The sequence below is a fragment of the Marinobacter oulmenensis genome, from assembly GCF_014201735.1.
Classification (GTDB): Bacteria; Pseudomonadota; Gammaproteobacteria; order Pseudomonadales; family Oleiphilaceae; genus Marinobacter; species Marinobacter oulmenensis.
In genome coordinates this window covers 1-112,738 of record NZ_JACHFE010000006.1, presented here as the reverse complement: position 1 = coordinate 112,738, position 112,738 = coordinate 1, and the positions used below count along the sequence as shown (strand labels likewise).

115 protein-coding genes and 3 pseudogenes (1 of these 118 cut by a window edge) are annotated in these 112,738 nt (G+C 57.1%); 51 read left to right on the top strand and 67 right to left on the bottom strand.

Going from position 1 to position 112,738, the window contains the following annotated elements; genetic code table 11:
• Window positions 1–598, top strand: partial view of a lytic transglycosylase domain-containing protein gene (locus HNR38_RS12290; protein WP_183704600.1) — the 3' portion only. It extends 104 nt beyond the left edge of the window; the window shows 598 of its 702 coding nt (coding positions 105–702); the start codon falls outside the window, past its left edge; its stop codon occupies window positions 596–598.
• Entirely contained in the window at window positions 598–1,365 is a 768-nt protein-coding gene (locus tag HNR38_RS12285; protein ID WP_183704598.1) for a spermidine synthase, read from the top strand. The genes HNR38_RS12290 and HNR38_RS12285 overlap by 1 nt, the downstream gene beginning before the upstream one ends.
• A gap of 4 nt (window positions 1,366–1,369) precedes the next feature.
• Here HNR38_RS12285 and HNR38_RS12280 read toward each other — a convergent pair whose 3' ends face one another.
• From HNR38_RS12280 to HNR38_RS12270, 3 genes are all read right to left on the bottom strand, one after another.
• Complete coding sequence (locus tag HNR38_RS12280; RefSeq protein ID WP_183704596.1) at window positions 1,370–2,287, bottom strand: malate dehydrogenase; 918 nt, start codon at window positions 2,285–2,287, stop codon at window positions 1,370–1,372.
• 94 nt (window positions 2,288–2,381) lie between these two features.
• The gene (efpL, locus tag HNR38_RS12275) at window positions 2,382–2,948 is read right to left on the bottom strand and encodes an elongation factor P-like protein EfpL (protein ID WP_183704594.1); all 567 of its coding nucleotides are present in this window, start codon (window positions 2,946–2,948) and stop codon (window positions 2,382–2,384) included.
• 122 nt (window positions 2,949–3,070) lie between these two features.
• The gene (locus HNR38_RS12270; RefSeq protein WP_183704592.1) at window positions 3,071–3,769 is read right to left on the bottom strand and encodes a crotonase/enoyl-CoA hydratase family protein; all 699 of its coding nucleotides are present in this window, start codon (window positions 3,767–3,769) and stop codon (window positions 3,071–3,073) included.
• A gap of 170 nt (window positions 3,770–3,939) precedes the next feature.
• On the opposite strand from HNR38_RS12270, the gene HNR38_RS12265 reads away from it, so the two are divergent.
• Both HNR38_RS12265 and HNR38_RS12260 read left to right on the top strand, forming a co-directional pair.
• Window positions 3,940–4,812, top strand: a complete 873-nt coding sequence (locus HNR38_RS12265) for a DUF72 domain-containing protein (RefSeq protein WP_183704590.1) — start codon at window positions 3,940–3,942, stop codon at window positions 4,810–4,812.
• Window positions 4,813–4,889: 77 nt separating this feature from the next.
• Window positions 4,890–5,549 carry a DUF2238 domain-containing protein gene (locus HNR38_RS12260; protein WP_183704588.1) on the top strand — a complete coding sequence of 220 codons (660 nt, stop codon included), beginning with the start codon at window positions 4,890–4,892 and terminating at the stop codon, window positions 5,547–5,549.
• 40 nt (window positions 5,550–5,589) lie between these two features.
• Here HNR38_RS12260 and HNR38_RS12255 read toward each other — a convergent pair whose 3' ends face one another.
• Both HNR38_RS12255 and HNR38_RS12250 read right to left on the bottom strand, forming a co-directional pair.
• Window positions 5,590–6,114 (bottom strand): cytochrome b, encoded by a 525-nt coding sequence (locus tag HNR38_RS12255; protein ID WP_183704586.1) that lies wholly within the window; start codon window positions 6,112–6,114, stop codon window positions 5,590–5,592.
• A gap of 60 nt (window positions 6,115–6,174) precedes the next feature.
• Window positions 6,175–6,522: a hypothetical protein gene (locus HNR38_RS12250; protein ID WP_183704585.1), complete on the bottom strand. Its 348-nt coding sequence runs from the start codon at window positions 6,520–6,522 to the stop codon at window positions 6,175–6,177.
• A 225-nt stretch (window positions 6,523–6,747) separates the two neighbouring features.
• Between HNR38_RS12250 and HNR38_RS12245 the strand changes: the two genes are divergently transcribed.
• Together HNR38_RS12245 and HNR38_RS12240 are read left to right on the top strand one after the other, a co-directional pair.
• A complete protein-coding gene (locus HNR38_RS12245; protein WP_183704583.1) occupies window positions 6,748–7,473 on the top strand; it encodes a response regulator in 726 nt (241 codons plus the stop codon).
• 5 nt (window positions 7,474–7,478) lie between these two features.
• Complete coding sequence (locus HNR38_RS12240) at window positions 7,479–8,906, top strand: ATP-binding protein (RefSeq protein ID WP_246362675.1); 1,428 nt, start codon at window positions 7,479–7,481, stop codon at window positions 8,904–8,906.
• Here HNR38_RS12240 and HNR38_RS12235 read toward each other — a convergent pair.
• Window positions 8,894–9,217, bottom strand: a complete 324-nt coding sequence (locus tag HNR38_RS12235) for a hypothetical protein (protein ID WP_183704579.1) — start codon at window positions 9,215–9,217, stop codon at window positions 8,894–8,896. The two genes, HNR38_RS12240 and HNR38_RS12235, sit on opposite strands and share 13 nt — an antisense overlap.
• A 361-nt stretch (window positions 9,218–9,578) precedes the next feature.
• Between HNR38_RS12235 and HNR38_RS12230 the strand changes: the two genes are divergently transcribed.
• The 7 genes from HNR38_RS12230 to codA all read left to right on the top strand — a co-directional run bounded on the left by HNR38_RS12230 (window position 9,579) and on the right by codA (window position 15,928).
• Window positions 9,579–10,373, top strand: a complete 795-nt coding sequence (locus HNR38_RS12230) for an SDR family NAD(P)-dependent oxidoreductase (protein ID WP_183704577.1) — start codon at window positions 9,579–9,581, stop codon at window positions 10,371–10,373.
• Window positions 10,374–10,446: 73 nt separating this feature from the next.
• Entirely contained in the window at window positions 10,447–10,860 is a 414-nt protein-coding gene (arfB, locus tag HNR38_RS12225; RefSeq protein ID WP_183704575.1) for an alternative ribosome rescue aminoacyl-tRNA hydrolase ArfB, read from the top strand.
• An 87-nt stretch (window positions 10,861–10,947) separates the two neighbouring features.
• A complete protein-coding gene (locus HNR38_RS12220; protein ID WP_183704573.1) occupies window positions 10,948–11,409 on the top strand; it encodes a hypothetical protein in 462 nt (153 codons plus the stop codon).
• Window positions 11,409–12,515 (top strand): diguanylate cyclase domain-containing protein, encoded by a 1,107-nt coding sequence (locus HNR38_RS17570; RefSeq protein ID WP_183704571.1) that lies wholly within the window; start codon window positions 11,409–11,411, stop codon window positions 12,513–12,515. The genes HNR38_RS12220 and HNR38_RS17570 overlap by 1 nt, the downstream gene beginning before the upstream one ends.
• 218 nt (window positions 12,516–12,733) lie before the next feature.
• On the top strand, window positions 12,734–14,017 hold the full coding sequence (gene codB / locus HNR38_RS12210) for a cytosine permease (RefSeq protein ID WP_183704569.1): 1,284 nt from the start codon (window positions 12,734–12,736) through the stop codon (window positions 14,015–14,017).
• On the top strand, window positions 14,018–14,638 hold the full coding sequence (locus tag HNR38_RS12205; RefSeq protein WP_183704567.1) for a PucR family transcriptional regulator: 621 nt from the start codon (window positions 14,018–14,020) through the stop codon (window positions 14,636–14,638).
• Window positions 14,639–14,668: 30 nt separating this feature from the next.
• The gene (gene codA / locus HNR38_RS12200) at window positions 14,669–15,928 is read left to right on the top strand and encodes a cytosine deaminase (protein WP_183704565.1); all 1,260 of its coding nucleotides are present in this window, start codon (window positions 14,669–14,671) and stop codon (window positions 15,926–15,928) included.
• Window positions 15,929–15,989: 61 nt separating this feature from the next.
• Here codA and HNR38_RS12195 read toward each other — a convergent pair whose 3' ends face one another.
• A complete protein-coding gene (locus HNR38_RS12195; RefSeq protein WP_183704563.1) occupies window positions 15,990–17,306 on the bottom strand; it encodes a methyl-accepting chemotaxis protein in 1,317 nt (438 codons plus the stop codon).
• A gap of 255 nt (window positions 17,307–17,561) precedes the next feature.
• On the opposite strand from HNR38_RS12195, the gene HNR38_RS12190 reads away from it, so the two are divergent.
• The 8 genes from HNR38_RS12190 (at window position 17,562) to HNR38_RS12155 (ending at window position 29,805) form a co-directional block, all read left to right on the top strand.
• Window positions 17,562–17,765 carry a DUF3185 family protein gene (locus HNR38_RS12190; RefSeq protein WP_183704561.1) on the top strand — a complete coding sequence of 68 codons (204 nt, stop codon included), beginning with the start codon at window positions 17,562–17,564 and terminating at the stop codon, window positions 17,763–17,765.
• A 17-nt stretch (window positions 17,766–17,782) separates the two neighbouring features.
• A complete protein-coding gene (locus HNR38_RS12185) occupies window positions 17,783–17,926 on the top strand; it encodes a DUF3096 domain-containing protein (protein ID WP_183704558.1) in 144 nt (47 codons plus the stop codon).
• A gap of 108 nt (window positions 17,927–18,034) precedes the next feature.
• On the top strand, window positions 18,035–21,358 hold the full coding sequence (locus HNR38_RS12180; protein WP_183704556.1) for an alkaline phosphatase family protein: 3,324 nt from the start codon (window positions 18,035–18,037) through the stop codon (window positions 21,356–21,358).
• A gap of 8 nt (window positions 21,359–21,366) precedes the next feature.
• A complete protein-coding gene (locus HNR38_RS12175) occupies window positions 21,367–22,179 on the top strand; it encodes a gamma-glutamylcyclotransferase family protein (RefSeq protein ID WP_183704554.1) in 813 nt (270 codons plus the stop codon).
• A gap of 9 nt (window positions 22,180–22,188) precedes the next feature.
• Window positions 22,189–22,902, top strand: a complete 714-nt coding sequence (locus HNR38_RS12170) for an MBL fold metallo-hydrolase (RefSeq protein WP_183704552.1) — start codon at window positions 22,189–22,191, stop codon at window positions 22,900–22,902.
• Window positions 22,903–22,927: 25 nt separating this feature from the next.
• Window positions 22,928–27,973 (top strand): diguanylate cyclase, encoded by a 5,046-nt coding sequence (locus HNR38_RS12165; protein ID WP_183704550.1) that lies wholly within the window; start codon window positions 22,928–22,930, stop codon window positions 27,971–27,973.
• 116 nt (window positions 27,974–28,089) lie between these two features.
• Entirely contained in the window at window positions 28,090–28,566 is a 477-nt protein-coding gene (locus HNR38_RS12160; protein WP_183704542.1) for a hypothetical protein, read from the top strand.
• Between the two features lie 57 nt (window positions 28,567–28,623).
• Window positions 28,624–29,805 (top strand): AAA family ATPase, encoded by a 1,182-nt coding sequence (locus HNR38_RS12155; RefSeq protein ID WP_183704540.1) that lies wholly within the window; start codon window positions 28,624–28,626, stop codon window positions 29,803–29,805.
• A 65-nt stretch (window positions 29,806–29,870) separates the two neighbouring features.
• Here HNR38_RS12155 and HNR38_RS12150 read toward each other — a convergent pair whose 3' ends face one another.
• Window positions 29,871–30,704, bottom strand: coding sequence for a helix-turn-helix domain-containing protein (locus HNR38_RS12150; RefSeq protein WP_183704538.1), 834 nt, complete (start codon window positions 30,702–30,704; stop codon window positions 29,871–29,873).
• Window positions 30,705–30,932: 228 nt separating this feature from the next.
• Here HNR38_RS12150 and HNR38_RS12145 point away from each other — a divergent pair, with 228 nt between their 5' ends.
• From HNR38_RS12145 to HNR38_RS12130, 4 genes and pseudogenes are all read left to right on the top strand, one after another.
• Window positions 30,933–32,072 (top strand): ornithine cyclodeaminase family protein, encoded by a 1,140-nt coding sequence (locus HNR38_RS12145; protein ID WP_183704536.1) that lies wholly within the window; start codon window positions 30,933–30,935, stop codon window positions 32,070–32,072.
• A 50-nt stretch (window positions 32,073–32,122) separates the two neighbouring features.
• Window positions 32,123–33,415: an NAD(P)/FAD-dependent oxidoreductase gene (locus tag HNR38_RS12140; RefSeq protein WP_183704534.1), complete on the top strand. Its 1,293-nt coding sequence runs from the start codon at window positions 32,123–32,125 to the stop codon at window positions 33,413–33,415.
• 38 nt (window positions 33,416–33,453) lie between these two features.
• Window positions 33,454–34,851 (top strand): annotated as a pseudogene (locus HNR38_RS17410) (APC family permease).
• Window positions 34,852–34,892: 41 nt separating this feature from the next.
• Window positions 34,893–35,726: a hypothetical protein gene (locus HNR38_RS12130; protein ID WP_183704532.1), complete on the top strand. Its 834-nt coding sequence runs from the start codon at window positions 34,893–34,895 to the stop codon at window positions 35,724–35,726.
• 20 nt (window positions 35,727–35,746) lie between these two features.
• On the opposite strand, the gene HNR38_RS12125 is transcribed toward HNR38_RS12130, so the two are convergent.
• Genes HNR38_RS12125 through HNR38_RS12115 form a run of 3 tightly spaced genes read right to left on the bottom strand, consistent with a single transcriptional unit; the run spans window position 35,747 to window position 37,553 of the window.
• Window positions 35,747–36,409 (bottom strand): DsbA family oxidoreductase, encoded by a 663-nt coding sequence (locus tag HNR38_RS12125; protein WP_183704529.1) that lies wholly within the window; start codon window positions 36,407–36,409, stop codon window positions 35,747–35,749.
• Complete coding sequence (gene mtgA, locus HNR38_RS12120; protein WP_183704527.1) at window positions 36,406–37,155, bottom strand: monofunctional biosynthetic peptidoglycan transglycosylase; 750 nt, start codon at window positions 37,153–37,155, stop codon at window positions 36,406–36,408. The genes HNR38_RS12125 and mtgA overlap by 4 nt, the downstream gene beginning before the upstream one ends.
• Before the next feature lie 11 nt (window positions 37,156–37,166).
• Window positions 37,167–37,553, bottom strand: coding sequence for a DUF2750 domain-containing protein (locus HNR38_RS12115; RefSeq protein WP_183704525.1), 387 nt, complete (start codon window positions 37,551–37,553; stop codon window positions 37,167–37,169).
• A 169-nt stretch (window positions 37,554–37,722) separates the two neighbouring features.
• Between HNR38_RS12115 and HNR38_RS12110 the strand changes: the two genes are divergently transcribed.
• The gene (locus HNR38_RS12110; RefSeq protein ID WP_183704523.1) at window positions 37,723–38,280 is read left to right on the top strand and encodes a nucleoside 2-deoxyribosyltransferase; all 558 of its coding nucleotides are present in this window, start codon (window positions 37,723–37,725) and stop codon (window positions 38,278–38,280) included.
• Here the strand turns inward: HNR38_RS12110 and HNR38_RS12105 are convergent.
• Window positions 38,272–38,478: a hypothetical protein gene (locus HNR38_RS12105; protein WP_183704521.1), complete on the bottom strand. Its 207-nt coding sequence runs from the start codon at window positions 38,476–38,478 to the stop codon at window positions 38,272–38,274. The genes HNR38_RS12110 and HNR38_RS12105 overlap by 9 nt on opposite strands.
• Before the next feature lie 244 nt (window positions 38,479–38,722).
• Between HNR38_RS12105 and HNR38_RS12100 the strand changes: the two genes are divergently transcribed.
• Window positions 38,723–38,860, top strand: a complete 138-nt coding sequence (locus HNR38_RS12100; protein ID WP_183704519.1) for an entericidin A/B family lipoprotein — start codon at window positions 38,723–38,725, stop codon at window positions 38,858–38,860.
• 8 nt (window positions 38,861–38,868) lie between these two features.
• Complete coding sequence (locus tag HNR38_RS12095) at window positions 38,869–39,327, top strand: YchJ family protein (RefSeq protein ID WP_183704517.1); 459 nt, start codon at window positions 38,869–38,871, stop codon at window positions 39,325–39,327.
• Between the two features lie 5 nt (window positions 39,328–39,332).
• On the opposite strand, the gene HNR38_RS12090 is transcribed toward HNR38_RS12095, so the two are convergent.
• From HNR38_RS12090 to HNR38_RS12075, 4 genes are all read right to left on the bottom strand, one after another.
• Window positions 39,333–39,971: an SDR family oxidoreductase gene (locus HNR38_RS12090; RefSeq protein ID WP_183704515.1), complete on the bottom strand. Its 639-nt coding sequence runs from the start codon at window positions 39,969–39,971 to the stop codon at window positions 39,333–39,335.
• An 82-nt stretch (window positions 39,972–40,053) separates the two neighbouring features.
• Window positions 40,054–41,358: a TRAP transporter large permease gene (locus HNR38_RS12085; protein WP_183704513.1), complete on the bottom strand. Its 1,305-nt coding sequence runs from the start codon at window positions 41,356–41,358 to the stop codon at window positions 40,054–40,056.
• The gene (locus HNR38_RS12080) at window positions 41,348–41,842 is read right to left on the bottom strand and encodes a TRAP transporter small permease (RefSeq protein WP_183704511.1); all 495 of its coding nucleotides are present in this window, start codon (window positions 41,840–41,842) and stop codon (window positions 41,348–41,350) included. The genes HNR38_RS12085 and HNR38_RS12080 overlap by 11 nt, the downstream gene beginning before the upstream one ends.
• A 61-nt stretch (window positions 41,843–41,903) precedes the next feature.
• Entirely contained in the window at window positions 41,904–42,917 is a 1,014-nt protein-coding gene (locus tag HNR38_RS12075) for a DctP family TRAP transporter solute-binding subunit (protein WP_183704509.1), read from the bottom strand.
• A gap of 198 nt (window positions 42,918–43,115) precedes the next feature.
• Between HNR38_RS12075 and HNR38_RS12070 the strand changes: the two genes are divergently transcribed.
• Window positions 43,116–43,292 carry a hypothetical protein gene (locus tag HNR38_RS12070; RefSeq protein ID WP_183704507.1) on the top strand — a complete coding sequence of 59 codons (177 nt, stop codon included), beginning with the start codon at window positions 43,116–43,118 and terminating at the stop codon, window positions 43,290–43,292.
• Here the strand turns inward: HNR38_RS12070 and HNR38_RS12065 are convergent.
• Window positions 43,284–44,972, bottom strand: a complete 1,689-nt coding sequence (locus HNR38_RS12065; RefSeq protein ID WP_183704505.1) for a sensor domain-containing diguanylate cyclase — start codon at window positions 44,970–44,972, stop codon at window positions 43,284–43,286. The two genes, HNR38_RS12070 and HNR38_RS12065, sit on opposite strands and share 9 nt — an antisense overlap.
• Before the next feature lie 160 nt (window positions 44,973–45,132).
• On the opposite strand from HNR38_RS12065, the gene HNR38_RS12060 reads away from it, so the two are divergent.
• The 3 genes from HNR38_RS12060 (at window position 45,133) to HNR38_RS12050 (ending at window position 46,679) form a co-directional block, all read left to right on the top strand.
• A complete protein-coding gene (locus HNR38_RS12060; RefSeq protein WP_183704503.1) occupies window positions 45,133–45,315 on the top strand; it encodes a hypothetical protein in 183 nt (60 codons plus the stop codon).
• 252 nt (window positions 45,316–45,567) lie between these two features.
• Window positions 45,568–46,014, top strand: coding sequence for a hypothetical protein (locus HNR38_RS12055; RefSeq protein WP_183704501.1), 447 nt, complete (start codon window positions 45,568–45,570; stop codon window positions 46,012–46,014).
• A 23-nt stretch (window positions 46,015–46,037) separates the two neighbouring features.
• The gene (locus HNR38_RS12050) at window positions 46,038–46,679 is read left to right on the top strand and encodes an RES family NAD+ phosphorylase (protein WP_183704498.1); all 642 of its coding nucleotides are present in this window, start codon (window positions 46,038–46,040) and stop codon (window positions 46,677–46,679) included.
• On the opposite strand, the gene HNR38_RS12045 is transcribed toward HNR38_RS12050, so the two are convergent.
• Window positions 46,680–47,630 carry an adenosine deaminase gene (locus HNR38_RS12045; RefSeq protein WP_183704496.1) on the bottom strand — a complete coding sequence of 317 codons (951 nt, stop codon included), beginning with the start codon at window positions 47,628–47,630 and terminating at the stop codon, window positions 46,680–46,682.
• 207 nt (window positions 47,631–47,837) lie between these two features.
• Between HNR38_RS12045 and HNR38_RS12040 the strand changes: the two genes are divergently transcribed.
• Complete coding sequence (locus HNR38_RS12040) at window positions 47,838–48,014, top strand: DUF1328 domain-containing protein (RefSeq protein ID WP_183704494.1); 177 nt, start codon at window positions 47,838–47,840, stop codon at window positions 48,012–48,014.
• An 83-nt stretch (window positions 48,015–48,097) separates the two neighbouring features.
• On the opposite strand, the gene HNR38_RS12035 is transcribed toward HNR38_RS12040, so the two are convergent.
• The gene (locus tag HNR38_RS12035; RefSeq protein WP_183704492.1) at window positions 48,098–48,988 is read right to left on the bottom strand and encodes a LysR family transcriptional regulator; all 891 of its coding nucleotides are present in this window, start codon (window positions 48,986–48,988) and stop codon (window positions 48,098–48,100) included.
• A gap of 111 nt (window positions 48,989–49,099) precedes the next feature.
• Here HNR38_RS12035 and HNR38_RS12030 point away from each other — a divergent pair, with 111 nt between their 5' ends.
• A complete protein-coding gene (locus HNR38_RS12030) occupies window positions 49,100–49,738 on the top strand; it encodes an NAD(P)-dependent oxidoreductase (protein ID WP_183704490.1) in 639 nt (212 codons plus the stop codon).
• 8 nt (window positions 49,739–49,746) lie between these two features.
• Here HNR38_RS12030 and HNR38_RS12025 read toward each other — a convergent pair whose 3' ends face one another.
• From HNR38_RS12025 to trxC, 3 genes are all read right to left on the bottom strand, one after another.
• Entirely contained in the window at window positions 49,747–50,682 is a 936-nt protein-coding gene (locus HNR38_RS12025) for a bifunctional transcriptional activator/DNA repair enzyme AdaA (RefSeq protein WP_183704488.1), read from the bottom strand.
• Between the two features lie 114 nt (window positions 50,683–50,796).
• Window positions 50,797–51,276, bottom strand: coding sequence for a sll1863 family stress response protein (locus tag HNR38_RS12020; protein WP_183704486.1), 480 nt, complete (start codon window positions 51,274–51,276; stop codon window positions 50,797–50,799).
• Between the two features lie 103 nt (window positions 51,277–51,379).
• Window positions 51,380–51,820 carry a thioredoxin TrxC gene (gene trxC, locus HNR38_RS12015; protein WP_183704484.1) on the bottom strand — a complete coding sequence of 147 codons (441 nt, stop codon included), beginning with the start codon at window positions 51,818–51,820 and terminating at the stop codon, window positions 51,380–51,382.
• Between the two features lie 76 nt (window positions 51,821–51,896).
• On the opposite strand from trxC, the gene HNR38_RS12010 reads away from it, so the two are divergent.
• Window positions 51,897–52,100 carry a hypothetical protein gene (locus HNR38_RS12010; RefSeq protein ID WP_183704482.1) on the top strand — a complete coding sequence of 68 codons (204 nt, stop codon included), beginning with the start codon at window positions 51,897–51,899 and terminating at the stop codon, window positions 52,098–52,100.
• Window positions 52,101–52,115: 15 nt separating this feature from the next.
• Here HNR38_RS12010 and HNR38_RS12005 read toward each other — a convergent pair whose 3' ends face one another.
• Window positions 52,116–52,445 carry a rhodanese-like domain-containing protein gene (locus HNR38_RS12005; RefSeq protein WP_183704480.1) on the bottom strand — a complete coding sequence of 110 codons (330 nt, stop codon included), beginning with the start codon at window positions 52,443–52,445 and terminating at the stop codon, window positions 52,116–52,118.
• Window positions 52,446–52,510: 65 nt separating this feature from the next.
• Here HNR38_RS12005 and HNR38_RS12000 point away from each other — a divergent pair, with 65 nt between their 5' ends.
• The 3 genes from HNR38_RS12000 to HNR38_RS11990 all read left to right on the top strand — a co-directional run bounded on the left by HNR38_RS12000 (window position 52,511) and on the right by HNR38_RS11990 (window position 53,765).
• The gene (locus tag HNR38_RS12000; protein ID WP_183704478.1) at window positions 52,511–53,110 is read left to right on the top strand and encodes a DUF938 domain-containing protein; all 600 of its coding nucleotides are present in this window, start codon (window positions 52,511–52,513) and stop codon (window positions 53,108–53,110) included.
• Window positions 53,111–53,266: 156 nt separating this feature from the next.
• Window positions 53,267–53,488 carry a TA system antitoxin ParD family protein gene (locus HNR38_RS11995; protein WP_104417253.1) on the top strand — a complete coding sequence of 74 codons (222 nt, stop codon included), beginning with the start codon at window positions 53,267–53,269 and terminating at the stop codon, window positions 53,486–53,488.
• Entirely contained in the window at window positions 53,481–53,765 is a 285-nt protein-coding gene (locus tag HNR38_RS11990) for a type II toxin-antitoxin system RelE/ParE family toxin (RefSeq protein WP_183704476.1), read from the top strand. Before HNR38_RS11995 ends, HNR38_RS11990 begins: the two co-directional genes overlap by 8 nt.
• Before the next feature lie 7 nt (window positions 53,766–53,772).
• Here HNR38_RS11990 and radD read toward each other — a convergent pair whose 3' ends face one another.
• Window positions 53,773–55,542, bottom strand: coding sequence for a DNA repair helicase RadD (gene radD, locus HNR38_RS11985; protein WP_183704474.1), 1,770 nt, complete (start codon window positions 55,540–55,542; stop codon window positions 53,773–53,775).
• Window positions 55,543–55,741: 199 nt separating this feature from the next.
• Here radD and HNR38_RS11980 point away from each other — a divergent pair, with 199 nt between their 5' ends.
• Window positions 55,742–56,683: a DMT family transporter gene (locus HNR38_RS11980; RefSeq protein ID WP_183704472.1), complete on the top strand. Its 942-nt coding sequence runs from the start codon at window positions 55,742–55,744 to the stop codon at window positions 56,681–56,683.
• Window positions 56,684–56,956: 273 nt separating this feature from the next.
• Here HNR38_RS11980 and HNR38_RS11975 read toward each other — a convergent pair.
• Window positions 56,957–57,841: pseudogene (locus HNR38_RS11975) on the bottom strand (ATP-binding cassette domain-containing protein); the annotation flags it as partial.
• A 274-nt stretch (window positions 57,842–58,115) separates the two neighbouring features.
• Complete coding sequence (locus tag HNR38_RS11970) at window positions 58,116–59,300, bottom strand: GGDEF domain-containing protein (RefSeq protein WP_343068303.1); 1,185 nt, start codon at window positions 59,298–59,300, stop codon at window positions 58,116–58,118.
• Here HNR38_RS11970 and HNR38_RS17565 point away from each other — a divergent pair.
• The 4 genes and pseudogenes from HNR38_RS17565 to HNR38_RS11955 form a co-directional block, all read left to right on the top strand.
• Window positions 59,293–59,337, top strand: a pseudogene (locus HNR38_RS17565) (hypothetical protein); the annotation flags it as partial. The gene HNR38_RS11970 and the pseudogene HNR38_RS17565 sit on opposite strands and share 8 nt — an antisense overlap.
• Window positions 59,338–59,364: 27 nt before the next feature.
• Window positions 59,365–59,547, top strand: a complete 183-nt coding sequence (locus HNR38_RS17400; RefSeq protein ID WP_246362710.1) for a hypothetical protein — start codon at window positions 59,365–59,367, stop codon at window positions 59,545–59,547.
• A gap of 153 nt (window positions 59,548–59,700) precedes the next feature.
• Window positions 59,701–60,405: a glutathione S-transferase gene (locus tag HNR38_RS11960; RefSeq protein ID WP_183704464.1), complete on the top strand. Its 705-nt coding sequence runs from the start codon at window positions 59,701–59,703 to the stop codon at window positions 60,403–60,405.
• A complete protein-coding gene (locus HNR38_RS11955) occupies window positions 60,395–63,046 on the top strand; it encodes a cation-translocating P-type ATPase (RefSeq protein WP_343068302.1) in 2,652 nt (883 codons plus the stop codon). Before HNR38_RS11960 ends, HNR38_RS11955 begins: the two co-directional genes overlap by 11 nt.
• A gap of 26 nt (window positions 63,047–63,072) precedes the next feature.
• Here the strand turns inward: HNR38_RS11955 and HNR38_RS11950 are convergent, their stop codons facing one another.
• Together HNR38_RS11950 and HNR38_RS11945 are read right to left on the bottom strand one after the other, a co-directional pair.
• Entirely contained in the window at window positions 63,073–64,020 is a 948-nt protein-coding gene (locus HNR38_RS11950; protein ID WP_246362673.1) for a DUF4124 domain-containing protein, read from the bottom strand.
• A 45-nt stretch (window positions 64,021–64,065) separates the two neighbouring features.
• Window positions 64,066–64,422: a RidA family protein gene (locus tag HNR38_RS11945; RefSeq protein ID WP_183704970.1), complete on the bottom strand. Its 357-nt coding sequence runs from the start codon at window positions 64,420–64,422 to the stop codon at window positions 64,066–64,068.
• A 264-nt stretch (window positions 64,423–64,686) separates the two neighbouring features.
• On the opposite strand from HNR38_RS11945, the gene choX reads away from it, so the two are divergent.
• Window positions 64,687–65,628: a choline ABC transporter substrate-binding protein gene (choX, locus tag HNR38_RS11940; RefSeq protein WP_183704459.1), complete on the top strand. Its 942-nt coding sequence runs from the start codon at window positions 64,687–64,689 to the stop codon at window positions 65,626–65,628.
• A gap of 450 nt (window positions 65,629–66,078) precedes the next feature.
• On the opposite strand, the gene HNR38_RS11935 is transcribed toward choX, so the two are convergent.
• From HNR38_RS11935 to HNR38_RS11880, 12 genes are all read right to left on the bottom strand, one after another.
• Window positions 66,079–67,137: a lipase family protein gene (locus HNR38_RS11935; RefSeq protein WP_246362672.1), complete on the bottom strand. Its 1,059-nt coding sequence runs from the start codon at window positions 67,135–67,137 to the stop codon at window positions 66,079–66,081.
• A gap of 99 nt (window positions 67,138–67,236) precedes the next feature.
• The gene (locus HNR38_RS11930; protein ID WP_183704457.1) at window positions 67,237–67,521 is read right to left on the bottom strand and encodes a hypothetical protein; all 285 of its coding nucleotides are present in this window, start codon (window positions 67,519–67,521) and stop codon (window positions 67,237–67,239) included.
• 18 nt (window positions 67,522–67,539) lie between these two features.
• Entirely contained in the window at window positions 67,540–68,196 is a 657-nt protein-coding gene (locus HNR38_RS11925) for a hypothetical protein (protein ID WP_183704455.1), read from the bottom strand.
• A 116-nt stretch (window positions 68,197–68,312) separates the two neighbouring features.
• Complete coding sequence (locus HNR38_RS11920) at window positions 68,313–68,855, bottom strand: coiled-coil domain-containing protein (protein WP_183704453.1); 543 nt, start codon at window positions 68,853–68,855, stop codon at window positions 68,313–68,315.
• Window positions 68,852–69,316, bottom strand: a complete 465-nt coding sequence (locus tag HNR38_RS11915; protein ID WP_221275801.1) for a hypothetical protein — start codon at window positions 69,314–69,316, stop codon at window positions 68,852–68,854. The genes HNR38_RS11920 and HNR38_RS11915 overlap by 4 nt, the downstream gene beginning before the upstream one ends.
• A gap of 27 nt (window positions 69,317–69,343) precedes the next feature.
• Complete coding sequence (locus tag HNR38_RS11910; protein ID WP_183704449.1) at window positions 69,344–69,625, bottom strand: hypothetical protein; 282 nt, start codon at window positions 69,623–69,625, stop codon at window positions 69,344–69,346.
• Between the two features lie 619 nt (window positions 69,626–70,244).
• Window positions 70,245–71,447: a CynX/NimT family MFS transporter gene (locus HNR38_RS11905; RefSeq protein ID WP_183704447.1), complete on the bottom strand. Its 1,203-nt coding sequence runs from the start codon at window positions 71,445–71,447 to the stop codon at window positions 70,245–70,247.
• A gap of 511 nt (window positions 71,448–71,958) precedes the next feature.
• On the bottom strand, window positions 71,959–72,681 hold the full coding sequence (locus tag HNR38_RS11900; protein ID WP_183704444.1) for a hypothetical protein: 723 nt from the start codon (window positions 72,679–72,681) through the stop codon (window positions 71,959–71,961).
• Window positions 72,682–73,023: 342 nt separating this feature from the next.
• On the bottom strand, window positions 73,024–74,547 hold the full coding sequence (gene dgt, locus HNR38_RS11895; RefSeq protein ID WP_183704442.1) for a dGTPase: 1,524 nt from the start codon (window positions 74,545–74,547) through the stop codon (window positions 73,024–73,026).
• Window positions 74,548–74,672: 125 nt separating this feature from the next.
• Entirely contained in the window at window positions 74,673–76,097 is a 1,425-nt protein-coding gene (locus tag HNR38_RS11890; protein WP_183704440.1) for an esterase-like activity of phytase family protein, read from the bottom strand.
• 447 nt (window positions 76,098–76,544) lie between these two features.
• Window positions 76,545–77,207 (bottom strand): hypothetical protein, encoded by a 663-nt coding sequence (locus HNR38_RS11885; protein WP_183704438.1) that lies wholly within the window; start codon window positions 77,205–77,207, stop codon window positions 76,545–76,547.
• 75 nt (window positions 77,208–77,282) lie between these two features.
• On the bottom strand, window positions 77,283–77,738 hold the full coding sequence (locus HNR38_RS11880; protein ID WP_183704436.1) for a metallophosphoesterase family protein: 456 nt from the start codon (window positions 77,736–77,738) through the stop codon (window positions 77,283–77,285).
• Between the two features lie 146 nt (window positions 77,739–77,884).
• On the opposite strand from HNR38_RS11880, the gene HNR38_RS11875 reads away from it, so the two are divergent.
• The 4 genes from HNR38_RS11875 (at window position 77,885) to HNR38_RS11860 (ending at window position 81,259) form a co-directional block, all read left to right on the top strand.
• Window positions 77,885–78,316: a tautomerase family protein gene (locus HNR38_RS11875; protein ID WP_183704434.1), complete on the top strand. Its 432-nt coding sequence runs from the start codon at window positions 77,885–77,887 to the stop codon at window positions 78,314–78,316.
• Window positions 78,317–78,408: 92 nt separating this feature from the next.
• A complete protein-coding gene (locus HNR38_RS11870) occupies window positions 78,409–79,155 on the top strand; it encodes an NYN domain-containing protein (protein WP_183704432.1) in 747 nt (248 codons plus the stop codon).
• Between the two features lie 198 nt (window positions 79,156–79,353).
• Window positions 79,354–80,424, top strand: coding sequence for a tetratricopeptide repeat protein (locus HNR38_RS11865; protein ID WP_183704430.1), 1,071 nt, complete (start codon window positions 79,354–79,356; stop codon window positions 80,422–80,424).
• A complete protein-coding gene (locus tag HNR38_RS11860) occupies window positions 80,405–81,259 on the top strand; it encodes a protein phosphatase 2C domain-containing protein (RefSeq protein ID WP_183704428.1) in 855 nt (284 codons plus the stop codon). Before HNR38_RS11865 ends, HNR38_RS11860 begins: the two co-directional genes overlap by 20 nt.
• On the opposite strand, the gene HNR38_RS17620 is transcribed toward HNR38_RS11860, so the two are convergent.
• From HNR38_RS17620 to urtA, 19 genes are all read right to left on the bottom strand, one after another.
• Window positions 81,188–81,412: a hypothetical protein gene (locus HNR38_RS17620; RefSeq protein ID WP_379919199.1), complete on the bottom strand. Its 225-nt coding sequence runs from the start codon at window positions 81,410–81,412 to the stop codon at window positions 81,188–81,190. The two genes, HNR38_RS11860 and HNR38_RS17620, sit on opposite strands and share 72 nt — an antisense overlap.
• 15 nt (window positions 81,413–81,427) lie before the next feature.
• Entirely contained in the window at window positions 81,428–81,562 is a 135-nt protein-coding gene (locus HNR38_RS17515) for a hypothetical protein (RefSeq protein ID WP_281380415.1), read from the bottom strand.
• 174 nt (window positions 81,563–81,736) lie between these two features.
• Complete coding sequence (locus tag HNR38_RS11850) at window positions 81,737–83,713, bottom strand: AAA family ATPase (protein ID WP_183704426.1); 1,977 nt, start codon at window positions 83,711–83,713, stop codon at window positions 81,737–81,739.
• Window positions 83,714–83,716: 3 nt separating this feature from the next.
• Window positions 83,717–84,223: an ABC-three component system middle component 4 gene (locus HNR38_RS11845; RefSeq protein ID WP_183704424.1), complete on the bottom strand. Its 507-nt coding sequence runs from the start codon at window positions 84,221–84,223 to the stop codon at window positions 83,717–83,719.
• On the bottom strand, window positions 84,216–85,448 hold the full coding sequence (locus tag HNR38_RS11840) for an ABC-three component system protein (protein ID WP_183704422.1): 1,233 nt from the start codon (window positions 85,446–85,448) through the stop codon (window positions 84,216–84,218). Before HNR38_RS11840 ends, HNR38_RS11845 begins: the two co-directional genes overlap by 8 nt.
• Before the next feature lie 134 nt (window positions 85,449–85,582).
• Complete coding sequence (locus HNR38_RS11835) at window positions 85,583–86,692, bottom strand: nuclease-related domain-containing protein (RefSeq protein ID WP_183704420.1); 1,110 nt, start codon at window positions 86,690–86,692, stop codon at window positions 85,583–85,585.
• Window positions 86,693–86,857: 165 nt separating this feature from the next.
• Window positions 86,858–87,433, bottom strand: coding sequence for a HupE/UreJ family protein (locus HNR38_RS11830; RefSeq protein ID WP_183704418.1), 576 nt, complete (start codon window positions 87,431–87,433; stop codon window positions 86,858–86,860).
• A 42-nt stretch (window positions 87,434–87,475) separates the two neighbouring features.
• Window positions 87,476–88,114, bottom strand: a complete 639-nt coding sequence (gene ureG / locus HNR38_RS11825) for an urease accessory protein UreG (protein ID WP_183704416.1) — start codon at window positions 88,112–88,114, stop codon at window positions 87,476–87,478.
• Window positions 88,115–88,293: 179 nt separating this feature from the next.
• A complete protein-coding gene (locus HNR38_RS11820) occupies window positions 88,294–89,007 on the bottom strand; it encodes an urease accessory protein UreF (protein ID WP_183704414.1) in 714 nt (237 codons plus the stop codon).
• A complete protein-coding gene (ureE, locus tag HNR38_RS11815) occupies window positions 88,979–89,506 on the bottom strand; it encodes an urease accessory protein UreE (protein WP_183704412.1) in 528 nt (175 codons plus the stop codon). The genes HNR38_RS11820 and ureE overlap by 29 nt, the downstream gene beginning before the upstream one ends.
• A 35-nt stretch (window positions 89,507–89,541) precedes the next feature.
• Complete coding sequence (gene ureC, locus HNR38_RS11810) at window positions 89,542–91,245, bottom strand: urease subunit alpha (protein WP_183704410.1); 1,704 nt, start codon at window positions 91,243–91,245, stop codon at window positions 89,542–89,544.
• Between the two features lie 147 nt (window positions 91,246–91,392).
• Window positions 91,393–91,707, bottom strand: a complete 315-nt coding sequence (locus HNR38_RS11805; RefSeq protein ID WP_183704408.1) for an urease subunit beta — start codon at window positions 91,705–91,707, stop codon at window positions 91,393–91,395.
• A 10-nt stretch (window positions 91,708–91,717) separates the two neighbouring features.
• A complete protein-coding gene (ureA, locus tag HNR38_RS11800; RefSeq protein WP_183704397.1) occupies window positions 91,718–92,020 on the bottom strand; it encodes an urease subunit gamma in 303 nt (100 codons plus the stop codon).
• A gap of 16 nt (window positions 92,021–92,036) precedes the next feature.
• Window positions 92,037–92,933, bottom strand: a complete 897-nt coding sequence (locus HNR38_RS11795) for an urease accessory protein UreD (protein ID WP_183704395.1) — start codon at window positions 92,931–92,933, stop codon at window positions 92,037–92,039.
• The gene (gene urtE / locus HNR38_RS11790; RefSeq protein WP_183704393.1) at window positions 92,930–93,628 is read right to left on the bottom strand and encodes an urea ABC transporter ATP-binding subunit UrtE; all 699 of its coding nucleotides are present in this window, start codon (window positions 93,626–93,628) and stop codon (window positions 92,930–92,932) included. Before urtE ends, HNR38_RS11795 begins: the two co-directional genes overlap by 4 nt.
• Window positions 93,628–94,452 (bottom strand): urea ABC transporter ATP-binding protein UrtD, encoded by an 825-nt coding sequence (gene urtD / locus HNR38_RS11785; RefSeq protein WP_183704391.1) that lies wholly within the window; start codon window positions 94,450–94,452, stop codon window positions 93,628–93,630. Before urtD ends, urtE begins: the two co-directional genes overlap by 1 nt.
• The gene (urtC, locus tag HNR38_RS11780; protein ID WP_183704966.1) at window positions 94,449–95,570 is read right to left on the bottom strand and encodes an urea ABC transporter permease subunit UrtC; all 1,122 of its coding nucleotides are present in this window, start codon (window positions 95,568–95,570) and stop codon (window positions 94,449–94,451) included. Before urtC ends, urtD begins: the two co-directional genes overlap by 4 nt.
• An 18-nt stretch (window positions 95,571–95,588) precedes the next feature.
• On the bottom strand, window positions 95,589–97,193 hold the full coding sequence (gene urtB, locus HNR38_RS11775; RefSeq protein ID WP_183704389.1) for an urea ABC transporter permease subunit UrtB: 1,605 nt from the start codon (window positions 97,191–97,193) through the stop codon (window positions 95,589–95,591).
• A gap of 91 nt (window positions 97,194–97,284) precedes the next feature.
• Window positions 97,285–98,571 (bottom strand): urea ABC transporter substrate-binding protein, encoded by a 1,287-nt coding sequence (gene urtA / locus HNR38_RS11770; RefSeq protein ID WP_183704387.1) that lies wholly within the window; start codon window positions 98,569–98,571, stop codon window positions 97,285–97,287.
• Between the two features lie 338 nt (window positions 98,572–98,909).
• Here urtA and atzF point away from each other — a divergent pair, with 338 nt between their 5' ends.
• The 3 genes from atzF (at window position 98,910) to HNR38_RS11755 (ending at window position 102,183) form a co-directional block, all read left to right on the top strand.
• The gene (atzF, locus tag HNR38_RS11765) at window positions 98,910–100,748 is read left to right on the top strand and encodes an allophanate hydrolase (RefSeq protein ID WP_183704385.1); all 1,839 of its coding nucleotides are present in this window, start codon (window positions 98,910–98,912) and stop codon (window positions 100,746–100,748) included.
• Window positions 100,749–100,777: 29 nt separating this feature from the next.
• Entirely contained in the window at window positions 100,778–101,503 is a 726-nt protein-coding gene (locus HNR38_RS11760; protein WP_183704383.1) for a GntR family transcriptional regulator, read from the top strand.
• Window positions 101,504–101,910: 407 nt separating this feature from the next.
• Window positions 101,911–102,183 carry a ComEA family DNA-binding protein gene (locus HNR38_RS11755; protein WP_183704381.1) on the top strand — a complete coding sequence of 91 codons (273 nt, stop codon included), beginning with the start codon at window positions 101,911–101,913 and terminating at the stop codon, window positions 102,181–102,183.
• A gap of 68 nt (window positions 102,184–102,251) precedes the next feature.
• Here the strand turns inward: HNR38_RS11755 and HNR38_RS11750 are convergent, their stop codons facing one another.
• The 8 genes from HNR38_RS11750 to HNR38_RS11715 form a co-directional block, all read right to left on the bottom strand.
• Window positions 102,252–103,103, bottom strand: a complete 852-nt coding sequence (locus HNR38_RS11750) for a tetratricopeptide repeat protein (RefSeq protein WP_183704379.1) — start codon at window positions 103,101–103,103, stop codon at window positions 102,252–102,254.
• Entirely contained in the window at window positions 103,100–103,588 is a 489-nt protein-coding gene (locus HNR38_RS11745) for a hypothetical protein (RefSeq protein WP_183704377.1), read from the bottom strand. The genes HNR38_RS11750 and HNR38_RS11745 overlap by 4 nt, the downstream gene beginning before the upstream one ends.
• A gap of 377 nt (window positions 103,589–103,965) precedes the next feature.
• Complete coding sequence (locus HNR38_RS11740; protein ID WP_183704375.1) at window positions 103,966–104,817, bottom strand: SEL1-like repeat protein; 852 nt, start codon at window positions 104,815–104,817, stop codon at window positions 103,966–103,968.
• Window positions 104,814–106,451, bottom strand: coding sequence for a hypothetical protein (locus HNR38_RS11735; protein ID WP_221275799.1), 1,638 nt, complete (start codon window positions 106,449–106,451; stop codon window positions 104,814–104,816). The genes HNR38_RS11740 and HNR38_RS11735 overlap by 4 nt, the downstream gene beginning before the upstream one ends.
• A gap of 93 nt (window positions 106,452–106,544) precedes the next feature.
• A complete protein-coding gene (locus HNR38_RS11730) occupies window positions 106,545–107,396 on the bottom strand; it encodes a tetratricopeptide repeat protein (RefSeq protein ID WP_183704371.1) in 852 nt (283 codons plus the stop codon).
• Window positions 107,393–110,977 carry a T6SS effector BTH_I2691 family protein gene (locus HNR38_RS11725; protein WP_183704369.1) on the bottom strand — a complete coding sequence of 1,195 codons (3,585 nt, stop codon included), beginning with the start codon at window positions 110,975–110,977 and terminating at the stop codon, window positions 107,393–107,395. Before HNR38_RS11725 ends, HNR38_RS11730 begins: the two co-directional genes overlap by 4 nt.
• 1 nt (window position 110,978) lies before the next feature.
• Entirely contained in the window at window positions 110,979–111,860 is an 882-nt protein-coding gene (locus HNR38_RS11720) for a DUF4123 domain-containing protein (protein ID WP_183704367.1), read from the bottom strand.
• Between the two features lie 2 nt (window positions 111,861–111,862).
• Window positions 111,863–112,738: DUF2345 domain-containing protein (locus HNR38_RS11715; RefSeq protein WP_183704364.1), on the bottom strand; the 876-nt coding region annotated here is incomplete at its 5' end.

Below are 112,738 nucleotides of genomic sequence, written 5' to 3'. Positions count from 1 at the left end.
AGATGGCTCAGTGGAATTTACCAACGCGTCCCAGGATGCTCCGATTGCCTCCACGGGCAATGAAACCGTCTATCGTTACACAGACGAAAACGGCACCGTGTCTTACAGCAGCGACCGGCCCACGATGGCGGAGTTCGATGTTATCCGGTTTCACTGTTACGCCTGTGACCCGGACTCCACCGTGGACTGGCGCAACACCCCGCTTTTCCTCAACCCCTACCGGGAAGAAATCCGTGTCGCGTCCGACGAGTTTGATGTCGACCCGGCCCTGGTGCGAGCGGTGATTCACGCCGAATCCGCCTTCAATCCCAACGCCACCTCGCCCAAGGGCGCCCAGGGGCTGATGCAACTGATGCCGGGCACCGCACGGGAGCTGGGCGTGAGCAATGCACTGGCTGCAGAGCAGAACATCCGGGGTGGCGTCGATTACCTGGCGCGGATGCTGAAACGTTTCAACGGGGATATCCGCCTTGCGACCGCCGCCTATAATGCCGGTCCCGGTGCGGTAACCCGTTACAAGGGCGTGCCACCTTACGCGGAAACCAAGGCCTATGTGAAACGGGTGGGCATTCTGCGCGAACGGTATGCCGCCAACTGATGGGCAGCATCGTCAACCGACCGGGCATCAACGGCGATATCGTTCATCTGGAAAGGGACGGTTTCGGCAACATTCTGGTGCTGGAGGACCGCAAGCACCGGATGCTCAGCTTCGATTCCATCTTTGAGCAGAGCAAAATCGCCCTAGCCGCCCCACACCTGCCGGTCCACGAATACAGCCGGGCCATGCTCCTGCCCGCGGCTTTTGCCACGCCGGGGCATGTCACCGTTCTCGGTCTGGGCGGCGGCGCGCTGGCCCACGGCCTGTACCGGCTGTTTCCGGACTGCCAGGTTCACGTGGTGGAACTGCGGGAAAAAGTGGTGAATGTCGCAAGGCAGTGGTTCGGCTTGCCGGACGACCCACGCCTGAGTATCACCGTGGACGACGCCGCCGACACGGTGGCAAACCTGCCCCCGGGCAGCACCGACATGATCTTCACCGACCTATACAGCGCCAACCGGATGAGCCCGACTCAGGCCCAGCGGCGCTTTATCAAGCACTGCTGCCGGGCGCTGACCGACGATGGCTGGTTGATACTGAACTATCACAAGGTGCCGGATGAGAGCGGCAGCCTGTTCCGGGAACTGGTACGCCAGTTCCCCTGCCTGCTGTATTTCCGCAGTCGCAGCAACAACACGGTGATTTATGGATGTCGCCAGCCCTTCTATCCCTGGCCTCTGGACGTTCCCTACCTAAAGGAGCTGGAACAGCAGCTGCCGGTGGGCTGGCGCAAGCTGATGAAGAAACTAACGCTGGTCGAAGGCTGAAGCTTCAGCCCCCGTTTTCACCCGCAGAGGCGATGACTTCCCGCACCACGCTGGCACTGTGCAGAAACGCTTCCTGCTCCTGCTCATTCAGCTTCGGGTGCAGAACCCGTTCAATACCGTTGCCGCCGACGACCGCTGGCAGGCTCAGGCAGACATCACTTACGCCCAGGAAACCATCCACCCGCAGGCTGACCGGCAAAGTGTGCTTGGCATCCTTGATAATGCATTCGATGATCTCGGCGGCCGCCAGGGCGACGGCGTAGTTGGTCATGCCCTTGTGTTTGAACACCTCAAACCCCGCCCGGGAGGCTTTTTCCGCCAGGGCGTAGCGCGCCGGCGTCGGGTCCAGCGGCTCGCCGCCAGCCCCGGCGCAGCTCATCGCCGGAAACTGGCTGTCCCCGTGCTCACCGAGCATGTACGCGCGAATATCACCGGAGTGGATGCGCAACTCCTCGGCAAGCAGCTGGCGGAAGCGCGAGGAATCAACCAGGGTACCGGTACCCACCACCTGATTGGGCCGCAGATCGGTGTATTCCAGGGCGTAGTGCACCAGTACATCCACCGGGTTGGACACCATGACCACCTTGCAGTCCGGTGACAGGCGGGCCAACTCAGGCATCAGTTCCTTCATCAGTTGGACATTGCCACGGGCCAGCTCCAGACGACTGTTCATGTTCCGGGGCGTCGGTACCGACGCACACATGGCGATGATATCGGAGCCGGCAGTATCGGCAACGGTGCCAGCGGTGACCTGGGCCGGGGCATTAACGAACAACTGGCTATGGCGAAGGTCCAGCACGTCGCCCAGGGCTGACTCCCGGGTGCGTCCGACCAGCACCAGTTCCTTGACCAGATTCTTGAGCGTCAGCACGAATGCCAGGGTGGAGCCAACGTGGCCGGTGCCGATGACGGATACTTTCATAGTCTCTCCTGTTTATCCGCCGACCCGTTGGCCGGCGGGCGATGACTTGCCATGACACCGATCAACCTGCAGTAATCGTGCCGTTGCCGGCAGATCAGGCGCGACTGAGGAAACGGCGCTCTTCCACGTTGATCTTGATGCGATCACCGGTGGAAATATGCTCCGGCACCTGGACGACCAAGCCGGTGGTCAGCCGCGCCGGTTTGGTGCGCGCCGTCGCCGAGCCACCCTTGATTGACGGATCGGTTTCCTCAATGGTCAGCTCCACCGTGGGTGGCAGGTCCAGTCCCACCGGGCTGTCGCTGACCAGAATGACCATCAGGCCTTCGGTATCCTCGTTGATAAACAGCAACTCGTCTTCAATGGCCTCCCGGTTCAGCAGGTACTGGCTGAAATCCTCCGAGTCCATGAAAAAGTACTCGTCACCGTCGCTGTAGGAGAAGGTGGCAGGCCGACGCACGAGGTCGGCCTGGTTGAGCATGTCGGAATCCCTGAAGGTATGGTCCAGCTTCTGGTTGGTCACCACATCGTACATCCGCATGCGGTATAGGCTGCCGCCGGCCCGGCCCTGGGGCACGGAACGTTCGATGTCCTTGACGAAATAGACACGGCCCTCGTACTCGACCGCCTGGTTCTTCTTGATGTCGCTCGCTTTTGGCATGGCATCCGCTTCCTGAAAAGTTGGGGAGTGTCTGAATCACTCTGGAGATAGGAGCGCTGGTATACCATGACTCCCGCCGGGAATCGAGAGTCTCGCCCCTCTGATACCCGGCGGTTCAGGGCTCAGCCGCCCAGGCCGAGTTGTTCGGCATCCTGCTCAATGCAGCGATCCAGCAACGCCAGGTACTCGGCCTTCGCTTTCAGCTTGGTCTGTTTGTGCGCCCGCAGGTTCAACTGGCCGAACTGTGAGGCCACGGCCCGGGCACGATCAAGCAACTGCTCCGGTGCCACGGTTTCATCCAGGAAACCGGCGGAAACCGCACCTTCCGGATTGAAAATCTCCGCGTTCACCACCGAACGGTAGAAATAGGACGGCGCCAGGCGGTGCCGGGCAATCTCAATGCCGGCGTGGTGCATGGTCATGCCAATGGCCACTTCGTTCAGGCCCAGCTTGAAGCTGCCCTGCACACCGATCCGGTAATCCACGGACAACAGAATGAACGCACCCTTGGCAATGGCGTGGCCACTGCAGGCTCCAATTACCGGCAGCGGAAACGCCGACAGCCGGCGGGCCAGGGAGGAGCCGACCTTCACCAGCGCCATGGCTTCCTTCGGTCCCTTCTGCATTTCCTTGAGATCGTAGCCCCCGGAAAACATGCCTGGCTGGCCGGTCAGGATGACAATGGCCTTGTCCTGTTCGGCTTTATCCAGAGCGGCATTCAGCGATTCAAACACGTCGTGGCTCAGGGCATTGGCTTTGCCGTTGTTGATGGTAATCGTGGCAACGCCATCGATCAGTTCGTAACTTACGGGATCAGTCACCGGAATGTCCTCTCTTGCACAGATAAAGTGAGTGTTTGTTTACTTATTCTGAAGGAATTGTCTGTGACCTCGCCATCAGTTGCAATCCCGTATGCGCGATTCCGGTCCAGGCTGTACTGTTTTGACCGGAAATGCGTTAGTTTAACCTTTTCAAGACCAACGGCAGGACCATGCACGAGCGCGTTACCCCGCTGCCCTATTACCTCGGCTGCCCCCAGTGGCAGGACCCGGCCTGGAATCGCCAGCTGCCGCCGGCTTCCAGCCCTTTGGCCCGGTACAGCCGGCTGTTCAACTGCGTGGAGGGCAATACCACCTTTTACGCCACACCCACCCAGGCCCAGTGTGCCCAGTGGCGCCAGCAGGTCCCGGATGATTTCCGCTTCCTGCTGAAATTTCCCCAGCGAATCAGTCATGAGCAACTGCTTGCCGGGCCGGCCTCCGAGATAACCGATTTCCTGGAAACCGTGGCGCCCCTGGAGGATGTCCTGGGGCCCTTCCTGCTTCAGTTACCGGCAGCATTCGGCCCCGAGCACCTGGAGAATCTCTGGCGTTTCACCGACGCCCTGCCCGCCCCGTTAACCTGCACGGTGGAATTCCGGCACCCGTCATTCTTCGAGAAAGGCGAGGCGGAGCGCGCCCTGAACCGTGGCTTGCGGGAGCGGGGAATCGCCCGGGTCTGCCTGGACAGCCGGGCCCTGTTCAGCGCGGCTCCGGACAATGACATCACCCGGGACGCACAGCGCAAAAAGCCGCGGGTGCCGGTTCACATCCTGCCGGCTGAAGAGCCCGAACCGGTGGTCCGTTACATTGGTCATCCGGACCTGGAAACCAATCGCCGTTTCCTGCAGCCCTGGCTGCAACGGGTCAGTGACTGGGTCCGGGAAGGACGGCGCCCGTTCGTGTTCATGCACATGCCGGACAACAGCCACGCCCTGTCCCTGGCGGCACTATGGAGTGCCATGCTGGCCGAATACCTGCCGCATGCACCTGCCCTGAAACTGGAACCCGAGCCCCAGCTGGGGCTGTTTGGCGGCCCGGAGTAACGGTTGTGGTTTGTATACGCCACGGCGGGCAATGGCAATATGTTAGGGTCTGATCTGTCGAGCCAGGAAACCCCATCATGCGAATCCGGATTACACACCAGAGAATCACCGCACTGCTGCAACTGATCCTGATGGCAGAGGCCGCCTTCGCGCTCTGGGGTCAGCGCTGGTTTACCGCCTTTCTGACCGGCATGATCATTCTGATCACCTTCATGCCGGTTGTGTTCGAGCGCCGCTTCCGGATCCATATCCCGCCGGAACTCCAGCTGGCAGCCATTGGCTTTGTGTTTGCTTCGCTTTTCCTTGGAGAGATCCGGGATTACTACACCCGTTTCTGGTGGTGGGATATGGCCCTGCATACCACTTCCGGCTTCCTGCTGGGGATCTTCGGTTTCCTGCTGGTGCACATCATGAACGAAACCGAGAAGATCCAGCTGCACATGAAGCCCGGCTTTGTGGCCTTCTTTGCCTTTCTGTTTGCGCTCGGTGTCGGGGCGCTCTGGGAGATTTTCGAGTTCACCATGGATTCGGTGTTCGGGATGAACATGCAGAAGCCCATGCTGGGCGACCCTTCCGGCCTCACCGATACCATGTGGGACCTGATCGTCGATGGTATCGGCGCCTTCGTAGTGTCGTTTCTAGGCTGGCGTTACCTCAAACATCCGGGCAGGCAGTCGTTCCTTGAACGCTGGATTGATGCGTTTGTCTCCCGCAATCCCCGGTTTTTCCGGCACTGACGGGAAGATTGCCCGGCCCCGTGCAGGGCCGGGCGTTCGCTCAGGCCATCCGCTTCATCAGGCGGTCCCCCAACCACAGCTGGTGAACAAGGGCCGCCGCCACATGCACACCAATCATCACCCAGAGCACATTGGCCAGAACCTCGTGCAGGTCTTCGCCGACCTCTTCCAGAAGTTCGATTTCAGGCCCGGGCGCAAACACCATCAGGCCGAAGAAACTGACCGGATCGCCCTCCCCGAGGGAGGTGGCAACGCCGGATAATGGCATCAGAATCATCAGTGCATAGAGCGCGATATGTCCCAGTCTGGCCATGGTGGCCCAGTGGGCCGGCGGCGCCAGGCGGGACCGGTTCAGCCAGCGCCACAGGGCGCGGAACAGCACCAGGGCAAAGATAATAAGGCCAAGGGTCTGATGCCAGACCATCAGATCGGCCTCGCGAACCTGGTGCTCCAGTCCCTCGAACCAGACCTCGGTACTGAGCATGACCAGCAGCAGAATCGCCATGACCCAGTGCAGCCCACGGGAAACAACCCCATAGCGGTTTTCAGAGTCCAACATTGTCATCACACATCTCCTTGAGTTCCCTGGCCGGGGCCTGTCGGGCCCCGGGGATGCAGGCTACGCTCAGTCGTGCCGGCCACCACGCACAGGTGCCCCATAGCGGTTGAACTCCTGTTCCCGCATCAGGTTCTGCTCGGCATCCCGAAGCTGCACCCGATAGGTGCCGTCGGGTGTTTCATCCACGGTCACCTCAACGCCCGGACCGTACCGGCGAAGCGCCTGGCCGTAGGCCATGATGCGCAGTTCGTCGCTGCTGTACTGTTTCAGGTCGGATTTGGCCATCAGGCGGTCGCTGCGATGCTCGTAGCGTTCACCAGCTTCCCGGTAATTGTCGCTGGCAGACACCACCAGCGGAGCGCTGGCCAGCAGAGCGGCAGCAGAAAGCGCGGCAACGGTTGTCGTCTTCTTCATGATCGAACTCCTTGTTAAACACAATGGCTGACGACCGATGAGAGGGGTGTCGTTCGTCGATGATTATTGGAGCAGGCAAACGTCGCAAAATTGTCCCGATACCGGGTCGGTTTTGTCGCAAAATGTCGCAGGCACGCCCATCGGGATGCTTTTTGACAACCTCGCTCCCAAGAGCGGCCCCGGCTTCTCTATAATCAGGTCCATCAATGATCCATGGAGACATTCGTGAGCGAGTCACCGACAGTCCTGGTGGTCGACGACCACCGTGATATCCGCGACCTGGTCAGCCGTTACCTGCAGGAGCACGGCATACGCACCCTGCTGGCCGAGGGCGGCGTTACCATGAAACGCCAGCTCAGAGACCACGCTGTGGACCTGGTGGTGCTGGATATCATGATGCCGGGAGACGACGGGCTCACGTTGTGCCGTTACCTGCGCGAGCACACCGAACTGCCCGTTATCCTGCTGACCGCCATGAGCGAGGAAACCGACCGCATCATCGGCCTGGAAATGGGCGCCGATGACTACCTCACCAAACCCTTCAACCCCCGGGAGCTGCTGGCCCGGATCAAGGCGGTGCTTCGCCGCGCAAGCGCCCTGCCGCCCCAGCGTGCGCCCATGGCCGGACGCAACCTGCGTTTTGATGGCTGGACACTGGATGTGGATCGCCACCAGTTGACCGACCCAGAGGGCGTGGAAGTGTCGCTGAGTACCGCGGAATACCGCCTGTTGCTGGCCTTCCTGGAACACGCCGGGCGAGTGCTGTCCCGGGACCAGCTTATGGACCTGACCCGGGGCCGGGAGGCCGACGCCTTCGACCGCAGCATCGACAACCACGTCAGCCGCCTGCGCCGGAAGATGGATCCGGACGCCCGCCACCCACGCCTGATCAAGACGATCTGGGGCGGCGGTTACCAGTGGATCGCTGACGTGGAAGGGGCAGCGGAATGACCCTTATGCCCAGACGCACTGCCGGGCAACTCGCCTTCCTTCTGGTGGTTGTGCTGGTAATTGCCCAGGCTATCACCATCTGGATTCTGGCCGATGAGCGCCAGGGAGCGCTACGCTCCGCCAGCCTGGAGCATGTTCTGCAAAGGGTGGCCGATGCCTATACCCTGCTCGACACCACGCCCGAGGAACGCCGTCCTCAGGTGCTCCGGGCTCTGTCCAGCCCGACCCTGCGCCTGAGCGTCGACCCGGAACCGCTGCTCGACCACAGCCGGGACGTTTTCATCCGGCGTCAACTGGCCCGATCGGCCGGCCTTGAGACCGACCATGTCCGTACCCGGCTGGAACGCGAGGGGCACGACTGTTCGGCCTTCCGCGAGGAAGAACACGAAGAGGATCATGGCGAATCTCGCCGGCACGATGACGACCACGATGAGGATGATGAACACGAGAAAGACGAACACCGCCGGGAAGGCAATTGCCCACCGGTGATCAGTGCCTCGCTCGCCCTCTCATCGGGGCAGTGGTTCAACGCCAGCGCACAGTCGCCGGCACCGTCCTGGCTCTGGCTGAAGGCCACACTGACCAGTGTCGGGATTACCGCGCTGCTGCTGGTTGTCACGCTTCTGCTGGCCATCCGCCACCTGCTGCGGCCGGTGAATGAGCTGAGCCGGGCGGCTCACGCCTTTGGCCGTGGCGAGAAGGTCGCTCTCGAGGAGCGGGGACCGGAAGACATCCGTGAAGTCACCCGGGCGTTCAACCAGATGCAGCACCAGGTGAGCCGTGCCCAGGAAGACCGGGAACGCCTGCTGGCCGCACTGGCCCACGACCTGCGCACGCCCATCACCTCCATGCGCCTGCGGGTGGAAATGCTGCCCGAGGGCGAGGATCGGACCCGGCTACTGGAAACACTCCAGGACATGCAGCATCTGGCGGAAGCAACGCTGGACTTCATTCGCGGCAGCACCACCGAACAGCATCGCCGTTATGACCTGTCCACCCTACTGGACAGCCTGTGCGACGACCTCAAGGAAACCGGACTGGCGGTTTCGTTCACCGACAGCCCCCGCTGCGTTCTGCAGGGTCAGCCGGAAGCGGTGAAACGGGCCATCAGAAACCTGATCGAGAACGCCGTGAATTACGGCGATGAAGCCAGCGTCAGCCTGGCGACCACTGGCTCTGACGCGGTCATCAGCATTGTGGACCGTGGCCCCGGCATTCCCCCGAACGAACGGGAACAGGTATTCCAGCCGTTCTACAGGCTGGAGCATTCCCGTAACCGGGACACCGGCGGCGCTGGCCTGGGCCTGGCCATTGCCCGGACGCTGATCCGTGGCATGGGCGGCGATATCCGGCTGGACAGTGGTCCGGAGGGGATCGGGCTGGAGGTTGTGGTTACCCTGCCAAGGGAAAGGGAACCGGTTCAGCCAAAGTAATCCTCCATCCAGTCAAACAGCAACTGCGTGCTCATCTCGGACATGGGCTTTTGCTGGAAGTCATTACCCACTTCGTCGTCAATGGTCACGAACTGGTACAGAAACACGCCCGGCTGACCGTCATGCAGGATCAGGGTGATCCGCCGGCGGGTGCGCAGACAGTCGATGGTCATCACATCGGCGGGAATGCCCGACTTGCGCATGCCCTGACGCACCTCCACCACGGGATTGATGTGCTGGTGCGTCGCCTGAATGCGGGCGTGAGCCTCGCTGGCCATGTCAGACAGGGATTTGAGCGGTTCTTCAGCCATGTCAGCGAGTCTCCTGAGCCTTGGGGAATGTGCCGGATGGTACCGGAAAGGCCTTGGTGCGGGCCAGTTGGCGTACCGCCATCCGGTTCCCGCGGGTGGCAAAAGACTTACTCACAAAACCTGTGGATAACTTTGTTGGCAATTGCAGGATAGGTGTTCCCAGGCGTTCACATTGGCGACTTCCAGCAAACTGAAGGGTTTTTGATCAGACGAAAAAAGCACCAACTTCCGGTCACTTATACATACTGTAACGGTCGCCGTGAGGCCTCAGGGTTTAAGCACCCGATGCCTGTCCCCATCTTTGAGGTATTGGCAAGAAATCGGTTGAATGAGCAATCCGCGAAAAAGGAGCGAGCCCGCTATGAAAATCGACCTGACAGGAAAAACCGCAATTGTATCCGGCTCCACGGCCGGGATCGGCCTGGCGATCGCCAAGGGGCTTGCCAATGCCGGGGCCGCGGTCACTGTGACCGGGCGCACCCAGTCCCGTGTGGATGACGCTATAAAAACCATCGAAAACCAGGTTCCTGGTGCCAGCGTTGACGGTGTGGCCGCCGATCTGGGCACGGCCGAAGGCTGCAACGAACTGATTCGCCAGAAACCCGACTGCGATATCCTGATCAACAACGTCGGTATCTTTGAGCCCAAGCCGTTTTTCGACATCACCGACGATGACTGGCAGCACTTCTTCGACGTTAACGTGATGAGTGCCGTGCGGCTGTCCCGCCACTATGCCCAGGGCATGAAGGAGCGCGACTGGGGCAGAATCCAGTTCCTGTCCAGCGAATCCGCTCTGAACATTCCGTCGGAAATGGTGCACTACGGCATGACCAAAACAGCCGTGCAGTCCATCTCCCGCGGCCTGGCCAAGGTACTCTCGGGCACCGGTGTGACCGTCAACGCGGTACTGCCCGGCCCCACCAACTCGGAAGGCGTGGGTAACATGATTTCCAACATCGCCCGGGAACAGGGCGTCTCAGAAGAAGAGGCCGGCGCCAACTTTGTCAAGGAAAACCGGCCAAGCTCCATCATCCAGCGCATTGCAGATGTGGAGGAAGTCGCTAACATGAGTGTCTATCTGGCCTCACCCCAGGCAAGCGCCACCACCGGCGCCGCCCTGCGGGTCGAAGGCGGTATCGTTGACACCATGGCCTGAGGCAACGCCAACAGGCCGCTAAAACGCCAGAGGGGAGCCGCCACGGCTCCCCTCTGTGCCATCCGGACATCACATGCTCAAGATCTCCAACAACGTAGAGCTCGCTGACTGGGAAATCGACATGTCCCAGATCCGTGCCCAGGGGGCGGGCGGCCAGAACGTGAACAAGGTCGCAACCGCGGTGCATCTGCGCTTCGACATTCTTCATTCCACACTGCCGCCGTTCTACAAGGAACGTCTGATGGCGCTGTCCGATCAGCGGATCAGCAAAGACGGCATCATCATTATCAAGGCCCAGTCTTTCCGCACCCTCGAACAGAACCGGGAGGACGCCCTTCAGCGACTGAAGTCGCTGATTCAGGAGGCCGTCAAACAGCACAAGGCCCGGCGCCCCACCCGCCCGTCGAAAACGGCGCGCAAACGCCGTATGGACAGGAAAACCCAGCGCGGCCAGACCAAGGCGCTTCGAGGGAAAGTCAAACTCTAGCGCCCACAAGAAATCGGGCCTAATTCAATACCTCCGCCCCGACTTTGCGCTACTCTATATCCTTTGTATTTTTCAGAGGCACATTCCATGCGACTTTTCCCGGCGGTACTGATGTCAGCGCTGGCTGTTTTTGCGCCCTGGGTATCGGCATCGGTTGACTCCCTGCTGATCGTGGATGGCGACCGCAGGATAGATCTGCCCATTACCGAGCTGCGCGAGCGGGCGGACCTGGAATTTACTTTTTATGCACCCTATCGTGGCCGGGACGTTACCATCCGGGGTATCGCGCTGACGGATCTGCTGGCCCGTGAGATTGGCCGCGTGCCGGAACGCATCCGGCTCGAAGCCCACGACGGCTACATTATCGAGCTCGACGACTGGGCGTCCGGCAGTTGGGTTCTGGTGACCCACGAAGACGGTGAGCCGCTGACCCTGAGACAGCAGGGGCCGGTGCGCCTGGTGGAACGGGACTACGGCGACCGTAATCCGGAGCACCTGCGCAGCTTCAACCTTTGGGTCTGGATGTTGAAGAGTATTGAGGCTTTATAGTGAAATCTCCCCGTTGGCGCCGACACATCAGCTGGCTCTGGCTAAGCATCCTCTGCTTCGCCCTGCTGTTTGCCGTGCTGTCCTACGAAGCAGGATGGGGCCAGCCCCAGGTCAGCCGCTATTTCAATAACACCGGCAAACTGACCGACAAACAGCTGGCCACCCGCGCCCGGGAGCGGCTCCAGAACAGCCTGGAAACGCTGCTCACCGAGAACCCGCAGCATCCCCATTACCCGGCTATCAGCCAGCAGCTGAACATTGTTTACGGTCTGCTCAATGTGCCGCTTTACCTGGATGAGTATCCTTGTGCTCAGGGCACCCTGGACCGGCTCGACAGACTGGATCGCACACTGGCCACCGGGGCGCCGGTTTCCCATGAACTTGCCGCATCCCTGCTGCTGCCAGTCATCCAGTGTGTCAGTGACATTGAGGCCGGCCAGGAGGCAAAACGCACACGGGTGGCCCTCATGCTCCTGGAAGAAATCGAGAACAACCGCAGGATGCTGCTGTGGTGGGCTCTGGCCGGATGCCTGGCCGGCTTCGGTTTCTGGGCTCTGCATGAAAGCCAGCGCCGGGCCTACACCCGGGACCTGCACGACAAGCTGGAATGGATGCATCGTGCCAGTCACGACCCTCTGACCGGGATACTGAACCGTCGCGCCCTGGATCAGGATCTGCGAGCCGCCATCGCGGAATACCGGGCCCATGGACAACTGTTTTCCCTGGTGCTCTGCGACATAGATTACTTCAAGCAGTATAACGATGCCCTGGGCCATCCCCAGGGCGACCGCGCCCTGAAAGATGTGGTGAACGCCATTGCCGGCGCCCTCAGGCCTGGCGACACCCTGTACCGCTACGGTGGGGAAGAGATCGCCATTCTGCTGGCCGGTGCCGACCGGGAACAGGGCCAGCGTATCGCTGAGCGGGTGCTTGAAAGAGTCCGCGCACTGGGCATTGCACACCCCGAAGGCATCGGCGGCATCCTTACCGCCAGCGCCGGCATCGCGCTGGTCAGCGACAGCGGCCCGGACGCGGAAGCCATCATTGCCATGGCAGACCGCCAGCTCTACCAGGCCAAACAGTCCGGTCGCGACCAGCTGTTCTGAACAACAGCACCGCCGGGGCCGCACCATCACGGCGACACCCGGGGACAATCGCACCAGAACCATGCATGAGCTGCGCACCCCCTAGGCCGCCAGCACCCCAATTGTTCAAAATGCACAATTCCTTCCCGCGGCTGCCGGCATGATCCCTGGCTATAACTCAGGATGGCATAAAGGTTGCCATTCGCCTTCGTGTTAACCAACAACACGGAGCGACCACCATGAGCACTGCCCCCACCCCGAAAGAACAGGATTATCCCCTCAGTCCGGTGCCCATGGATCAGCGCAAAAGCGTCTGGTCCATGGGGCTGGTGCTGCTGGGTTTTACCTTTTTTACCGCCACCATGTGGGCTGGCGGCAGCGTTGGCGTAGCCTTTGATTTTTCCACCATGCTGATCGTGCTCGCCATCGGCAACTTGTTGTTGGGCCTCTACGCCGCCGTACTGGGCTATATAGCCGCCAGAACGGGCCTGAATACCGCTCTGATGAGTCGCTTCACCTTTGGCGAAGTGGGCAGCAAACTCTCTGATTTCATTCTCGGTTTCACCCAGATCGGTTGGTATGCTTGGGGCACCGCCACCATGGCCATACTGCTGGTTAAACTGACCGGTATGCCTGAAAGCCTGACAACGCCCCTGATGGTTCTGTTCGGATTCGGTTTCTGTATCACCGCCTTTATTGGCTACCGCGGACTGGAATGGCTCTCCCGATTCGCAGTCCCCGCCATGATTGTTCTGGTGGCCGTAAGCATGAGCATTGCCACTACCGATGCCGGCGGCATCAGCGGGCTTCTGGCGATTACACCCACCGACGACATGACCATGGCCGCAGCCATCACCCTGGTCTTCGGCACCTTTGTCAGCGGCGGAACCCAGGCCACCAATTGGACACGCTTCGCAAAATCCGGGAAAACCGCCGTGATCGCCACGCTCCTGGCGTTCTTCCTGGGCAATGGCCTGATGACCCTGATCGGGGCCTTTGGCGCCCTTGTATACCAGCAGGCGGATATTGTCGACATCATGGTCGCTCAGGGGTTGGCCACACTGGGCATCCTGATGCTGTTCCTGAACCTGTGGACCACTCAGGACAACACGGTTTACAACTTTGCGGTGGCCGGCTGCAACCTGCTCCGGACCCGTCGGCGCAAAAGCGTAACTATCGGCGGTGCAGCCATTGGCACTGTACTGGCTGTGCTGGGAATGTATGAATGGCTGATTCCCTTCCTGGTGCTTCTGGGCACCTTTATTCCACCCATTGGCGGCGTCATTATGGCAAGCTATTTCGTTGGCTATAAACGCCAATATCCGGCCCTTGAGAACACCACGTTGCCGGCGTTCAACATTCCCGGTCTGCTGGCCTATGCGGTGGGCTCTGCGGCTGCGTACACCTCACCGTGGATTGCCCCCATTGTAGGGGTTTTGGTAGCAGCACTGACCTACAGCATTGTCCTGGTGGTCGGCCAGGCTGTGCGTGAGCGCCGCGCCCAGGTGATGGGAACCGCCTGAATGCCTCTGCACTGTCATGACATGCCCGCAATCCCCGGCCTGGAGGCGATACGCCTCCGGGGCGGGGGCGCCGCTGCCGACAACACGATACGTTGGCCATACGTTGCGGAAAACCGCTCGTTTCAACGCTGGGTAAAAGGCGGCGAACTGGTTTTCGTAACCGGCATCAGCCGGCATCGCAGCCCCGAGAACCTGGCCGAGTGCCTGTACGAAGGTCGGGAATGCCGCATCTCCGGGCTGGTCGTGCTGACCGGTGAGGCCTACATCGGCCAGTTGCCCAACGCGCTCTGCCGCCTGGCCGATGAATTGTCCATGCCTCTGTTCGAGCAACCTTATTCGCTGCCCATGGTGGAAGTAACCGAGGCAATCAGCCGCGCCATAGTCCAGTCGGAGATCGTCGGGGAACTGCCGCCGGAACCCGGGTTACTGGCCACAAATGCCGACCTCTTGGAAGCCTGGGTCACCTGCCGGGGCAACCAGCGTGCCATGGCCGATGCCCTGGGTTGTCACCGCAACACCATCCGCAACCGGATGAACCATATTCACCGTTCCGTGCAGCACCCGCACGGGAACGAAGCATTTAAGACACTACTGCTGGCCCACTTGTTGTCCTCGCGTTGAAAGCAAGTGGGCCAACTGTCTGGAGACATCATGAAAGCAACCGTCAATGCCATTATCAACGCCCGTCTGCAGGGCCTGGAAGGACTCCACACACTCACCCTGTCGGAAGGGAAGTTTGCAAGCATCCGCTCTCAGCCCGGTGCGCAGCAGGCAATCGACGGCCAGCTCGATGCCGACGGCAATCTGGTGTGCCCTGCCTTTGTCGAGCCCCATATCCATCTGGACGCCGCCCTGACTGCGGGCGAACCCCGCTGGAACCAGAGCGGCACCCTGTTCGAAGGCATTGAGTGCTGGTCCGAGCGCAAGGCCAGCCTGAGCCGTGACGATGTCCTGCACAGAGCGACGCAGACCCTGAAGCTGTTTGCGGCTCATGGCATTCAGTACGTGCGGACCCACGTTGACGTGACCGACCCCCAACTGACTGCACTCAAGGCCATGCTGGAGGTTCGTGAACAGGTGGCCGGGTTCGTCGATCTGCAGATCGTGGCTTTCCCGCAGGAGGGGATCTGGTCTTTTCCCAATGGCCGGGAACTGATGGAGGAAGCCATCCGGCTCGGCGCCGACGTTGTTGGCGGGATTCCCCATTTCGAATTCACCCGAGACTATGGCGCGGAGTCCGTTCGCTGGCTGGTCGAACTGGCTCACCGCCACGATCGGCTGGTGGACGTCCACTGCGACGAAATCGACGACCCCGAATCCCGCTTTCTGGAAGTTCTGGCAGCGGAGGCATTACGACTGGACTATGGTTCACGGGTGGCGGCCAGCCATACCTGCGCCATGGGTTCCTACAACGATGCCTACTGCAGTCGCCTGTTCCGGCTGCTGAAGAAGGCCGATCTGAGGTTCCTGTCCATGCCCACCGAAAACCTGCACCTGCAGGGCCGGTTCGACAGCTACCCCAAACGCCGGGGTATTACCCGGGTTCCGGAACTCCTTGACGCCGGCCTGAAAGTGGCCTTTGGCCAGGACTCGATTCGTGATCCCTGGTATCCGATGGGCAATGGCAACCTGCTGCGCACGCTGGATGTGGGCCTGCACGCCTGCCACATGCTTGGAATGAACCGTATCGAACAATGCCTGGAGATGATTACCGATAACGGCGCAGCAGCGCTGAATCTGGATCATTACGGCATTGCACAAGGGCGGCCCGCCCGCTGCGTGGTGCTGCAGGGTCAGACGCCTTACGAGGTTCTACTGGGACAAAGCCCGGTACTGGCTTCAGTCAGGGATGGAAAGCTGCTGGTCGAAAGGGCCGCCGACAACCGGCAGGCCGATCTGATGCTGCCCTAGCAGTTAATGCGGTAATCGAGCAGCCCTTCGCCGGGGCTGCTCTGTGTATAAATTGCCTGGGTTATTCACCGTACTGGTTAGAGAACTGGGAAACCGCATCCACCACTTTGCGGGCCGCTTCCTGGATTTCATGAATAACCTCATTGGCCTCATGCACCAGGGCGCGCACATCTTCCGCCTTGGCCTTACCGGACTCGATGGTATAGACCGCATTGGATGTCAGCTCCTGGTTCTCATTCACCACGCCAACAATCTCTTCGGTCGCCGCCGTGGTGCGGGACGCCAGTTGCCTGACCTCATCCGCCACCACCGCAAAACCACGACCATGCTCACCCGCCCTCGCCGCTTCAATAGCGGCGTTCAGGGCCAGCAGGTTGGTCTGGTCGGCAATGCCACTGATGCTTTGAATGATATTGCCAATCATCTGGGACTGGTGGTCCAGCTTGCCCATTCCAGCCACGGCTTCATTCATCTGATCCGACAATTCCTGCATCACTTCGGCGGTCTTTACCATGACCTCGATTCCACGAACAGCGCTGGCATCCGTATCCTTCGACGTTTCAAAAGCCACGCCTGCGGCATTGGACACTTCCTGTTCCTGGCGCACCTGATCGGTAATCACCGTGGCAAACTTGACGACCTTGTAGTACTGGTCACGGGAGTTCATCAGCGGGTTGTACGATGCCTCCAGCCAGACCTCATCACCGTGTTTACCGATACGTTTAAAACGATCCGCCACGAAATCCCCGCGTTTCAGCCGGGCCCAGAATTCCTCGTATTCCGGCGAGTCATACACCTCGGGCGGACAGAAGATCCGGTGATGCTTGCCCTTCACTTCATTCAGCGAGTATCCCACGGCATTCAGGAAGAGCTGGTTGGCGTGCAGCACATACCCGTCCATGTCGAATTCGATCACCGCGGTGGAGCGCTGCATGGCCCGGATCAGGTTGTCATGCTCTCTGGAGGCTTCGATCGTTCGTGTCAGGTTCTTCACGACCAGGGTGAAGTGGCTGAGTTTCCCGTTGCCGGTCTTGATCGGGCAGATCAGGACCCGAAGCCAGAACTGGCTGCCACCGGGATTCTGGGCCTGCCAGGCTCCCGACCAGACCCGCCCTTCCTTCAGGGCATTCATCATGTGCTCGAAGTGCTGGGTATTGCGGTCATACTCCGGAACCAGATCACGGGCGTGCCGGCCATTGAGTTCATCCGCTGAAACACCAAATTCCTTCTGGAACATCTCGTTGCAGGCCGTAATTTTACCGGCTGCGTCCAGGTACAGGACCATGGTTTCCTGGGAAATCTCGTCCGACAGCTGTTGCAGCATGTAGAGCTCTTCTTTGAGAGCAGCGTTTTCCTGGTGCAGCTTTTTTCCAAACATTAACAGCACGCCTTTAGTAAGCCGATAGAGTCGGTATCGTAATACGAACACCCACTGAAAAACGGTTCAGGAAATCCCTGATTTATGCCTCAGTATTTTTATCGGGTTCAATCCCCCAAACTTGAGCGAACAGAGCCAAATTATGTTCGGAAAGTTTACCATTAGGAAATAAAACCTTTCTTGCTGGTCGGCGCTTCAGGTGTCAGTCTTAACAGGACTGAAAGACAATCAACTTCATTCACAAGGAATCCATTAATGGGAAGCACCAGACTTGTCGGTATCATTCTGCTTGTGGTCGGCATTGGCCTGCTCTACTTCGGCTACCAGTCCACCCAATCCCTCGGGGGCCAGGTGACCGAAACCCTGACCGGCCGTTTTTCCGACGAAACCATGTGGTACCTGATCGGTGGCGCTGCGGCTGCGGTCGCCGGAGTTTTCCTGACCTTCCTCAAGAAATAGATAGCCCGGGAGCCATTATGACACTGCATCTCCAACTCGCCCCCCTGATCAGCCTGGGCGCCGGTATCGGCATACTGGTGTTTCCCAAGCTGCTTAACTACATCGTAGCAGGCTACCTCATTGTGATCGGAGTGCTTGGCCTGCTCGGTCACCCGATGTAATCCCGACGACCCGGACTGTCAGTGGGCGAACCGCCCACTGAGGCCCGCACACAGACCCGAGGCGCTCCCTGCCCGGCAGCATCAATAACCACAAACAAGGAGACGGTTGTGCTGAACCCACAGACGAGCGCCCGGCGCACCAGCGTGGATATCCCCCTGGGCTACCACCACGAAATAGAGGCCCTTTTCCGATTCGGTGACGACAGCCCCCGGCTGGAGGACGCCATCACCTTCGTGTTCAGCCAGACACTCCAGCGGGACCTGTACTACGGGTCCTGGGCGCAGGCCTACCGCAACGGCAACGGGCAGTACCGGTTGAAAATCACCAGTCCCTGCGACGATGTCTCCGCCTACGAGACGCTGGTGCCCGGCTATATTGCCGCCGGGCGGGAAGCCCTCGGCAACTATTACGACATCCCTTACGACGCCCGCAAGGACTGGGAATTCCTGCTGCCGTTCGGCCTGGCCATGGCCAACGTCAAATCCATCCAGTTGCTCCACTTTCCGCCCCTGGAAACGTTCACCTACAAGAACTACCTGTACTCCCCTACGAACCGGCGCTGGGAATGCCTGCTGGCGCAGAACGGGTTCAACGGTACCGACAATACCACCGTCGAACGCATTGTTGATGTCGCGCCCATCGCTGCGCCGGGCGGTGCCGGCGAGGCGCTGACAGATTACAACGAAGACTTTATTCCCTACGCCAAAGCCCAGTTGCGCAACTACCTGCGCCCACTGCCGGAGACCGGAGGCAACCTGACCCAGCCCATGGTGGCCTATGGCGAACCGGTTCATAAATGGCTGGCCCAGGCCTTCAAACTGGCGCAGACCCCGGACACACTGGATATTGTTGAGCTGACGGTTCTCGAAGACAGCGCTCACGAGCCCGCCCCCAAAACCTGGGTCCTGTGCGCCAACCACCCCAGTGAATACCTGTACGACACCGACCTGCCCCTGAGTGATGCCTGCAAGCCCAACGGCGACTATCCACCGCCCATCCACGTCATCTGTCAGGACCTGATTGCCGCTGGCTGGCAGGCGCATATGTCGGCGCATCCCTCGGATGATCCCCACAAGGTGCTGGCCGACCTGGAAACCCAATGGGGCTGGGATCGCGATAGCGGCACGGTCCGCAAAGACAAGGAACAGGCCCTGCTCAACATCATGAAAGAGCAGAACGAGGAATTCAGCCTCGACAACAATTCCTTCACCCCCACCGAGGCCCAGAGCCAGGCTCACGACTTTGCCCTGATGCGACACCAGGCGTCGGACCGTTACACGGCCTATGCCTTCACCCCGGAGGCCAACCAGGCCTTCCAGGAAATACCCATGGCGGACAACGCCACCGTGCCCGCCAACCGGCGGCTAATGCAGGTCGGCGGTTACCTGATTGAATGGACGCCGCCCGGCTCTGACGACGACACCATTGACTACCGGGTGATTCGATATGACCGCAACAGCGGCAATCCCCTGGCAGAGGAAACCCTGGCCTATGGCACCTGGGACAAGGAAAAATTCTTCGGCGACTACCGCCCCAACTTCGGCGCGGGTTTTAACCAGATCGAACTGATCGGGCTGCCGGGCTATGTCCTGAGCATCATTCCCGCCGCCGGGCGTCGCAGTTACCAGCTCTGGAGCTTTGACCCCGAGGCGGAATACGACTGCCTGTCTGCCGGCGAGTTCAAGAGCGGCGGGTTCCGGGACATCGCCGCCGACCGGGAACTCTACCCCATTGGCAATTATGTGCTGGATCGCAAGGGCAGCAGCTACCGGGTCTGGAGCTTTGACCCGCAATCCGCGCCACCGCTGGCACTGCCGACCATCCAGGAAGGCCAGTGGTCGGCCATTGACGAAACCGATGCCATGGCCGTCATCGGTGATCACGTCGTCACCTGGAAGCCGGCCGACAGTGCCGGGGACTGTCACATCTGGCACTTCGACGCGACCAGCCCCAATCCCCTGGGGCACGAGCCCGTGGCCACCTGTCCATTGCCGGCAGGGTTCGAACCTCACGCCTCCCTGTTCGGCGCCATCCCCAGCCAACCGGCGAATGAGACCAGGGCCAAAACGCCCGGTACCATCGAGTTCATGCGCGGGAAAATCGAGCACGTGGTCTACTACATGCTCGAAAGCCGCTCGTTCGACAACGTTCTGGGTTGGCTTTATGAGCGGGGGCAGAAAGACAGCCTGAACTGGATCGGCCCACAGGCTGACGGTTTCCGGGGGCTGGACAGCACCATGAGCAACCGCCTGCCGGACGGCACCGAAGCCCTCGTCAGTCAGTACCAGAAAGGAGAACTGAGCAACGATTTCGTCCTGGGCGGCCCTGCCCAGGACCCCTGGCACGACAACAGCGATGTACTGATGCAGATGTTCCGGGGCTATGAGGGCTACGCCTGCAAACAGACACCGGGCATGGATGGCTTTGCCTGGAACCAGGACAGCGCGGCGGTTCTCTCCAGCTTCACCCCCCAGCAACTGTCAGTCCTCAACGGTCTGGCCAGTCATTATGGCGTCAGTGATGACTGGTTCAGTTCCCTGCCCGGGGGCACCGACGTCAACCGGGGCTTCTCGGTCAGCGGCTCCGCCTATAACCGGCTGGGCACCTGGGAGGGTGGCAAGCCCTATGAGGACTGGCCCGACAGCCCCCACCGGCAATCCATCTGGAAAGCCCTCTGGAGCCACGGCCACCGTGACTGGAAAATCTATTACAGCATTCTCTGGAAAAAGGCGGTGTTCACCCACCAGCTCTATCTCAAGGGACAGATACCCGAGGTGGATGCCGCCTGGGCCAAGGCGGTTCTCAATGCCAGTGACGGCTACGACCTGCCCAGTTCCGAATGGATTGCGCCACTGCAGCAGTTCTACCAGGACATCAAATACAATTCCCTGCCCCGCTTCAGTTATCTGGAACCGGCCTGGGAGGGCGCGGACTGCACCTCCTACCATCCGGGCTCATCGTCCCAGGGACTGGCGTCCGTTGTTCCCGGCGAACGCGCCCTCAACGACATCTACCAGGCACTGAGCAGCAAACCGGAAGTCTGGGAAAAAACACTGCTGGTGGTGACCTTCGACAAGAATGGCGGCCTGTTTGATCACCAGCCTCCCTCTTACGTGCGCAAGCCCTGGCCGAAAGACATGGCCGACGGCTTCGGCTTTGACTTGATGGGTCCCAGGGTTCCGGCGGTGTTTGCCTCGCCCTGGATCAAGCCCCGGACCGTCCTGCGCAGTGATAGCGGCCAGGCTTTCGACGCCACCTCCTTTGCCGCCACACTTCTGGATTGGTACGGCGTTTCCCGGGCGACCTGGGGACTGGGGGACCGGATAACCAGCGTACCGACATTCGAGTCGGTCTTCGCCGAGCATGAGGCCCGCAAGGATACACCGACGCTGACCGTGCCCTACGACAAGGATTTTCCTAAAACCCGCTGATTGGTGCTATGTTCTATTACTTCGGTTTCGGGTCCAACATGAGCATGGCCTCGCTGAGGGCCAAGGGGGTAGAACCCCGCTCGTCCCGGCGTGCTGTACTGAGCGGTTGGCGACTGCGCTTCAATGTGCAGCATTTTTTTCGTCACGAAGGCGGCGTCGGCAATATTGAGCACACCGGCAATCCAGCCGACCGGGTACTCGGTGTTTTGCATGAGTGCCCTGACGAAGCGCTTGCACGGCTGGATGACGCCGAGGCCTACGGCCATGGCTATGACCGGATAGAGGTTGTGGTGAAACCGCACAGGCCGGACACCGGCAGCGAATCAGGCATCCGCGCACTGACCTACATAGGCATGCCGGACTTCATCGACAATCGCTGCCGCCCCAGCCGCCGTTATCTGAACATCATTCTCGACGGCGCCTGGCACGCTGGCCTGGACAGGGACTATATTCAAGAACTGGCCAACCAGCCGATACACGAGCCCGGAGACTATCCGGCTTTTGTGCCGCCAGAGGGCGACTACCCGACCTTTGACCGGGACTCACTGGCACAACGGCCGCTGTGCACCGCCCTGTACGGGTCGGTGTTCGATATGTCAGAGGCACGACCATTGCATGAGTTTCTGAAAGGTTTTTTTGGTGGCAGGGACATGACCCTGTTTCATCTCAAGCGGCTGGACAGCAGCAATGCTGACGAGACCATGGACGACATCCGGCACGGACGCCTCAACCAGGCCCAGAAGCAGTATCTCAACGCGTACCTGAACGAGTACGCCAGGGAATACCGCTACATCGGGCGTTACAGTTATCACATGGATTGAGGAATCTGTATGTCATCTTTCCCTCCCGCCCTGGCGCACAACGCGATTGAAGAGGTTCTGCCGGACGTTTTTCTGGTCAGTGGCGCCATGGAAACCGTGCTCATGGATATGGACTGGAACTTCAGCCGGAACATGACCATCGTCCGCGACGGGGAGCGCCTGATCCTGATCAACACCGTCAGGCTGAGCGATGAGGGATTGGCAGCACTGGACAAGCTGGGCAAAGTCACCGACGTGGTCCGCCTGGGTGCCCTGCACGGCCGCGACGATGCCTTCTATCTGGACCGTTACCAGGCACGGTACTGGGTCATGCCGGGCCTTGCTCCGGAAGACGGCACACCGGCACAGCTTCTGGGCGAAGGCGGAGCCTCCCCGCTGCCCGGCGCCACGGTCTTCCAGTTCCACACCAGCAACATACCGGAAGGGGTGCTGTATCTGAACCGGGATGGCGGCATCCTGATCGCCTGCGATGCCCTGCAGAACTGGCTGAACCCCGATGAGCACTTCTGCGATGCCTCGCGACAGCGGATGGAAGAAATGGGCTTTTTCACTCCGGCCAACATCGGCCCGGTATGGTTACAGGCTGCCGAGCCCGAGGCGGAAGACTTCACCCGCCTGAGCGAGCTGGAATTCCAGCACGTGCTCTGCGGCCACGGCCAACCTCTGCTTGAAACCGCCCGGGAAGACTTCAGCGCCACCTTCAGGCGCCTGTTTCCTTCCTGACAACCGCCTCTGAGAGACGCGCCCGATGCAGAGCGACCATCCGCTGCCCGGATTCAACATCCTCTCCTGCCTGTGGCGGCACGCGGGGCGGATCGCCTATCATGCTCGTCGCATCTCAGACAGCGCCGATGTCACCATTGAGACGCTGGACTCGGAATACCCGGACCGCCGACAGGTCGCGACCCTGCACCACGAGGCTAGCATCTGTTCCCGCCTTGAGGGCGTGGAAGGTGTGCGCCAGGTCCATCTTCTGCTGCCTTATGGCAGTGGCAATCTGGCGCTGGTCACGGACTTCTACGATCACTCATTGGCCTCCCTGCTGGATGACAGTCTCGGTGGCCGACCGTCGGTATCCCAGGTACTGGATATCGCCCGGCGCCTGGTCCGGATACTCAGCGACATCCACACCCGGGACATCGTCCATAAGGCACTGACTCCACGCAATGTGCTCTGGAACCGGCATGAGGACAGGCTCGCCCTGACCGGCTTCAGCATCGCCTCCGAGCTCGGTCAGGAACGCCAGGCCAAACAACTGGCAAGCCAGCCCGAAGCCACCCTGCCCTATATTTCCCCGGAACAGACCGGGCGCATGAACCGCAATCTGGACTACCGCTCCGACTACTATTCACTGGGCGTCGTGCTGTTCGAACTGCTGACCGGGCAACGCCCCCTGAATGCGACCACGCCACTGGAATGGGTGCACAGCCACATCAGCCGGGTTCCACCGGCACCCAGCAAGTTGTCCGCCGAAGTGCCCGAGGCACTGTCAAACATCGTTCTGAAATTGCTGGCCAAGTCTCCGGAAGACCGCTATCAGAGCAGCGAAGGCCTGCTCCATGATCTATCCCGCTGTGCGGATGCCCTGGCCAACGGCCAGGACCTACCGGCGTTTGCACTGGGCGAGAAAGATCATCTGCAGAAATTCCTGATTCCCCAATCATTGTATGGACGTGACCGGGAGCTGAAGGAACTGCTGGATCTGTTCGAGGAGGCGGTGGAAGGCGAAACCCGATTCTGCCTCGTTCACGGCTATTCCGGCGTCGGCAAGTCGGCCCTGGTCAACGAAATCGACCGTTACCAGATCCGTGAGCGCGGCTTTCTGGTACAGAGCAAATTCGACCAGTTCCAGCATGGCGAGGCCTACTCGGCGCTGGCCGCCACCTTCCGGGCTCTGGTCCAGCAGGTGTTGCTGGAGCCGGAACTGACGCTGGCCCGTTGGCGGGAACGGCTCAAAAGCGCTCTGGGGCCGAACGGCGCCCTGGTGATTGACCTGGTCCCGGAACTGGCGCTGATTATCGGCGAACAGCCTCCGGTCACCGAGTTGCCGCCAGCGGAAAGCCGCAACCGGCTGCAACTTGTGCTGTCTGCCTTCCTGGGCGTGTTCGCCGACAGCGGGCACCCGGTGGTGCTGTTCCTGGATGACCTTCAGTGGAGCGACACCCCGACTCTGGACCTGCTGCGCCGTATCGTCACCTCACGGGACCAGAGCCATTTGCTGCTGATCGGAGCCTACCGGAGCAACGAAGTCGGCCCCAGTCATCCTTTAAGAATCCTACTGAACGATCTCGAGGATCATCAGCGTATCCATGAGATCCCGATCGGTCCCCTGGACCAGAGCTCCGTCGAGCACCTGGTGGCAGACGCCCTGCGCTGCGAACCTCAAGCCAGCCGGGAACTGAGTGACATGCTGTTCCACCGGGCCCGGGGCAATCCGTTTTTCACCAATGAGCTGCTGCGACAACTGCATACCCAGGGCGCCATCTGGTCCGATCCCGGCAGCGGCCAGTGGCACTGGCAGGTGGACCGGGACAACTGGAACGGGGCCAGCCACGATGTGGTCGAATTCATGGTGGACAACCTGCGCCAGTTGCCGGAAGAAACCCAGCACGCCCTGCAACTGGCCGCCTGCATCGGCAACACGTTCAACCTGCAGACTCTGGCCGCCATCTATGAGCACACCACGGCCCAGACCGCCGAGGCCCTGTTGGCGGCCCTCAAACAGTACACGCTGCTGCCCCTGCACAGCGACTACCGACTGGCCCGACATCCGGATGAAAAGCTGTCGCTGAACCCGCACTACCGGTTTCAGCACGACCGCGTGCAACAGGCTGCGTACAACCTGATCGCAGCCGAAGAACTGCCCCGCATGCACCTGTCCATCGGCCAGTTGATGCTCAAACATGCAGGCGGCACCGCCACAGACGACCAGTTGATCGACATTGTTAACCATCTCAATCATGGCCGGGCTCTGATTGTCTCCGCCGATGAGCGCCTGCAACTGGCACAGTTCAACCTGCGGGCCGGGCGCCGTGCCAGGCTCTCCAGCGCCTACGAGCGGGGCCTGTCGTACCTGCAGATTGCCCGGGAATCATTGCCCGAAAACGCCTGGGGGGAAACACCGGAGCTGATGCAGAACCTGGCAGCCGAAATCCAGCTCTGCTTCTACCTGACCGGCCGCACGGAAGACGCGGACCGCTGGCTCGAAATCATGCTCGACCATGCCGGATCCGCCCTCCACCGGGCGGACATCCTCTCCATCCGTACCCGACAGAACGCCACCCTCGGCCGCATGAGCGAATCCATTCATGCAGCCATTGAAGGCCTGGCACTGTTGGGGGTGGATTTCACTGAACACCCGACTCAGCAGGACATCGACCGGGAACGGCAACGGGTTGAGGAATACCTGGGCCGCCGGGAGATTGCCGATCTGGTGAATGCGCCAACCATCGACGACCCGGCCACGCTGACGGCCATGCGACTGCTGATGGAAATCTTCGCAGCCGCTTTCCTGTCCGGCAGTAACCTGTTCAGTTATCTGGTTCTCAAAGCTGCCAATCTGGCGCTCAAGCGGGGCAACTGTCCGGAATCCGCCTTCGCCTACGCCGCCTACGGTATGCTGTTGTGCGGCGAACTGGATGAGCCCGCCGTCGGCTTTCAGTACGCCAAGGTCGGCCTGGCCATCAATGAACGCCTGGACGACCTGACACTCCGGGCCCGGGTTATCTACGTGTACGCCATGTTCGTACACCACTGGAGCAACCACTGGGCAACACTGACACCCTGGTTCCGCAAAGGCATTCAGGCGGGCTACCAGTCCGGTGACCTGCTCTACCTGGCCTACAGTGCCCAGGACTGCGTGATCTGGGACCCGCGCATGGATCTGGAGACCGCCCGTCGCCTGCACGAGGAGAATCTGGAGATTGTCCGGGAATGCGCCTATCAGGACTCCCTGGACTCCGGCACCCTGTTCCTGCAAATGCAGCGGAACTTCATGGGGGACACCCTCTCCCCGTACACCCTCAGCAGCGAAGATTTCGACGCGGACAAATGCCTGGCGCAGATGTACGAACGCCGTTTCATGACCGGTATCGCCAATCACCACATCTACAGCGCCGAAATCAATCTGCTGCACGGCAACGACGAACAGGCACTACACTTTGTCAGGAAGCAGGACAAACTGATCAAGTCAGCCATGTCGCTGCCGCAACTGGTGCGCTTCTACATCGTCGCCAATCTCACACTGACAACGGTCTACCCGGCCATGGACAAACAGGAACAGGCGACAACCCGCCAACGGCTGGAGCAGGATCTGGCCCGGATGACCCGCTGGGCAGACAACTGCGAGGCCAATTTCCGCCACCTGCAGTGGCTGATGACCGCCGAACTGGAGCGCCTGGACGGCCATAATGAGGTCGCACTGGACTATTTCGACATGGCCATCGATGCCGCCCGTGCCGGTGGTTTCCTCCATGACGAAGCCACCGCGTGCGAACGGGCGGCCCGGCACCTGCTAGCCCTTGGCCGCAAGCGTTCGGCCGAGGGCTACCTGCGTGGCGCCCACGGTGTCTATAACCGGTGGGGCGCCCAGCGCAAAGTCGATCAGATGGAAGAGGACTTCCCGGTTCTTCGGGAGTGGCGACAGGTCCAGGTAAGCCAGTTCGGCAACCAGACAGACGACCTGGACCTGGCCTCAGTCATGAAAGCGTCCCGGGAAATCTCCGGTGAGATGGTCCTTGACCAGTTGCTGCAAAAAACCATGGACATTCTGCTGGAAAATGCCGGGGGCCAGTGGGGCTGCCTGATTGTGCGCAACGATGGACAGTTCGTGGTCGAGGCCGCGATACCGCCGGATCCCGGCCCGGCCCCGGCCGACATCCCGGACCACTCCACCCTGCAGGATCACCAGGGCAACCGCATCGCCCTGCCGATGAGCGTTATCAGCCAGGTGTTCCAGCGTGATGAAGCCGTCGTCCTGCACGATGCGTCGGCGGATGGCCCCTACGTCAACGATCCTTACACGGTGCACCTGCGACCCCGCTCCATCCTTTGCGTCCCCATCATAAGGGAGCGATTTGAAGCGGCCGTCTACATGGAGAACAACCTGGCGGACAGTGTCTTTACCGAAGAGCGCGTGGAACTGATACGGTTGCTCGCGGCCCAGGCATCGGTTGCCATCGAGAATGCCCGACTGTACACCCAGGTACATAACTACTCCCGGACACTGGAAGAGAAGGTCGCCGAGCGCACCGCTGAACTGGAAACATTAAATGCGGAACTGCAGCGCTTGGCTGACCGGGACGGGCTGACCGGGGTGGCCAACCGGCGCTCCGGGGACGCCTACCTGCAGGAGAGCTGGTTGCGCCTGCGACGGGAGCACCACCCCCTGTCCATCATCATGCTGGACGTTGACCATTTCAAACAGTTTAACGACACCTACGGGCACCAGATGGGCGACGAATGCCTGATCTCCGTCGCCTCAACCCTCCAGGACCAGATGCACCGCTCAACCGACATGGTGGTTCGTTACGGCGGCGAGGAATTCATGCTGATACTGCCCAACACCGATCATGACGGAGCCATGAAAGTGGCCGAAAATGCGCGTTTGGCCATACAGGCACTGGGCAGCAACGCAGACCAGTCGGACTCCTGCGCCCCGATCACAGTCAGCGTGGGCTGCGCCACCACCATCCCCGATGAGACAATCGGCGCCGAGACGCTGGTTTACGCAGCCGATCAGGCGCTCTATCAGGCCAAGGAAAGTGGCCGGAACCGGATCCGGGTCGCCAGTTAACGCCCGATAGGTACAATCCGTGCCTTTCCGGCCGATGAGCATTTCTTAAGTGAAACCAGGCTCAATTCCCCGTAATCTTCGCCTCCAACGCATCAAACACGGAGGCATCAAGCGATATGACCAACATGCTGACCACCCTGCCGGTACGGGCACTGTTTGCCAGACTGTTCTCGCTGGTTTTCTTTGTGCTGGCGTTTTCTCTGCTGGCAGCCGCAGGGATGGACGTGGTTGACTATCTCCAGTCCGGAGAGTCATTCATGCAGGCCATCATCAAAGGCGTCAATGGCAGCATCATTGCACTGGCCGTGTACGAACTGGCCATGGTGATCCGTTCAGAATACAGCGGGCGCTCGGAATCCCACGACATCGTCACCATGATGCGGCGTACCCTGCCCCGGTTCATCGGCACCGTCTGCGTGGCCATGTCACTGGAAGGGCTGATCATGATCATCAAGTACAGTCAGCTCGACCTGGCGGGTAACCTCTACTACCCGGTCGCCATCATCGCCAGCACCGCCCTGTTATTGGCCGCGCTGGGGGTGTTCCTGAAAATGGCGCCCAAGGAAAAAGACCAGGGCAGCGACTGCTGCTGAGACACGGATGTTGACATCACAGTCGCCAATTTTCGCCCAATGGGTTAGTTTGATCCGATGATCAATGCCTTTGCCGTCGCCAACTACCGAAGCCTAAAAGACATCGTCGTCCCCCTTGACGGCCTGAATGTTGTTACCGGACCTAACGGGTGCGGCAAGTCCAATCTGTACAAGTCGCTGAGGTTGCTGGCCGAGACCGCAAACGGCAACCTGATCTCATCCATTGCCAGGGAAGGCGGGCTCGATTACACCTTCTGGGCTGGTCCGGACGCCCTCACCCGCGGCATGAAGCAAGGCACAACGCCCGTGCAGGGGTCCGCCCAGAAACGTAACAGCCGGCTGAAGCTGGGCTTTGCCGGTGAGGAATTCGGTTACGCCATTTCCCTGGGCATGCCGGCCCCCCAGGGGTTCGCGGGTTATCAGGACCCGAGCATGTTCCAGTTTGACCCTGAAATAAAACGCGAGTGCATCTGGGTCGGGGATGTGTGCCGGCCCAGTAGTTGCCTTATTGACCGCACGGGCCCGGTGGTCAAGATCCGATCCGGTCGGCAATGGCAGGTCTACAACGCACAGCTCAACAGCTATGAGAGTATTCTGAATGAAATCAGCGACCCGGTGGCGACACCGGAGATTCATGCTGTTCGGCAGACCATTCGCAACTGGCGCTTCTACGACCAGTTCCGAACCGATCCACACTCGGCCATCCGTATCCCGCAGATAGGCACCCGGACACCGGTTCTGGACCACGCCGGCCATAGCCTGGTTGCCGCTCTCAGAACCATTCACGAGATTGGTGACCGAGAAGCCTTGCACCTGGCCATTGCAGATGCCTTCCCAGGCGCCACCATCAGCTTTGAAACCGACGCCGGCAACCGTCTGGTTCTTCAGTTCCTGCAAGAAGGCCTGCTGCGACCACTGAACCAGGCAGAACTCTCGGACGGCACGCTTCGCTACCTGCTTCTGGTGGCGGCGCTGCTGACGCCCAGGCCGCCCTCCCTGCTCGTACTGAACGAACCGGAGACCAGCCTGCATCCGGACCTGTTACCGGCGCTCGGGCGCCTGATTATCCGCGCCTCGAAGGAAACCCAGGTATGGGTGGTCTCGCACGCCCCAAGGCTCGTCAGCACACTCAAAGAGAACAACGTCTGCAATGCCGTTGCACTTGATAAAGAATGGGGCGAAACCACCATACCGGGGCAGGGGCTGCTCGATACGCCACCCTGGCATTGGGCGGACTGATATCATTTCTCCCTGCACGCAGGAGCTCCAATGGTGCATACATCACTCTGAAGCTTCATTTTGGGTCAACAATAACGGATCCGCTCAAGGTAGGTTTTCTGCCTCACCTGTTGCTGGTACTCCAGCGGCGTTGCCGAAACAAAGCGCTTGAACTCCCGCAAAAAATGGGACTGGTCACTGAATCCCAGGTCACATGCCAGGTCGGAAAAAGCAACACTGTCGCGGTGATTGATGTCATAGATTGCGGACTGACAACGAATGATTCTGCTGAACGCTTTGGGAGACATCCCCAGGTCCCGATGGAACTGGCGCTGGAGCGTGCGGGTGCAGAACCCCGTCAGTTCCCGAAGTTGATGCACCCGGATATCTCCCTTTGCCTCACAAATGGCCTGAACCACTTCCAATGACAGGCGGGAAACCCTACGCACATTTTTGTCTCTCAGGAAGTTCCTTAACACGGTTACCCTTCCGGCAAACTCCCTTTCACTAACCACCTGATCGAAAACCGTTTTACTGCCCTTCACGGCATCCAGAAAGCTCAGCTCGTGGTCCACCAGGCCCTCGGCAGACACATCCAGAAAATCCGGCACCATCCCCAGCGAGAACCGCACACCGAAATACAGATGGTCCTGCTTGAGTTCGGCACTTCGAGCTTCCAGCGTCGTCCCACAGACTTTGGCGCTGGGGCCTGCATCATCACAATCAAACACGATGTCAACGCAGCCGTCGGGTACCGCAAACGTCATCCCGTTCAGCGGGTTCGCCTTGAAGCTGTAGAAGTGCGAGATCGCCGGCGTATCCGATTCAATCAGGTCATAGTGATCGGCGGCGCTGAGAACGAACCAGGGCTGTTTCGAGTGGATCCCGGCAACCCTATTGCGGATGGACACAAGTGCCATGAGTCTGCCCTCTGAAATTCAGACTCCGATAGCTGAGCAATTTTTGAGCCACACCCGATTGATCCCGTAACCGGGAGATGCCTGTCGCAAAAATTCAATACGGCCTGACGGGCACCCCATAACATTCTCCCTAATCGCTGCCAGCAGCGTCCCTGAGCGCCGGACCGGAGCCGACATCTCCAATCGCATTCGGGGCAAAAACCACCAATTCCAAATCTGGGTGATGTTATGGCCGAAAAGACAACCATCGATTTTCTATACCTGTCGGAAGCAGACATGATCCGGGCCGGGGTTACAGACATGCCGGCCTGCGTCGAGACCATGGAGGAGATGTTTCAGCTCCTGCATCAGGGCGATTACCGCATGGCCGGTCCCGACAGTGACTCCCACGGCGCGATGATCACCTTTCCGGAGGAATCCCCCTTCCCGACCATGCCCAAGCCAACGGCGGACCGTCGTCTGATGGCGATGCCGGCCTATCTCGGCGGGGATTTCCAGACCTGTGGCGTGAAATGGTATGGCTCGAACATTGCCAATCGCGAAAAGGGTCTGCCCCGGTCAATCCTGATGATGACCCTGAGCGATGTGGACACGGGGGCGCCACTGGCCTACATGTCCGCCAACCTGCTTTCCGCCTACCGGACCGGGGCCATTCCCGGCGTGGGGGCACGACACCTTGCCCGCAAAGACGCGAAAGTCATCGGCCTGCTCGGGCCGGGCGTCATGGGAAAAACCTCCGTCGCCGCCTTCATCGCTGCCAGGCCCGACATCGACACCATCAAGATCAAGGGGCGCGGCCAGAAAAGCCTCAACGACTTCATTGGTTGGCTTGAGGAACACTACCCGCAGATCACTTCCATCAAGGTGGTGGATTCCATCGAAGAGGTGGCCACCGACTCGGACATTGTCACCTACTGCAACTCCGGCGAAGTGGGTGATCCCTCGACCTATCCGATGGTCAGGCGCGAGTGGCTCAAGCCCGGCGCCTTTCTCGCCATGCCGGCGAGCTGCAGCCTGGACGAAGGCATGAGCGGCGCCGATGTTCGCAAGGTGATGGACAGCGTCGGGCTATACGAAACCTGGTACCAGGAAGTCCCCAGGCCCAGTCACAACCACATTCCCCTTGTGGGCATGCGCTTCATGGACATGATTGCCGACGGCCAGATGAACCGACAGGAGCTGGAGGATCTGGGGGCCATCGTCTCCGGGGATACCCCCGGCCGCCGGAATGACGAGGAAATCATCGTCATGTCGGTTGGCGGAATGCCGGTTGAAGACGTGGCCTGGGCAACCCGGGTGTATCGCAATGCCGTGAGAGACGGTATCGGCGTCAAGCTCAACCTCTGGGACACCCCGGCCATGTGCTGACACCGTCCCGACGTTTGTTCAGCCACTTCACCCGGATCAGGAATACCGACATGACCAAGACACTGGAACCCGTCGCAACAACCAATGAGCTGCCATCGGCAACCAACATCGTCATCATCGGTGGCGGCATCATTGGTGTAACAGCCGCCCTGGCACTGGCGGAACGCAACATTCCTGTGGTGTTGCTGGAAAAAGGGCAGATCGCCGCAGAGCAGTCCTCCCGCAACCTTGGCTGGATTCGGAAAACCAGTCGTCACGCCCAGGACATTCCGCTGGCACAGGCAGCAGACCGGCTTTGGGCGCAAATGCCCGAGCGCATCGGGCACCCGGTCGGATACCGGCAAACGGGCATCCTGTTTGTCGCCCGGTCGCCGGAGCAGATGGCCATGCACGAAGCCTGGCACCGTTCCGTGGACAGTCTGGAACTGGACTCAAGACTGCTGTCGCCAACCGACATCGAGCGCCTGGTTCCCGGCGGTCAGGACCAATGGCAGGGCGGGGTCTACACGCCCTCCGACGGCCGGGCAGAACCCGCCCTGGCGACCAGCGCGATGGCCGGGGCAGCCATCCGCAAAGGGGCAACCATCGTTCAGGAATGCGCGGTACGCACCCTGTCAAGATCCGCCGGCAAAGTGTCCGGAGTGGTGACCGAGAAAGGCGAGATCCGGTGTGATCAGGTCTTGTTGGCCGGTGGTGCCTGGTCCCGCCGCTTCCTGAAAAACCTCGGCGTGTCGCTGCCAACCCTGCCGCTCATCTGCTCGGTTCTGCGTACCCGCCCCATGGAGGGCCCCACCGATATTGCCGTGGGTGCACCGGACTTTTCCTTCCGAAAGCACCAGGATGGTGGCTTTGTCATTACCCAGCGGGGAAAACTGGACGCGCCCATCACGCTGGACCATTTACAGGTTGGATGGCGCTACCTGAACCAGCTCAGAACCCAACACAGCTTTCTCAATGTTCGGCTGGGCCGGCACTTCATGAATGACCTGGCACTGGGCCGGCGCTGGAAACACGCCGACACATCCCCCTTCGAACGCGTCCGCGTCATGGATCCCGAGCCCAACACCGGACTTAACGAAGACGCGCTCAGAAATCTGGCCTCCGCCTGGCCCCAGTTTGCCCAAGCGACGGTGGATGAGGCCTGGGCGGGACTGATTGATGTCACGCCGGACTCGCTGCCTGTCATCGACCAGGTCAACGCCATTCCGGGCCTGACTGTGGCAACCGGGTTTTCCGGCCATGGTTTCGGCACCGGACCCGCTGCCGGCCAACTGGCCGCCGACCTGTTAGCCAACACCGATCCCATTATCAACCCGGCTCCCTATCGCTTTAACCGGTTCTGACATCGCCAATCGCATGGCTGCCAAAAGGGGTAAGACACATGAGCAACATTGCAAAATCTCACAGCACATCGTTTTCAAGCACCAGCCGTATCTCCAGGCCACTGAAGATGGGGCTGCTCACCATGATGGCCATCTCCATCGGGATGGTCATCGTTCAGGGCGCAATGATTTCTGCCACCCAGGGCATCGGCATCGGAGGCATGAGCTTTATCGCCGCCATGGTGGTCGCCCTGATCATTGCCCAGTTCAATGCCATGAGCTTCGCCGAACTGTCGCTCATGTTTCCCCAGGAAGGCACCCTGGCAACCTACACGCAAAAAGCCATTGGTCACTTTCCGGCGATCCTCGTGGTGTTTGCCGGCTACGTCATGGTCGCGCTGCTTGCCATGCCTGTTGAAATGTTCCTGGTCGACGCCATGCTGGGGGAACTGCTACCCAGCCTGCTGCCGGCGAAAGTGGGCCCCCTGCTCATTCTGGTCGTTCTTACCATCACCAATCTGGTGGGCTCCGACATCTTTGCGCGAGTCCAGAACCTGCTGGCGTTCATTCTGGTCAGCGCTCTCAGCTTATTGGGTTTGATCGCCACTACCGGCCTCAGCGAACCTCATCCGGTTATCTCCGGCACGCCGGTGGACTGGAGTTTTGGCGGCGTTCTTGACGGCAGCTTCATCGGGCTGGTGGCCCTGGCCATGTGATTGATGGTGGGAGTGGAGTTTATCTGCCCGATGATCAACGACGTAAAAAACCCGGCCACAAACATTCCGAAAGCCATGCACCTGTCGCTGTTTGCGATTTTCTTTATCTTCCTTGCGTTTGTGGTCGGCGCCACGTTCTATCTTGATACCGAAACACTCACCGGCTCGCCCATTCCGTATCTGGATTATGCCAATGCCGTCTTCGGCAAGGCCGGCCTGCTGATCGCGACAGTAATGGCACTGGCGGCAACCTGCAGCACCATCAACACGCTGCTGGCATCGATTCCCCGGATGCTCCATGGCATGGCCATGCAGGATCAGGCGTTCCCCCAGCTCAAAGCATTAAACCGTTTCAACGTCCCCTGGGTTGCAACGATCATGATCGCGGGCGCCACCACCATTCCCTACCTGCTGATCGACATTGATTCCCTGATCACACTGGTGATCGCCGCCACCACCAGTTACCTGATTGCTTACATGGTCGCGCATATCAACGTCATCGTTCTGCGTAAACGGATGCCGGGCCATGATCGCCCGTATCGCACGCCGTTCTATCCATGGCCCCAGATCCTGGGTATCGCGGCCATGGTCTACGTGGCACTGAACAACTCACCAACCCCCGAGATGACCGTCACCATCTACAGCATTACCGGGATCATTCTCCTGATTCTGGGTGTGATCTCCGCCCTTTGGGTCAAGTTCTACATGAAACGCGGGCTGTTTGAGCCCGATCAGGACTAATCCCTGTCCACCATCAGACACCTAGATTGAGGAACTAAAAGATGAACAAACGATGCAGACCCGCACTGTTCACAACCGGTATTGGCTCGTTACTCGCCCTGTGCTCAGGCTCCGTCTCAGCGCTCACGCTGATGGACAGCGACCAGGCCACACTGAACCTGGACGCCGAACTGGTCATCGGGCAATTCAGCAGCGATGAGACCTATGGCAACGATGAAAGCTCACCGGCCTGGACCGAAGGCTACGCAAAATACGGCTTTTCGGGCAGCTATAACCTGGCAGGGGGCGCCGTGTTCGGTGCGGCCAACGCTCTGACGTCAGGAACCTGGGGCGACGGAGATGCCTTGGGGGTCACCAATGGCGACGAGCGTGAAACCGATGTAGAGGACCTGTACATCGGCTACCGGAACCACCTGTTCGAACTGTCCGCCGGGCGGCAGAACATCACCATCGGCGATGGCTTCATCCTCAACGGGGATGCGCTCAATCTGGGCAAAGGCGCAGGTCCTGAGGCGCTGGATCGGGGCGGAGCTTACTGGCTGGCTCCCAGAAAGGCCTTTGACCAGACGGCCAAGTTGAGCATCGGTGAAAGCGAGGGGCTGCGTTCCGATCTGTTCTGGTTCAAGTCTGACAACTATGCCCAGGCGAAAGCGGAGATGGCAGGCCTCAATGTCGAATACGTCACCGCCCAGGGCACCGTTGGCCTGATGCATCTGGAGGGCCTTGATGTTGAGGAAAACTGGGGCTTTGATAACCGCGATGGTCAGGAGACAACCAGCATCCGGTTTCAGGGCAACGCCGACTCAGACACCAGTACCCAGGGCAACGACGACACCAACACCTATGCGCAGGTTATCGCCATCGTTCCTTTCTGAAGGTGAAACACGCCCAGCCGTCAGTGACCGGAGCCATCCTCCGGTTCGCTGGCGATTTCCCGGAACGCATTAACCAGTGTTTCCGGTTCCTGGGCACCGGAGATCAGGTACCGGTTACCGACCACAAACGCCGGTACCGCCGTCACCCCCGCCTGCTGGTAAGCGGCCTCATCCTCCCTGACGGCCTGCGCGTACTGCTCGCCGGCAAGGATCTCCCGGGCTTCAGACACATCCAGCCCCACCGCTTCCACACACCGGGCCAGCACCTCGTGATCGGAGACATCCTCGGCGTTGCCGAAATAGGCATTAAACAGGGCCTTTTTCAGTTCGGTCTGCCGCTCATGGCCGGCCGCCCACTTCACCAGGCGGTGGGCATCAAAGGTATTGCAGGTGTAACGCTCCTGCATCTTCCCGAAGTTAAGCCCCAGACCGGTGGCGATCTCTATCATGTTGTCCTGGGTGGCCCGCATCTCGTCTTCACTCCGGCCGTATTTTTTCGCCAGCGCCGGCAGGATAGCTTCGCCTTGGTCCCCGTGGTCCGGGTTCAGTTCAAAGGCATGCCAGCGCACCGTAAACGACAGCTCGGAGGCGAGTTGTTCCATGGCCTGTTCCAGCCGGGCATAACCAATGGCGCACCATGGGCAGGCGATGTCGGATACGAGATCAATCTGCAGTGTTTTCATCTGGGCTCCTGCTGAGTGGCGTACACATCGTTCAGATACTGGCCGCCAAGCTGGGCCATCTGGGTCAGGATCCAGGCGACCCGCTCCCTCACATAGGGCGTGGGCGCCCGGGCATTCAGCACCTTCGGGTTGGGCAATACGGCTGCAAGCAGCGCCGACTGGTAACCGGAAAGTGCCTGGGCCGAGTGGCCGAAATACGCCTGACTGGCCGCCTCCACACCGTAAATGCCCGGGCCGAATTCAGCAATATTCAGGTAAACCTCCAGCACCCGCTCCTTCGGCCAGAGCGTATCCAGCCCCAGTGCGAGCACGGCTTCTATGGCCTTTCTGACGAAACTCCGGCCATTCCACAAAAACAGGTTCTTGGCGGTCTGCTGCGTGATGGTGCTGGCTCCGCGCAGCCCTTCGCCCGCCCGGTACTCGGAAAGCGCCTGACCAATGGCCTTGAAATCGACACCGGCGTGGTGAGGAAAACGCTGGTCCTCACTGGCCACCACCGCCAGCGGCATGGCCGGGGAAATCTCCGACAGCGGCACCCACTGGTGGGACAGAGCCCGCTCCGAATCACTCAACTGATACCCCAGCATGAAAGCCGAGGTGGGCGGGTTCACAAAGCAGAACAGCAGAATCACCAGCAGCATCAGAGAGACTGCACCAGCCAGCCCCCAGCCCAACCAGCGCAACAGACGCCAGGCCTGGTCGAAACGGGATCGGGATTTACGGCCGTTTTGCCAACGAATGCTCATCCGGTTTCCGCTCAGAATGCGCTGGACATCAGTTCCTGGAGGTCCTGCTTCAGCTCTTCCGGGCTGGTGATCCAGAGCTCTTCGTCCATGCCCGGGAAAACGCCCACCTCGAGGCCGTCACGGGTCAGTCCCGACACCCATTTTCTGAAGAAATCCGGTAATGAAACCGCCTTCGGAGAGAGGCCTTCGGACCCCGTCGCATAATGCTCGGCAAACTCGCTGTTCGGCCAGACCGGCAGGTAAGCCACGCCGTCCTCCTCCGCCACGATTTTCAGAAACTGGTTATCGGCGTTCACCAGTATCCAGATGTCCCGTTCTTCAACGACGGCATCCAGAAAGTAGTCGTACCGCGCTTCGCCATCCAGTTCGAGAATCTGCTGTAAGGAATTGTTATACATGCATGGCTCCATAGCCGTGTTGGTGGTTTTGCCGGAGTCTACCGTATATCTAGTCCGCCGGTGTTCCGGATTTACCACAACATAACCGGTAGACAGCTTCTTCATTACCGGTACGCCTGTATACTTGAATCAGAAAAATACCAGCCATACAGACAACCTGGAAATGTTGATGACTGCCCATAGACGCGTCTACCTAGCCGGCCCAGAGGTGTTCTTTCCGGCAAAAGAACATGCGGCGCTCGTCGCCAGTAAAAAGCGGTTACTGGAAGAGGCGGGACTGGAAGGTGTGGACCCACTCGATACCGAACTGGTGTTTTCTGATCAGGAGCCGAAAACGGCTCAGGGCCACCGGATCTACCTCGCCAATCGTGAACTGATGGACAACTGCGACGCCATCATCGCCAACCTGACGCCCTTTCGGGGCATCAGTGCCGACCCCGGCACCGTTTTCGAAGTGGGTTACATGACTGGCCAGGGCAAACCGGCGGTGGGGTTCACCATGGACCACCGCGACTACCGTGAAAGGGCCGGCGGCACGGACCGGGATTCAGAAGGCCATACTATCGAGGACTTCGGGCTCAGGGACAACCTGATGATTGAATGCGGCTTGTCAGAATCAGGCGGCAGCCTGTTTGTAGCGGAGCAAAAAGGCTGTCACCGCTATTTCTCAACGGCTGTTTTCCGCCAATGTGTACAAGCCATTGCGCGGAAACTGGCGTCAGACTGAACCGGAATCACGCTCCACCACATCCGTCAGCACCGGAATCTCATCTTCCGCCGGCTCGTTACGGGGAAAGGCGCCGATCACGCCACGCCGGATGATCACCGCAAGCGAAACAACAACGGAAACAAGGGCAAACAGGAATACGGTCAGATAGCGGGCACCCGAGGCCGGGAAAGACAGCGACTGTGGTTGAGTCTGCATAGAAAAGCTTCCATTTGGTGCTTTGGGGTAATGTGATGTCCCTATTCGTAACCCGCCTAACTTTAACGACATGTCGCGCTGAACCACATTGGCCTCAGGTCCATGCTGCATAACGCACCCACATTGCACTATCTGTACAGCCCTGCCTTGAGTTACCGTCTTTTCAGCTTTCCCCCGGGGAACTTGCGCGATCCGCCGCCACCTGTTTGAATCCTCATTAATACCCAACCAATCAGGAGAACACATGACCCTTATCATGCGAGCGTTACTGATCACTTTTGCGCTGGGCGCGGGCCTGGCAGGCTGTAACACCATGGAAGGCGTGGGCCAGGATCTGGAAGATGCCGGCGAGGCCATTGAACAGGAAGCCTCAGAGGCCTGATTGACCGAATGCTCCAGCACCACGAAGACCAGCCTTGCCCCTGCGGCAGCATGAAGCCCTACGCCGAATGCTGCCAACCACTCCACCAGGGCAAGGCTGCCCCCTCCCCGGAGGCCCTGATGCGGTCGCGCTATGCGGCCTTTGTACTGACACTGCCGGACTACCTCCTGGCCACCTGGCATAGCTCAACCCGGCCGCAGTCGCTCAACCTGGACGATTCGCCGGACTGGGCATCACTGAGCATTCTGGACAGCGAACAGACAGGCACTGACGGCAGGGTTCATTTCCGTGCGATCTACAAAGCAGGCAAAGGCTGGGGTTACCTGGAAGAAGCGTCCCGCTTTGTTCAGGAAGAGGGGCGCTGGTACTACCTCAGCGGCAATACCAGCGAAGGCCCGCTCAAACCGGGCCGCAACGATCCCTGCCCCTGTGGCAGCGGCAGGAAGTACAAGGCGTGCTGCCTGTAACGGGGTTACAGGCTGGCCAGAGCCTCGGCAATCGGCGTTTCACCTGAAAGCACGTCAAACACCTGGTTCCGGGTATTGTCGGCATCCAGCACCGCCATCAGAACCCGTGCAACGTCCTGACGGGGAATCTCGCCAAACTCATCCTGCCGGGCACGGATACTGACTCTGCCCGTGCCTTCCTCATTGGTCAGCCGACCTGGGCGAACGATGGTGTAGTCCAGCCCGCTGGTTTTCAGATGTTCATCGGCATTCCGTTTGGCCCGCAAATAATGCTGCAGCTTTTCCGGTCCGGCTTCCGGCTCTTCGGCGCGCATGCTGCTGACAATGATGAACCGCTTGATGCCCATGGCCTTGGCGGTATCCATCAACCGGATGGCCCCATCCTGATCCACATCGATGGTTTTGTCCGGGCCGGTGTGCGGGCCCGAACCGGCGGTAAAGATCACCGCATCGCAACCACGCATGGCTTCGCTGCAATCCTCTTCAAGATTACCGAGCACGGTTTCCGTTGCGCCCAGTTTCTGCAACTCCGGCCCCTGGTCGGGGTGCCGGACCAGGGCTCTCACCTCGTGATCACTCTCGGCCATTTCCTGCACCAGATGCTGACCGATCTGTCCGTTGGCGCCTGCGACAAACACATGCATAACCGTTCTCCTGATTCGGTGATTGGCTTCGCTGATTCTAAATCTGCGTGCCTGACCGCCGGAATTCAAGGTAAACGGACCATTACCACGGGCCAACCACATACCCCAGTTGCTCAGGCAGCCAGAGTGCGATCCCCGGCACCAGCATCACCAGCAGCAGACTGATGGACATGGCGGCGATAAACACCAGCGCCCAACCAATGGTGTGTTCCAGTCGGATATTGGCGATGCGAGTGGTCACCATCAGGTTGACCGCCACCGGGGGTGTGAACTGCCCAATCGCGATGTTCATCGCCAGCAGTATGCCGAACCAGATGGGGTTCCAGCCAAAGTGGTTCATCAGCGGCAGCACGATCGGGATCAGGATCAAATAGATGGAAATCGCATCCAGCAGCATGCCGGCAATAAGCACCAGCAGCATGACCAGACCCAACAGAACCCAGCCATTCTCGGACAGTGACAGCAGCCCCTCGGCCAGATGCTGGAAGGTGCCCAGCGTGGTGCCCGCCCAGGCGAAAATGCCGGCCAGCGCGATGATGAACATCACCACCCCGGAGGTCACCGCGGCTTCGGTCATCAGGTTCCAGAGATCACGAAGACTCAGGTTGCGGTACAGCAGACAGCCCACCAGCACACCGTAAGTCACCGCCACCACCGCAGCCTCGGTGGGTGTGAACAGCCCTGAGCGCAGGCCGCCCAGAATGATCACCGGCGCAAACAGCGCCGGTATCGCTGCCTTGAAGCTGGGCCAGAACGACGGCCGCTCAACCGTGCCCGGGTCTTCCCAGCGATATTTCCGGGAAAAGTACAGGGCCGGAGCCAGCAGGGAGATACCCGCCAGAACGCCGGGAAACAGGCCGGCCGCGAACAGCGCCCGAAGGTCCACACCAGGCACCACAATGGAATACAAAATCAGGGCAATGGATGGCGGAATCAGGATCGCGGTGGAGGAGGATGCCGCAATCAGTGACGCGGAAAACGGTTTCGGGTAGCCGGCTTTCTGCATGCTCGGCAGCATCACCATGGCCACGGCTGCAGCATCTGCCGGGCCGGAGCCACTCATGCCGCCCATGATCAGGCACACCAGTACCGCCACGACGGTCAGCCCGCCATGCCGCGGGCCGATAATGGCCTGGGCAAAGCGAACCAGACTGGCCGCCACCCCGGCCCGCTCGAAAATCAGCCCGGTCAGGATAAACAGGGGAATCGCAATCAACGGGTACTTGGCCACACTGTTATAGGTATTGGTGCCAAACGTACCCAGCATGGCCGGGGGCAAACCGGCGACAATGCCGACAACACCGCCCACACCCAGGGCCACCGCCACCGGCACACCCATCAGCAACGCCAGCAGGAAACTGGCGATCATCAGCAGGTCAGGACTCATGAACCACCTCCGGATCGGCTTTGCCCCGCAGGCGGTCAATGAGGTTCTGCGTCATCCGGATCATGATGGCCACGGACAGAATCGGCAGCCAGATCACGTAGATCCAGTTCGGCAGTCCCAACCCCGGAGACAGGGACTCCCACTGGTATTCCTGTAACGCGAAGGTGCTGCCGTACCAGGTCATGATCCCGAGTACCGTGACGCCCGCCAGCCATTGCAGGACGAACACCACCTTCAGTGCCCAGTGCGGCAGGTAGTGTTCAATCAGCTCGATCCGGATGTGCTGGTTATGCCGCGCCGCGACTGCCGCCCCTGCAAAGGTGAGTACCACCAGACAGAACACCGAGAATTCCTCGGTAAAGGCAAACGACACATCGGTGGCGTATCGCACGATCACATTGCCCAGACTGATCCCACAGATGGCGATGAGTGCAATAGTGGCCAGCCAGGCCTCGGGGCGGAACTTGGGGGAACGGCGGCGCATGAAGACTCCGTATCAAGAAAAACGCCCGCCGGAAGTGGCGGGCGTTCGGGACAGGCCGTTGTTACTGGTTGCGGTTGGCGACCGCTTCCTGAGCCTGCTGTACCAGATCCTCACCGATGCGGGAGGTCCATTTCTCGTAAACCGACTCGGTGGCGTCCTTGAACGCCTGGCGCTGTTCAGGCGTCAACTCGGTGACCTGGACACCGCGCTCTTTGATAGCCGCCAGAATGTCATCCACCTCGCCACGGGATTTTTCGATTTCCCACTGGCCGGCATCAATGGCGGCCTGTTTCAGCAGTTTCTGGTCTTCCGGAGAGAACTGGGCCCACACCCGGTTGCTGACCGCGAATACCAGCGGGTCGGCCATGTAGTGCCAGCGGGTCAGATATTCCTGGCCAACCTGGTCAATGCGCGCCACGTCGAAAACGGACAGCGGGTTTTCCTGGCCGTCCACAGCGCCGGTGGTCAGCGCCGGCTTGGCATCCGCCCAGCTCATCTGGGTCGGGTTGGCGCCCAGCGCACTGAAGGTATCCTGAAACAGCGGAGAACCCACCACGCGGATTTTCAGACCATCCAGATCCGACGGTTCATCAATCACCAGTTTGGAGTTGGACAGCTCGCGGAAACCGTTTTCACCCCAGGCCAGCGGTGTCACACCGCGCTTCTTGATGGCTTCAAAGACCGCCTCACCGGCTTCACCCTGGGTGATGGCATCAATGGCGGCGTAATCCGGCATCAGGAACGGCAGGGAAAACAGGTTGAGTTCCGGCACCTGCGGGGACCAGTTGATGGTGGACCCCACTGCCATGTCGATCAGCCCGGAGCGCATGGCAGAGAACTCCTTGGTCTGGTCGCCGGCAACCAGTTGGGAGTTACTGTAAATCTTCATATTGATGCGCCCGTCAGAGCGCTCTTTGACCAACTCCACCCATTTGTCAGCGGCCTGGCCCCAGGGGAAGGCAGACGGCAGAACCGTCGAGACGGTGTATTCATCCTTGTACTGGGCTTGGGAAGCGGCACTGAACAGGAGTGTAGCTGCCGCAGCGGCAACCATGAGTGTGCGACGTTTCAACATAACGTTTTCCTTCTTTTTGGAGTTGGTCGGATCACTTTAGCAGCAATCCAACTGCAGACCGCCCGGGGATTATAAAAATGGAGGTATTGGGAGGCAATCCAAAATAGTGCACGCTGTTTCGGTTTTCCCCCACTACGGTTCTGCCAGCACCGCCCCCATATAGGAAGGTGAACGATAAATACACTGTCAGGAAGATGAATGACCCCCGCACTTAAACAGTTTCTTTTTATTTCGAGTATTTACCTTCTCTCGCCCAACGCGGGCGCCGCACGCACCGATCTCATGGAATGCACGGACGCCAGCGCACCCAACCAGTGCCAGGATCTGCAACTGAGCACTGATAGCGCAGAAAACGGGGACCGCCGTTCAGCCTGAAACTGACTCAGGTTCCTGGTGATGCCTACCCAGAGCTTTCTTTGATGCCTTGTGCTGATACATCTTGCGGTCGGCCTCTGCCAGACAGGCTGACACATGACCGCCATCGCTGCTGGTGGCCAGGCCAAAGCTGATTCCGGCATCCGGCCAGTTGACTTGAAGCGCCTGTTCAATGGCGGCGACATCCGCGAGAACCTTGACACGGATACCGTCCAGTTGCTCCCAGGTATCGCTTTCGAGCAACCAGATAAACTCGTCCCCTCCGGTTCGGAACACCTCTCCGGCAGCACCCAGACGGCTGCGCATCATGGCGGCCGCTTCGGAAAGGAAACGGTCGCCGGCATCGTGCCCGAGCCGGTCATTGATGGCCTTGAAACCGTCAAAATCGATGAACACCAGGGCGCAGGGGCCTGAGATCTGGTCCAGGCGCTCGTTCATCAGCATCCGGTTGCCCACCTGGGTCAGCGGATCCACCCGGGCCTCGTAGGACGCGCGCATGAAATCCTTCTGCTTGCGGCGGAACCACTCGGTCATCGACAGCATGATGCACACGCAATCAAACGCCAGGGCACTGACCACCACGAGTTCCCGGTAATCGAAACCCTGCACCAGATCCGTGTGGGCCAGCATGAAGTAGATCAGCGAAAGACTGTAGGCGAGGTTACCGGCCAGAAAATACCGGGCCCGGAAATCGGACCGGGAAAGCATCCAGACACCGATCCCGACGCTCAGCACCACCCAGATAACCGCAACCACATGCGCCAGGTAGAAGGTCGCCTGGAACGGCAGCGCCAGCTCCACAACGCCCAGGCAGGCGAATGCCCAGGTAAGCCGTTTCAGCCACCGGGCAAGCGCGGGGTGCATCTCTGCACAATTGAACAGTTCCCGGGTAAAAAGGGCGGCGCAGGCAATGGCAAAGGGGAAAAGGTGCATGCCTGCATAAACCGGGTTGACTCCTTCCATGGGCAAGAGCCGGCTGAGGGCACCGGCAAGTGCCGCCCAGCCAATACCATGCAGCCCCACGTAACCGGCGCAGTACAGCGTAAGACGCTGCCGTGTGCGGACGAACATCACCAGTGACAACAACCCGAGAACCAGCATCACCACAATGGCGGCCAGCGTGCCACCATTCACCAGAAACTGGTATTCAAAAAAAGATCCCTGCGGAAAAAAGGTCACTTTCACCGGGGCTGGAAAGTGCTTCGCCTTAATGACAATCCACAGTGTTCCGGACTGGGCGCCGCCCAGTAACAGCGGAAATGCCTGTGAATGCATCAGTTGCGGCGTATTGCCGTCATAGGACTGCGCAAACTCCGCCACCAGTTCCGTCGCCCCCTGGTCAGGCTGCCAGTAGGCCAGCCCGGTATCCACGTAGTTGGCATTGGGAACCACGAACCACAGATGGCGATCCGCCAGCGTCAGCGGGATACGCGCAACGTATGCACCGGAACGCCCCGTCAGTGAGCCAGCCACCGGCGTTCGGCCAGACAGAGCCTGTTCCAGGGAAAGAGGAGAAAGCGGGAAAACGTCAGTGTCCAGCTCAGACCAGAGCTGCTGATCGTCCAGAATCTGGACTCGGTCATCAAGAGCAAGCGGGGGGACGTCTGCCTTCGCGCCGGAAACGGAAATAAAAGCGACGATAGCCAGCATCATCGCACACAAGAAACGACGCGAAGACATAATCAGTGGAGGGACCCGAACTCATGAAACCTGTATCCCGAGGATACGCGAACAGGCCACACAACCGCCACTTAAACCGGCACCCCTGACAATAAACATTGACGAATCCCCCCACACGGTGCCTGAATAGGGAAAATGTCACCTTACGGAGGAAACCGGCATGAAATGGATCGTCGTGATCATTATTGGCGCCATTGTCGCCTTCTGGCTCTACCAGGGCCGGCGCAAGAACGCGCTTGAAGACCCGGAAGTCAAAACCTACGAGGACAAGGACTTCTACCTCACTTCAGACGATAACAATTCCGACGATTCATCATCCTCCGGCGACAACCCGCGCCACTGAACAAAGCCAGACAAATAGCAGGCGGGCAATTCAGAGGCATTACTCTGGTTGCCCGCCCGGCACGACAGATCAAAGCTATGCCCCTCCAAGCATCATCCCGAGACGGGCGCAAGGACCTTATCGGACCACCTCACCCAAATCCAGGCAATACCGCCCGATTACTTCATTTTTGAGCAGAATTGCTTATGCTCTCGCCTGCCCTTATAGTGGCACAATGAACGTCAAGACACGCATTCCCTGAGAGGCCAGCCCATGATTGGTCTGAAAGAACACCAGCCAGTCGATACAGCTCCCCCTGCGAAGACCGGCCCGGCGCTGACGGCCCGGCACAGTACAGCCGGGCTGAAATGGCTGTTTGAACGGCGCGAGCGCTGGGGGCTGACCATGGATGAATTGGGAACCCTGCTCGGGGGTGTTCGCCGGCGCACGCTGACCGACTGGCAGAAAAGGGTCAACAGCGGTTACGAGGTCGAAGTGACCCGCGACACAATGGAGCGGGTCAGCCTCCTACTGGGCATCCATAAAGCGCTGACCCTGATCACCCCGGCCGGCCAGGAAGACCTCGCCTTTGAATGGTTCCAGAAACCCATTGATCTGATGGGCCTGCGCGGGCGGTCCATCCGTGACTACCTGCTGGAACAGGGATCCATGGATGCCCTGTACTATGTCCGCCGTAACCTTGATGCTATGCGCGGCTGATCCGAAAAGGAATCGGAGATCAGGTGGAACACGTCAAACCGGAGTGGAAACATCACCGCGTTATTCACAGCAAATATCCACCACTGGATTGCTTTGAAAGCGACGACGCTCTACTACTGGGTGAGCTGGAATCCGCCACCAGTGACCGCGTGGCCCACTGGCCCCGGTATGTGGAGGACAAGGATTACCGCTATGGACCAGGCTGGGGCGCCGTCATGGCTTCGTTCTGCTACCCGTCCGAGGGGCGCTTTAACACCCTGCGCCGTGGCGCCTACTACGCCGGCGATTCACTGAAAACCGCTTTCCGGGAATGGGCTTATCACACAGCCGGGGTTTGGCAAGGGTTCGGTGTGACCAACGACTGTTCCGCCATTGTGCGCTGTTACACAGGCCACACCGCCGAGCCACTGGTAGACCTGCGCAATCAGACGCAGTACATGCACAACACCAACTATGCCCCCGGCCAACAGACAGCTGCGGCCCTGCTCAATGCCGGGGAATACGGCATTCTTTACAGCTCGGTACGCAACCCCGGCGCTGAAGCCATTGCCCTGCTACGCCCACCTGCAACCACACCGGTGATGCAGGCCGGCCACTATGTGGTGCGCTGGGACGGGCACGCCTTTACCCATTTCGCCCGCATTGAGGAATACCACCCGCTCTGATCACACCAGGCGAGCATCCATGCTGTTCTTGGCCAGTTGGTGGGCCTGCTCCTCGGTCATGCCCAGCTCATCACGCAATGCCAGGAAGTTCTCCAGAACATAACCACCGAAATAGGATGGGTCGTCGGAGTTCACACTGACGTTCAGGCCTCGGCTCAGCAACTCCAGGATATTGTGGTGGGCCATATCCGGGAAGACCTGCAGCTTGGTATTGGACAGCGGGCATACCGTTAACGGCACCTGCTCCTCCGCCAGCCGGTCGAGCAGTTTCGGGTCCTCAACGGCCCGGACCCCATGATCGATCCGGTCCACCTTGAGCAGGTCCAGCGCCTCCCAGATGTAATCGGCTGGTCCCTCCTCACCGGCATGGGCCACGGCCCGGAAGCCCTCGGCCCTGGCCTTGGCAAACACCCGCTCAAATTTGCTGGGCGGGTGGCCTTTTTCCGAACTGTCCAGGCCCACGGCGAAGAACTGATCGCGGAACGGCATCGCCTGCTCCAGGGTTTCAAACGCCTCGTCTTCCGAAAGATGCCGCAAAAACGCCAGAATCAGCCCACCGGTAATGCCCAGATCCTCGCGACCATCGCGCAGGGCTGCGCTGATGCCATTAATCGCCACCTCAAACGGAATACCTCGCCCGGTGTGGGTCTGCGGATCGAAGAAGGGCTCAACATGAACCACGCCCTGCTCGTGACACTTCTGAAGGTAGGCCCAGGTCAGATCATAGAAATCCTGTTCGGTACGCAGCACGTTCGCGCCCTGGTAATACAGGTCCAGGAATTCCTGCAGATTGTTGAAGGAATAGGCCTGGCGAAGCGCATCCACGTCATTCCAGGGCAGCTCAATGTCATTGCGCCGTGCCAGCGCAAACATCAGTTCAGGTTCCAGCGCACCTTCCAGGTGCAGGTGCAGTTCCGCCTTGGGCAGGGCCTTCAGCCAGGCTTCGTTCATATCAGTCTCCGGAATCGGTGCATGGGAATCGACAAATCATCCTAGAAAGCCCTGAGTACATGCAAACACCCTGCCTCACTGCCATCCGTTTCAGCCCGGTGCAGGGATGACCGTGCCATTAACATCCTTCCACAAAGCGGCCTGAAAATTGCGGTTCCCCGATGCGTGTGCCACGGTTAAAGCACACCTTTGAATGGAGGATGCAAAATGCTCTATTGGGCTATAGTTTGTCTGGTTATCGCGATTGTCGCCGGTATTCTCGGGTTTGGCGGCATCGCCGGAACCGCAGCCGGCTTTGCGAAGATTCTGTTCTTCATCTTCCTGGTACTGCTGGTTATTTCCCTGGTGGCCAATGCTGTGCGGGGTAAAGGCCCCAAAATCTAGCGCCTCCCGCTCGCCGCCTGGTCCCTTCCGGATCAGGCGGCAACCCTGCCCCGTCTTAACTCAGTTCCCTGCCCCAACCACACTCATTCGGCCTTTGTCAGCCATTGCCGGTAAAAGTCCACAAATACGCGGACCTTGGCGGGAATGAACGCGCCGGGAGGGAAAACCGCATAAATGCCGCCCCTGGGCAACTGCCAGTCCGGTAACACTGTCACCAACTCCGGATGCTGTCGACTGACATCACCAGCCAGTACCGACAAACCCGCGCCGTTCAGAATCAGGCTGCGCACCGCACTGGTGCTATCCACTTTCAGATGACTGTTCATGGAGACCTGAACCCGCTCCCCGTCTTTTTCAAACCACCAGGTCAGACCGCTGGGCAAGGGCGTGAACTCAATCCACCGGTGCCGGCTCAGTTCGCTCGGGTGGTCTGGCACGCCCTGCGATTTCAGATAACCGGGCGTAGCGACAACCGTCTGCCCAAACTCACCCAGCTTCTGGGCTCGCAACGTGGAGTCTTTCAGCCAGCCCATGCGGATGGCCAGATCGATCCCCTCACCGACCATATCCGTCACCCTGTCACCACTGCGCAGTTCAATGGTCAGGTTCGGGTGCTGCTCGCCAAACGCGGCAGCGGCCGGAGCCAGGCTCTGCGCCATGTGATCCGCCGGCGCGGTCATTCGCAGGGTGCCCCCAAGGGTTCGCGCGGTGGTGCCGGCGTCACTCAGGGTTTCTCCCAACTGGGCCAGCAGGGGCTGGCTGGACCGGTACAGTTGCTGGCCGGCCTCCGTAACCGTGACCTGGCGGGTCGTGCGGTTGAACAGGGCTAGCCCCAGATGGCGCTCAAGCGCCCGGATGTTCAGGCTGACTTTGGTTTTGGTACATCCCAGGCGATCGGCCGCCGCCGTGAAAGAACCCGCTTCCACCGCAGCAACAAATACCGGCAGGGCGTTGAGGTCAATATCGTCAATCATAGGACCACTGTTATTGATTTGATAACAGTGAATTATTGTTTGCGCCGTTTTTCAAATCAATATCCCGGCGCACAATTGGCCCATCACTCACCAGTCAACGAGGATCACACCATGAACATTGCCATCATCGGTGCCAGCGGTTTTATCGGATCAGGCCTGCGCGAGGAAGCACTGAACCGGGGCCATACGGTCACCGCGCTGGTCAGCCGCCCGGAACGGCTCGAATCCCAGCCGGGACTGCTGGTTAAAAAGACGGACGTACAGCAGACCCAAACGCTGGCGGAAGACCTCAAAGGTTTTGATGCGGTGCTCAGCGCCTTCTCCGGGCATGCCCAGGAGGACGTTGCCGGTTACTACGCCAAAGGCTTTGACAGCATTCTGGAAGCCGCCGGGCAGGCCGGAGTGCAGCGCCTGCTGGTGGTCGGAGGTGCCGGTTCCCTGGAAGTGGCGCCCGGAAAGCAACTGATTGATACCCCGGAGTTCCCGGAGGAATACAAAGCCACCGCCGAAGGCGCCCGTTACGCGCTGAACCAACTGCAGGCACAGACGGACGTTGCCTGGACCATGCTGTCACCAGCGGCAATGATTGCACCGGGTGAACGCACCGGCCAGTACCGCCTGGGCGGGGATCAACTCCTGACCGATGCCAACGGCGAAAGCCGCATTTCCGTGGAGGATTATGCCAAGGCCATGATCGATGAGCTGGAAACACCTCAACACCGCAATGCCCGGTTTAGCCTGGCCTACTGAAGATTGAATCACTCAGGCCCGCGTTCGACAGAACGACCGGGCCTGTTATGTCTCTTTTCGGCCTGCAACAGCGCCCGTTTGCGGGCCAGCCCCCAGCGATAGCCGCCGAGCCCGCCATCCCCTCTTAACACCCGATGGCAGGGAATCAGCACACCAATGCGGTTTTTCCCGCAGGCAGAGGCGACCGCCCGCACCGCCTTGGGTTTATCGATCCCCGCGGCCACGTCGCTGTAACTGAGCACCTCACCCTCACGGATGCTCAACAGGAACCGCCACACTTTCACCTGAAACGCAGTACCGCGCATGTCCAGCGGCAAGCTGGGACTGGGCGCGCCCTCGCTGAGGTGCTCATCCAGCGCCTGCATCCAGGCGTCCAGTTCGGGCGCATTCTCGGCCGGGGACAGGATCAGTTCGGCGTGGGGGAATTCCGTTCGCAGACAGTCGATCAGAGACACCTCGTCCTCGCCGAACTGGACAAAACAGACACCTTTGTCTGTGGCGGCCATGGCCATCACGCCGAGCGCGGTGTTTCGACAGGCGTAGGTAATCACCTCACCGGCACCGCCGGCCCGGTAGGTTCTGGGGGGCATACCCACGTTTCGCGTTGCCTCACCGTAGACCCGGCTGACGGAACCAAACCCGGACGCAAAAATTGCGTCGGTCACCCCATCCCCCTCTTTCAGGTAACGTTTGAAGCGACGCATACGAAACGCGTCCTGATAGGCTTTGGGGGAGACCCCGAACGCTTCCTTGAAGGCCCTCTGCAAACGGGAGGCGGATAAACCGGCAATGCCCGCCAGGCTGGCAAGCGTTAACGGCGCCTCTGCGTTCGCTTCAATGTAACGTGCGACCGCGACCAGCCCGGCCATCCGTGCATTACCGTCTACGGCGCTGTTACTGGCCAGGGCGGCAGTCTGCCTTTGCTGCTTCGATGATGCCGACATGGGACAATCCCTCTTCAACCGTTACGCCCAGTTGAACGGATTTCGCCGGGCATTTCCATCCGATTCTTGCTGTGGGGTGCCAGGCAGCAGGCCGGGCCGTGAACGTCGGCATTATCAGTCCGCTTCGACGGCCTCACGAATGGTCTGTTCTGCACTCTCCCAGTCCTTGGAAAGCTGATCGAAGGCATCATTGAACCCTTCCTTCATGGACTCCCAGGTAAAGTCAGCACTGTCCTGCATACGCTCATACCACTCGGTCACGCGAGCCCGCTCTCTGCGCAGGGAAGCTAGCGCCTTCCGGGCCTGGGCCCGGGTCAGCCTGTCGGCTTCGTCCCAGTCTTCGTCCAGGCGGTTTTCCAGGGTCTCAATGCGGGCATCCAGGGATTCGAGAACCTGCTCGATGTCTGTCATCAGCCGGTCCCGGCGCTCGGTAGTGAATTCCCTCAGTTCCTGATCCAGGCTCTGAATTTCCTGGCGCAGGGATTCGACGGTTGCCTCGCCATCGCCCTCTGTCTCAGCGGCATGGCCCTGGGCCAACGGCACGGTCAGGGCCAGCATAAGAACGCCGGCCTGCAGTCGCAGTGGGAATCTCACGGTCAATACTCCTCTGGATAAAATGTTTGAAAAGGCTCAGACAAGGATGCCTCTGAGCGGAGGTTTTTCATAGTTAAGTACCGATGAACAACAGGAAAGGTTGTCAGCCGATGCCTTTCGACTGCAGCCACTGACTGATCTGCGCCTGATTCATCGCGCCGCTCTGGCGGGCGATCTCACGGCCATTCTGGAACAGGATCAGGGTGGGAATACTGCGGATACCAAACTGGCCGGCCGGTCCCGGGGACTGCTCCGTATTCAGCTTGGCAAACCTCACTTTGCCCTGCCAGGCCCTGGCGGCCTGCTCGAACTGGGGCGCCATCATCTTGCAGGGGCCGCACCAACTGGCCCAGAAATCCACCAGTACCGGCAGATCACTGCGCCCGGTGTGCGCAGTAAAGCTCCGGTCGTCCAGTTCCAGAACCGAATCCGGCCACAGCAGTTGCTTGCAGGCACCGCAATTGCCACCGGATGACAGCTTGTCCGCCGGTACGCGATTCACTTTGTGACAATGGGGGCACACGAGGTGTCGAATATCCGCCATAATCCAGTTGCCTCTGGCTATCTGTTTCTATCAATAGTCAGGGCAACCAGAGAGAAATCAACCAGGACGCTATCGAATGGAAACGGCCGACATCCTGCTTTCTGTGCTCTTCGGAGGCATTGGTTTCGGATACTTCATGTACGGCCGGCGCCGGCAGAATATCGTTGCCCGTTACTGTGGCATCGGAATGATGCTGTACCCGTACCTCGCCAGCAGTCCCTGGGAAATGATCGCGGTGGGGGTCGGATTAATGGTGGTACCCCGTTTTATCGAACTTTGACTCCCGGCGGCCTGGTCACAGATCCCGGGTTTCCCGAACGTCATCGATACCACCCGCGTTTGTCACATGGGTGTAGCCCGCGTCTTCCAGAACGGATTTCGCCTGGCCTGCCCGGTTGCCGCTGCGACAGTACAGGCGGATCTCCGTGTCTTTATCCGGGAAGCGCTCACTCACCTTTGCCAGAATCTTCTGATGCGGGATGAGTGGGTCGCCGTCAATGTGGTCCTGCTGGTATTCCGCCTGAGTTCGCACATCAATCCAGACCGGCTCGGCCTGCGCCACCAGGGGTGTGAACGCCAGCGTCAGCAACAGCAGCAGGGCCTTCCCTGAAAAAGAAACTCTCATAATGATTTCGCTCCTCAGCGTTGGGGGTTAGTGTTCAGTTTATCGATTAAAGGAGAGGATACCCAATGACCAACGACCTGCCCTATTCCCAGGCCTGCGAGAACAACAAAGCCCCGATTCTGGCGCAATTGCAGGAAGTGTTCGTGACACCGGGCAAAGTCCTGGAAATCGGAACCTACACCGGGCAGCACGCCGTACACTTCGCCAGGGCCATGCCCCATCTGACATGGCAACCGAGTGACCGCCCGGAATCCGCCCACCTTTGCCGGCAGCGGCTGGCCCGGGCGGCACTGCCCAATATGCTGCCGGTGGTTGAGCTGGACGTTGGCCAGAGCCCCTGGCCGGTCGGCGCTGTTCAGTGGGCTTTTTCCTCGAACACCGCTCACATCATGGCGTGGCCGGAAGTGGAGCAGATGTTCCAGGGAATTGCTGAACGCCTGGCCAGCGACGGCGCGTTCTGCCTGTACGGCCCGTTCAACGAACAGGGTGACTACACCAGTGACAGCAACCGCCAGTTTGATCAGTACCTGAAGTCCCAGGCCGCCCATATGGGCATCCGTGACCTGACCGACCTCAGCGCCCTGGCGGAAGCCAATGGCATGCGGTTAACCGAACAACACGCCCTGCCCGCCAACAACCAGTTGCTGGTGTTCCGGCGCCGCTAACCTTGATAGCCGGAAGCTCATTTTTTGATGGAGCAGAATTCCGTGGTCCCCGGCGGCGTGAGCTAAAAGCTGATTTGTTGGGGGACAACACGAAAAAACTTTCTGCTACAATTGTGGCAAATTGCATCACCAAAATATCCTGAGGTCTACTTAATTATGGCTACCAACAGCGTGCGCCTGGATGAAGAACTGGTTCAAAAAGCCAGCATCATCGCCAAAGCCTTGAATCGCACCACTCCCAAACAAATCGAACACTGGGCAAAAATCGGCGAAATGATGGAAGACAACCCGGATCTGCCTTACGAATTCGTCCGGCAAGCCATCATTGCACAGGCCGAGCGGGAAGCAGGGAAGCTGGAGACGTACGATTTTGGCTAAAGTCACCACCGTCCTGCAGACGCCCACTTTCAAAAAAGCGGTCAAAAAGCTGAAACCAAACCAGAAGCAAGACCTGGACGCCGCTATCAAAGAGTTAATGGCATGCCCGACCCTGGGCACCCAGAAAAAAGGTGACCTGGCGTTTCTACGCGTTTACAAATTCAAGATGAACAAGCAACTCACGTTGCTCGGCTATCACTTTGACGATGGCAAGCTGGTGCTGGAATTAATGGCTCTGGGCTCACACGAAAATTTCTACCGCGACCTGAAACGATAGATGCGCCTCAGGCCTGGTAAGCCTTTCGATAGTTCCCCTGATAATCAAACACCCGCTCCTGAACCTGCCAGTAGTGTTTGTGCTTGCGGGCGATGACGAAATCCGGGGCCGACAGCAGGGCCTGCATGTCCAGCACCTCGTCCGCCTTGTTGAAGGTTTTCGGCGCCTGACTGTTGGCAAACCGGCGCCCGAACAGTCTGTTGAACACCGTGCGCTGGGCAGGCTTGCCGAAATCGAACGACTCGCTGAGCTCTTCCCCGTCTTCGCCGTGATAGGTGACTTTCAGTTTTTCGCCCTTCCCGCCCAGTGAGATTCCCGCACAGCGAATCACCATGGCGTCTTTCAGTTTCAGGGCATCTTTTAACTGGTCGTCCGGGTCAATGATCGCGCTCTGGCACTGATGGCATTTACGGGCTGCGATGTCATTCTCAGCGCCGCAGTGGCCGCACTCCTTGAACCGGAACCGGTAATCGCACTGCTGTGGCGGCCCGTCCTGAAGCGCCGGCTCCTCGCCGTCTGCGGCACCCAGAATACCCTGGCAACGGCGCCCGTAGTGCTCAACCATACGGCCGTCGCCGTCGGTCTTGCCCCAGAAAATATTGGCAAAACCACAGGCCGGGCAGAACACCTGCACCGGCTCGCTGTCCGGGTCGGGCCTGGGTTCGCCCACCTCCGGATGATGCAGGTTCACACTGTTGCCCGCGTAGTCGATCACCAGGCAGTCACGCTTGCCCTCGTCCAGCCGGAGCCCCCGGCCGACAATCTGCTGATACAGGCTGACCGACTGGGTTGGCCGCAGGATGGCGATAAAGTCCACATGAGGCGCATCAAAACCGGTGGTGAGCACCGACACATTCACCAGGTACTTCAACTGTCGCTGCTTGAACTGCCCGATCAGTCTTGTGCGCTCCTTCATATCCGTCGCGCCAGTCACCAGGGCGGTTTCGTGTTCGGGCAGGTAGCCGGTGATCTCCCGGGCGTGGTCCACCGTGGCGGCAAAGATCATCACGCCCCGGCGTTCGGCCGCCAACTCCATCACCTGCTCGATGATGGCCTGGGTCACCCGCTGGTGCTTGCCTAACAACTGGTTGACGTCTTTCTCGGCGTATTCGCCAAACCGGTCCTGGGCCAGCGCGGAGAAATCGTATTGGGCCACCGCCGCATTCACCAGTTCAGGCCTGGTGAGATAGCCCCGGTTGATCATGAAGCTTAATGGCAGTTCGTAAATGCAGTGCTGAAACGGCTTGTCGTCCTCACTGCGCACAAAGCCGCGATGGTGGTAGCGGTAAATCCAGCCCATGGCCAGGCGGTAAGGGGTGGCAGTGAGCCCGAGCACTTTCAGGGAGTCGTTCTGCTGGCGCAGCAACTCAATGATCCGCTGGTACTGACTGGTATCCTCCCCGCTCACCCGGTGGCACTCATCGATAATGACCAGCGAATAGTCATTGCAGAACTGTTCCAGGTTCGCCGACACCGACTGCACACTGGCAAAGGTCACCTGGTGCCGGTTTTCCTTGCGGTTCAGCCCGGCGGCGAAGACGCCGCCGGTTAGCCCGTAGCTCTCATACTTGGCGTGATTCTGCTCCACCAGTTCCTTCACATGGGTCAGCACCAGAATCCGGCGCCGGGCCAGACGGGCCAGCTCGGCGATCACCAGACTTTTGCCCGCCCCCGTCGGCAGCACAATCACCGCAGACTCATCGGACCGGCGGAAATGCCGGAGCGTGGCGTCAACGGCCTCCTGCTGGTAGGGGCGCAGTGTGAAGGGAGCATTCATTCGCAGGGTTTCATCGCGCTCAGGGTCGAGAGCCAACCATAGTAACAAATGCATCCCTCACGACAGGAAACCCGCCATCCTTTTTGAGCAGATTCCTTTGTTGCTTGATAAGCCTGCCTCCGCGACAAGATTCGGATGTTTCGGGCGCTAACCGCTTGCTAGGCTAGCCCTGTCCATTGATTCCAAAGAGGCACACCTCATGAATACTCCTATAAACACCTCAATGGGCGCCCGGGAATGGTCGATGCTGATCACACTCTCCGTGCTTTGGGGAGGCTCTTTCTTTTTTATCGGAGTCGCTGTCTCTGATCTTCCGCCCTTAACCATTGTTGCCCTTCGGGTCGGGATAGCAGCAATCGCACTGTGGTGTTTCGCCCTGGCCACCGGCTTACGCCCACCCAGGCAACTGAGGGTCTGGGTCGCGTTTATGGGGATGGGGTTGCTCAACAACGTTATTCCGTTTGCTCTCATCGTCTGGGGACAAACCCAGATTGCCTCCGGGCTGGCGTCCATTCTCAACGCAGCCACCCCCATATTTACAGTTGTTGTCGCTGGTATGCTGCTGCCCGATGAGCGCGCCACAACTCTGAAGCTCACGGGCGTAACCATTGGTTTCCTGGGTGTCGTGGTTATGATCGGACTACCGGCCCTCACTGGCGGGGACAACCTTCTGGCCCAGCTTGCCATCATCGCAGCAACACTTTCCTATGCGTTCGCAGGGGTTTATGGCCGCCGATTCCGGGCAATGAACATAAGCCCGATCACGACGGCCGCAGGACAAGTCACCGGCTCGGCGATTATTCTGACCCCCGTGGCACTGGCCGTGGATGGGCCGGTGGATTTTGCCCAGGTCAACCCGGGAAGCATTGGCGCTGTTGCGGCCCTCGCCCTGCTCTCAACCGCTGTCGCCTATGTTCTGTATTTCAGACTCCTGGCATCGGCAGGGGCAACCAACCTGTTGCTGGTCACGCTTCTGGTCCCGGTGTCGGCCATCATTCTCGGCGCCTGGTTCCTTAACGAAACACTGGAAACCGTCCATTTTGCGGGAATGGCGCTGATTGCCCTGGGGCTGTCCGCTATCGATGGGCGGCTTTGGCGACACATCATGCCGAAAGCCCTTCCCGGTAAACCGAAAGCCTGACTGCAGGTCCCTTTAGCACTCCTCGAGCCATCAGGTCTGCTCCAGCCGCCAACCCTGGTCGGTACCGAACAAACGGTCTGTCAGTTCGAGCCGGTCCAGGAACGAGTCGTCATGGGACACCACGCCATCAAGCTCTGCCATGTGACGTCTGGCGACCGGCGCAACCGGTATGCCATGAAGCGTTATCTGTGCTTCATCCTCGACTTGCCGAGCAGCTTCACGCACCTGGGCATTCAACTGTGCCCGTCTGGCATCGTGTTGCCTGCGCAAAGTACCCGACGATACTTCGCTGCGTTCCTTCTGTTGGTCCAGCAACACCTTGGCCTGATTAGCCTCTTTGCCCTGTCGGTTGCCCCGGGCCTGACGTCGCTCCTGGCGTTCACGTTGTTTCCGCATCGCCTGATCCTGTCGCTGGCGTTCGAGCTTGCGTTCATTCAGATTCTGCAGCGCTTGCTGGCGTTCGTGCGCCCTGGTTTGGGCATAAAACGAGTAGTTGCCCCCGTAACTTCTCAGCCCCCCGGAAGACAACTCCACGATACGTTCCATCGACTCCAGCAATTGCCTGTCATGACTGACCACGATCAGTCCACGAGGCCACCGCTGCAGTTGTTCAAGCAACGCCTGGCGATTCGGCCTGTCCAGGTGATTGCTCGGCTCATCCAGAATCAGGAACTCTGCCTTCGAAAGCATGGCGCCGATCAGAGCCACTCGCATCGCCTCACCACCGCTCAACGTGCTGGCAGGGGTATCGGCCTCAAGGTAGCTCAGGTGGCTGCGTTGCAGCTCATGCTCCAGTCGTTGACGGATGTCCCAGTCATCGCCGACAGCGTCGAAATCCGCCGCCGCGGTGCTGCCCGACTCAATCCTTCCGAGCGCATCCAGCGCGTGCTTTACCCCCGCCAGGCCAGCCACGGTCGAATCGTCAGAAAGGATCACCTGCTGGCCGAGGTAATGCACCGTGCCGGAGCAGACGCAGTGCCCGGACGACGGTTTTAACAACCCCGAAAGAATGCGGGCCAGCACCGTTTTTCCCACACCATTACGCCCAACCAAACCGGTCGGGCGACCATCAAACGCCTCATTAAGGCCAGAAAAAAGAGTTCTGCCGTCTGGCAGTACGTAGGACACGTCGTTTAAAACGAGATGAATATTTGTCATGCGCTATTTCCAGGATGCCGAAACCTCCCCCTACAACCGGGGCTGGTGGAGACTGGCCGTTATTGCAACGGCGGCATCAATTGCGCATTGGACAAATACCTCAATCTGAAGGGGACAGTGAAAACTATACAAATACTCAGCCAAATCCACAACGGATAAAACTCAGCCAACAAATACCCGTTGATTACCGACAAAACAGAAGGATAACGATCCCCCATAAGCAAAGCCGGCCTGCCCCTCTGGGCCACTATCAGCTTCGGTGGACGCGGATTATTCATTCCTGATGAACGTCTACCCGATTTCGGCCGTTTTTCTTGGCCCGGTACAGGGCACCATCGGCTGCACTCATCAGGGCATTGATATTGGCGAAGTCCGGGTAGGTGGAAATTCCGATGCTGACAGTGAAATGTACGACGGTCTGCCGGGCGTGGGCCACAGCCAGGTCAGCCGTCTGGTTAAGGATCTCTCCAGCCACTTTGGCCGCACTCTGGAGATGGGTGCCCGGGAGAATCACCGCGAATTCCTCACCGCCGAGGCGACCAATGATGTCGCTCTTGCGCAGCAACGAACGCAGCAGTTCAGCAAAGTGCTTTAAAACCTGATCACCGACCGCGTGACCGTACTGGTCATTAATAGACTTGAAGTGGTCAAGATCCATCATCATCACGCTGAAAGCCGTCTGTGTCCTGGCAGCCTTATTCAGCTCCGCCTCCAGGAATTCAAAGAATATGCTGCGATTGAGCAGGCCGGTGAGATCGTCGTGACTGGCGTTGCGTGTTAACTGCGCGCAGAAGCAAAAGTGCTCGACCAGCGCCGCCAACGCCTTGGCGACCAAGCGCAAAACCGAAGCGAAGGCCGGGTCCGGATGACCGTACCAGTATATCTGAAGGGTTCCGGATAACTTACCGACGGACGAATACAGGGGAAAGCAGTCTCCCGCCCAGGCTTCACAGCCGTATCCTGAGGTCAGCCAATGCTGCGCATGGTGTGCCGACGACCGGCAGGCAGCCGTGCTCAAAGGCTGGGCACAGAACAACTCATCCGCCAGGTAAAGCCGGCAGCAGGCAGCCGGAAGATATTTTTCCACCTCCCGTAACACCTCAGGCAATATTCCTGTAAGATGCTCGCCCTGCTGGATGGACGACAGGGCTTCCATCATCAACAACGGTAGCTTTTCCAACAATCCATTGCGGCCGCTCTCAGCATCAGGCTCACTAAAGCTGAGATCGCCAGTCTTCTCCATCTGCTTACCCTTCCCTAGCCTGGCGGACTCCGACCCACAAGGAAGCAACACGCGCAGGCCGATATCCCAAAATGGGATATCCCGATTTTGCCCATAGAGTGCCGGAATGGCAAATACTTTGTGGACATACCGGCAACAGGCTTTTCGCAAGGCCCTAAAAAACGTACGGCAGCAGGCACAACTCAGCCAGGCGGCGCTGGCCGAACGGTTGGGCAAACCACAGAGCTTCGTATCCAAATATGAAAGCGGAGAACGACGGCTTGAATACCTGGAAGTTGAGATGATCTGTCTGGCCTGCAACATCACCTTGAGCCGCTTTACCTCAGAGTTCGAAACCCTGTACCCATTGCCGAACCGTGAAAAACTGCAGATGGTGGCCGAGACACAGAGCGAAGCCTATACTGTTGGCGAGGATCTCCAGGCCACGGAAACAGCTACCAATCCCAGCAAGTCTGAAGACTGAGCACATAAAAACACGAACCGCGCAGACATATCCTTCAGCTCACCCGCAAGTCTCGCCAGCTCTTCACCTGAGCTGGTCACCGGAGCAATGGAGGAGGACTCCAGGCGTTGGAGCTGATCACTATTCACAGCACAGCTCCCGCAGGAGGCCAAATTGCCATCATCATCCACACCACGATTCCAGATGTTCTACTGGCCGAGCGCATTCCGCGGCTGTTTTATCAGCTATCTGTTTGCCTACCAGGAAGTGCCTCTGCTGGAAGAATACAACCCGGATGTCATTGCCAGACTCATGAGCCAGCCTCCCGGCAGCCAGGACATCCCGTTTATCGGCCCGCCCCTGCTGAAGGACCTGAAAACCGGCCAGACGCTCAGCCAGATGCCGGCGATAGTCCAATACGCCAGCCATGAACTCGGCCTGGCCCCCTCGGAACCCTACGCGGCAGCCGTCTGCCAGAAGATCATCATGGACTGCAACGACCTGCTGATGGAAATATGCCAATACAACGGCTCACGCATGTGGACGCGCGAGGAGTGGCAGGAATTCCGCAACCGGCGTTTCCCCCGGTGGTTGGCGGTGTTCGAGGCCTCCCTGGCCCGTGGTGATATCGGCGGGCAAACGGTGACCTTTGCCGACATTGGCGTGTATGCCCTTCTTGGAAACATGATCCGCTGCCTGCCTGAACTGGAGCCGGACGTGCAAACCCACGCACCGGGCATCCACAGGCTCTGCCAACAGATCGGCGCCAAGCCGTCCCTGGCGGCTCATGTTTCAGAGCTGGAACAGGCCTTCGGGAAATCGTATTGCGGCGGGCAGATTGAGGCGTCCATCAGGGAGATGTTGGCCAGTGACGAGTAGTGACCTAACGACGGGGGCGGAGGCTCCCCCTGACACCGGCCTGACCCGCCAGGAAGCCAGCGCATGCCTGGAGAAATACGGCTATAACCAGCTACCCACACCACCCATGCCGGGGGTCTTGGAGCTGTTTGCCCGGCAGTTCCTCAGCCCGTTCATCTACATTCTGATGATCGCCTCCGGGATTTCGTTTGCGCTGGGCCAGAACCCCAGCGGGGTGTTCATCCTGATTGTGCTGTTGATCAACGCGCTGATCGGCACCGTGCAGGAATACTCGGCCCAGAAGGCAGCCGCCGCCCTGAAGCAGATGATGAAAGGCACGGCCCATGTATTGCGGGACGGCCAGATCATCACGGTGGACGTTGAGGAAGTGGTGCCCGGCGACACCGTGCTGTTGTCCTCCGGCGACAAGGTGCCCGCGGATATCCGCCTGCTCAGCGCCAGCAGCCTGGCGGTGGACGAATCCATGCTGACCGGGGAATCCCTGGCAGTGGCCAAAAACGCCGACACCCATAGTGAAGACAGCACGCCCCTCACCGAACGCGCAGACCAGTGCTTTGCCGGCAGCATCATCACCCACGGGCGTGGGCGAGGACGGGTGATCGCCACCGCCTCCGAGACCCAGCTTGGCAAGATCGCCCAGGGCGTCACCGGCAAGACCTCGGCCGAGCCACCGCTGATGATCCGCATCCGCAAGTTCACCTATCAGGTCACCTTCGGCATCCTGGCAGCCATTGCCGCCCTCGCCTGCCTGATGCTCCTGGATGGCAGTTACTCCCTCGAAGAGATGGTGCTGATGACCATCGGCCTGGCGGTCTCCGTCATCCCGGAGGGCCTGCCCGCCGCACTGACCGTGGCTCTGGCCATTGGCATGAGCCGGATGGCCAGGCTCAACGTGATCATACGCAAACTGGTGGCGGTGGAAGCCCTGGGCTCCTGCACCCTGATCTGTTCCGACAAGACCGGCACCCTCACCGTTAACGAACTCACCATTCGCAAGGTGATGCTGCCGGATGGCCGCCAGTTTGACGTGACCGGCGAAGGCGTGGCGCCCGGCGGCGAAATCCAGGGCCTGGAAAGCACCGACCCGGACACCCTCCGGGAGCTGTGCGTGGCCGGCGTGCTCGCCAACGAAAGCCACCTGGATTACAGCGGCGGTGAATGGGTGTCCCAGGGGGACATCGTGGACATCGCCTTTCTGGTGATGGCCAAGAAACTGGGCATGTCCATCTCTGAACTGCGCACCCGCCAGGAGCAGATCGCCCTCATTCCCTATGAGTCCGAAAAGGCCTACAGCGGCGTGGTTAACCGGATCGGCGACCAGACCCTCATCTACGCCAAAGGCAGCCCGGAGAAAATGCTGGCCATGTGTGATCGCATGTCCACCACCGACGGCGCCACCGCCATTGATAAAGCCGCCCTGGAAGCGCAGTTCAACGAGCTGGCGTCCCGGGGCTACCGGATTATCGCCCTGGCCAGGAAAACCTCACAGCCTGGCGACCACGACATGACCGACATGGTCTTTCTGGGCATGGTCGCCATGATCGACCCGCTGCGCCACGAAGCCTTTGAAGCCATCGAAAAGTGCCGCGCCGGCGGCATTGAAGTGGCGATGATCACCGGCGACCACCCGGCCACCGCCAAATCCATCGCCCTGGAACTGGGCCTGTGTGACGCCGATGCCACCGTGGTCACCGGCCCGATGCTGGAGGAAGCCAGCACCCGGGGCCAGGAAGCGGTGGACCAGCTCACCCGCCAGGCCCGGGTATTCGCCCGCATAGAACCGGCCCGCAAAGCCCAGATTGTGGACAGTTTCATGCGAGACGGGCACTTTGTGGCGGTCACCGGGGACGGCGTGAACGACGCCCCGGCCATGCGCCAGGCCCACGCCGGCATTGCCATGGGCAAGCGCGGCACCGACGTCGCCAAGGAAACGGCGGATCTGATCGTCACCGACGACAACTTCTCCTCGATTGTTGCCGGCATCGAACAGGGGCGGGTGGTCTACAACAACATCCGGAAGGTCATCGGCCTGCTGGTGGCCACCGGCTTCTCCGCGATCCTGCTGTTCTTCTTCTGCGTACTGGCCGGGCTGCCCATGCCGATGATTGCAGTACAACTGCTCTGGCTTAACCTCGTGGCCAACGGCTTCCAGGACGTGGCCCTGGCCTTCGAGCCCAAAGAAGGCGGCGAACTGTCGGTGAAACCGCGCTCGCCGCATGAGCCCGTGTTCGACAAACACATCATCGAACACGTGCTGGTGGTGGGCTCGTGGATGGGCCTGGTGGCCTTCCTCAACTTCCAGTGGACCTTCGAGCAGACCCAGAACCTTGAGGAAGCCCGCAACCTGACCCTGATGCTGATGGTGCTCTTCGGCAACATCCACGCCCTGAACAGCCGCTCGGAATTCCGCTCCCTGTTCAGAATCCCGTTGCTGCGCAACCCCTTCCTGATGCTCGCCGTGCCCCTGGCCCAGCTGGCCCACATCGGCGCCATGTACACCCCGGGGCTGTCCGACGTGCTGCAGATCCAGCCGATTTCATTGCAGGAATGGCTGCAGTTGCTTGGCTTCGCCCTGAGCCTGCTGGTGGTGGAGGAACTGCATAAAGTGCTGATCAGGCGACGCAGGGCCCGTGCCACCTGATGTCTTCTGTCATCCGGCCCTGCCCCCTAGAGCCGGATGATCCCTTCGCCCTGGTCGCTCACCCAGCGAGCCCAGTCCGAATTCAACATGGCGACACCGCCCAGGTAGTGTTCATCCACCAGGTAGTACGACAGCGTGCGGTCACCCCGATCGAAGTTATGCATCAGCCGCACCACGAAGTTACGGCGGGTGGGTTTGGCGAGCAGAAAATAGACGAACTGTCCCGCCTGGGCACGCACACTACTGCTCCCGGAGAAATCCGAATGTCGCCATTTAATGCTGGGCAGTTTCAGGAACTCGCCAATCGCCGCTAAACGGCCCTGTTCACGGGCTTTGGCGACAACCCAGCGGTTTTCCGGGTGATGCTCAAAATACAGGCCCGATTCATCCCGCCCCAACATCTCCATCTGTTCGGCCAGCCCCTCATTCAACCAGGATGGCGCATAGGGAACCAGGCTATGGAGCACGGCATGGCTCACCTCATGCTTGATCGTCCTGAAGGTGCGGGGCTTGTCTTCCTGCATATAGACGGCTATCTGATGTTCCCGGGGCATATACACACCGTAGGACGCAACAGCCAGCCCTCCGCCCTTGCCAGCCAGGTAGTTCTGGTATTCCCGCGCCCCCTTGAAAATCAGGATATTGACGGGCACCGTCTGGTACATGTCAAAGGACATCACACGGTCATAAAACTCGTAGACGCTGTTCACGCCGTCGACAATCTGCTGGTGTTCCGCATCGCTGAGTTCAACATCAACGGTTTCGACCTTGATATCAAAACGCGACCATTCAGAGGGGCTTGGCCTGACGTTGACCACTTCCTGTTCAAGCCTGTGATCCTTGCGATCACTGAAATGCACCTCGCCGTTTTCATCCACCCATTTGTAGATCTCGGCATGCCCCGGGCTGACAACGGTCATAGCCAGCGCAAACACGAGAGCCGGGTGACGGGTTTTCCCTAACCATCGAAACATTGAGCTTCACCCCATCGAGAAAAAGTGACGGCAGCGTTTCCCTGCTTAAGCGTCAGGAATGGCAGCGATGACCGAAATTTCCACCAGCAACTCCGGAGACGCCATCTTTGCCTGCACACAGGCCCTGGCCGGTGCCTCGCCTTCAGGCACCCAGTTATCCCATATCTCGTTCAAGGCCTGAAAATCAGCCATATCCGCCAGGTAGATCGTCGCCGAAAGCATCCTGTCGCGGCCGGAACCGATGCTTTCCAGCAGCTCGTCCACGTTCTCCAGCATCCCGGTTACCTGGGTATGAATGTCGCCACCGGTATCCTTGGCAACCTGGCCACAAAGGTAAGCCGTGCCGTTGTGTTTTACGATCTTGCTCATGCGTTGATTGGTGCCAATACGTTCTATCGTCATTGCTCTCGCCTGATTGGAAAATGTAAAGGGAAACCGGGACTGAACGGTTCCCAGCGCCAGGCCACTGACCGCCATTGGTTCCCGGTTCGTCCGCTTGTTGACCATCATAGCACCGTAATCCATCTCCCTCCTGAATGGTCGAAGAATTGCATGAAATGCTGATAAGGAGACGTGTGCACGCCTAATCCAATTTCAATCGAACCCGGCGTTAGGTAAAATTCCGCGCCGTTTTTGTTAATTGAGCGATCAATCAAAAGGGTCAACATGCGAATTATATTTTTCCTGGCGGTTTTTGCATCGGTTCTGGCCGGACACAAGGCCTACGCAGCCGAGCAGTGCGAACAGATACGCTTCGGTACTGTGGACTGGACAGACGTGAAGGCGACCACCGCGGTGGCCTCAGAACTGCTGCAGGCCCTGGGTTACGACGTGGAGATCTCCGACCACTCCGTCGGGGACACCTACGACGCCATGGCCAGTGGCGATATCGACATCTTCCTGGGCAACTGGATGCCCAGCATGGCCCCGATCGCCGATCCGCTGGTCAACAACCAGCAGATTGAACGGCTGGGGCCCAACCTGACCGGCGCCAAATACACACTGGCCGTGCCGCAAGCCGTCTACGACGCGGGGGTGAAAAGCTTTTCAGACATCGCCAAATACGCCGACCGGTTTGATCACCGCATCTACGGGCTGGAAAAAGGCAACGATGGCAACCAGTTGATTCTCGACATGATCGACACCAACGCCTTTGATCTGGCCGAATTTGAACTGCTTGAGACTTCCGAGCGCATCATGCTGGCCCAGGTGAATGCCAAAATTCGCGACAACCAATGGATTGTCTTCCTGGCCTGGGCGCCTCACCCGATGAATGAACAGTTTGATATTGCCTACCTGGAAGGTGGCGACGACTACTTTGGGCCGAATAAAGGCGGTGCAACGGTATACACCAACACCCGCGCCGGCTTCACCGACGACTGCACCAACGTTGCCACGCTGCTGGACAACCTGGAGTTCTCGTTGTCGATGGAAGGCCAGGTGATGGACATGATCCTGAACCAGTTTGCGCCCCAAAACCGGGCAGCACGCCACTGGATGAATCAACACCCGGACACCGTGGAAGCGTGGCTGGAGGGGGTTACCCATCGGGACGGCAGCCCGGCTGATGGGCAGGCTATCGCCCAAGCGATGGAGTTATCTTACTGACGACGCCGGTTGTCCAACGGGTCAGGCCGCCTCATGCGGCCTGACCAGAAGATTCCGCCCGGCGCCCAGTGCCACGACCATCGCACCTAGCCCGATCAGCCCCAGCAGAATGCCCACCACATCCCAGCCGCCGGCCCAGTCGTGCAAAACTTACCTGACCTCCATAACAGACAACGTCCGAAACCCATCCAAGGCAAACTGCTCCGTCATGCCACTCACGAGGTCTTGAATCAGACGGCATCAGCAATAAAAGTCCCACAATGACCCAGATATCCGCGTAGGCCTCACCTCTCATCCTTCCATAAGCCTTCACGTGCTTTGCGGCCAATCGATTTAACAATCGGCTTTCCACCAGGAAATTCCCGCTTTCCTGTTAGAGACCTCAGCAACTTACCAAAACACAAACGTAACCAACTCAATACCGTCCGTTATCAAGTCATAAAGACATTTTCAATTTCTTCGCAAAGCGATAAACGCAAGCTTCGAACGATAGACTGTCATACTGTGATCCGTTCCGAATTTCTTCCATGTAAACTGTTTCCTCAGCCATCCCTTTAGCCGGTACCAGATATCAACATGGGTGAGCAACCGGGCCTTATGATATTCGCCCGCTTTTACGTCAGTGAGAAAACGCATGTCACCACCGTGGATATAATCCCCGAAATTCTCACGCAGAGCAGATTTCAATTTTTCACCTACTACCGGCAAAAACCCCAACACCCAGGACAGTGGAGTAATAACTTTATCGGGCGGTGGCACCATGGTCACCCCATCAGATGAATTAACTACTCGGTATATCGGTGTTTTCATTGTCATAAGCCAGTGATCATCCGATACTCTAGGTGCACCGAATGTATAGCAAGCAGCGTTCCCCCCGATATGATTTATTCTCTTTGCTGCTATTGTTGCCAGCGCACCACCAAGAGAATGGCCGGTTATAAATAGAGGTAAGTTATTAAAATCCTCTAGAGACTGGATAATTTCCATTTCAATCGAGTTATATGCTTGGTGAAAGCCTGAATGCACTTTTCCCTCGGTCACACATTTCGTGAGTACCGCATTAGCATCCGCCTTTATATCCTTTAGTTCTGTCGGCTCCGTTCCTCGAAATGATAAAACAACAAAATCATGAGTTTTAATAAGTATCGCTTGACTACCATTTGCATCAAAAGTGGTAACAAGCTCCGCCCCAAGAAATTCAAGCTGCTCTTCAAGTAGGCGCTTTTCCTCTTCCTGGTTATAGCAAAATTTCTCAACCGCCAGCTGAATCGCGCCTTTTAACATACGGTCATTGCTCTTGCCTTCCAACAGCATTGTCTCAACTTTCCGGCCTAGCTTTCCCGTAATGAAAGGTGGATTAAACTTAATATAAGCCAGTTCGGCAAAGCACGCCATTAACCAAGCGGTTCTATCACTATAGGCCTTCCTATACATTGGAAAGCTCTTGCACAGCAACTCATTAGCTCGATTTAACTCATCACTTGTCTCTATAATTGGCTTTGACATCATCTAATTCCCTGACACCCAGCAAATCAAAATAAAAACATCGGCCTATCCGCACCAAGCTGCAGCAGCAGCAAAATCACCATAAAAAGACCCAGCCCGTTTTTATGTGAACTTCTGCAAAAGAGTCAAAACGACCGCACCAAACTCCTCAGCATTAGAAACTAGATGGTTGATCTTTCTATTTCTGTCTTCTTCAGATTTTACGATCTTCATTAACTCGGAGAGCCTTTTTACATCTGCCGGATCCGGAAACAATTCCTGGACCTCTTCATCCGTCATCCGCGTTATTGAAGAAATTTGCGACGCCAGTCTGTCGTCTGTAGCGTCAGCGGATTCTTCAATTATCGAATCTATTTCACTATCAAATTTATCCCAATCAACAGGCATTTTATTTCTCCCTATCATCTATATTGAATCACGAATGTCCCGTACCTTTCCTATGAACTCCTCAGCTCTGGTCACTTTATTACTGACATCATCAGCCTTACCAAGGAGATCGGAAACGGCATTATCCGTCTTGTTAATGATCTCTCCCAGGCTTTCACCATTTACACCAGCCATTTCCAAGTATCGATTTCTGTTTTCAGAAACCTCAGATGCAGAAAGCAAAAAGCTAGTAATGCTGTTATTCATAGCTCTTGCTTGGTTGTACTCTTTCCTAATCTTACCTTCAATGCGTCTTTCGAGATCATCAAGTGGCTGAATAAGCTCTAGCCGCTTTTCGTTGATTTTACTTTGTAGTCTAGGCCCCACTTTCACCAGGAACAATAATCGCTGTTTTTTGTCATTCTCGCTGACGATTATGTCCCACGCATCAGCTATTGTTTGATTAGAAAAAACTTGGTTCGCAAACTCAGGGACCCACTCATTCTCTATAAACTCATCCACATCCTTTCGCTTTTGGTCAAAAAAACGATTCAGCAGCGTAATATTGGACTTTTCAAGTTCGGAAATTCTTGTTCCCAGCTCCGACGACAACTCAGGGGCCTCAGGCGGGATAGAAGCACATGCCGTCAAAGTCATAATTGCAAGCAATGACACTACCATTGTCATTTTTTTCATCGTACCGTCTCCACCGTTAGTGACTATTACCTGCCTAAACTCATCCAAGAACGGACAACCCTATTGAAGGGTTGTCAGCAAGAAACAGTTAAACTCCAAGGCTTCTTACTCTCTCCTCAATTGACACCCATTCTTTCTCGGTCCTCTTTTGGAAGTCTTGAGCAAATAACGCGGTAGTTCGCATAGAGCTCAAGGAACCTCTGAGAAAAGAATAGACCGACCAGGATCACTACTACGGAAACTATTGCGGTAACCCAGGTAACAATGTTCTTTGAAGCTTCAATTTCCTTTTCTAATTTGACGACATCTGTCCCGAATGAATTTAGTCTTTCTTCATACTTACCCTGCATCACCTGCACTTCTTTCAATTTAGCCCAAATATTATTTATCGAATTCAATCCCTCAACAATTTTCATATATTTAGCATCAATATTCTTTGATGCCTCGTTAGCGTAGGTTATTTGGCCTGTCAATTTGGATATCCTGCTTTCTATCTCCGCAATATCAAGTGATATTTGCCTCGAATTCGCATCAATCCTGTGTTGCGCCTTGTCTAGCTCCGCAGCCAATGCCTCCACTTCAGGCGTGACATTTGCGTAAGACAAACAAGGAAAGATGCATATGCCAATCAACAGCATACCCACATATAGGAATTTCATTTCTCGCCCTCTTCAATGACGGTTCTTGCATTTTCGATTAACTCGTATTTTCCATCAGAATTCTTTTCATATACACGAAACTCATACACGCCTGGATTGCTTCCGAAAACTGTTTTATGGACCCTGTAATAGTCTTCTACCACATCCAACCTTCGCTCGTATATCAACCATTTCTTATCCGTATTATAGTTAGAAAGCACCAGATCTTTACCTTCACGGTGCAGAATCCATTCAAAATAGAGCACATTCGGGGAGATATTAGCTGTGTCTGAGACCAGTTTTATATATGCATACAACTTATGGAGCCCACCGCCAGTGATCGAATCTTCATTGGCGACGGTTGAGTTTAGTTTTTTATCTTTTGTAGAGATAGCTACGGATACTGTGTCCGCAGCCTGACTTTCTATAACGCCAAAAAACGTAGCGCACAGCAATAGTAAAATTACTCTTCTAAGATTCACCATCATCTCCTATTAGTATTTTCCCTATTATTCCGCCAATATTTTGATCAGCCTTTTTCCACCTTGATCGACTAAAATATTGTCATTCGAAAAAAATTCGGAACCTCGACTTACAAATCTCGATTTGATGTTTAAAAAACTTGTATCAAGAATTGCTAAATGCTCACCGTGGTCATTTAGCTGCCTTACAATTAAAATGTCGTAGCTTCCTCCGGTCTTAACACCATCGGTCGCCGCCATAATGCGAGCGCCGCAGCAGCCCAGATACTTGAGGAAATTGAAGGGCAGTAGTACCGAGGAGGAGTCCATACATCATCCTTAACATTGTGCTTTATCCGTTACCTATGACTACACACTAGTCTATTCTGCAGCATCCTGCCTGCCTGACTGGTGATCGAAAATTTTCGTCAATCGCCACCATCGGCGAGGTCCTCTCCGCTCCCATAATGGTTCTGACATACCACAGCGGTCCTGAGAACGCCGATAGGATTGTTCGCGAAGTAGAGGAACTTAGAAAAATGGTAGTCAGCGGCAAAAGGCGCTGAGGAAGCCTTCTCCCGATATATGGAGAAAGAGTTTGGAGAACACAGAATTGCGTTGATGACCACCGCACCGGGCGACACCAGGCCTTAGGCAAACGAATAGAAAGCCAGCCATTGCGGCAGGTTTTTTATTGTCTCCGGCGCATAGAGGCTGTAAAAGCAAATTCCGCCGACGGCCATCGGGACAGAATCAACCGTCGCGCCTCGATTAGCTGCCACTGCTTCTGAAACTGCAGTGGCGAAAGCGATGTCGGTTCCGGAAATGGTATTAGAACCACGAAGGGTTCATCCCTGCCTCAGGCGCCGGGCGCGACCCATTTCGCCCCTTGAAGCAACAGACAGATGAGCAGATTTGGAATACTGCTGGAGTATAGCAATTTAGCCTGTCAGGTCGCCTCATGCGGCCTGACCAGAAGATTCCGCCCGGCGCCCAGTGCCACAATCATTGCGCCTAGCCCGATCAGCCCCAGCAGAATGCCCACCACATCCCATCCGCCGGCCCAGTCGTGCAAAAGCCCAACCAGCAGCGGGCCAAAGGCGGCCAGTACGTAACCGACCCCCTGCGCCATGCCCGACAGCTCGGCAGCGGTATCGCCATCCGGTGCGCGAAGGGCCAGAAGTGTCAGCGCCATGCTGAAGGAGCCGCCCTGGCCCAACCCCAGAATGACGATCCACAGCCACAAACTCTGTGTCGGCGCATACAGACAGCCCGCCAGACCCAACAGGGTGAGCAGCACCACACCGACCAGCACCGCGCGTTGATCCTTCATGCGCCCGCCGAGCAGCGGCGTAGTGATAGCGGTAACGACCTGAAACAGAATCGAGACCGACAGCGCCAGCCCTGCCGTAACCGGCGCGACGCCCCGGTCCTGCAGAATGGTTGGCAGCCAGCCAAAAACTGTATAGGCCAACGACGACTGCAGCCCCATGAACAAGGTGACCTGCCAGGCCAGCGCATTACGGTAAAGGGAATGACCCTCCCGCGGGCGCACGCGAGCCGTGTGCGCGACCCGAAGCTGGGGAATCCAGACCAGCGCAGCGATGACAGCCGGCACCAGCCAGAAGACCAAGGATGGCTGCCATTGATCACCAAAGGCCTGACGCAGCGGCTCGGTGGCACCCGCCGCCAGCGAAGCGCCCAGATTGAGGGCCACGGTATAAAGACCGGTAATGAGGCCGACCCGTGTCGGGAAGTCACGCTTGACGATCCCCGGCAGCAGGACATTCATAATGCCGATGCACGCCCCGGCCAGCGCCGTGAACACGAAGAGACCCACCATGCCCGTCAGGGGGCGAGCCAGCAATGTGATGGCCAGCAGAATGAGGAAAGCAAAAACGGTGCGCTCGGGGCCAATGCGGCGCGACATTTTGGGCGCCAATGGCGCGGCCAGCCCAAGGCAAACAACCGGCAGGGTGGTCAGCACCCCCTGAGCGGCAGGCGACAGCGAGAGCCCGGCAGCGATGTTTTTAAGCACAGGGGAAACACTGGTCAGCGCCGGCCTCAGGTTGATCGCCACCAGCAACAGCCCAACCAGCGCCAGCACCGCCTCCGCCTGAAGCCCCCTTTTTGTAGTGTTCACCGATGACATGCCACAACATCCCCTGCAGAACCAAAAGCGCCCTATTCTAGGGCAGAACGGGGTGTCGTGCAGCATGAGTGGTTACTTACACCATGAACTCACTCTTTCGTTTCTGGCATTTATTTGCGGTCCTGTTCTTTCACGCAGCTATACGTGAACCCTGCGGATCTCGAAAGAGTCACCTGGTGATTTTTAACGTCAGCCCACTGGAATTGCGGCCCGTATTCAGCTTCACAGGCGCGGTCAAAAAAGTCCCTCGCCTCCTGTTCCGGCTCCACCGCTACAATCGTACGAGTGTCATCACCGTTCTCTCGAAACGATATCGTGAGCAATATAGATCGCCCGCTAGAATCCTCAATGGTGACGTCCTTTTGAGCGGAACCTGACGCCATGGACAAATTTGAAAGCCCGAGAAATAGAAACAGGAGTGCTCTGGAGCAAAACACTAAGGCTGGCATAACTTCTCCTGCGGTCGATGAAGGGGCAGTTACCTGCCCTCTTCCTTTTCATTGGAAAGCGACTATTGGGCTCTTATTTCACCGACAGCCGTTGCGGAGAGCCCGGGAATAGTGGATGACAGATAGACAGGCCATGTCCCTGCGTTGTGGGAGACACATAACACGTTGATATAAAGCATGCCTCGAGCGTCGCTGCCAATCGTTCCAGACCTAGAGATCCCGCATTTATCCGCTTGCATCGAGTTGTGATAGAACCCGCCGTCTTTTGTGTAATATTCGACATACCCATTGAGTCGATAATTTATATTGACCGGCACATCTCTGTTGGGAGGAATCAAGTTCAGAGCAGGAGGCCAATAAAGGCCGCTGTTTGCAGTGATCATTTCCGTTTTTTGGTCAGCCGGTTCCCCGGCAGAAAACTGCTTTCCTGGATTAGCTGTGGTGATCCGGTCAATGGCCTTGCGATCAGTAATTTTGCAGATCGCGACATCAAGAACGCCTTGGGACACCATCGTTGTGCCTTTATCGAAAACATCGACACCACCCACTGACTGACAGATATCCTGATGGATGTTCCGCAACTTTTCAGGGCGGGCATTTCTGACAAAGGTGTAAAAGCCATCACCATGCTCATACACTTTTTGAGTGACCTGATGCTGACCACCATACCGATCTTCTACCAACACTTGACGCTCCGTTTCCTTGTCGGAGGCAACGACGCCGGCAGATGCAAGTGATGTGGCCACTATAAACGCAAGACAACTCCCTAGCTTGAAGTCTTTCATTAGGTACCTCCTTGTCTGATTCTTCCCTTTATATACTGAGTACTGAAACGCCATCACGTTACCAATACATTTTCATAGTAGCGCGCGCGCCCCCCTTTGTGAACTATCATGGACTACGACAGAAAAACGCATAAAATCACATTAACCAATGCCACCAGAAGACAATAACAAACTGTTTTATAATAATATTTTTTAAAAAACCAAAATCCTCTTGGACCTGGGATGTTCTAAATGCGAACCAAAAACAACCAAAAACCAAGAGGACGCAGCATACGAGAGACTCCATTGCTCAGGTCAGTATGTAATCTCCGTCTTTTTGAAACAGGCACCGCCTGCAGAAACCTACTTCGCCTCCATAACTGACAGTGTCCGAAACTCATCGAGAGCAAACTGGTCTGTCATACCACTCACCATGTCTTGAATCAGACGGCATCGGCAATAAAACTCCCATAATGGCTCAGAGATATCCGCAGGAGCTTCACGTCTCATCGTGCCGTAAGCCTTCACGTGTTTCGCAGGCAATCGCTTTAGCAATCGGCTTTCCACCAGAAAATCCCCGTTTTTTCCCTCAATCAGTGCGTCAAACTGACTTGTATCCAGCTCCAACAACGGCCGATAGAGCTCAAGTAACCCCGTTATAACCTGATAGCCCTGCAACTCCAGGGTTTGAACCTCGGGGTAAGAAAAAACCTCTTCAAACGCAACCGACTTAAAAGCCTTGATGACACTGTGGCAGGGTGAGCTATCTTCCAGAAGGGCGCGGTTCAGGCGACCGTGAAACACCTCCTCTATGTTATCAATGAACGCTTGCGCTGCATGATTAACAAGGGGATGAATCAGTTTTACCCGCAACCAGACAAAAAACTCATGCTCCGGATTGATGTCTTCTCGTTCAGCCTTTTCAAGTACCTCATCCACCAGTTGGTCGAACGACTTCTTCTTTCCAAAATTGAAGAAATGGCCGTTCTGATGGTCCGATGGACGAAGCTGAGTAAATGCAGACTTTAGCTTTTCTGCCAGGGCCCCATAGCCAATGATGCCCTTATCAACCGCATCCTCCAGGTCCGCGAGACAGTAGGAAATATCGTCCGCAGCCTCCATGACATAGGCTAGCGGGTGTCGACACCCTTCATCCATCCCCAGCGCATGTTGCATGCGCTCGATGAATGCAGACTCGGAAAAATAGTACCCGGGTTTCTTTTTAAGGTACGCCAGTGGCTCATCGCTTGTCGGCTTGGCCTCTGTTGCTCTGCGCGTGTATTTGAAAACAGACGCGGCCTGAACAAACGTCAAGTTGAGCTTTTGAAGCCTGCTTATCAGACGAATCGCCTGGGCGTTACCCTCAAAGGAACACAACTCCGAACCGAGTTCCTGTTTGAAGGCTTCTGCTTCATCAATCTTTTCAAACGGTGCAAGCTTGCCCAAGTTGGAACTGAACCAGCGGGAAATAGCGGCTTCGCCGAAATGACCAAAGGGCGGGTTACCAATGTCGTGCATCAAGCAAGACATCTCGACAACCGTTTCAAAAGCCCTGTCCAGGCCCTTGAGACCAAGATTCTCAGCCTTCTGCCCCAGCCTCTCGTAGATCTTTCGCGCAATGAAGCGGCCGGTTTGTTGTACTTCAAGGGAATGCGTCAGGCGGCTTCGAACCGCCGCATTACGTTCCAGCGGAAATACCTGGGTTTTCTGTTGCAGGCGCCGAACCGCAGCAGAATTGATAATCCTGCCACGATCGCTTTCCAATTGACTCTCCAGCCTGGCCAAGTCGCAAACAGGAAACTTGAACTGATCCGGGCCTGAGCCATCTGCGCCCCGGTTGTATTCGCGCTCAATTGAAAACCGATCTTTAAAATCAACACCTGCCACTTGGAACCCCCATTGAGGTAATGCAACATCGGACCTCCCCCAATTGGGCGAAGTCTTTCCTCCCAGTCTAACCCAAATGATCGCCAGGCCGGGGGGTCAGCATGTTCAGGGGTATCCGGCCGGCTTCATTCCGCCAACAGGTCTGCCTCGATAATATACAGGCGATTACCATCCACGGTATTCGAGTCCAGCATCTTCTGCTCCAGCTCACCGCCCGTGGACCAGGTGGCAAAATCGTCGTCATTAAGCACACCCAGGTGCTGGTTGTCGATCAGCCACAGGCCTTCCATCTTGTCGTGGGGATAGTTGACCTCCGCGACCATATCCACCACCTGGGACTTGCTCACCGGCACGATACCCGCCTCGGCCAATGCGCCCCAACCCTGCTCCAGAGCCACTTCTTCCAGTGTCTTGCCGGAGATAGTCAGCCCCAGGTTGTCATCCTGAGCCAGCTCAACGGTGAGCGGCACGGTTTCCAGATTGGTTCCGGAGGACAAATCGATTCGGTAAACCCGTTTCTGGGCCGCTGGCGCTGCGGCCACCTCACCATTGGGACCGCCGTAGAGGAAGCTTCCATCCCGCTCCAACACCAGAAATTCGTTGGCATTGAGGGCCAGAATCTCGGAGTTCGAATTCTGGGATTTCTCCTGACGATAGAGATACTGGCCGATGTCGCCGGATTCCAGGTTGACGGTAACGATACGGGTAAGGTCCAGATCCTTAACCCCCTTATCGGGGTTGTACATGGTGGACTGCATGATGCCCACCAGAGTGCTCTCATCTGGAGTAATCGCCAGACCTTCCATGCCGCGGTTCGCCCTGCGATTGGCGAATTCCGCCGGCAGGTTCAGGCTGACCCGGTCATCATTGCCAAAGGCATTAATACGCCCGATCTCACGGCCATTACTGTCAAAATGAACGATGTGGGGACCATACTCGTCGCTGATCCAGAAACTGCCATCCGACAGCGCCACCAGTCCTTCCCCGTCCAGCCCGAAGTCATCCAGCCGGAACGGGTTGGTGGCTTCGTCGTAAGGCAGGCTATCATCCACCAGTATCGGTTTGCCGTCAGCATGATAGGGGGTCTCGCCGGTACCACCGAGCGCTGAACTGTTGGGCAAGCCGGTGATCTCGGTACCATCCGGCCTCTTCAACAGGATGTTGCCAACCTGCGTGATCACTCCTTCTGGCTGCACTTCAAACAGACCGATCCGGGGTGTGTAGTCCGGTGTGGGAAATTTCTTTCCCTTACCGTAATCCCCGGTGAATGAGGCATTGGGGCCACGGTCGGTCAAGGCGTAGAAGCGGGTGGGCTCTGACGGGTGGGCGGTCATTGCGGAGCCAAAGCCACCGTTGCGGATCTCAACAGTCTGTTGAGTCTTGCCATCCTGCAGGTCATCCCTCAGTACGCTATAGGGCAGAAACACGCCGTCGGCTGGAAAGCTGTCCAACATCGATGCGGTGCTGTTGGCGTCATCATCGCCACTGCAACCCGCCAACAAGACAGATGATGCCAGCAGGGAAGCCAGGATTCGCGTGTGTTTATCCATATCATGTTTCCTTGTCGTCAGTGGTGATAATCGGCATTACCGACTATGCCCGACCGCAGCCGCCTCACTCTGACTCTGGCAAGGAAACATCCTGTATGTCTGAAGTCAGCTCAAGCGCCAATCGGAAGAGGTCCGAAGCTTAGCGACCTAAGATGACAGCTTGTTTTCATTCGTGTGCCCGGCAGTTTGAATAGATGGTGCAATCCCCCCCTTTTTGTAGTGTTCACCGATGACATGCCACAACATCCCCTGCAGAACCAAAAGCGCCCTATTCCAGGGCAGAACGGGGTTCCATGCAGCTCAGGCGAAACTGTTCGCGACTATTTCGATTGATACCCGCCAAGGGCAGTTGCAGGGTCGTTGAGGTCGAGGCTGGGCTCGCGGCTTTTCAGGCCGCCGTCTTTTCCGATCAGCAGCATTGCCAAAAACCGTCGGCCATTGTGCAAATCAGATCCTCCGTAACGCATCCTCAAGATCCAATTTCCGAAACGTTTGGCGCAACGTCTCTCCGGCCAGGCGCGCTTCCCATTGCCTTCGTTGTTCCAGCACCGAACCGTCTGCAGGCACGGAATCCAGAACAGACAACGCATAACTGCGGAGCAGTTCACTCCGGCACTCGATGACAAGATCGGAAGGCGACGCCGTACCGGTCCCGGAATAGGCAAAGCAGTGCTGGACATTGCGCCTGAGGCTTTCCCGTTCAACCGCTGAGATCTCAACCTCCCGTGCGCCAGTGTCGGGAACCAGTAAAACGTTCACGCCCCGCCCGGTAATAGCCTCGGCGGTCTGCTGCGCGTCACCCGGAACCTGGACGTTCTTGTGGTTTGGCCAGATATCGAACATGCCATAGTCGGCACAGGGGGCCTCTCGCTGGAACGTAAAGAAATCCGGGTAGGCATAAAACTCTGGCCCCCGCTCGCGATAACGATCATAGAACGCCGTGACGTAGGCCATGATGAGCGTCATGGCACCAATCCCATCAAACCGATGAGGGACAAGGATGCCAAGGCGATCTGTATCCCGGAACGACGAAAATATATCCCCGTGCGAAATGGCCTCGCCATCCCGGGTGATGTTGAAATCGGTGCCTCGGAGGGTGCTGCTGTGCATAGTTATGCCTGACGCTTGCGAAAAATAGGCCTATCCCGTTTTCCAGAAGTCTCAGGATAGCTTATTGCTTCAGGATCAAACCGGCAGTTCGATAATCTCACCCACCACACCGTCTTCAGTCACCTGCAACCGCCCTACTGTGATAGGCAGTGTAAAACGCCTGGGCCCGGCACCGCCCGGATTGAAATAGAGCACGTCGTCAATCCATTCATTGCGGGGTTTGTGGGAATGGCCGGCGATCACCACCCGGTAATGGCCTTGCGGATCGAAGTCGAGGGTTTTGACATCGTGGAGCATGTAGAAGGTGTGGCCGAGGAATTCCAGGTCCTGAGTTTCGGGAAGCGTCGCTGCACGGCCTGCTGTATCGATGTTGCCACGAATAGCAACCAAGGGAGCGATGGCCTCCAGTGCTTCCAGAACCTCATCCCGCCCCACGTCACCGGCATGCAGGATCACATCCGAGCCCTCAAGAGCCTCCAGGGCTTCGGGACGCATTTTGCTGTGGGTGTCTGCGATTACCCCGATTTGCATGTTTACGCCTCGTTCAGTCTCTCAGTCGACTTTCCCGGCCCAGCGTATAGCCAGGCAGATAAGGGTTGCTATAGTGAAACAAGCCCGCCTCATTCCCATAGTGGCGAGATCCAGTGCAAAGGTACAACCCATGGCGGGAGTTTCCCATGCCCACTTACACCGTCACGGTCGCGAATCTGTCTCTGTCGGCGCAGCAGAAATCACAGATTGCCGAGACCATCACAGCGGCGCACAGCGCCCAAACCGGCGCACCCCGGTTCTTCGCCCAGGCTCTGTTTTCTGCAGCCAATGAGGGCGACCACTTTGTGGGTGGCAGAATGAACACCGCGCCTCAGGTGTATGTGCACGGCCTGGTGCGGGAGGGCAGAAGCATCGAGATCAAACAGGCCCTGATGAGCCAGATGCTTGAAGAAATCGCCCACATCGTGGACATCACAGCTGAAGATGTCTGGATCTATCTGCAGGACATTCCGGCCACCCAGATGATCGAGTTTGGGCGGTTTCTGCCAGCGCCGGGAGGGGAAGCTGAGTGGGAAAAGGGGATGTCTCCGGAAAAGCGGGGCAGCTTACCCAAATAACCGCAATAATAGATCTGGCCCGGTTTTCCGCGGTTCCGGCTTTGCTGCTAGTAATCGGAACCACCATCTGAGACAAGGACAGCCCAAGCACGATGAACAGCAACTACAAAATCGCTCTACTCATCGACTGTGACAACGTCAGTCACCAATCCATCGAAGGGGTACTCCAGGAACTCGCCAAATACGGGGCTGTGAACGTGCGCCATGCCCACGGAAACTGGAACGGTCCCCGGCTGGGTGGCTGGATCGAAAAGCTCCACGCCAACGCCATCCGGCCGGTTCAGCAATTTGCTTACACGACCGGCAAGAACGCCACCGATGCCTCGATGATCATTGACGCCATGGACCTGCTCTACAGCGGGAACGTCAATGCCTTCGCCCTCATGACCAGTGATTCCGACTTTACGCCCCTGGTGATGCGAATTCTTGAAGCCGGCCTGCCCGTCTTTGGTTTCGGCGAGCGCAAAACCCCCATGCCTTTCGTCAACGCCTGCTCGCAATTCATCTACACGGAGAACCTGCGCGAGGACACCGAGGAACCCGATAGCGTCAGCAACGGTGGAACGCCAAAACCAACTGTGGAAACCAAATGGGGCCGCAATCAACTGAGGGGCGACACTGTACTGGTACGAACTCTACGAACTGCGGTGGAACAGACTGCTGACGATGATGGCTGGGCCCACCTCGGCAAGGTAGGCCAGTACATTTCGAATAACAGTTCCTTCTCACCCGTGAACTACGGGTACAAGAAGCTGAGCGATCTTATCCGAGCCAGTGAACTCTTCGAAATGAGTGTGCGGGATAAAAACGTCCTCCATATCAAAAGCCCAGAAAAATAGGTCTGTTCCGGTTTACAAATTTACCGCGATCAGCTCGAAAAGCTGCCGGAAAATTTACAGATCCTCTGTGCCAGATCCAACCCTTCCACTCGCTCATGCCCTACCCAGAATTGACAATGTATGCGACATTATTGTCTGTTGCTAAGGCGTCAAAACCATAGAATTCGATAACTCTCAGGAATATGGACACGTTTAGGAATGACAAAAAAATTATGTAGGATATTTCTAAAAAATCAGGACACCCATGAGCCCGAATTTGATTTGAAGAAAATACGTGATAGGGAAAAAGAAATTGCCGAGAAAGCTACTAAAGCCTCAAAGAACGATATTGACAACCATTATCATTTGCTGAAAAACCATGAGAACTCAATTGAGACGCGATTAGAGAGCTTCTTAATCTTGCTAACTCGACATCGACGCTACAAAGATACGGAGAAAGGCATCGCTGTGTGGGAAGATTTCAGTGGTGAATTTGTCGGAACCTCGGAAGATCAGAAGCTTTCGAGTTTTTTTTCGCAACACGTCTACTCTATATTGTTGAAAGATAGAGGAACCGAAACTGACTTGGACACCGCAATTCGATTAGCTAGGCATTGTCTAAAACTAGTTCCGGATTATCCTGGAGCTTTACATAGTCTAGCGGGTGGCCTGGTTGATAAGGCTAAGTCAAATGGACAATCAAAAGAAGAAAAAGCAAAACTTCTCAATGAAGCACTGAAAGCCGTAAATACTGCGATCGATTCCGAACCGGGATATCCTAAATATTACTCCACAAGAGCTCGAGTCCATGCTCAGCTTGGGCTTTATGAGAAGGCTGACCAAGATATTCGCCATGCAATAGACCAAGAGGACAGTGGATCGCCTGATTATCCGATCCGTCTAACAAATTATCTCGAGATAAAATCCGAAACAGCGCTATCAAGAGAAATATTAGATATAGAAAGGCAAATAAGTGATGCCACACTATCAGCAGTTAGTGAAGCTAAGAGCTCAAATATTCAAATCTTAACGATATTTATAGCAGTAATTTCTTTGCTAATAGGCGGAATAAGTGTCTCAGCTTCCTATCCATTCATCCATGCCGCTCAATTGATATTTGCTCTCGCCGCTGCACTACTAATTTTCATAAGTGGATTCGGCGTTCTTTATGAGCCCCGATCAAGAATCAAACGATTCCTTTTCGGGTTTGCCATATCTACAATACTAATAGTTATATCTGTTTTTCTTGACAAACTATATGGGATAGCAAATGAAATTAATTTGCCTTGAAAAATTATCTGTCCCTGCTGAACAGAAGAAAGTGAACGAAGACGAACTTTACTTTAGCGAAAGTGTAGCTTTTGTTTTAGATGGTGCAACTGGACTTGGAGAGCCCCTAATACAAAATGAAGAATCTGATGCCTCTTGGTTTGTCAGGAATTTGAAATCTTTTTTAAAAAGCCGTATTACCGATGACGAGCCAGTCGAGGAAAGCCTTTTTTATGCAGTTAAGAAAACCAAAAATTTGTTTAACGCAATAACATCAAAATACAATGTAAAAAAATTCCAAATACCGTCATCTGGCCTTATCCTAGTACATCTAAACAATCACACTCTTAATATTCATAGGCTGGGAGACTGTGAGATCTATTGCCTTCTCGAAGATGGTAAAATATGGAAATTTCCAAATTCTCCGCTTGAATCATTCGACAACCATTCTATTTCTCTTTTGCAAAAAGAAATAGCTTCAGGAAAGCCTTTCCCTGAGGCTCGAAAGGCAATCGCGTCTACTCTTAGGCGTACTCGATCCATGATGAACTCCCCTGGCGGTTATTCAGCTTTGTCTCCGGATCTGAAATATACCGAGTACCTTGAAACAAAAAAAATTGATGCAAAAAGCGTGTCGAAAATTCTTCTCTGCAGTGATGGTTTCTCAATATCATTCAAGCAATATGGGATATGTAAAGTAGAGGAAATTTTATCGAAAAGTGGCCCATCCCTAAAACAAATAATTAATGAAATAAGAAAAATCGAAAATGACGACAAATCTTTATTAAAACACCCGAGATTGAAGCCTCAAGATGACGCAACAGCAATGATAATTGAGGTAGCAAAACCATTTTAAAGATTTTGACTTAGGAAATAACTCTGTCCCAAGTTTCCCAAAACGTGTCTGACGACCAGCCAAGTGCTTCATCAATTGAGGAATTGCGGTCACATTTTCGTTTGCCTGAACGACCAGATGAACATGGTTCGTCATCAGGCAGTAGCTAAATATCTCCAGCTCATAAACCTACTTCCACTCTTGCAGGTTTGCCAGGTAGTACTCGAAATCACGGCGTTCGACGAACACCGGTTGGCGGTTATGGCCGCGTTGGACAATATGGTGGGGAAAACCGGGCACAATCAGCCTGGCCTGTCTTGGCATAAGCACCTCCTTGCTTTTAAACCACAGAATCCGTTCTGTAGGCCGGCAACCAATATAACCGACGCGAGAAGAAAACTAATAGTGGCTCAGACTAGCCCTGAACCTTTAAACAAGCCGTAAAAATAAATCTGTCCCGGTTTTCCCGCTGGCAGTGCCTGTCCTTAATGCTTTGGCCTAATTTTTCCAATCATCAATTAGCCCAACCGGAAGATCATTCACTCCATTAGACCTGTAATGAGCTACTTCAAACCCTACATTTTCATAAGCCACACTAGGTGGAATGTCATTATCTACAAGAATGATCTGACAAAGCTTGCCCTCGGCGTCAAACTCTTCTGCAATATCAATCAAGGCATCAAAAAGATTTTTGTACTTTTCAGGATCCGCCACACCTTCAACATCACTCGAATCCCCTTCAAAGGAACCTTCGGAATCTTCAGGAGTTTTTCCAAGAAACTTACCAACTGTATCAATCATCAGCAAGCCGGGAATATTTGTTTCCTTGCGCAACTTTTGCCTCAAAATCGTTGCAAGATAACCTATAGATGCCACGGTCCTTAGTCCACCCGAATTAATACTTCGATATTCGGTATCCCGAACCCTTGGCAAAAATGTTTTACCATCTATTCCCACGCCAACATGATTATTAATTTTAACTTTCCGGATAAACTTATCTATATCTGTGCTTAGATCCTTAAGCACTTCCTCAAGTGATGGAGCGTTATCCTTGAGTTCGCTTAGGCTCTTTTTAAGCTTTATAATAGTTGCTTCTAAACGACTCGCCTGATCCGCCACCAATTCCTGCTTATTACGAACACGAAGAAAGTGCACTAACTTTTCTCTACGCTCATCTAGCTGAGCCAATTCCTCGACAATTGCGTCCCGCTCCGCTAAGTAAGGCGATACAGATTTAGCCAGTTCCTCATCGATCATCCTCCTTGCCTTATTTCGCTCAGCATACAATTCATCAAGCGTAGAATTCGCAGCATCCAACGAGTTTATATTTTCATCAATTAAGCCTTTAAGGTCTTTCAACCTCCTTTTAATTGATGTTTTCTCGCTTTTTAGTCGTGTCTCGCTAGACATATCAAACTTTTTCGATATCTCACTAATTTCAACAACCGTTTCACAAACTGGGCAACTCGTAGTTTCTTCAATCTCTGCTCCAACAACCTGTTTTGCAGACAACCCAGCATCAATCTTATTGATATCGTTCTCGTAATCGTTGGAAAGCCTAGCGAACCTATCAATATTACGCAAAGCCTCATTTTTAGCCTGCTCATTCTCAGTAATTTTCAAATTGATGGTGTTTAAAGCATCGCTTAAACTATCATATAATTGATTATCGCTTGTGATTCTTGAATTTAAATCTAAAAGTAATTTTTCAAGCCCCTTTCTCGCCTCGTCGACGTTATTTAAATCTCGATCTAAATCATCCAAGCTTTTGAAGTCGGTATCATTCAAAAATCGACTTATTACCGAGTACTGGTTAGAAAGATCTGTCTTTTCTTTTGACTTATTTGCTATATCTGCCTCTAACTCAGAAATCCCAGAGTCAAGTACATTAAAAATATACTTAAAAACCTCCCGATTCTTCACTTCAACAACAGGATTTCCAATATTTAACATTTTCGTACTGCCGACATCATCCTGATCGAGGTACATAAACTTAAATAAGTCTAGAAAACTGAGCCTAGCAACATCAGACGAATCTTTTGAAGGTGCCTGCTTTAGCATTACCGCAGGAAAACCCAATGCTTCAATAAGAAATTCGGAGAGGCTTTTGTTTTCTTCGTCAGACTGAGAAACGCTGGATTTATATTTATCGGGGAAAGACCTCGATATATCGGAGTACGCACATGAGTACACGTCAACGTCTCGTCCGGAATTAAAAATATCCCTACTAATGCAGTATGGATTGCCATTGATACTAATTTCTAAGACTGCGCACTTCACAGACGACGTTATTTCTTTATCCAGCTTTATTTGCTTCCCACCGAGCAGGTAGTACACCAGTCTAAGGATGCTAGACTTACCTGTATCGGCATCGCCGTATATTATGTTGACACCAGGATGGAAGGGAACCCAATAATCTTTTCGATGCCCATTTAAAATCAAATTTTTTAGAAGCAACCCTGACGAGAGATCCACTTTTTAACCCCTAACTAAAACTGACTTTATATAGCCATTAATTTTATTTGGCGAATAAGACTGGAATGCAGAAATCCTTTCTATAAAACCTCGAACCTTTTCAAAATAACTTCCCTCTAGCTTACTAGCCGCAATATGACCTTCATAAGTTAAGTTAAAAAAGTAACCATCTGTTTTTGAGTAGCCTGCGTCCATATAATCTTTGGACGAAAGAATTTTTATCATTTGCAAAATGCGCTGTCGATCGAAAAGCTCATCTATATTTAGCGAAATCGTCTCTACTGTATAATAGTCAACCTCATCTATGGCGAGACTAGTCTTTCCAGCCAGAACAAGAACGCTATTCAAAAAGTCCGGCCTACTAGCCAAAAAGTAGAACGATTGCAATTTATCGATAGTCAAAACCTTTTTCCCCTTTTTCGTTTCTGCAAGGGCAGAAATTACTAAAAGAAGAATGCCTAAACAGTAAAAAACTTCCCGCTCTGGCTGGACATATGGAAGCTTATTCATCTCTTCTCGCCTTCAATAAGTCACGAAGGGACTCTATGGAACCATCCTTCACCCACCAAATATCCTCATTTTCTTCGTTAGCTAATTGATGCAGCATCCCCTGTTTATGGATGGCGTTTAAAAACAAAAGGAACGATTCAAGAAATCCCTTATCCTGTTTTATTATATTATCATGCACATCAGATAGTAGAAGTCCGGAATTCGGTATTCCGTCATGCAGATACTTAGTGTAACTGTTTTGATATATCTTTCGTATCTTCGAATAAAGTTCAGCTAAACGCTTTTGATCGGCTTCGCCCCTGAAGAACTTTCTTATATATTCAGCATTCAGGAACGCTTCTTTAGCTTCTCTTATTGAGACCTTGTGTATATCAGCCGAGATCAACTTTAAGACGAATAACTCATCGTCAAACTCAGATTCATCTTCTAGTTTTTTTATCACAGGGTCTAATACCCCAAGATCTTCGGCGTCAAAATCAAGCACCGAGTGCCTCACCGCAATAAATGTTGTGGCACTTTTATCTTCCGGCTTTGTAATACTAGTGTGATCTTCATCAAGCGATATTGCATCCGATTTTTCTTTATCTATCGGCACAGCGCTTGTTTTTTTTACAACCGTGTCGTGTACTCCATAAAAGTACTTGGTAGTCGGTCTTATGTTGGACCTTAGCCATTCATCATTAACTTTATGGATAAACTCATTTAGAGGGGAAAGCTCTTCGATTTGCAAGTTATCACTAAATAACTTTCCAAAAGTTGCAGCGTCAGCACCCTGATGAGGAACGGCTAAAGATATAAACAGCTTAATTCTAGAAGGGATCTTTTCCTCTATATCACTAATTATCGCACTCTTCGTAACCAAACCACCCATGCTATGAGCAACTACAACAATATTTTCGTATTGCTGAAGCCTAAACCTTATTTCCGTTCGCAAAAGATTACCGATTTCCTCAATACTGACATTTTTAGCCAGCTTCCCATGCGAAGAACCAAAAATACGCTTCATGAGCGTTTGCGCCATTCCTGCCTTTGCAAAAAGATTTAGCAACTTAGTGAAATACGAAAAATATGCCACGTCGAATCTTTCGGATATCTCAGTATCGTCACGAAACAGCTCAGGAAATGACGCCGAGTTGCTCTGACTCCACGTTTCTCGGCCACCACAGAATCCATGCACGAACAGAATCAGATTGGTTTTATTGCTTTGTGAGACAAACTCTATCATTAGAAACTGCTCTTATTTATATAATTAGCTTTCATTTTCACAACACACCGGCATTCTTCTCGCTCTATATCATTGATTAATTCTAATCGATTGTCGAAAAAATGACACAGTCATTGTTCTTCTCATGCCTATTCTTATAAATCGCTATAGCGGTTTCCAAAGTACTCCCCACGAAACCCGACCTTAGCCCGCATCCGATAATTAACACACTCAACCATATGCCGATCTGACCGCCAGTTATCACACCCCTCCGGCGCGACATAGCTCTCAACAAATGCCCTCTCAAACGCCTGCTCCCGTTCACGCTCCAACCGCGCTAGACGAACCCGCTCCGCAGCCTCCCGCTCGATTCTTAAAGCTTCCTGCCGAGCCTCCTGCTTCCTCTCCAGCGCCAACTGCTGCTCACGCGCCTTGGCCTGAGCAATCTGAACACTTCGGGCCGCCTCGCTGTTTTCTGGCTTATCCGTACTCGTCCAGTAAAAAGCGGACAACGCCAGTACACAGATAACGAATAACGGCTTTACCAGCCATCCATCGCGCCGCTGCCGTCTTTGCCCAAAGGGGGAGTCCTCCCAGTCAGCCGCCAAGCCAGCCTCACCCTGCTTTTGCTCAACAATCCCTTGAACATGCTTCACATGCTCCCGATGTGTCCGCCAGGTAGGCTTTAGCCGCCCAAGTGCAATCTCTTCAACCAGGGTTTGAACCTGCACGGTGGTGAGAACAACGCTGGTGTGGGATTTGATAAACCGAATGAACCCAAGCCCCTGGGTGACGTTGTCTGGCATGGGCGTCTTGAACGTGCTGTCGCCAACAAACACCACCAACGAACAGATCTGATCGTCAGTCAGCCCCAAGCGGCTCTGGACGGTTTTGAGGTGTTTGTAGTTCTGGTGCAACGGGTTCTGGAATTTCTGAGAATGCCGGAAAATCTTCTGGGTCCAATACCGCTGCTTCGCCCCACCAAAGATCCACCCCTTCATATTCTTGGTCTCCACCACAAACACCCCATACGGAGACACAATCAAATGATCAATCTGGGTGGTCCCGTCCTCAGTGGGCAGAGTGACATTGCGAATAAGGTGATAGGTCTTGCGGTCGAGGAGGAAGTGCGCCGACAGGTTTACGATGGCCTCCCCAACTTGCCCTTTGAACCAAGGCGACTTGATCACCGCTGCCAGAACGAACAGTGGAATCAGATACCAAAGGGCGCCCAACAGAGGCTGAAAAAGCGGGGAGAAGTCCATCCGTCATCCTTAACAGCGGGTGTATCCGTTACTTATAGCTACACACTAGCCTAATCTTGAGCATACTGCCTACCCGGTGGACGTAAATTTTAGTAAACCAGATACAGAAAAAGCCGCCCGGTTGCCCGGGCGGCTTTTTGGTTTTCTGCGGTCAGTTTTCGGGTATCAGGCAGCAGCCAGATACGCTCCGGCTGCCGCCAGCACTGCACCGATGCCACGGCTGAAGCGGCTGTCTGCTTTCAGCATCAGGGCGCCCAGGCCACGGCCTACGAGGGTGATGGCGAGAGTGGCGATGGAGAAGCCGGTGAGGTAAGCGGCCAGGGTGCTGCCTTCGGGCATTTCGGCGCCGTGTGCGAAGCCGTGGAACAGCATGAAGGCGCCGACCAGGGTGCCGCCGACGGCGGTGGGCAGTTTTGCCAGGGTGGCGATGAGGATGCCGGCGACCAGTACCGAGAAGGTGATGCCGGTTTCAACGCCCGGCAGGCTCAGGCCGCCCCAGGCGAGTGCGGCGCCGAGGATCATGCCGCCGATTACGAAGGCCGGTGTGGCGTTTTTCATGGTTTTGCTTTGGCGCACGCTCCAGAAGCCGATGGCGGCCATGGCCAGCAGGTGGTCCAGGCCGAACATGGGGTGCAGCAGGCCGCTGGTGAAGCCGCCGGTGCCGTGGCCGGTGTGAGCCATGGCGGCGGTGGAGGTGGCCAGCAGGGCGGCGGTGGTAAGCAGTTTGGATGTCAGTTTCATGGTCTTCTCCTGGTGGTTCTCAATGCGTTCTGGTTCGGTCGCTCAGGCGGTGGTGGCCTGTTTGCCGGGCCGGCGCTCGGGCAGCATGCCGCGTTCAAGGATGAAGGAGATGATTTCCTCCAGCCCTACTCCGTCGTACAGGTTGGTGAACACGAACGGGCGCTCGCCCCGCATTTTCTTGCTGTCCCGCTCCATCACGTCGAGTGAGGCGTGTACCTGGTCGGCGATGTCGATTTTGTTGATGATCAGCAGGTCCGATTTGGTGATGCCGGGGCCGCCCTTGCGGGGAATCTTGTCGCCGGCGGAGACGTCGATCACGTACAGGGTGAGGTCGCTCAGTTCCGGGCTGAAGGTGGCGGAGAGGTTGTCACCGCCGGATTCCACCAGGACCAGTTCGAGGTTCGGGTGGCGGCTTTGCAGATCGTCGATGGCGGCGAGGTTCATGGAGGCGTCCTCGCGGATGGCGGTATGGGGGCAGCCGCCGGTTTCCACGCCCAGGATGCGGTCGGCTTCCAGCGCTTCGTGGCGCAGGAGGAAGTCGGCGTCTTCCCGTGTGTAGATGTCGTTGGTGACCACGGCGATGTCGTAGTGCTCCCGCAGGGCTTTGCACAACTGGCGCAGCAAGGCGGTTTTGCCAGACCCCACCGGGCCGCCGACGCCTACTCTCAGGCAATGTGTCATGGTGTTTCTCCTCTTAATACTTCTCTGAACTTTTAAATCCTTTGGAGGTCGGCAAGCAGCAAGGGCGGTTTGAAAAACGCTTCAAGCACATCCCTGTGCGCTTGGGCTCCGCCATCCCTGGCTCCGCACATTTTCAAACCGCCCTTGCCGCTCGCCTCCCCCGTCATCGGTGTGGCCTCTCAACTCCTGAAAAGCCGTGAATACTGTGTTTCATGCAACGCGCTGCCCAGCGCCAGGCCGGGCAGTACCGGGCCGAGTTCGCTGTCTTCCCGTGCCAGCGCGGTGTCCACGGCGGCGACCAGTTGGGGCCGCAGTTTTTCCGTGATGCGCTGGGCGGCGGTGTGGCCCAGGGGCAGCGCCTTGCAGGCAACCGCCAGTTGGTTTTCCAGCCAGGCCCAGGCGAAGCCGAGCAGTGTCTGGCGCACCGGTACCCGCCGTTTGTGGGCAGCCCAGGCGAACATGGTGATGTAACCCGGTTCCTGCGGTATCAGCGATTGCTGCGGCAGCAGGTCCAGGTTGCCCAGCAGGGTGACGAGTGCCGCGCCAAGGCGGGTGTCTTCGTCACTCAGTTCGGCGGTTTCCCGGGTGGCGTGCAGCCAGTCGTTCCAGTGGGCCAGCGCCGGTTTGTCGCTCTCTGCCCAGGCCGTCTGCAGGCGCACCAGCAGGGGCAGTTCGCAGCGGCTCAGGCCGTCTTCCAGTACGCCTTCGATCCATTCGGCCAGTTCGGCTTCGTTGTTCACCCAGCCCAGTTCGAAGGCGCTTTCCAACCCTTGTGACCAGGCAAACGCGCCGATGGGCAGTGCCGGGCTGACCAGTTGCATCAGGCCCAGCAGAGCCAGGTCGCCGCCCTGGGCAGCGCTGGCGTCAGTGGCTGTGTGAGTGACTGTGGTCATGGCTGTGGCCGTGATCATGGTCGTGTGAATGGGAGTGGCTGTGGCTATGGGAATGGCCCGCCTGGGTATAGGCGCCGGGTTCCGGGTCGAACGGCGCGGTGTGGTGTACCACGGTGGCGCCCAGGCGTTCGGCCAGTTCTTCCAGTACGTGATCCGGCGGGAAGCGTACGTAGCTGCCGTCGTCGTCCTGGCCGATGGCAAGGGTGACGTGCCGGTTGCCCAGGTGGTAGCACAGGCGCGCCAGCGGCAGGCCGTCGTCGATGCGGGCGGTGACCACCTGTTCCACGGCGGCGCGGATACGGAAGACTTCGCCGGTGGCGGCTTCGAGCAGGTCGCCGTCGCGCAGTACGGGGCCACGGTTCAGGAACAGGCCCACGTCCAGCCCGGTTTCGGAGGTGGTACGCAGGCGGCCGCGGATGCGCAGTTCGTACGGCAGCACCAGGTTGTCGTGGATTTCGCTGGCGTCCACGTGGGTGATGCGTTTGGTGAGTTCAAACATGTCGTTCTCCGTTGTCCGGCTCAGTGCTGTATCGGTTAAAAAAGATGGTAGCGCTGGGCCAGTGGCAGTTCGGTGGCCGGCTCACAGGTGAGCAGTTCGCCATCGGCGTGCACTTCATAGGTTTGCGGGTCCACCGTCAGGTGCGGGCATTCGCCGTTCAGTTTCAGGTCACCCTTGCGCACTTCCCGCACGCCTTTGCAGGCAGACAGCGGGCTGTCCAGGCCCAGCTCTTTGCCAACACCGGCATCAATGGCGGCCTGGCTCACGAAGGTGAGGCGGGTGGCACTGGCGGCTTTGCCGAAGGCGCCGAACATGGGGCGGTAGTGCACCGGCTGGGGCGTGGGGATGGAGGCGTTGGCGTCGCCCATGGGCGCAGCCGCAATCATGCCGCCCTTGAGGATGGTGGCCGGCTTCACGCCGAAGAAGGCCGGGCTCCAGAGCACCAGGTCCGCCAGCTTGCCCACTTCCACGGAACCCACTTCGTGCGCGATGCCGTGGGTGATGGCGGGGTTGATGGTGTACTTGGCGATGTAGCGTTTGGCCCGCAGGTTGTCGGCGCCCAGGTCCTCGTCTTCCGGCAGCAGGCCGCGTTGCTGTTTCATTTTGTGGGCGGTCTGCCAGGTGCGGCACACCACTTCACCCACCCGGCCCATGGCCTGGGAGTCAGAGGCGATCATGGAGATCACGCCCATGTCGTGCAGGATGTCTTCGGCAGCGATGGTTTCACGGCGGATGCGTGAGTCCGCGAAGGCGACGTCTTCGGGGATGTTCGGGTCCAGGTGGTGGCACACCATCAGCATGTCGAGGTGTTCGTCGATGGTGTTCACGGTGTAGGGCCGCGTGGGGTTGGTGGACGACGGCAGTACGTAGTCCTTGGAGCACGCGGTGATGATGTCCGGCGCGTGGCCGCCACCGGCCCCTTCGGTGTGATAGGTGTGGATGCAGCGTTCCTTGAACGCGGCCAGGGTGTCTTCCACAAACCCGGATTCGTTCAGGGTGTCGGTGTGGATGGCCACCTGTACGTCGTATTTGTCGGCCACGGTCAGGCAGTTGTCGATGCTGGCCGGGGTGGTGCCCCAGTCTTCGTGCAGTTTCAGGCCCATGGCGCCAGCCTGGATCTGCAGTTCCAGGGATTCCGGCAGGGAGGCGTTGCCTTTGCCCAGAAAACCGATGTTCATCGGCAGGGAATCCACGGCCTGGAGCATTTTGCCGATGTGCCAGGGGCCGGGGGTGCAGGTGGTGGCGTTGGTGCCAGTGGCCGGGCCGGTGCCGCCGCCAAGCATGGTGGTAACGCCGCTCATCAGGGCTTCTTCGATCTGCTGCGGGCAGATGAAGTGGATGTGGGCATCGATGCCGCCGGCGGTGAGGATTTTGCCTTCACCGGCGATGACTTCGGTGCCGGGGCCCACGACGATGTCGACATCCGGCTGGGTGTCCGGGTTGCCGGCTTTGCCGATGGCGGCGATGCGGCCTTTCTGGAGGCCTACGTCGGCTTTGACGATGCCCCACCAGTCGAGGATCAGGGCGTTGGTGATGACGGTGTCCATCACGGCGGCGTCTGCCCGCTGGCTCTGGCCCATGCCGTCACGGATGACTTTGCCGCCGCCGAATTTCACTTCGTCGCCGTAGTGGGTGTGGTCTTTTTCCACTTCGATCCACAGGTCGGTGTCGCCCAGGCGTACCCGGTCGCCTACTGTGGGGCCGTACATGTCGGCGTAGGCTTGTCTGCTGATTTTCATGCTATCCCTCGTTTATCTGCTTGGGTGCAAGAGCAAGTGGCAGCGGCTTTCCAAAACACGCTCAAGCACATCCCTGTGGCGCTTGGGCTCCGGCATCCCTGCCTCCGCACAGTTTTGGAAAGCCACTCCCACTCGCTCCCCCGACCATCAGTTTTTGTCCAGCTTGCCCATCACTTCCTGGCGGAAACCGTAGATCTCGCGGTTGCCGGCGAACGGAATCAGGGTGACGGAGCGTGTCTGGCCCGGTTCAAAACGGATCGCGGTGCCGGCGGCGACGTCCAGGCGGTAGCCGGTGGCCCGTGCTCGATCAAACTCCAGCGCCGGGTTGGCCTCGGCGAAGTGGTAGTGGGAGCCGATCTGTACCGGCCGGTCGCCGGTGTTGGATACGTCGATTTCGATGCGTTCACGGCCAACACACAACTCGATGTCGCCGTCTTTTAACTGGAATTCGCCAGGAATCATGTCGGGCTCCTTACACGATGGGGTTGTGGACCGTGACCAGCTTGGTGCCATCCGGGAAGGTGGCTTCCACCTGTACCTCGTGAACCATGTCGGCCACGCCGTCCATCACGTCTTCACGGGTGAGCACTTCGGTGCCGGCGCTCATCAGTTCGGCCACGCTGCGGCCTTCCCGGGCGCCTTCCATGATTTCCGCGCTGATCAGGGCCACGGCTTCCGGGTAGTTGAGCTTCAGGCCTTTGGCTTTGCGGCGTTCGGCCAGCAGGGCTGCGGTGAACAGCAGCAGCTTGTCTTTGTCTCTGGGTGTCAGTTCCATGGGTGACTCCGTTGTCTCAGGTAAGCCAGATTCTGGGTGTGTGGGCCGGTACACCGGCGAGCATAGGGCGCAGCAGGTGCCAGGCCTGTTCGCACAGGGCCCAGGCTTCGTTGCGTTCGCTTCCCAGGTAGCGCAGCAGCAGTACGCCACGGCGCCGGGTGACCGCCCAGCGGTTGTTGTCCGGTAGTGCTTCGCGCAGCCGTTCGATGGCACTGGCTTCGTCTTCCAGGCCGACCGCCCAGAGGGTGGCCTGGACGGTGGCGCCGCCCTGCCCCCAGTGGCCGGTGAAGCGCCGGTGTTTCGGGTCCAGCAGTTGGCGCTCCAGCCACAGGGGGTTGCCGTCCAGGCTCAGGTGAAAGCGTTGTTCCAGTTCGCCGGTGGCAAACGGCAGTTTGCTGGCCGGGCGGCCCAGGGCGAGGACTTCCCAGCCCAGGGTGCGGGCGCCGGTTTCCAGTTCGATGGTGGTGGTCTGTTGGCCCCGGGAGCCGTCGAAGGCGATGGTTTCCTGGGGCAGGTATTCGAGGATGGCGTCTTTCGCCACGTGCAGCCGAGTGTGCTGGCCCCAGGCCACGCCGTGGCTGTCGGCTTTGTAGAGTTTGGCCGCCGCCGGGGTGGTCAGCAGGGCGTGGCTGCCTTCGCCGGCACTGGCTTCAATCCGCAGTTCGTCCCCGCTGACCAGCCCGCCGGGCGGGTGCAGCAGGTACACATGACAACAGCCGTTTCTGCCTTCGGGGTAGAACGGGCGCTGCACCCGCAACGGGCCGTGATGGCGGCGGCGAACCAGCCGGGAGATCCGGCCGGCATCGCCTTCGTTGCGGGCAACAAAACCAAGCTCCAGCGACGCCGCCCAGCGGCGGCTCTGGTCGAAGCGGTGCCCGGAGGCGTAGTCGGCAATGGGCTGATACGCGGTCATACAGTCAGGTGCTTCTTGATCAGTTCGTCGGAGAGTTCGGCTATCTCGCCTTCGGCAACGCGGCGCCCCCGATCGATGATGGCAAAGCGGTCAGCGTATTTGCGGGCGAAGGGCAGCTTCTGTTCCACCAGCAACACGGTCAGGCCGTCTTCTTCGATCAGCTTGCGGATGACTTCGCCAATCTGGGCCACGATGTTGGGCTGGATGCCCTCACCCGGCTCGTCCAGGATCAGCAGGCGTGGCTCGATCACCAGCGCCCGGCCAATGGCCAGTTGCTGCTGCTGGCCACCGGAGAGGTCGCCGCCGCGCCGGTGCTTCATTTCCTTGAGCACCGGGAAGAGTTCGTACACCCGCTCGGGGATCTTCTTGCTGCCATCCTTGCGAACGGCCAGGCCGGTGCGCAGGTTTTCTTCCACCGTCAGCAACGGGAAGATCTGCCGGCCCTGGGGCACGTAGCCGACGCCCAGGCGGGAGCGGTCTTCGATTTTCTTTCTGGTGAGTTCCACGTCGCCGGCATATTCAATGCGGCCGCTCTTCGCGGTTTCTTCGCCCATGATGCATTTCATCAGGGTGGTCTTGCCCACGCCGTTGCGGCCCATCACGCAGGTGCACTGGCCCTGGGGCACGTCTACATCCAGATCCCAGAGCGTGTGGCTTTCGCCGTAATAGTGGTTGAGCTGTTCAATCTTGAGCATCAGGCCTCCTCCCCGAGATACACCTTGATGACTTCCGGGTCATTGGAGACCTGATCCATGCTGCCTTCGGCCAGCACGCTGCCCTGGTGCAGCACGGTGACTTCGCGGGCGATGGAGCGCACAAAGCCCATGTCGTGCTCGACCACCACCACCGACTGTTTGCCGGCCAGGCTGGTGAGCAGCTCGGCAGTGCGTTCCATTTCCTGCTCGGTCATGCCGGCGACGGGTTCGTCCACCAGCAGCAGGCGGGGCTTCTGCATCAGCAGCATGCCGATCTCCAGCCACTGTTTCTGGCCGTGGGAGAGAATGCCGGCCGGGCGGTCCCGCAGGCTTTGCAGGCCGATCATTTCCAGCACTTCGTCGATCTGGTCCCGGTACTCGGGCTTCATGATCGCGGTCAGCGTGGGCAGGATGCGTTTGTCTGCGGCCATGGCCAGTTCGAGGTTTTCAAACACGGTGAGGGCTTCAAACACCGTGGGTTTCTGGAATTTGCGGCCAATGCCCAGGCTGGCGATGTCCGGTTCGTTCATGTTCAGCAGGTTGTGGCGGCTGCCGAACCAGACCGAGCCGGTATCCGGGCGGGTTTTACCGGTGATGATGTCCATCATGGTGGTTTTACCCGCACCGTTGGGGCCGATGATGCAGCGCAGTTCGCCGTCATCGATGGTCAGGTTGAGGTTGTTGATGGCCTTGAAGCCGTCAAAGCTCACGCTGACGTCTTCCATGTACAGGATCGGCCCGTGGCGCACATCCACCGGGGATGCCTCCGGAGCCAGAAAATCGAAAACCTGGTCCCGGTTGGTGAGTTGGTCCAGTACGCTCATGCGGCCACCTCCTGTGCGTTGGCGCCATCGTCATCCGTGGCTTTGCGACGTTTCTGCAACAGCCCGGCAATGCCTTTAGGCAGGAACACGGTCACCAGTACGAACAGCGCGCCCAGGGCGAACAGCCAGGCGTCTGGCATCACGCCGGTGAACACGGTTTTGGCGTAATTGACCAGCACCGCGCCAATCACGGCACCGTAAAGCGTGGCCCGGCCACCCAGGGCGACCCAGACAACGATTTCAATGGAAAACAGCGGTGAGAACTCGCTTGGGTTGATGATGCCCACCTGGGGCACATACAGCGCACCTGCCACGCCCGCCAGCATGGCGGACACCACAAATACGAACAGCTGCACCCGCTCCACCCGGTAACCCAGGAAACGTGTACGGGCTTCGGCGTCGCGGCAGGCCACGCTCACCCGGCCCAGCTTGCTGGTGACAATGCCCCGGCACACCACATAGCCAACGGCCAGGGCGATGCCGGTGGCAATGAACAGCCCGAGGCGGGTGCCATCGCTGCGCAGGTCAAAGCCGAGAATGTCTTTGAAGTCGGTCAGCCCGTTGTTACCGCCAAAGCCCATTTCATTGCGGAAGAAGGCCAGCATGAGGGCGAAGGTCAGCGCCTGGGTGATGATGGAGAGGTAGACACCGGTCACCCGGGAACGGAACGCCAGGAAGCCGAACACGAAGGCCAGCGCGCCGGGCACCAGAAGCACCATGGCAAAGGCGAACCACGCCATGTCGAAGCCATGCCAGTACCAGGGCAGTTCCTGCCAGTTCAGGAACACCATGAAATCCGGCAGGATCGGGTCGCCGTATACGCCCCGGTCGCCAATCTGGCGCATCAAGTACATGCCCATGGCGTATCCACCGAGGGCAAAGAAGGCACCGTGGCCGAGGCTGAGGATACCCAGGTAGCCCCAGACCAGATCCACCGCGACCGCCAGCAGGGCGTAGCACAAGTATTTGCCCAGCAGCGTGACCGTATAGGCGCTGACGTGCAGGGCGCTGCCTTCCGGTGTGGCCAGGTGCAGGATGGTAACCACGACCACCGCAGCGGTCAGCAGGCCCAGAAAGATTTGCGTTGAACGCTCCTGTAAAGGCCGGAGCAGCCACATATTGGAACTCGTCATGACTCAGTTCTCCGCTGCCCGGCCCTTCTGGGGGAACAATCCCTTCGGGCGCTTCTGAATAAACAGGATGATCAATACCAGCACCATGATCTTGGCCAGAACGGCACCCGCCCAGGGCTCCAGAATCTGGTTGATGGTGCCCAGGGAGAGGCCGGCTACGAGTGTGCCCCAGAGGTTACCCACGCCGCCGAACACCACCACCATGAAGGAGTCGATGATGTAGTTCTGGCCCAGGTTTGGCCCCACGTTGGTGATCTGCGACAGCGCCACGCCGGCCAGCCCGGCCACGCCGGAACCCAGGCCGAAGGTGAGGATGTCCACCCGGGTGGCCTTGATCCCCATGGAACGGGCCATTGCACGGTTTTGGGTCACGGCCCGAACTTCGAGCCCGAGACGGGTACGACGCATGATCAGCATCAGCCCGGCGAACACCACCAGGGCAAAACCGATCACATACAGACGGTTGAGCGTGAGCGAGAGGGCTTCGTTGATCATGATGGAGCCGCTCATCCACTCCGGCGTGACTACCGTGCGGTTCAGGGGTGAAATCACGGTACGCACCAGCTGCTGCAGGATCAGGCTGATACCGAAGGTGGCCAGCAGGGTTTCCAGCGGACGGCCCTTGAGGAACTGGATCACGCTGCGTTCTATGGCGATGCCGGCCAGGGCCGCCACCAGAAAACCAGCCGGAATCGACAGCACCAGCGCCAGCCCGGGCTGACCCGGCAGCATCTGTTGCATGCCCCAGGTGGTGTAGGCGCCCAGCATGATCAGCTCGCCGTGCGCCATATTGATCACGCCCATCACGCCGAAGGTAATGGCCAGGCCAATGGCCGCCAGCACCAGTACGGAGCCAAGCGATAGCCCAAAGTAGAGGGTTTCAGCGGCGTGGTTGATCTTCAGCTTCTGTTCAATACTTGCCAGCGCCTTGCTGGCAGCGGCGGCCAGTGCCGGATCGTCGCCGTTAGCGGCGGTATTCAGGGCAGCCCGTGCCGTGGGGTTCAGGCTGCCGGAGAGCACGTCGATGGCCTCGGCATCGCCCTGCTCCAGCCGGTGAATGGCGATGGCGTTGGCGAGCATGGCGCGAACGTCGGCGTTTTCTTCCTCGGCCAGACGTGCTTCCAGTTGCTCAGCCAGGGTGGCATCCACGTCGCCCAGCAAATTGCGGGCGGCGTCCAGCCGGCCTTGCGGATCGGTGACGGTCAGGTCAATCACGGACAGGATGCCGTCCACCTGCGCGCGCATGGCGTTGTTCACGCGTACGGTTTCCAGGTCACGCCGGGACATTTCGCCGAGGTTGTCGCCACTGAGGGCGTCGGCGATTTCCCAGTCACGGCCACGGTTGTTCAGTACGATGACGACGTTGCCGGTGTCTTCAACCACCGCCAGCTTGCCGCCCCGGAAGGCTTCCAGCCAGCCACGGGCGCGTTCGTCACCGGTTTCGGAAATCTCTTTTAGCAGGCCAAGCTTCTCGGCCTGGTTGGCCTCCACCAGCTGTTTGAGGAGGTCGCGGGCGGTATCGTCCTGTACCTGGGCGGTCGCCAGCATGGGCCCGAGCGCCAGGCACGCAGCCAATACGATCCTGGCGAGCAATCGGTAGATGCTCATGGTTCATTCCTGTTGGCGTTTTTGTGAGGAGAGAGCAAAAGGCCGGGCAGGCCCGAAGGCCCACCCGGCAAACCGCTTGATCGTCAAGCACTTACTCTGAGGCACCACCACACTCGCCGGTGGCAACGTTGAAGTTGCCGCAGCGCAGGGGAGCACGCCAGTCACTGATCATGTCCCGCGAACCGGGCAGGAAGTCAGACCAGGCATCGCCAGCCACGGTGGACGGGGTTTCCCAGACCACGGAGAACTGACCGTTGTCCTGGATTTCGCCAATCAGCACCGGCTTGGTGATGTGGTGGTTCGGCATCATGGTGGCGTAGCCTCCGGTCAGGTTGGGCACGCTGACACCGATGATGGCGTCTTTGACTTCGTCCACGTCGGTGGTACCAGCCTTCTTGACCGCTTCGATGTACATGTTGAAGCCGATGTAGTGGGCTTCCATCGGGTCATTGGTGACCACGGTGTCGTCGCCTTTGTAATCGATCCAGGCGTCGATGAAGTCGTAGTTGGCGTCGTTATCAACGCTCATGAAGTAGTTCCAGGCGGCCAGGTGGCCAACCAGGGGGCCGGTGTCGATACCGGAGAGTTCCTGTTCACCCACGGAGAAGGCAACAACCGGGATGTCGGTGGCGGAGATGCCCTGGTTACCCAGTTCACGGTAGAAAGGCACGTTGGCGTCGCCGTTGATGGTGGACACCACCGCGGTTTTCTTGCCAGCGCTACCGAAGGCCTTGATGTCAGAAACAATGGACTGCCAGTCGGAGTGACCGAAAGGCGTGTAGTTGATCATGATGTCGCTGGCCGCTACCCCTTTGTCTTTGAGGTAGGTTTCCAGGATCTTGTTGGTGGTGCGCGGGTACACGTAATCGGTACCGGCCAGAACCCAGCGCTCCACACCGATATTGTTCATCAGGTAATCCACTGCCGGAATTGCCTGCTGGTTGGGCGCCGCACCAGTATAGAAAACGTTCTCGGAGGATTCCTCACCCTCGTACTGTACCGGGTAAAACAGAAGGCCGTTCAGTTCTTCCACCACCGGCAGTACGGACTTACGGGATACCGATGTCCAGTTACCGAAAATAACGTCTACTTCTTCCTTTTCGAGCAGTTCGCGAGCTTTCTCAGCAAAAAGCGGCCAGTTTGACGCAGGATCAACAACGACCGGCTCCAGTTGACGGCCCAGAACACCCCCTTCCTCATTCTGCTTTTCAATCAGCATGAGCATGGTGTCCTTAAGGGCTGTTTCACTGATGGCCATGGTGCCGGACAGAGAATGCAGGATGCCGACTTTGATGGGGTCTTCCGCGGCAACGGAGCTGAGAGAGACAGACAGCGCCAGGGCGGAGAGGCCCACTTTCACGTGTTTTTTAATACTCATTTTGTGCGTCCTTTTCGTTGGAGTGTGAGTCGCCGAACTCGAAACAGCCATCTGCATCTGCCGTTCCAACACCCCAAAAAAAGACTTAAAAACAATCAGTTAACTAGTATACAAGCATTCCAGCGCCCATAACTCCAGCAATATCACCAACCTCTGGGCCTGCTTTTGGTGCCACCACTCATAACACGCACCACCTTAGTGCATACGCTGGCGTATACAATTTTAGCTATATACATCTAACTCTCTGATTTAAAGAGACTTGGCACCAGCTGCACCGGAATGGCACGGGCCTTGCGATTTCACATGTATACAAGTTGCATGACTCATGAGGACGCACCATGCCCCAGACCCTCGGATGGACCATCCCCGACTGGCAGCAGGCCTACAAAGAGGGCGCCAAGCCTGCAGATCTGCTGATGCCCCTGATCCGTGAACTGAAGGACGCGGACCCCGCCTGGATTTCCCGGCTGTCTGAAGACACTCTGAAAACCGCTTTGACCGAACTGGCCGGCAAGGTGGAGGCCGCCGGGGGCGACCTGGAACAGTTCCCGCTTTATGGCATTCCGTTCGCGGCCAAGGACAATATTGATGCCGAGGGCTTTGAAACCACGGCTGCCTGCCCCGCCTACGCCTACCAGCCGGCGAAAGATGCTGCCGTGGTGAGACGTCTGAAGGCAGCGGGCGCCATCCTGATCGGCAAGACCAATCTGGACCAGTTCGCCACCGGGCTGGTGGGTACTCGCTCACCGTATGGTGCCGTTCCCAACAGCTTTAAACCGGACGTGATCAGCGGTGGTTCCAGCTCCGGATCCGCCTCTGTGGTGGCACGCGGGCTGGTGCCTTTTGCCCTGGGCACAGACACCGCCGGTTCCGGCCGGGTGCCCGCCGGTCTGAATAACCTGGTGGGACTGAAGCCAACCAAAGGCTGGTTCAGCATTGACGGTGTGGTGCCCGCCTGCCGGTCCCTGGATTGTGTATCGGTGTTCGCGCTCACCATCAACGACGCCAGCACCGCGGCGCAGTCCCTCGGCGGTTATGAGCCCTCCGATGCGTATTCCCGCAGGCACCCGCAAAGCCTGCCCCTGGATGCGCCGGCCCTGCGACGCCCGGGCCCGCCCAAACGACTGGCGGTTCCCGCCAACCCGCAGTTCCACGGCGACCCACTGGCAGAAGCCGCCTGGATCACAGCCATCGAGCAGTGGCGACAACTGGACAGTTCGCTGGAACTGGTGCCCATCGACTTCGGCCCCATGCTGGAACTGGCCGCCCTGCTCTATGAGGGTCCCTGGGTGGCGGAACGTCACGCGGCGGTGGAACACTTCATGGAAACCAACGCTGACGACATGAACGACACCGTTCGCGCCATCATCAACAACGCGGGCCGGTTTTCCGCAACCGGCACCTTCAAAGCGCAATACCGCAAAGAAGAGCTGATCCGTGAGATTGACACGCTGCTGACCGACATCGACGCCCTGCTGGTGCCAACTGCGCCCACGGCACCGACTATCGAACAGGTAAACGCAGACCCCGTGGTGCTCAACAGCCAACTGGGCACCTACACCAATTTTGTAAACCTGGCTGACCTGTGCGCCCTGGCCGTACCGGCCGGCTTCCGGGATGACGGCCTGCCCTTCGGCGTGACCCTGGTTTCCGGCGCCTGGAAAGACCACGAACTCCAGGCCCTGGCCAGCCAGTGGCTGAATGCCCATCCCACACCGCTGGGCGCAGTGGACAAACCACGCAAAGCCGAAGTCATCACTCCCCAAAAGGCCGTACCCATGGTGCAGGTGGCGGTAGTGGGCGCTCACCTTTCCGGCATGCCACTGAACACTCAGCTCACCGAAAGAGACGCCCGGTTACTGGAGCAGACCACAACCTCCGCCAACTACCGGCTTTATGCCCTGCCCGACACCACGCCCCCCAAACCCGGATTGCAGCGTGACCCGCTTGAGGGTGAGGCCATCCGGCTGGAAGTCTGGGAAATGGCTGCCTCGGAATTCGGCTCGTTCGTTGATCTGATTCCCGCTCCTCTGGGCATTGGCAACGTCGAACTGGCCGATGGCCGCTGGGTCAACAGCTTCATCTGTGAGGGCTATGGCCTGGAAGGCGCCCGGGGCGTGACGGAATTTGGTGGCTGGCGCGCCTATATCAACGCGCTTAAAGCGGGAGATGCCTGAGCGACTGTTCCTCTGCTGAGTATCAACACATGAGCCAAACCGGCAAACGCAAAGCCTCCATGGCCGACCGGGTGTACGAAGCCCTGAAGGATGACATCTTCGAGTTTCGCCTGATTCCCGGCGACAAATTCAGTGAAGGTGACGTAGGCACACGCCTGAACGCTTCCCGGACGCCGGTCCGGGAAGCTCTTTACCGGCTTCAGCGGGAGGGTTATGTGGAGGTGATGTTCCGCAGCGGATGGCAGGTCAAACCCTTCGACTTCCAGCAGGTGGAAGAACTCTACGACCTGCGCATCACCCTGGAACAGGCCGCCATTCACAAGATCTGCAGCCAGCCGGAGGAACCCTCCGTAATCCGAACGCTGACCACCATCTGGAACCCCGACCACCCTTCCGAGCGCGCCGTGGGCAGCACCGTCCGGGCTCTGGATGAAAGCTTCCACTGCGACCTCGTGGCGGCCGCCGGCAACCGCGAAATGACCCGTATCCACCGGGAAATCACGGACCGGCTGCGGATTATTCGGCGCCTGGATTTCACCCGCGACGAACGAGTGGACGCCACCTACAACGAACACGCGACCATTCTGGCAGCGTTGCGACGTGGCCAGGCCGATGAGGCCGCCAACAAACTGGCCAATCACATACGCACCAGCCAGAAAGCCGTCAGAGCCATCACCATGGAGCGCATCCGGGAAGCCGCACACCGAAATCAGGCGGATGGAACGCCCACCGAAGAGGGTCCGGGGAAACAATGAACCTCAATTCACCCAAATGCGGACACGGCGTAGGAAAAGGCTTACACATCACCTATCCAATATCCGATATTCACCTTTTCTGAAACCGGTACACTGACCATGTCAGGGATGACAAGCCGGCAAGGATGTTGGCTCAAGGAAGAAAACTCCACGGATCGGGAGTTGCCCAAAGGAACCGGGCCAGAGGGACGAAAAGGACATAGCGCCACGGATGCGGCGCAGCCTGAAGGATCTAGGCAGGGGTCAGCCACGGAATCCGGGAACCACAAGGAATGTGGTTCCTTCCGTGCACCGGCCCGACTTTTCAGATGTTCCCACCCTCTCCTCTGCACCTACCTGAACATCGGATGCCAAGGCTTGTCACGCCTGCACCCCCAATAATGACCGATGTCTTCAGGAGAGTATCCATGAAACCAACGTCTCTTTTCGCAACACTGATTCTGCTGTTCACCCTGGCCACCGGCACTGTCTACGCCGGCGAGCCTACCCCCGTCAACATCAATACCGCCGACATCGCCACCCTGGCCCAGCTGGATGGCATTGGCGAAAGCAAAGCCCAGGCAATCATCGAATACCGCGAGAGCAACGGCCCCTTCAAATCCGCCGAGCAACTGTCTGATGTCAAAGGCATCGGCGCTCGTACACTGGAAAAGAACGCCGAACGTATCACCGTTAAATAAAAAAACCGGGCGGCCTGGCCGCCCGGTTTTTTGGTCAATTATTAAACTGTCCTAAGCAATCCGCGGGATCAATCAGATTCCTCAAGCGGGTAACGGTACTGGTAGCCATCGGAGGATGGGCGAACGACACCATGCTCCAACTGCCACTGCCAGGAGCGGGCGATTGCTTCTCTGATCTGGCCATCTGTCATTTTTTTTGCCAATTCCTTTTTCGCTTCTCGTCCTATGCCAGTGCTCAGGTCATATAGCATGTAGGCTTTGACCAAGTCTTTTTCAGTACCTAGCCCATTTTCGAAAAACTCTGCGGCATATGCTTGGGCGGATCCATCATCTTTTTGAACCCCCTTCATAATCCACTCGAATGCTTTATCTATATCTTTCTCAACTCCACGGCCTTCTCGATAACTCCATGCAAGATTGTATATGGAGATGGGTGCCCCAGCTTCTGCTTCTTTTTTGAGCCAATACATATATTTTTTTTCATTTTTTTCAACACCCATTTCGGGGTTGCCATCTCGATAGACCTTCATGAGATCTGTTTGCCTTGACAACATCCCCCTCTCAGCAGCTTCTGTCATGTATTTCAACCAGTTACTGGAACTCTTTTCTACGCCCATGCCATACCGATAGATTCTAGCCAGTTCGGAATAAGCTTCAGCGGCACCTTGGTCTGCAGATTTTTGGAGCCAAAATCGTCCCTTTTCTTCATCTACGTCTACATTCTCTTCATCAAGACCATATAGATAGGCTGCTCCAACCAAATATTGGGCTCTCATATCACCTGACTTTGCCTTGGTAAGATTGGCCTCGAAATCTTGGCTATAGAAAATTTCTACAACGTTATCCCCTTTGAAAGCCAGCTCAGCAGACAAAAGAGGACAAAAAACTACTAAAAAGACACCAAGAAACCACCTAATCATTTTGAAAGCTCCATAATATAATCCTCCCTCGGCATCGGCCCCAGATCTGGCATATACCATAAGGTAGCCACAAGTTTTCCCTCTCTGGCTTGGATGTCTACATCATGACTGATCGTGCTCCGCTCGTTTGCAACCTCCAAGCTGAACCCAGAAGGCTCAGGAGGAAAATACTGAATCCCCCAATATCCTTTGACTCTGAAGCTCGAGCCGGCTGGCCATGCTGATCTACCGGAAAAAGCTCTCCACCAGCATACATCGCCCCCCCCCCCCAAATACCTCTCTTTACCTTCTGGAGATTGATGCTTTAACCAAACAGTCAAAGCACCCGACAACCCCACCGGAAAATTCAGCGTTACCTTCAAGTTGAACTTCTTAAAGCCACCACTACTAACATCATCCAACCAATTTGGCGGCATTAAGGTCCCGCCCCAAGAGTCGATATTTCTAACCACATCCATATCAAATTCAATCCCACTGAACACCATCTTCCGGGATTCCTGTTCCTCCTGCATAGACTGGAACGGTTGAAAACGGAAGGTTTCCTGCTCTTTTCCATAGAGGCTACGCCTCAACCAGGTTACGATGTTATTTGGTACCAGCTTAACCAGTAGGATAGGCGCCAATCAGCATCACAACGCCGATGATAAAGGGGATGAGAACGAGTGAGGAAGTCGCCAGGGCTAGGCCGGTAATCCCCGGCCCACCGAGAAATGCTTGGGACGGAATTTGGAACGCAATTCGCCCCGTCAAGTCAACAAAACTGGAAAAGAAAACTGAACGAACCACCGTTAAATAAAAACCAGTCAGCAATGCCGTCCGGTTTTTTGGTCATTTCTGAAACTGTCCTAAACAATCCGCGGGATCAATCAGATTCCTCAAGCGGGTAACGGTACTGGTAGCCATCGGAGGATGGACGAACGACACCGTGCTCCAACTGCCACTGCCAGGAGCGCGCAATCGCTTCTCTGATCTGGTCATCTGTCATTTTTTTTGCCAGTTTCTGTTTCGCTTCTCGTCCTATGCCAGTGCTCAGATCATATAGCATGTAGGCTTTGACCAAGTCTTTTTCAGTACCTAGCCCATTCTCGAAAAACTCTGCGGCATATGCTTGAGCAGCCCCATCGTCTGCTTGAACCCCTTTCATGATCCATTCGAATGCCTTATCTATATCCTTCTCAACTTCCAGACCTTCCCTATACCTCCATGCCAAATTCCTGATGGAGATAGGCACCCCTGCTTCCGCCTCTTTTCTTAACCAATATACGTACTTCTTTTCATTTGGTTCGACGCCAATTTCTGCCGCTCCATCTCGGTAAGCATCTGAAAGTTCAATCATCGCTCTAGAAAAATTTTGCTCCCCCGCCAGTGTCATATACTTCTCCCACTTCTTCGCATCTTTTTCCAAACCGACACCATTACGATAGAGCATAGCCATCGCGTATTGAGCTTCTGCTGCACCTTGATCAGCAGATTTCCTCATCCAATAAACACCCTTATCCTGATCCTCATCTACGCCAATCTCATTATTTCCAAACAAAAAAACCCTAGCGATTAAATATTGGGCTCTAGGATCTCCATTTTCAGCTCTAAGTAGATTTTTACTAAAATCCTGATTAGCCACCTTCACCCAAATATCATCATTTGGAAACAATATCTCCGAGTGAGATGGAACTGAAAAAAGCAAAACCAGTGCAATTAAAAATATTTTAATCACTCAACAAACTCCAAAACATAATAATCTTTTATAACCGCACCAACCTCAGACCGATATCCAACACTAGCCAACACTCCAGTTCCATCATCGACTATACTGGATTCATAAATAAGAAAACTTCGATCATCACGCTCCTCCAACCGAAAGCTTGGCTCATTAGAAACAAAGGGATCATCTCCACGTATAGAATTACCATGCCTATCCATCTTTAACAAATCACCTTCAGAATACTTCGATGCAGTTAAATGCTGTTCTTCTCCCGCCGAATCCTGATAGCTAAGATTAATCGACAGATCCCCAGACATTTTTTTAGGAAACGCTAGAGTTACTGTCAGACATAGGGCATTCCGCCCACCATTCCTAATTCCAGTCTTCCAGTTTGGCGGCATTAAGGTCCCACCCCAGGAGTCAACATTTCTAACCACATCCATATCAAACTCAATCCCACTGAACACCATCTTCAGGGATTCCTGTTCCTCCTGCATGGACTGGAATGGTTGGAAACGGAAGGTTTCCTGCTCTTTTCCGTAGAGGCTACGCCTCAGCCAGGTCGCGATGTTATTCGGCACCAGTTTGACCAGCAGGTAGGCGCCAATCAGCATCACGACACCGATGATAAAGGGGATGAGAACGAGGGAGGAGGCCGCCAGGGCAAGCACTCCACCGCCAATAGCAAGCCCGCCCATAAAGGCTTGAGTTCGGACCCGGGACCGCAACTCGCCTCTGCGTGCCATCGACTCCGCTTCGGCCAGGGCCATGAAACCATCGATAATGCCAATCACGGCCCCGGCCACTCTCAAGCCATTGCCAATTCTGAGGTATTGTGTTCCCCGCGCTGCCTGGGTGTACGCCATCTGGCCACCGGCTGCCAGACCCCGGCGCATACTGTGGTCACCGGCGACTTCAAACGTCACCTGCAACACCCCCAAGGTCGGACCCAGCATTTTCCACCAGTTCTCCAGACTCTCGGGCTTGTCCTTCAGGGCACTGCCGGCCTCAAAGAAACTGACGAGAACACAGAGGGCTTCAATGAATTTGGTGCTCCCATCGGCTCCTTCCAGGCGGCTTTTCTGTTTTTCCAGCTCGAACATCATGATCTGCTGGTCCAGCAGGGGAATGGTCACAGGCTTTCCACCCGCGGCGATAGCGTCGCGATCGACACCGTCTACATACCCGGCAAACCGTTCGAGGTCGGTCTCAGTCACCTGCCAAAGTACCCGAACACGGGTTTCATCACTCACTTCAACATCGGGAAGGTTGCCGCCAACGCGGGCTCCATCCTCACGTGTTTCCAGGTACTGATACTCCCCCTGGTTATTCTGAAGGGGTTTGCCCGCCCGGTTCGCCTGATAACTGACAGACCTTTGATAGCCCCCCATGGTCATTTCCATCTCGACGACGTACCGAGCCCCGGAACTGTCTCCCTCATCAGGCGCCGTTACCAGATTATCAATTTGCAGAAGCCGGGCGTAACGCACCATCGGGCGGGTGTCAGGAGAAATTGATTCCCCTCTCGAAGCCTGGTCGGCTGAGGATTGGCCGATCAGAGCCCCGCAGGCTCCCACGACCGTGGCTCCAAGGTGGGAAAGGGAATTGCGCATCGCGTTGAAGTCGCTAGAACCTTTGCAGAGCATTCTCCGTGCTACTGGCTTGCTCCTGAGCGGCTGCTTCCACAGACTTCGTTAATTGGTTTAGGCCATGACAGACGGACAACTAAATCGCAAGTATCAATCAACGCGGCGAATGAATCCGCCCCCTATCTCAATATTATGTTCTTCCTGCCAGGCTTGGGACTGTCGAAGGGCTTCGTCGATTTGTTCCTGAGTCATTTTTTTGGAAATACGCTGTTTGCTTTCGATGCCAGCAGTGCCACTTAAGTCGTAATATTTGTAGGCTTTGACAAGATCAACCTCTGTGCCCTTACCCCTCTCATAGCATTTTGCAAAGGCCATAAAACCTGCTCTATTCCTTTTTTCATACTTAGACGAGATAGCTTTTTTTAACCACTCAAAATATTTCTTATTGCTTTTTTTAACGATATCGCCATCATAATAGATGCCGGCGAGATGAGCTGCCGACCTTCTATCTCCAGCATTTCCGGCCATGCTTAGCCAATACACACCTTCATCAACATCGTAATTATATAGCTTTTCCCATTTCTCGCCCAAATAGGCCATGCCCAGCATGCGCTGTGAGAGAATATAACCACTGTGCGCCGTTCGGGTTGCCAATTCTCTTGCCTTGTCAATATCCTTGTCCGTACAGACTCCGTGATAATACATGGTCGCCAAAGCATGGCCAGCATCGGCAATATCTGCTCCCCAAGCATCTGTTAATAATGAAAAGGATTTTTCGCAGTTTTGGTCTACACGAAACGCCTCATCTCCATTAAGATAAAGCAGACCTAATAAATATTTTTTTTCATAGACGTTCGGTGGAGATAAATCTTTAACCTCTTCCTCAGAAAGACTTTCAAATGCTGCATTAATTGCTTCCCCGGTTGGATCTTGGAATAGAATTTCCGCCTGCACAAAACTACCAGACAGAAAAATCAAAATCATAAAGACTAGATATTTCATTCGACCGATTCCCCTTCTTTTTCTCGATCTTCGATTTTTATAGTCAAACTATCACCTTTTAGAGAATGTGTTTCATGAGACCTGAAGTCGATATTTAGGTCCACCAATGGGCCCAAAGCGTTCTTTTCGTATATTTGTGACCAATTTGTCTCGTAGACATCATCCTTCAACGTGAACTCTGGCCGACTCCCTTCTTCTTCGGGGAGGGAATAGCGGTCTAATTCAACAAGCAGTCTTTCATCGTTTCTTTCTTTATTATATTTCCAGTCAAATATTATTTCTGGCTTATTTTGCGGCGAGAGCTGAAGCATCAGTTCCATGACATCCAACTTCGGCACCCGAACCTTCAGGTTGATTCTGACCAAATCTGCGACACGCTCCTCCTCTTCTCTGCGGGCCTCTGAATCGAGACTGAACCCCAGCATCCCACCGCCAATTGAGGTGCTATCAAAATATTTCGTCGCATCAGGCGCAACCGGTTCCCACGACAGTTCCACCACCAACCCCTGAAACACCATCTCCAGCGAGCTTTGTTCCGAGGCCAGGTCCTCGAACGGCTGTACCTGGCTGGCGTGGTGGCCGACCAGACTGCGGTCGATCCACATCTGGACGGATGGCGCAACCAGGGTGACCAGCCAGGCACCCAACAAGAGGGCCAGGATACCGAAGAAGAGTCCCACAGCGAGTCCGACGACTACGCCTGCGCCAATCACCAGAAGCGTGCTGATACCACTGACCACCCCGAAACCACCCATGATCCTCTGGTTATCGGCGGTCAGGCTCTGGCCCACCCGTCTGGCACGTGATGACTCGGTCAATTTACGCATTCCGTCCCAGATTGAGAGTGTTCCACTCGCCACACCGAGCAGTCCCCCGCCCAGTTTCCAGCCGCGGGCATTGACCAGTTTTCCGACCGCCCCTTCAGTACTCTGGCCCAGGCTGGCGACACGAATCTTGTGGTACCCCTCGGCTGCTCCCATACCGGCACTGAGCAGGCTGATCCCCGAACCCAGCAGTCGGGTCCAGTCCGCTCCGTGGTTCTCGTCGGCCAGCAACTCCTGGTCAACCGCCAGTAACACATTCCAGGCGGTCAATCCGAACGCCAGCAACTTGCCGTAGCTGCCAGTGCCAACAATGGTTCCGGCAATATCACGGGCACTCTTGGCGAGATCCGCCCATTGCTGCTGGGCTTGTTCGGCATCATAACTGTCACCCGGCGCACTGTTCGCGACCAGGCGCTGAATCGTCTCCTGATCAAGCCCAAAACAGGGAATCGTAACGGTTACAACAACCCCATTGCCCCCCATGGGGGCAGAAAAATTGCCGCCGCTACTTCCAAACGAGGGCATGGCGCGGTCGGTATCAGCCCCTTTGCTGTTCGTACTGTTCTGATAATGCTGGACGATCTGGCGCTGCCAATGGGCATATTGTGCCATCGTCAACGTAACCTCGATCAGTGTCGCCCGTGGCGCCTCACCTTTCTGCACATCGGGATCACTCATGAAGACCAGTTGTTCCAGGTGCATGAAGCGACGCAAGGTAGGCTTGGTATCGTTGTCGGAACCGCTAATAAGGTCTTGGGTCACGAGTGTCGCAATGGCGTTACCGATCGTGCTGGCGAGTTGACCCTGGATGGGGCGCAGCCGGTTGATAAGATCATCGGAGGAAGGCTGTCGATAATCCAGTTTGAGCGTTGAGGCCTGGAGAGTTCCGAAGCGATCCCCCCAAGCAGCCAGCGTATCCGTCGATAGTTGGCTACCGGCGGGCACCAATGACATCGTTTCTCGCGCCTGGCTTATCAGTTCTGCGTTGTTGGAAAACAGGGCGGCCAGAATGACCGAGCCTTCAGCCATCATAGTCTCGGCAATCGATTGCCAGAGACTACCGCTGGCCGGGGACAGAATACCGCCCCTTAGCGTATTGGCGAGCATGCCACTCAGCCCGAGCCCCATCCAGTAGTCGGTCTTACTGTAGCGGCCTATCAGGTCGGCCAGATGGTGCTTCACCCATAGCGCATAATCGCTATCGTGCAGAGCTAACCGCGCCTCGCAAACGCGGGTTCGCTTTTCGTGACGCTCGGTGAAATCTTTCAGAGCTTGGGTGTCATATAGCTCATCAAGTTGGGCGGCATGCTTCTCGGCCATGCGCTCAGCCTCAGATTTGATGCTGTTGAGCAGAATCTGCTTACGTTGGATATCGTTGTCATATAAGGGGAAGTGTGGCACCACTTCGTTCCCGCGCTCATCCGTTTCGTCACTACTGGCTGCTCGGCGGGCACGCCTCGCGTCTTGCTCGGCTTTTTTACGTTTCAGCTCTTCGATTTCGGTTTGAAGCTGTCGCTTCTGTAGTGCTCGCTCTTCGGCCCCGCGTTGTTGTTCGAGCAAGAACTCTTCTCGCTCAGCCTCGGCCTCTCTGACCGCCTGATTCAACTGATTTCGAGTACGCTGAGCCTGCGCGCGCTCTCTCCGGGAGACATCCTCGTCGGAATGACTTTTCTCTTGAAACTCATCCCGCTCGGCCCGAGCTTTATCGACAGCTTCATCCAGCGATTTCTTCTGACTCGCCGTGTAATTCTCTGCGAAGTTCTCCTTGAACGCGTCGATCGCCTGCTTGCATAGCAGCTTGCGACGATTGTCGTCGCTTTCGCAGACGAAATCCTCGACCTCGGCAAGTGCCTGATGACGATAAGCGTTAAGCTCATCAATAATGGCGGCTTCGTCCTTGACTGCGAGAATTAACCCTTTCCCCTGATAGCGACTGGCTGCATGGTCCAGCCGAAGGTCCATAGCCTCCTTCAGATCCTCTCGGCTATACAGGTCGCGCATCTGGCCGCTGGGCCAGAACTGCGAGCTCAGATCGTCTGCGCCATCGCTGTATTCCGCCACTTTGTCGAGTTCGTCCGTACCATAGGCAAACGGTTGGCTCTGGCCATTCACCCAGCCCTGGATATCGACTTTCTGCATGTGGGCGTCGCGCCACTCAGGATCGCTGCCGATCTTATGAATATGCTCGATGGACCAGGCATGTTCAGAATACGCATAGTAAAGCGTACCCGAGTTGTCCGGATCCGGCAGGGTCACCAAAGAGGCGTGCAACGTGTCGTTTGCCTTGTTATTGCAGGCTTCAGGGAAACTGATGTCATCCAGAGTGACGGGATGCGCAACCTCAAACCTGTAAAACTTGCCGTCACTGGTAATCGCGTATGCGTACCAGTACATGCTATGAGGGTTGTCCTGATCGTAGAAATAAAGGTATCCCTCACGAAGTTGGCGCAGTATGTACTTATTAACCTGACTGCCGGTGCTTTCTGTAATCTCATTCCTGATATCCGCAGGTACTTCACGAGCCACGCGATTGCCGTTTTCATCAATAGACTGGTCGAGCATGATATCGGTGAACTCCCGAACACGGGCTTCATCAAGCTCCGGGATACCACTGTTGCTTTCATTGCGCTGACACACGGCATAACGCACCGGCAATATGGGCAGGCCCTTGCGCTCACAGAATTTGCAACGTTCGCTCGATGCACCAGCTGTCTCTCCCGCAGCGGCATGAGCATTCATCCTTGATGCTGTTGCCATGCTAAGCACTCTCCTCAACTGTTGAAATCGCTTCCCATTCCGTGTCGGTAAGGCGATTGGTCAATCCGATATAACTGGAGCCCCCCACTTGTCGCAGCAGATTCTGCATAAGGGGGTGGCGATAAAAGTCGACGTGACTCACCAGTCCATGAAGCACGAAAGCGGTCATATCCGCGCGTTCGGTCAGCCCGTTTGCATAGGCAGCCACGAGCAGATTGTCGACCAAGCCATCTGTGACAGATGCCTGTTGATCTTCTTCCGGTAGCGCCCAATAGCGCTCAAGGCACCGATTGATCTGGCCAATGCGGTGAATGGCCTGCCACTGTTTGGTGGTTAAGTGAAGGCGCCCCAAATGACGCTGACCACGGTGAGGGGCAATTTCCCGAACCCCATTTTCCTTATCCAGATAAACCCAACGGTCAACCGGGCCCAGCAAGGCAGACAACTGCCAGGGGTCCAGAATCCGCGGCAATTGTTGAAGTACTCTTGGGTCGTAGAATCGTAACAGGGCGGGATTGCCTTTGCGGTCTTGCTGGGAAAGCTGTTTGCTGAGATAAGTGGCTAGCGTTCGGCACGGATATCGCGATACGAGCCAGCCACAAAAAGGGACGGGCTCCAGCAGGTTCGATGATCGCGCATTCCTTTCCCGCAAAAGCTCACCTTCCATATCCTTAGCGGCTTCACTGTCAACACTCTGTAGATAGAGTTTTTGAGATGGCGTTTGTGCGAAAAATGGGTTCTTCACCAATTGCGCGCCTGTCAGTGCCTTACCACTCAGGCTCCGTGCGGGAGTGTTTGATGGATCGATCAAACGATACAACTGGCCAGCTTTTGCAAGCGCCGGAGCATCATGAATGAACGCATTCTCATCAATAGCCTTCACAGTCAGCTCTCCACAACCCCATCACCGCCACTGGCTGCCGATTGGCCCTGACTTGGACAGAGTACGTTTTCCCCCTCCGGCAGCTCCGGCATGGCCACATCCATGCTCGCCGGCCCGCCAAACGCGTGCTGGGCGCCTTTTACATCGATAGTGCCCGGGCCGTGGACCTGGACATCACCGCCTTCGATGCGGATGTAACCGCCGCCGCTGGCAAGCAGGATGCCGTTGGCGGCGTTGATTTCCACGCGGCCTTCGGTGGAGGTGATCTTGACGTCTTTCTCTGCCGTCAGCTCCATGGCGTCACTCTGGGCCTGCACCTGCACCTTGCCCCGGGCGGCAAACAGCTTGATCCCGGCCTTCTGCACGAACAGCGACAGGGCTTCGGAGATGGAGGCCACCAGGCTTTTGCCGGTGGCGATGTTGACGTCTTCGCCCGTGGCCACGCTCAGGGATTTGCCCTGGGCCAGGTGGCTGGATTCGGGCGTGCTCATTGTGATGCCGGCCGGTGAGGCCAGGTGCAGCCAGGGCGCTTTCATCCTTGCGGCTTCGCCTCGGCCACCGCTGTCACTGGCACCGGCGGCGCTGCTCTGGTCACTGTCGGTGAGCTGTTCGCGGGTGCCGTAGGTGTCGTCGGCGTCTTCGCCGGCCTGTTTGAGGTAGGCGGTGGCATTTAGGGCCTCGGCGTTGTGGTCAGCGGCACTCTGGCTGAGGCTGTCGCTCAGTTGCCAGGCACTCTGGATCTGCTGTCGGGCTGGAGTAAGATCAAGTTGGTCGCCGCTGGCGCCGATCTGGCCCCAACTGGTCAGGTACAGGCCTTCGTTGGCCCGGATGGCGCCGTAGGCGTCGGTGCGCAGTTCAAAGCCGGTGCCCCGGAAGCC

Excerpts from the sequence above, each read along its gene's own strand:
- HNR38_RS12285 (WP_183704598.1), top strand. The coding sequence starts at position 598 with ATGGGCAGCATCGTCAACCGACCGGGCATCAACGGCGATATCGTTCAT.
- HNR38_RS12280 (WP_183704596.1), bottom strand. The coding sequence starts at position 2,287 with ATGAAAGTATCCGTCATCGGCACCGGCCACGTTGGCTCCACCCTGGCA.
- efpL (WP_183704594.1), bottom strand. The coding sequence starts at position 2,948 with ATGCCAAAAGCGAGCGACATCAAGAAGAACCAGGCGGTCGAGTACGAG.
- HNR38_RS12265 (WP_183704590.1), top strand. The coding sequence starts at position 3,940 with ATGCACGAGCGCGTTACCCCGCTGCCCTATTACCTCGGCTGCCCCCAG.
- HNR38_RS12260 (WP_183704588.1), top strand. The coding sequence starts at position 4,890 with ATGCGAATCCGGATTACACACCAGAGAATCACCGCACTGCTGCAACTG.
- HNR38_RS12255 (WP_183704586.1), bottom strand. The coding sequence starts at position 6,114 with ATGACAATGTTGGACTCTGAAAACCGCTATGGGGTTGTTTCCCGTGGG.
- HNR38_RS12250 (WP_183704585.1), bottom strand. The coding sequence starts at position 6,522 with ATGAAGAAGACGACAACCGTTGCCGCGCTTTCTGCTGCCGCTCTGCTG.
- HNR38_RS12240 (WP_246362675.1), top strand. The coding sequence starts at position 7,479 with ATGCCCAGACGCACTGCCGGGCAACTCGCCTTCCTTCTGGTGGTTGTG.
- HNR38_RS12235 (WP_183704579.1), bottom strand. The coding sequence starts at position 9,217 with ATGGCTGAAGAACCGCTCAAATCCCTGTCTGACATGGCCAGCGAGGCT.
- HNR38_RS12230 (WP_183704577.1), top strand. The coding sequence starts at position 9,579 with ATGAAAATCGACCTGACAGGAAAAACCGCAATTGTATCCGGCTCCACG.
- arfB (WP_183704575.1), top strand. The coding sequence starts at position 10,447 with ATGCTCAAGATCTCCAACAACGTAGAGCTCGCTGACTGGGAAATCGAC.
- HNR38_RS12220 (WP_183704573.1), top strand. The coding sequence starts at position 10,948 with ATGCGACTTTTCCCGGCGGTACTGATGTCAGCGCTGGCTGTTTTTGCG.
- codB (WP_183704569.1), top strand. The coding sequence starts at position 12,734 with ATGAGCACTGCCCCCACCCCGAAAGAACAGGATTATCCCCTCAGTCCG.
- HNR38_RS12205 (WP_183704567.1), top strand. The coding sequence starts at position 14,018 with ATGCCTCTGCACTGTCATGACATGCCCGCAATCCCCGGCCTGGAGGCG.
- codA (WP_183704565.1), top strand. The coding sequence starts at position 14,669 with ATGAAAGCAACCGTCAATGCCATTATCAACGCCCGTCTGCAGGGCCTG.
- HNR38_RS12195 (WP_183704563.1), bottom strand. The coding sequence starts at position 17,306 with ATGTTTGGAAAAAAGCTGCACCAGGAAAACGCTGCTCTCAAAGAAGAG.
- HNR38_RS12190 (WP_183704561.1), top strand. The coding sequence starts at position 17,562 with ATGGGAAGCACCAGACTTGTCGGTATCATTCTGCTTGTGGTCGGCATT.
- HNR38_RS12185 (WP_183704558.1), top strand. The coding sequence starts at position 17,783 with ATGACACTGCATCTCCAACTCGCCCCCCTGATCAGCCTGGGCGCCGGT.
- HNR38_RS12175 (WP_183704554.1), top strand. The coding sequence starts at position 21,367 with ATGTTCTATTACTTCGGTTTCGGGTCCAACATGAGCATGGCCTCGCTG.
- HNR38_RS12170 (WP_183704552.1), top strand. The coding sequence starts at position 22,189 with ATGTCATCTTTCCCTCCCGCCCTGGCGCACAACGCGATTGAAGAGGTT.
- HNR38_RS12165 (WP_183704550.1), top strand. The coding sequence starts at position 22,928 with ATGCAGAGCGACCATCCGCTGCCCGGATTCAACATCCTCTCCTGCCTG.
- HNR38_RS12160 (WP_183704542.1), top strand. The coding sequence starts at position 28,090 with ATGACCAACATGCTGACCACCCTGCCGGTACGGGCACTGTTTGCCAGA.
- HNR38_RS12155 (WP_183704540.1), top strand. The coding sequence starts at position 28,624 with ATGATCAATGCCTTTGCCGTCGCCAACTACCGAAGCCTAAAAGACATC.
- HNR38_RS12150 (WP_183704538.1), bottom strand. The coding sequence starts at position 30,704 with ATGGCACTTGTGTCCATCCGCAATAGGGTTGCCGGGATCCACTCGAAA.
- HNR38_RS12145 (WP_183704536.1), top strand. The coding sequence starts at position 30,933 with ATGGCCGAAAAGACAACCATCGATTTTCTATACCTGTCGGAAGCAGAC.
- HNR38_RS12140 (WP_183704534.1), top strand. The coding sequence starts at position 32,123 with ATGACCAAGACACTGGAACCCGTCGCAACAACCAATGAGCTGCCATCG.
- HNR38_RS12130 (WP_183704532.1), top strand. The coding sequence starts at position 34,893 with ATGAACAAACGATGCAGACCCGCACTGTTCACAACCGGTATTGGCTCG.
- HNR38_RS12125 (WP_183704529.1), bottom strand. The coding sequence starts at position 36,409 with ATGAAAACACTGCAGATTGATCTCGTATCCGACATCGCCTGCCCATGG.
- mtgA (WP_183704527.1), bottom strand. The coding sequence starts at position 37,155 with ATGAGCATTCGTTGGCAAAACGGCCGTAAATCCCGATCCCGTTTCGAC.
- HNR38_RS12115 (WP_183704525.1), bottom strand. The coding sequence starts at position 37,553 with ATGTATAACAATTCCTTACAGCAGATTCTCGAACTGGATGGCGAAGCG.
- HNR38_RS12110 (WP_183704523.1), top strand. The coding sequence starts at position 37,723 with ATGACTGCCCATAGACGCGTCTACCTAGCCGGCCCAGAGGTGTTCTTT.
- HNR38_RS12105 (WP_183704521.1), bottom strand. The coding sequence starts at position 38,478 with ATGCAGACTCAACCACAGTCGCTGTCTTTCCCGGCCTCGGGTGCCCGC.
- HNR38_RS12100 (WP_183704519.1), top strand. The coding sequence starts at position 38,723 with ATGACCCTTATCATGCGAGCGTTACTGATCACTTTTGCGCTGGGCGCG.
- HNR38_RS12095 (WP_183704517.1), top strand. The coding sequence starts at position 38,869 with ATGCTCCAGCACCACGAAGACCAGCCTTGCCCCTGCGGCAGCATGAAG.
- HNR38_RS12090 (WP_183704515.1), bottom strand. The coding sequence starts at position 39,971 with ATGCATGTGTTTGTCGCAGGCGCCAACGGACAGATCGGTCAGCATCTG.
- HNR38_RS12085 (WP_183704513.1), bottom strand. The coding sequence starts at position 41,358 with ATGAGTCCTGACCTGCTGATGATCGCCAGTTTCCTGCTGGCGTTGCTG.
- HNR38_RS12080 (WP_183704511.1), bottom strand. The coding sequence starts at position 41,842 with ATGCGCCGCCGTTCCCCCAAGTTCCGCCCCGAGGCCTGGCTGGCCACT.
- HNR38_RS12075 (WP_183704509.1), bottom strand. The coding sequence starts at position 42,917 with ATGTTGAAACGTCGCACACTCATGGTTGCCGCTGCGGCAGCTACACTC.
- HNR38_RS12070 (WP_183704507.1), top strand. The coding sequence starts at position 43,116 with ATGACCCCCGCACTTAAACAGTTTCTTTTTATTTCGAGTATTTACCTT.
- HNR38_RS12065 (WP_183704505.1), bottom strand. The coding sequence starts at position 44,972 with ATGTCTTCGCGTCGTTTCTTGTGTGCGATGATGCTGGCTATCGTCGCT.
- HNR38_RS12060 (WP_183704503.1), top strand. The coding sequence starts at position 45,133 with ATGAAATGGATCGTCGTGATCATTATTGGCGCCATTGTCGCCTTCTGG.
- HNR38_RS12055 (WP_183704501.1), top strand. The coding sequence starts at position 45,568 with ATGATTGGTCTGAAAGAACACCAGCCAGTCGATACAGCTCCCCCTGCG.
- HNR38_RS12045 (WP_183704496.1), bottom strand. The coding sequence starts at position 47,630 with ATGAACGAAGCCTGGCTGAAGGCCCTGCCCAAGGCGGAACTGCACCTG.
- HNR38_RS12040 (WP_183704494.1), top strand. The coding sequence starts at position 47,838 with ATGCTCTATTGGGCTATAGTTTGTCTGGTTATCGCGATTGTCGCCGGT.
- HNR38_RS12035 (WP_183704492.1), bottom strand. The coding sequence starts at position 48,988 with ATGATTGACGATATTGACCTCAACGCCCTGCCGGTATTTGTTGCTGCG.
- HNR38_RS12030 (WP_183704490.1), top strand. The coding sequence starts at position 49,100 with ATGAACATTGCCATCATCGGTGCCAGCGGTTTTATCGGATCAGGCCTG.
- HNR38_RS12025 (WP_183704488.1), bottom strand. The coding sequence starts at position 50,682 with ATGTCGGCATCATCGAAGCAGCAAAGGCAGACTGCCGCCCTGGCCAGT.
- trxC (WP_183704484.1), bottom strand. The coding sequence starts at position 51,820 with ATGGCGGATATTCGACACCTCGTGTGCCCCCATTGTCACAAAGTGAAT.
- HNR38_RS12010 (WP_183704482.1), top strand. The coding sequence starts at position 51,897 with ATGGAAACGGCCGACATCCTGCTTTCTGTGCTCTTCGGAGGCATTGGT.
- HNR38_RS12005 (WP_183704480.1), bottom strand. The coding sequence starts at position 52,445 with ATGAGAGTTTCTTTTTCAGGGAAGGCCCTGCTGCTGTTGCTGACGCTG.
- HNR38_RS12000 (WP_183704478.1), top strand. The coding sequence starts at position 52,511 with ATGACCAACGACCTGCCCTATTCCCAGGCCTGCGAGAACAACAAAGCC.
- HNR38_RS11995 (WP_104417253.1), top strand. The coding sequence starts at position 53,267 with ATGGCTACCAACAGCGTGCGCCTGGATGAAGAACTGGTTCAAAAAGCC.
- radD (WP_183704474.1), bottom strand. The coding sequence starts at position 55,542 with ATGAATGCTCCCTTCACACTGCGCCCCTACCAGCAGGAGGCCGTTGAC.
- HNR38_RS11980 (WP_183704472.1), top strand. The coding sequence starts at position 55,742 with ATGAATACTCCTATAAACACCTCAATGGGCGCCCGGGAATGGTCGATG.
- HNR38_RS17400 (WP_246362710.1), top strand. The coding sequence starts at position 59,365 with ATGATCTGTCTGGCCTGCAACATCACCTTGAGCCGCTTTACCTCAGAG.
- HNR38_RS11950 (WP_246362673.1), bottom strand. The coding sequence starts at position 64,020 with ATGTTTCGATGGTTAGGGAAAACCCGTCACCCGGCTCTCGTGTTTGCG.
- HNR38_RS11945 (WP_183704970.1), bottom strand. The coding sequence starts at position 64,422 with ATGACGATAGAACGTATTGGCACCAATCAACGCATGAGCAAGATCGTA.
- choX (WP_183704459.1), top strand. The coding sequence starts at position 64,687 with ATGCGAATTATATTTTTCCTGGCGGTTTTTGCATCGGTTCTGGCCGGA.
- HNR38_RS11935 (WP_246362672.1), bottom strand. The coding sequence starts at position 67,137 with ATGATGTCAAAGCCAATTATAGAGACAAGTGATGAGTTAAATCGAGCT.
- HNR38_RS11930 (WP_183704457.1), bottom strand. The coding sequence starts at position 67,521 with ATGCCTGTTGATTGGGATAAATTTGATAGTGAAATAGATTCGATAATT.
- HNR38_RS11925 (WP_183704455.1), bottom strand. The coding sequence starts at position 68,196 with ATGAAAAAAATGACAATGGTAGTGTCATTGCTTGCAATTATGACTTTG.
- HNR38_RS11920 (WP_183704453.1), bottom strand. The coding sequence starts at position 68,855 with ATGAAATTCCTATATGTGGGTATGCTGTTGATTGGCATATGCATCTTT.
- HNR38_RS11910 (WP_183704449.1), bottom strand. The coding sequence starts at position 69,625 with ATGGACTCCTCCTCGGTACTACTGCCCTTCAATTTCCTCAAGTATCTG.
- HNR38_RS11905 (WP_183704447.1), bottom strand. The coding sequence starts at position 71,447 with ATGTCATCGGTGAACACTACAAAAAGGGGGCTTCAGGCGGAGGCGGTG.
- HNR38_RS11900 (WP_183704444.1), bottom strand. The coding sequence starts at position 72,681 with ATGAAAGACTTCAAGCTAGGGAGTTGTCTTGCGTTTATAGTGGCCACA.
- HNR38_RS11890 (WP_183704440.1), bottom strand. The coding sequence starts at position 76,097 with ATGGATAAACACACGCGAATCCTGGCTTCCCTGCTGGCATCATCTGTC.
- HNR38_RS11885 (WP_183704438.1), bottom strand. The coding sequence starts at position 77,207 with ATGCACAGCAGCACCCTCCGAGGCACCGATTTCAACATCACCCGGGAT.
- HNR38_RS11880 (WP_183704436.1), bottom strand. The coding sequence starts at position 77,738 with ATGCAAATCGGGGTAATCGCAGACACCCACAGCAAAATGCGTCCCGAA.
- HNR38_RS11875 (WP_183704434.1), top strand. The coding sequence starts at position 77,885 with ATGCCCACTTACACCGTCACGGTCGCGAATCTGTCTCTGTCGGCGCAG.
- HNR38_RS11870 (WP_183704432.1), top strand. The coding sequence starts at position 78,409 with ATGAACAGCAACTACAAAATCGCTCTACTCATCGACTGTGACAACGTC.
- HNR38_RS11865 (WP_183704430.1), top strand. The coding sequence starts at position 79,354 with ATGACAAAAAAATTATGTAGGATATTTCTAAAAAATCAGGACACCCAT.
- HNR38_RS11860 (WP_183704428.1), top strand. The coding sequence starts at position 80,405 with ATGAAATTAATTTGCCTTGAAAAATTATCTGTCCCTGCTGAACAGAAG.
- HNR38_RS17515 (WP_281380415.1), bottom strand. The coding sequence starts at position 81,562 with ATGCCAAGACAGGCCAGGCTGATTGTGCCCGGTTTTCCCCACCATATT.
- HNR38_RS11845 (WP_183704424.1), bottom strand. The coding sequence starts at position 84,223 with ATGAATAAGCTTCCATATGTCCAGCCAGAGCGGGAAGTTTTTTACTGT.
- HNR38_RS11840 (WP_183704422.1), bottom strand. The coding sequence starts at position 85,448 with ATGATAGAGTTTGTCTCACAAAGCAATAAAACCAATCTGATTCTGTTC.
- HNR38_RS11835 (WP_183704420.1), bottom strand. The coding sequence starts at position 86,692 with ATGGACTTCTCCCCGCTTTTTCAGCCTCTGTTGGGCGCCCTTTGGTAT.
- HNR38_RS11830 (WP_183704418.1), bottom strand. The coding sequence starts at position 87,433 with ATGAAACTGACATCCAAACTGCTTACCACCGCCGCCCTGCTGGCCACC.
- ureG (WP_183704416.1), bottom strand. The coding sequence starts at position 88,114 with ATGACACATTGCCTGAGAGTAGGCGTCGGCGGCCCGGTGGGGTCTGGC.
- HNR38_RS11820 (WP_183704414.1), bottom strand. The coding sequence starts at position 89,007 with ATGACCACAGTCACTCACACAGCCACTGACGCCAGCGCTGCCCAGGGC.
- ureE (WP_183704412.1), bottom strand. The coding sequence starts at position 89,506 with ATGTTTGAACTCACCAAACGCATCACCCACGTGGACGCCAGCGAAATC.
- ureC (WP_183704410.1), bottom strand. The coding sequence starts at position 91,245 with ATGAAAATCAGCAGACAAGCCTACGCCGACATGTACGGCCCCACAGTA.
- HNR38_RS11805 (WP_183704408.1), bottom strand. The coding sequence starts at position 91,707 with ATGATTCCTGGCGAATTCCAGTTAAAAGACGGCGACATCGAGTTGTGT.
- ureA (WP_183704397.1), bottom strand. The coding sequence starts at position 92,020 with ATGGAACTGACACCCAGAGACAAAGACAAGCTGCTGCTGTTCACCGCA.
- HNR38_RS11795 (WP_183704395.1), bottom strand. The coding sequence starts at position 92,933 with ATGACCGCGTATCAGCCCATTGCCGACTACGCCTCCGGGCACCGCTTC.
- urtE (WP_183704393.1), bottom strand. The coding sequence starts at position 93,628 with ATGCTCAAGATTGAACAGCTCAACCACTATTACGGCGAAAGCCACACG.
- urtD (WP_183704391.1), bottom strand. The coding sequence starts at position 94,452 with ATGAGCGTACTGGACCAACTCACCAACCGGGACCAGGTTTTCGATTTT.
- urtC (WP_183704966.1), bottom strand. The coding sequence starts at position 95,570 with ATGTGGCTGCTCCGGCCTTTACAGGAGCGTTCAACGCAAATCTTTCTG.
- urtB (WP_183704389.1), bottom strand. The coding sequence starts at position 97,193 with ATGAGCATCTACCGATTGCTCGCCAGGATCGTATTGGCTGCGTGCCTG.
- urtA (WP_183704387.1), bottom strand. The coding sequence starts at position 98,571 with ATGAGTATTAAAAAACACGTGAAAGTGGGCCTCTCCGCCCTGGCGCTG.
- atzF (WP_183704385.1), top strand. The coding sequence starts at position 98,910 with ATGCCCCAGACCCTCGGATGGACCATCCCCGACTGGCAGCAGGCCTAC.
- HNR38_RS11760 (WP_183704383.1), top strand. The coding sequence starts at position 100,778 with ATGAGCCAAACCGGCAAACGCAAAGCCTCCATGGCCGACCGGGTGTAC.
- HNR38_RS11755 (WP_183704381.1), top strand. The coding sequence starts at position 101,911 with ATGAAACCAACGTCTCTTTTCGCAACACTGATTCTGCTGTTCACCCTG.
- HNR38_RS11750 (WP_183704379.1), bottom strand. The coding sequence starts at position 103,103 with ATGATTAGGTGGTTTCTTGGTGTCTTTTTAGTAGTTTTTTGTCCTCTT.
- HNR38_RS11745 (WP_183704377.1), bottom strand. The coding sequence starts at position 103,588 with ATGGTGTTCAGTGGGATTGAATTTGATATGGATGTGGTTAGAAATATC.
- HNR38_RS11735 (WP_221275799.1), bottom strand. The coding sequence starts at position 106,451 with ATGCTCTGCAAAGGTTCTAGCGACTTCAACGCGATGCGCAATTCCCTT.
- HNR38_RS11730 (WP_183704371.1), bottom strand. The coding sequence starts at position 107,396 with ATGAAATATCTAGTCTTTATGATTTTGATTTTTCTGTCTGGTAGTTTT.
- HNR38_RS11725 (WP_183704369.1), bottom strand. The coding sequence starts at position 110,977 with ATGGCAACAGCATCAAGGATGAATGCTCATGCCGCTGCGGGAGAGACA.